This is a genomic window from Phyllobacterium sp. 0TCS1.6A, assembly GCF_026420825.1.
GTDB lineage: Bacteria > Pseudomonadota > Alphaproteobacteria > Rhizobiales > Rhizobiaceae > Phyllobacterium.
Genome location: NZ_JAPMAB010000002.1, coordinates 450,315 through 558,710, shown reverse-complemented (window position 1 = coordinate 558,710; position 108,396 = coordinate 450,315). Strand labels below are relative to the sequence as shown.

The 108,396-nt window shown below is 60.9% G+C and carries 109 protein-coding genes and 1 tRNA gene (1 of these 110 cut by a window edge); 57 read left to right on the top strand and 53 right to left on the bottom strand.

What is annotated here, in order from left to right; all coding sequences use genetic code 11:
- The 4 genes from OSJ75_RS06920 to OSJ75_RS06905 form a co-directional block, all read right to left on the bottom strand.
- Positions 1 to 799: hypothetical protein (locus tag OSJ75_RS06920; RefSeq protein WP_416362526.1), on the bottom strand; the 799-nt coding region annotated here is incomplete at its 3' end.
- A gap of 231 nt (positions 800 to 1,030) precedes the next feature.
- Positions 1,031 to 2,950, bottom strand: coding sequence for a molecular chaperone DnaK (gene dnaK, locus OSJ75_RS06915; RefSeq protein ID WP_250016100.1), 1,920 nt, complete (start codon positions 2,948 to 2,950; stop codon positions 1,031 to 1,033).
- 253 nt (positions 2,951 to 3,203) lie between these two features.
- On the bottom strand, positions 3,204 to 4,190 hold the full coding sequence (locus tag OSJ75_RS06910; protein ID WP_267227506.1) for a Gfo/Idh/MocA family protein: 987 nt from the start codon (positions 4,188 to 4,190) through the stop codon (positions 3,204 to 3,206).
- Between the two features lie 73 nt (positions 4,191 to 4,263).
- A complete protein-coding gene (locus OSJ75_RS06905) occupies positions 4,264 to 5,154 on the bottom strand; it encodes a LysR family transcriptional regulator (RefSeq protein WP_250016102.1) in 891 nt (296 codons plus the stop codon).
- Positions 5,155 to 5,270: 116 nt separating this feature from the next.
- Here OSJ75_RS06905 and OSJ75_RS06900 point away from each other — a divergent pair, with 116 nt between their 5' ends.
- On the top strand, positions 5,271 to 6,266 hold the full coding sequence (locus OSJ75_RS06900) for an aldo/keto reductase (RefSeq protein ID WP_250016105.1): 996 nt from the start codon (positions 5,271 to 5,273) through the stop codon (positions 6,264 to 6,266).
- 145 nt (positions 6,267 to 6,411) lie between these two features.
- On the opposite strand, the gene pheT is transcribed toward OSJ75_RS06900, so the two are convergent.
- The 5 genes from pheT to infC form a co-directional block, all read right to left on the bottom strand.
- Positions 6,412 to 8,829 carry a phenylalanine--tRNA ligase subunit beta gene (gene pheT, locus OSJ75_RS06895; RefSeq protein WP_250016107.1) on the bottom strand — a complete coding sequence of 806 codons (2,418 nt, stop codon included), beginning with the start codon at positions 8,827 to 8,829 and terminating at the stop codon, positions 6,412 to 6,414.
- Between the two features lie 67 nt (positions 8,830 to 8,896).
- Positions 8,897 to 9,979, bottom strand: a complete 1,083-nt coding sequence (pheS, locus tag OSJ75_RS06890; RefSeq protein WP_267227334.1) for a phenylalanine--tRNA ligase subunit alpha — start codon at positions 9,977 to 9,979, stop codon at positions 8,897 to 8,899.
- 118 nt (positions 9,980 to 10,097) lie between these two features.
- Positions 10,098 to 10,502, bottom strand: coding sequence for a 50S ribosomal protein L20 (rplT, locus tag OSJ75_RS06885; protein WP_250016111.1), 405 nt, complete (start codon positions 10,500 to 10,502; stop codon positions 10,098 to 10,100).
- A 19-nt stretch (positions 10,503 to 10,521) separates the two neighbouring features.
- Positions 10,522 to 10,722, bottom strand: coding sequence for a 50S ribosomal protein L35 (gene rpmI / locus OSJ75_RS06880; protein WP_250016113.1), 201 nt, complete (start codon positions 10,720 to 10,722; stop codon positions 10,522 to 10,524).
- 286 nt (positions 10,723 to 11,008) lie between these two features.
- Complete coding sequence (gene infC, locus OSJ75_RS06875) at positions 11,009 to 11,545, bottom strand: translation initiation factor IF-3 (protein WP_250017187.1); 537 nt, start codon at positions 11,543 to 11,545, stop codon at positions 11,009 to 11,011.
- A gap of 209 nt (positions 11,546 to 11,754) precedes the next feature.
- On the opposite strand from infC, the gene OSJ75_RS06870 reads away from it, so the two are divergent.
- The 5 genes from OSJ75_RS06870 (at position 11,755) to OSJ75_RS06850 (ending at position 15,831) form a co-directional block, all read left to right on the top strand.
- Positions 11,755 to 12,558: an alpha/beta hydrolase gene (locus tag OSJ75_RS06870; RefSeq protein ID WP_267227333.1), complete on the top strand. Its 804-nt coding sequence runs from the start codon at positions 11,755 to 11,757 to the stop codon at positions 12,556 to 12,558.
- An 8-nt stretch (positions 12,559 to 12,566) separates the two neighbouring features.
- Positions 12,567 to 13,712, top strand: a complete 1,146-nt coding sequence (locus OSJ75_RS06865; RefSeq protein WP_267227332.1) for a benzoate/H(+) symporter BenE family transporter — start codon at positions 12,567 to 12,569, stop codon at positions 13,710 to 13,712.
- 116 nt (positions 13,713 to 13,828) lie between these two features.
- Positions 13,829 to 14,275 carry a DUF2852 domain-containing protein gene (locus tag OSJ75_RS06860; protein WP_250016122.1) on the top strand — a complete coding sequence of 149 codons (447 nt, stop codon included), beginning with the start codon at positions 13,829 to 13,831 and terminating at the stop codon, positions 14,273 to 14,275.
- Positions 14,276 to 14,422: 147 nt separating this feature from the next.
- Entirely contained in the window at positions 14,423 to 15,181 is a 759-nt protein-coding gene (locus OSJ75_RS06855) for a M48 family metallopeptidase (protein WP_250016124.1), read from the top strand.
- An 11-nt stretch (positions 15,182 to 15,192) separates the two neighbouring features.
- Positions 15,193 to 15,831 (top strand): YdcF family protein, encoded by a 639-nt coding sequence (locus OSJ75_RS06850; RefSeq protein WP_267227505.1) that lies wholly within the window; start codon positions 15,193 to 15,195, stop codon positions 15,829 to 15,831.
- On the opposite strand, the gene OSJ75_RS06845 is transcribed toward OSJ75_RS06850, so the two are convergent.
- From OSJ75_RS06845 to hslV, 4 genes are all read right to left on the bottom strand, one after another.
- Positions 15,832 to 16,770, bottom strand: coding sequence for a DUF1402 family protein (locus tag OSJ75_RS06845; RefSeq protein WP_371929561.1), 939 nt, complete (start codon positions 16,768 to 16,770; stop codon positions 15,832 to 15,834).
- 184 nt (positions 16,771 to 16,954) lie between these two features.
- Complete coding sequence (gene hslU, locus OSJ75_RS06840) at positions 16,955 to 18,262, bottom strand: ATP-dependent protease ATPase subunit HslU (protein ID WP_250016131.1); 1,308 nt, start codon at positions 18,260 to 18,262, stop codon at positions 16,955 to 16,957.
- 40 nt (positions 18,263 to 18,302) lie between these two features.
- The gene (locus tag OSJ75_RS06835; RefSeq protein WP_250016134.1) at positions 18,303 to 18,815 is read right to left on the bottom strand and encodes a GNAT family N-acetyltransferase; all 513 of its coding nucleotides are present in this window, start codon (positions 18,813 to 18,815) and stop codon (positions 18,303 to 18,305) included.
- The gene (gene hslV / locus OSJ75_RS06830) at positions 18,805 to 19,359 is read right to left on the bottom strand and encodes an ATP-dependent protease subunit HslV (RefSeq protein WP_250016137.1); all 555 of its coding nucleotides are present in this window, start codon (positions 19,357 to 19,359) and stop codon (positions 18,805 to 18,807) included. Before hslV ends, OSJ75_RS06835 begins: the two co-directional genes overlap by 11 nt.
- Before the next feature lie 186 nt (positions 19,360 to 19,545).
- Here hslV and hisB point away from each other — a divergent pair, with 186 nt between their 5' ends.
- From hisB to coaA, 7 genes are read left to right on the top strand one after another with little or no spacing between them, the layout of a single operon-like run.
- Positions 19,546 to 20,154: an imidazoleglycerol-phosphate dehydratase HisB gene (hisB, locus tag OSJ75_RS06825; protein ID WP_250016140.1), complete on the top strand. Its 609-nt coding sequence runs from the start codon at positions 19,546 to 19,548 to the stop codon at positions 20,152 to 20,154.
- Between the two features lie 3 nt (positions 20,155 to 20,157).
- On the top strand, positions 20,158 to 20,640 hold the full coding sequence (locus OSJ75_RS06820; RefSeq protein WP_267227331.1) for a DUF2628 domain-containing protein: 483 nt from the start codon (positions 20,158 to 20,160) through the stop codon (positions 20,638 to 20,640).
- Position 20,641: 1 nt separating this feature from the next.
- Positions 20,642 to 21,292 (top strand): imidazole glycerol phosphate synthase subunit HisH, encoded by a 651-nt coding sequence (gene hisH / locus OSJ75_RS06815; RefSeq protein WP_250016145.1) that lies wholly within the window; start codon positions 20,642 to 20,644, stop codon positions 21,290 to 21,292.
- Positions 21,289 to 22,032 (top strand): 1-(5-phosphoribosyl)-5-[(5-phosphoribosylamino)methylideneamino]imidazole-4-carboxamide isomerase, encoded by a 744-nt coding sequence (gene hisA, locus OSJ75_RS06810; protein ID WP_250016156.1) that lies wholly within the window; start codon positions 21,289 to 21,291, stop codon positions 22,030 to 22,032. The genes hisH and hisA overlap by 4 nt, the downstream gene beginning before the upstream one ends.
- Entirely contained in the window at positions 22,029 to 22,829 is an 801-nt protein-coding gene (gene hisF / locus OSJ75_RS06805) for an imidazole glycerol phosphate synthase subunit HisF (protein ID WP_250016157.1), read from the top strand. Before hisA ends, hisF begins: the two co-directional genes overlap by 4 nt.
- Positions 22,826 to 23,149, top strand: coding sequence for a phosphoribosyl-ATP diphosphatase (locus tag OSJ75_RS06800; protein ID WP_250016158.1), 324 nt, complete (start codon positions 22,826 to 22,828; stop codon positions 23,147 to 23,149). The genes hisF and OSJ75_RS06800 overlap by 4 nt, the downstream gene beginning before the upstream one ends.
- Before the next feature lie 2 nt (positions 23,150 to 23,151).
- Positions 23,152 to 24,153, top strand: a complete 1,002-nt coding sequence (coaA, locus tag OSJ75_RS06795) for a type I pantothenate kinase (protein ID WP_250016159.1) — start codon at positions 23,152 to 23,154, stop codon at positions 24,151 to 24,153.
- On the opposite strand, the gene OSJ75_RS06790 is transcribed toward coaA, so the two are convergent.
- From OSJ75_RS06790 to OSJ75_RS06775, 4 genes are all read right to left on the bottom strand, one after another.
- Positions 24,140 to 24,754 carry an alpha-ketoglutarate-dependent dioxygenase AlkB family protein gene (locus tag OSJ75_RS06790; RefSeq protein ID WP_267227504.1) on the bottom strand — a complete coding sequence of 205 codons (615 nt, stop codon included), beginning with the start codon at positions 24,752 to 24,754 and terminating at the stop codon, positions 24,140 to 24,142. The two genes, coaA and OSJ75_RS06790, sit on opposite strands and share 14 nt — an antisense overlap.
- Before the next feature lie 69 nt (positions 24,755 to 24,823).
- Positions 24,824 to 25,282, bottom strand: coding sequence for a peptidoglycan-binding protein LysM (lysM, locus tag OSJ75_RS06785; protein ID WP_250016160.1), 459 nt, complete (start codon positions 25,280 to 25,282; stop codon positions 24,824 to 24,826).
- A gap of 104 nt (positions 25,283 to 25,386) precedes the next feature.
- On the bottom strand, positions 25,387 to 25,824 hold the full coding sequence (gene arfB, locus OSJ75_RS06780) for an alternative ribosome rescue aminoacyl-tRNA hydrolase ArfB (protein ID WP_250016161.1): 438 nt from the start codon (positions 25,822 to 25,824) through the stop codon (positions 25,387 to 25,389).
- Positions 25,825 to 25,918: 94 nt separating this feature from the next.
- A complete protein-coding gene (locus OSJ75_RS06775) occupies positions 25,919 to 27,529 on the bottom strand; it encodes a phosphoenolpyruvate carboxykinase (RefSeq protein WP_267227503.1) in 1,611 nt (536 codons plus the stop codon).
- Between the two features lie 312 nt (positions 27,530 to 27,841).
- On the opposite strand from OSJ75_RS06775, the gene OSJ75_RS06770 reads away from it, so the two are divergent.
- The 12 genes from OSJ75_RS06770 to trxA (OSJ75_RS06715) all read left to right on the top strand — a co-directional run bounded on the left by OSJ75_RS06770 (position 27,842) and on the right by trxA (OSJ75_RS06715) (position 45,695).
- Positions 27,842 to 28,561 carry a response regulator transcription factor gene (locus OSJ75_RS06770; protein WP_250016162.1) on the top strand — a complete coding sequence of 240 codons (720 nt, stop codon included), beginning with the start codon at positions 27,842 to 27,844 and terminating at the stop codon, positions 28,559 to 28,561.
- Positions 28,562 to 28,889: 328 nt separating this feature from the next.
- On the top strand, positions 28,890 to 30,677 hold the full coding sequence (locus OSJ75_RS06765) for a sensor histidine kinase (protein ID WP_305884369.1): 1,788 nt from the start codon (positions 28,890 to 28,892) through the stop codon (positions 30,675 to 30,677).
- On the top strand, positions 30,677 to 31,135 hold the full coding sequence (locus OSJ75_RS06760; protein ID WP_267227330.1) for an HPr kinase/phosphorylase: 459 nt from the start codon (positions 30,677 to 30,679) through the stop codon (positions 31,133 to 31,135). Before OSJ75_RS06765 ends, OSJ75_RS06760 begins: the two co-directional genes overlap by 1 nt.
- A gap of 180 nt (positions 31,136 to 31,315) precedes the next feature.
- Positions 31,316 to 31,717 carry a PTS sugar transporter subunit IIA gene (locus tag OSJ75_RS06755; protein ID WP_250016164.1) on the top strand — a complete coding sequence of 134 codons (402 nt, stop codon included), beginning with the start codon at positions 31,316 to 31,318 and terminating at the stop codon, positions 31,715 to 31,717.
- A gap of 8 nt (positions 31,718 to 31,725) precedes the next feature.
- The gene (locus tag OSJ75_RS06750; protein ID WP_250016165.1) at positions 31,726 to 32,040 is read left to right on the top strand and encodes an HPr family phosphocarrier protein; all 315 of its coding nucleotides are present in this window, start codon (positions 31,726 to 31,728) and stop codon (positions 32,038 to 32,040) included.
- Positions 32,041 to 32,182: 142 nt separating this feature from the next.
- Positions 32,183 to 33,583 carry an adenosylhomocysteinase gene (ahcY, locus tag OSJ75_RS06745; RefSeq protein ID WP_250016166.1) on the top strand — a complete coding sequence of 467 codons (1,401 nt, stop codon included), beginning with the start codon at positions 32,183 to 32,185 and terminating at the stop codon, positions 33,581 to 33,583.
- Between the two features lie 270 nt (positions 33,584 to 33,853).
- Positions 33,854 to 36,319, top strand: a complete 2,466-nt coding sequence (locus OSJ75_RS06740) for an ATP-binding protein (protein WP_416362530.1) — start codon at positions 33,854 to 33,856, stop codon at positions 36,317 to 36,319.
- 5 nt (positions 36,320 to 36,324) lie between these two features.
- Positions 36,325 to 37,836, top strand: coding sequence for a tRNA (adenosine(37)-N6)-threonylcarbamoyltransferase complex ATPase subunit type 1 TsaE (tsaE, locus tag OSJ75_RS06735; protein ID WP_267227327.1), 1,512 nt, complete (start codon positions 36,325 to 36,327; stop codon positions 37,834 to 37,836).
- Entirely contained in the window at positions 37,833 to 38,558 is a 726-nt protein-coding gene (locus tag OSJ75_RS06730) for a nucleotidyltransferase family protein (RefSeq protein WP_267227326.1), read from the top strand. The genes tsaE and OSJ75_RS06730 overlap by 4 nt, the downstream gene beginning before the upstream one ends.
- Positions 38,551 to 41,688: a double-strand break repair protein AddB gene (addB, locus tag OSJ75_RS06725; RefSeq protein WP_267227325.1), complete on the top strand. Its 3,138-nt coding sequence runs from the start codon at positions 38,551 to 38,553 to the stop codon at positions 41,686 to 41,688. The genes OSJ75_RS06730 and addB overlap by 8 nt, the downstream gene beginning before the upstream one ends.
- A complete protein-coding gene (addA, locus tag OSJ75_RS06720; protein ID WP_267227323.1) occupies positions 41,685 to 45,191 on the top strand; it encodes a double-strand break repair helicase AddA in 3,507 nt (1,168 codons plus the stop codon). Before addB ends, addA begins: the two co-directional genes overlap by 4 nt.
- Positions 45,192 to 45,368: 177 nt before the next feature.
- Positions 45,369 to 45,695: a thioredoxin gene (gene trxA, locus OSJ75_RS06715; RefSeq protein WP_250016187.1), complete on the top strand. Its 327-nt coding sequence runs from the start codon at positions 45,369 to 45,371 to the stop codon at positions 45,693 to 45,695.
- A gap of 28 nt (positions 45,696 to 45,723) precedes the next feature.
- On the opposite strand, the gene OSJ75_RS06710 is transcribed toward trxA (OSJ75_RS06715), so the two are convergent.
- From OSJ75_RS06710 to OSJ75_RS06670, 9 genes are read right to left on the bottom strand one after another with little or no spacing between them, the layout of a single operon-like run.
- Entirely contained in the window at positions 45,724 to 47,052 is a 1,329-nt protein-coding gene (locus OSJ75_RS06710) for a bifunctional folylpolyglutamate synthase/dihydrofolate synthase (RefSeq protein WP_267227322.1), read from the bottom strand.
- Positions 47,052 to 47,966: an acetyl-CoA carboxylase, carboxyltransferase subunit beta gene (gene accD / locus OSJ75_RS06705; RefSeq protein WP_250016192.1), complete on the bottom strand. Its 915-nt coding sequence runs from the start codon at positions 47,964 to 47,966 to the stop codon at positions 47,052 to 47,054. Before accD ends, OSJ75_RS06710 begins: the two co-directional genes overlap by 1 nt.
- A gap of 43 nt (positions 47,967 to 48,009) precedes the next feature.
- On the bottom strand, positions 48,010 to 48,849 hold the full coding sequence (gene trpA / locus OSJ75_RS06700; RefSeq protein WP_267227321.1) for a tryptophan synthase subunit alpha: 840 nt from the start codon (positions 48,847 to 48,849) through the stop codon (positions 48,010 to 48,012).
- A 2-nt stretch (positions 48,850 to 48,851) separates the two neighbouring features.
- Positions 48,852 to 50,102 (bottom strand): tryptophan synthase subunit beta, encoded by a 1,251-nt coding sequence (trpB, locus tag OSJ75_RS06695; protein WP_267227320.1) that lies wholly within the window; start codon positions 50,100 to 50,102, stop codon positions 48,852 to 48,854.
- Between the two features lie 15 nt (positions 50,103 to 50,117).
- Positions 50,118 to 50,774 (bottom strand): phosphoribosylanthranilate isomerase, encoded by a 657-nt coding sequence (locus tag OSJ75_RS06690; RefSeq protein WP_267227319.1) that lies wholly within the window; start codon positions 50,772 to 50,774, stop codon positions 50,118 to 50,120.
- A 55-nt stretch (positions 50,775 to 50,829) separates the two neighbouring features.
- On the bottom strand, positions 50,830 to 51,204 hold the full coding sequence (locus tag OSJ75_RS06685) for a helix-turn-helix domain-containing protein (RefSeq protein ID WP_267227318.1): 375 nt from the start codon (positions 51,202 to 51,204) through the stop codon (positions 50,830 to 50,832).
- Positions 51,201 to 51,752, bottom strand: a complete 552-nt coding sequence (locus OSJ75_RS06680) for a Smr/MutS family protein (protein ID WP_267227317.1) — start codon at positions 51,750 to 51,752, stop codon at positions 51,201 to 51,203. The genes OSJ75_RS06685 and OSJ75_RS06680 overlap by 4 nt, the downstream gene beginning before the upstream one ends.
- Entirely contained in the window at positions 51,749 to 52,846 is a 1,098-nt protein-coding gene (locus OSJ75_RS06675) for a murein transglycosylase A (RefSeq protein WP_267227316.1), read from the bottom strand. The genes OSJ75_RS06680 and OSJ75_RS06675 overlap by 4 nt, the downstream gene beginning before the upstream one ends.
- Positions 52,847 to 52,867: 21 nt before the next feature.
- Positions 52,868 to 53,563 (bottom strand): Tim44/TimA family putative adaptor protein, encoded by a 696-nt coding sequence (locus OSJ75_RS06670; protein WP_267227315.1) that lies wholly within the window; start codon positions 53,561 to 53,563, stop codon positions 52,868 to 52,870.
- A 175-nt stretch (positions 53,564 to 53,738) separates the two neighbouring features.
- Between OSJ75_RS06670 and OSJ75_RS06665 the strand changes: the two genes are divergently transcribed.
- Positions 53,739 to 54,227, top strand: a complete 489-nt coding sequence (locus tag OSJ75_RS06665) for an FxsA family protein (RefSeq protein WP_250016207.1) — start codon at positions 53,739 to 53,741, stop codon at positions 54,225 to 54,227.
- Between the two features lie 118 nt (positions 54,228 to 54,345).
- Positions 54,346 to 54,852 (top strand): protein-export chaperone SecB, encoded by a 507-nt coding sequence (gene secB, locus OSJ75_RS06660; RefSeq protein ID WP_250016210.1) that lies wholly within the window; start codon positions 54,346 to 54,348, stop codon positions 54,850 to 54,852.
- A 69-nt stretch (positions 54,853 to 54,921) separates the two neighbouring features.
- Here secB and dnaQ read toward each other — a convergent pair whose 3' ends face one another.
- From dnaQ to OSJ75_RS06635, 5 genes are all read right to left on the bottom strand, one after another.
- A complete protein-coding gene (gene dnaQ / locus OSJ75_RS06655) occupies positions 54,922 to 55,629 on the bottom strand; it encodes a DNA polymerase III subunit epsilon (protein WP_267227314.1) in 708 nt (235 codons plus the stop codon).
- 92 nt (positions 55,630 to 55,721) lie between these two features.
- Positions 55,722 to 56,318 (bottom strand): dephospho-CoA kinase, encoded by a 597-nt coding sequence (gene coaE / locus OSJ75_RS06650; protein ID WP_267227313.1) that lies wholly within the window; start codon positions 56,316 to 56,318, stop codon positions 55,722 to 55,724.
- Positions 56,315 to 57,157, bottom strand: coding sequence for a shikimate dehydrogenase (locus tag OSJ75_RS06645; protein ID WP_267227312.1), 843 nt, complete (start codon positions 57,155 to 57,157; stop codon positions 56,315 to 56,317). Before OSJ75_RS06645 ends, coaE begins: the two co-directional genes overlap by 4 nt.
- Positions 57,150 to 57,743, bottom strand: a complete 594-nt coding sequence (locus tag OSJ75_RS06640) for a Maf-like protein (protein WP_267227311.1) — start codon at positions 57,741 to 57,743, stop codon at positions 57,150 to 57,152. Before OSJ75_RS06640 ends, OSJ75_RS06645 begins: the two co-directional genes overlap by 8 nt.
- A gap of 5 nt (positions 57,744 to 57,748) precedes the next feature.
- Complete coding sequence (locus OSJ75_RS06635) at positions 57,749 to 58,582, bottom strand: pyruvate, water dikinase regulatory protein (RefSeq protein WP_250016230.1); 834 nt, start codon at positions 58,580 to 58,582, stop codon at positions 57,749 to 57,751.
- 410 nt (positions 58,583 to 58,992) lie between these two features.
- On the opposite strand from OSJ75_RS06635, the gene hemE reads away from it, so the two are divergent.
- The 3 genes from hemE (at position 58,993) to rho (ending at position 62,034) form a co-directional block, all read left to right on the top strand.
- A complete protein-coding gene (hemE, locus tag OSJ75_RS06630) occupies positions 58,993 to 60,015 on the top strand; it encodes a uroporphyrinogen decarboxylase (RefSeq protein ID WP_267227310.1) in 1,023 nt (340 codons plus the stop codon).
- Between the two features lie 23 nt (positions 60,016 to 60,038).
- Positions 60,039 to 60,572, top strand: a complete 534-nt coding sequence (gene hemJ / locus OSJ75_RS06625) for a protoporphyrinogen oxidase HemJ (protein ID WP_267227309.1) — start codon at positions 60,039 to 60,041, stop codon at positions 60,570 to 60,572.
- Positions 60,573 to 60,768: 196 nt separating this feature from the next.
- Positions 60,769 to 62,034 carry a transcription termination factor Rho gene (rho, locus tag OSJ75_RS06620; protein ID WP_250016236.1) on the top strand — a complete coding sequence of 422 codons (1,266 nt, stop codon included), beginning with the start codon at positions 60,769 to 60,771 and terminating at the stop codon, positions 62,032 to 62,034.
- Here rho and OSJ75_RS06615 read toward each other — a convergent pair.
- Positions 62,031 to 64,043, bottom strand: coding sequence for a thioredoxin domain-containing protein (locus OSJ75_RS06615; RefSeq protein ID WP_267227308.1), 2,013 nt, complete (start codon positions 64,041 to 64,043; stop codon positions 62,031 to 62,033). The genes rho and OSJ75_RS06615 overlap by 4 nt on opposite strands.
- 79 nt (positions 64,044 to 64,122) lie before the next feature.
- On the opposite strand from OSJ75_RS06615, the gene mnmE reads away from it, so the two are divergent.
- The 5 genes from mnmE (at position 64,123) to OSJ75_RS06590 (ending at position 69,814) form a co-directional block, all read left to right on the top strand.
- Positions 64,123 to 65,436: a tRNA uridine-5-carboxymethylaminomethyl(34) synthesis GTPase MnmE gene (gene mnmE, locus OSJ75_RS06610; protein WP_267227307.1), complete on the top strand. Its 1,314-nt coding sequence runs from the start codon at positions 64,123 to 64,125 to the stop codon at positions 65,434 to 65,436.
- A gap of 116 nt (positions 65,437 to 65,552) precedes the next feature.
- Positions 65,553 to 67,439 (top strand): tRNA uridine-5-carboxymethylaminomethyl(34) synthesis enzyme MnmG, encoded by a 1,887-nt coding sequence (gene mnmG, locus OSJ75_RS06605; protein WP_267227306.1) that lies wholly within the window; start codon positions 65,553 to 65,555, stop codon positions 67,437 to 67,439.
- Entirely contained in the window at positions 67,436 to 68,065 is a 630-nt protein-coding gene (gene rsmG / locus OSJ75_RS06600; protein ID WP_267227305.1) for a 16S rRNA (guanine(527)-N(7))-methyltransferase RsmG, read from the top strand. The genes mnmG and rsmG overlap by 4 nt, the downstream gene beginning before the upstream one ends.
- 45 nt (positions 68,066 to 68,110) lie before the next feature.
- Positions 68,111 to 68,899: a ParA family protein gene (locus OSJ75_RS06595; RefSeq protein ID WP_250016266.1), complete on the top strand. Its 789-nt coding sequence runs from the start codon at positions 68,111 to 68,113 to the stop codon at positions 68,897 to 68,899.
- 36 nt (positions 68,900 to 68,935) lie between these two features.
- On the top strand, positions 68,936 to 69,814 hold the full coding sequence (locus tag OSJ75_RS06590; RefSeq protein WP_267227304.1) for a ParB/RepB/Spo0J family partition protein: 879 nt from the start codon (positions 68,936 to 68,938) through the stop codon (positions 69,812 to 69,814).
- 24 nt (positions 69,815 to 69,838) lie between these two features.
- Here the strand turns inward: OSJ75_RS06590 and holA are convergent, their stop codons facing one another.
- Together holA and OSJ75_RS06580 are read right to left on the bottom strand one after the other, a co-directional pair.
- Positions 69,839 to 70,882 carry a DNA polymerase III subunit delta gene (holA, locus tag OSJ75_RS06585; RefSeq protein WP_267227302.1) on the bottom strand — a complete coding sequence of 348 codons (1,044 nt, stop codon included), beginning with the start codon at positions 70,880 to 70,882 and terminating at the stop codon, positions 69,839 to 69,841.
- Between the two features lie 144 nt (positions 70,883 to 71,026).
- Positions 71,027 to 71,101, bottom strand: a tRNA-Gly gene (locus OSJ75_RS06580).
- Positions 71,102 to 71,292: 191 nt separating this feature from the next.
- Between OSJ75_RS06580 and OSJ75_RS06575 the strand changes: the two genes are divergently transcribed.
- The 5 genes from OSJ75_RS06575 (at position 71,293) to OSJ75_RS06555 (ending at position 74,251) form a co-directional block, all read left to right on the top strand.
- Complete coding sequence (locus tag OSJ75_RS06575; protein ID WP_250016329.1) at positions 71,293 to 71,802, top strand: prolyl-tRNA synthetase associated domain-containing protein; 510 nt, start codon at positions 71,293 to 71,295, stop codon at positions 71,800 to 71,802.
- 54 nt (positions 71,803 to 71,856) lie between these two features.
- A complete protein-coding gene (gene trxA, locus OSJ75_RS06570; RefSeq protein WP_267227301.1) occupies positions 71,857 to 72,831 on the top strand; it encodes a thioredoxin in 975 nt (324 codons plus the stop codon).
- Positions 72,832 to 72,863: 32 nt separating this feature from the next.
- A complete protein-coding gene (locus tag OSJ75_RS06565) occupies positions 72,864 to 73,526 on the top strand; it encodes an LON peptidase substrate-binding domain-containing protein (RefSeq protein WP_250016333.1) in 663 nt (220 codons plus the stop codon).
- 10 nt (positions 73,527 to 73,536) lie between these two features.
- On the top strand, positions 73,537 to 73,731 hold the full coding sequence (locus OSJ75_RS06560; RefSeq protein ID WP_267227300.1) for a Trm112 family protein: 195 nt from the start codon (positions 73,537 to 73,539) through the stop codon (positions 73,729 to 73,731).
- Between the two features lie 97 nt (positions 73,732 to 73,828).
- Positions 73,829 to 74,251, top strand: a complete 423-nt coding sequence (locus OSJ75_RS06555; RefSeq protein WP_250016337.1) for a metallopeptidase family protein — start codon at positions 73,829 to 73,831, stop codon at positions 74,249 to 74,251.
- A gap of 29 nt (positions 74,252 to 74,280) precedes the next feature.
- Here the strand turns inward: OSJ75_RS06555 and OSJ75_RS06550 are convergent, their stop codons facing one another.
- Positions 74,281 to 74,490 carry a DUF1737 domain-containing protein gene (locus tag OSJ75_RS06550; protein WP_250016339.1) on the bottom strand — a complete coding sequence of 70 codons (210 nt, stop codon included), beginning with the start codon at positions 74,488 to 74,490 and terminating at the stop codon, positions 74,281 to 74,283.
- Between the two features lie 34 nt (positions 74,491 to 74,524).
- A complete protein-coding gene (locus tag OSJ75_RS06545) occupies positions 74,525 to 75,406 on the bottom strand; it encodes an HpcH/HpaI aldolase/citrate lyase family protein (RefSeq protein WP_267227299.1) in 882 nt (293 codons plus the stop codon).
- Between the two features lie 143 nt (positions 75,407 to 75,549).
- On the opposite strand from OSJ75_RS06545, the gene leuD reads away from it, so the two are divergent.
- Positions 75,550 to 76,155 (top strand): 3-isopropylmalate dehydratase small subunit, encoded by a 606-nt coding sequence (gene leuD, locus OSJ75_RS06540; protein ID WP_250016343.1) that lies wholly within the window; start codon positions 75,550 to 75,552, stop codon positions 76,153 to 76,155.
- A gap of 160 nt (positions 76,156 to 76,315) precedes the next feature.
- On the top strand, positions 76,316 to 77,428 hold the full coding sequence (gene leuB / locus OSJ75_RS06535) for a 3-isopropylmalate dehydrogenase (protein WP_267227298.1): 1,113 nt from the start codon (positions 76,316 to 76,318) through the stop codon (positions 77,426 to 77,428).
- Between the two features lie 62 nt (positions 77,429 to 77,490).
- On the opposite strand, the gene OSJ75_RS06530 is transcribed toward leuB, so the two are convergent.
- A complete protein-coding gene (locus tag OSJ75_RS06530; RefSeq protein ID WP_250016348.1) occupies positions 77,491 to 79,377 on the bottom strand; it encodes an MFS transporter in 1,887 nt (628 codons plus the stop codon).
- A 336-nt stretch (positions 79,378 to 79,713) separates the two neighbouring features.
- Between OSJ75_RS06530 and OSJ75_RS06525 the strand changes: the two genes are divergently transcribed.
- Positions 79,714 to 79,845, top strand: a complete 132-nt coding sequence (locus OSJ75_RS06525) for a hypothetical protein (RefSeq protein ID WP_256473217.1) — start codon at positions 79,714 to 79,716, stop codon at positions 79,843 to 79,845.
- A 97-nt stretch (positions 79,846 to 79,942) separates the two neighbouring features.
- The gene (locus OSJ75_RS06520) at positions 79,943 to 80,977 is read left to right on the top strand and encodes an aspartate-semialdehyde dehydrogenase (RefSeq protein WP_250016359.1); all 1,035 of its coding nucleotides are present in this window, start codon (positions 79,943 to 79,945) and stop codon (positions 80,975 to 80,977) included.
- A gap of 48 nt (positions 80,978 to 81,025) precedes the next feature.
- Here OSJ75_RS06520 and OSJ75_RS06515 read toward each other — a convergent pair whose 3' ends face one another.
- A complete protein-coding gene (locus tag OSJ75_RS06515; protein ID WP_250016361.1) occupies positions 81,026 to 81,484 on the bottom strand; it encodes a MarR family winged helix-turn-helix transcriptional regulator in 459 nt (152 codons plus the stop codon).
- 149 nt (positions 81,485 to 81,633) lie between these two features.
- On the opposite strand from OSJ75_RS06515, the gene OSJ75_RS06510 reads away from it, so the two are divergent.
- The gene (locus tag OSJ75_RS06510; RefSeq protein WP_267227297.1) at positions 81,634 to 82,056 is read left to right on the top strand and encodes an organic hydroperoxide resistance protein; all 423 of its coding nucleotides are present in this window, start codon (positions 81,634 to 81,636) and stop codon (positions 82,054 to 82,056) included.
- On the top strand, positions 82,046 to 83,017 hold the full coding sequence (locus tag OSJ75_RS06505; protein ID WP_416362525.1) for an alpha/beta fold hydrolase: 972 nt from the start codon (positions 82,046 to 82,048) through the stop codon (positions 83,015 to 83,017). The genes OSJ75_RS06510 and OSJ75_RS06505 overlap by 11 nt, the downstream gene beginning before the upstream one ends.
- A 26-nt stretch (positions 83,018 to 83,043) precedes the next feature.
- On the opposite strand, the gene OSJ75_RS06500 is transcribed toward OSJ75_RS06505, so the two are convergent.
- Both OSJ75_RS06500 and OSJ75_RS06495 read right to left on the bottom strand, forming a co-directional pair.
- On the bottom strand, positions 83,044 to 85,092 hold the full coding sequence (locus tag OSJ75_RS06500) for a M3 family metallopeptidase (RefSeq protein WP_267227296.1): 2,049 nt from the start codon (positions 85,090 to 85,092) through the stop codon (positions 83,044 to 83,046).
- A gap of 135 nt (positions 85,093 to 85,227) precedes the next feature.
- A complete protein-coding gene (locus OSJ75_RS06495) occupies positions 85,228 to 86,451 on the bottom strand; it encodes an argininosuccinate synthase (RefSeq protein ID WP_250016368.1) in 1,224 nt (407 codons plus the stop codon).
- Positions 86,452 to 86,631: 180 nt separating this feature from the next.
- Between OSJ75_RS06495 and OSJ75_RS06490 the strand changes: the two genes are divergently transcribed.
- Positions 86,632 to 87,276 carry a LysE family translocator gene (locus OSJ75_RS06490; RefSeq protein WP_250016370.1) on the top strand — a complete coding sequence of 215 codons (645 nt, stop codon included), beginning with the start codon at positions 86,632 to 86,634 and terminating at the stop codon, positions 87,274 to 87,276.
- A gap of 6 nt (positions 87,277 to 87,282) precedes the next feature.
- Here the strand turns inward: OSJ75_RS06490 and OSJ75_RS06485 are convergent, their stop codons facing one another.
- The 4 genes from OSJ75_RS06485 to OSJ75_RS06470 all read right to left on the bottom strand — a co-directional run bounded on the left by OSJ75_RS06485 (position 87,283) and on the right by OSJ75_RS06470 (position 90,224).
- Complete coding sequence (locus tag OSJ75_RS06485; RefSeq protein ID WP_267227295.1) at positions 87,283 to 87,699, bottom strand: hypothetical protein; 417 nt, start codon at positions 87,697 to 87,699, stop codon at positions 87,283 to 87,285.
- A 3-nt stretch (positions 87,700 to 87,702) separates the two neighbouring features.
- Entirely contained in the window at positions 87,703 to 88,941 is a 1,239-nt protein-coding gene (gene rlmN / locus OSJ75_RS06480) for a 23S rRNA (adenine(2503)-C(2))-methyltransferase RlmN (RefSeq protein ID WP_371929545.1), read from the bottom strand.
- 127 nt (positions 88,942 to 89,068) lie between these two features.
- On the bottom strand, positions 89,069 to 89,572 hold the full coding sequence (locus OSJ75_RS06475; protein WP_250016375.1) for an invasion associated locus B family protein: 504 nt from the start codon (positions 89,570 to 89,572) through the stop codon (positions 89,069 to 89,071).
- A gap of 265 nt (positions 89,573 to 89,837) precedes the next feature.
- Positions 89,838 to 90,224, bottom strand: coding sequence for a YkvA family protein (locus tag OSJ75_RS06470; RefSeq protein WP_250016377.1), 387 nt, complete (start codon positions 90,222 to 90,224; stop codon positions 89,838 to 89,840).
- Between the two features lie 130 nt (positions 90,225 to 90,354).
- Between OSJ75_RS06470 and OSJ75_RS06465 the strand changes: the two genes are divergently transcribed.
- The gene (locus OSJ75_RS06465) at positions 90,355 to 90,840 is read left to right on the top strand and encodes a low molecular weight protein-tyrosine-phosphatase (protein ID WP_267227293.1); all 486 of its coding nucleotides are present in this window, start codon (positions 90,355 to 90,357) and stop codon (positions 90,838 to 90,840) included.
- Here the strand turns inward: OSJ75_RS06465 and thpR are convergent.
- Both thpR and OSJ75_RS06455 read right to left on the bottom strand, forming a co-directional pair.
- Complete coding sequence (gene thpR, locus OSJ75_RS06460; RefSeq protein WP_250016381.1) at positions 90,792 to 91,388, bottom strand: RNA 2',3'-cyclic phosphodiesterase; 597 nt, start codon at positions 91,386 to 91,388, stop codon at positions 90,792 to 90,794. The two genes, OSJ75_RS06465 and thpR, sit on opposite strands and share 49 nt — an antisense overlap.
- A 163-nt stretch (positions 91,389 to 91,551) precedes the next feature.
- Complete coding sequence (locus tag OSJ75_RS06455; RefSeq protein ID WP_267227292.1) at positions 91,552 to 92,217, bottom strand: arylesterase; 666 nt, start codon at positions 92,215 to 92,217, stop codon at positions 91,552 to 91,554.
- 66 nt (positions 92,218 to 92,283) lie between these two features.
- Between OSJ75_RS06455 and OSJ75_RS06450 the strand changes: the two genes are divergently transcribed.
- From OSJ75_RS06450 to OSJ75_RS06435, 4 genes are all read left to right on the top strand, one after another.
- Positions 92,284 to 92,988, top strand: coding sequence for an ABC transporter ATP-binding protein (locus OSJ75_RS06450; RefSeq protein WP_267227291.1), 705 nt, complete (start codon positions 92,284 to 92,286; stop codon positions 92,986 to 92,988).
- Positions 92,985 to 95,549: an ABC transporter permease gene (locus tag OSJ75_RS06445; protein ID WP_267227290.1), complete on the top strand. Its 2,565-nt coding sequence runs from the start codon at positions 92,985 to 92,987 to the stop codon at positions 95,547 to 95,549. The genes OSJ75_RS06450 and OSJ75_RS06445 overlap by 4 nt, the downstream gene beginning before the upstream one ends.
- A gap of 204 nt (positions 95,550 to 95,753) precedes the next feature.
- The gene (locus tag OSJ75_RS06440; protein WP_267227289.1) at positions 95,754 to 96,530 is read left to right on the top strand and encodes a Bax inhibitor-1/YccA family protein; all 777 of its coding nucleotides are present in this window, start codon (positions 95,754 to 95,756) and stop codon (positions 96,528 to 96,530) included.
- A gap of 134 nt (positions 96,531 to 96,664) precedes the next feature.
- Positions 96,665 to 97,210, top strand: coding sequence for a GNAT family N-acetyltransferase (locus OSJ75_RS06435; protein ID WP_250016393.1), 546 nt, complete (start codon positions 96,665 to 96,667; stop codon positions 97,208 to 97,210).
- Here the strand turns inward: OSJ75_RS06435 and OSJ75_RS06430 are convergent, their stop codons facing one another.
- From OSJ75_RS06430 to acnA, 3 genes are all read right to left on the bottom strand, one after another.
- Positions 97,211 to 97,579, bottom strand: a complete 369-nt coding sequence (locus OSJ75_RS06430) for a DUF2794 domain-containing protein (RefSeq protein ID WP_250016396.1) — start codon at positions 97,577 to 97,579, stop codon at positions 97,211 to 97,213. It lies immediately after the preceding gene.
- Between the two features lie 361 nt (positions 97,580 to 97,940).
- Entirely contained in the window at positions 97,941 to 98,711 is a 771-nt protein-coding gene (locus tag OSJ75_RS06425) for a DUF1223 domain-containing protein (RefSeq protein WP_267227288.1), read from the bottom strand.
- Positions 98,712 to 98,937: 226 nt separating this feature from the next.
- Entirely contained in the window at positions 98,938 to 101,625 is a 2,688-nt protein-coding gene (gene acnA, locus OSJ75_RS06420; RefSeq protein ID WP_267227287.1) for an aconitate hydratase AcnA, read from the bottom strand.
- Positions 101,626 to 101,914: 289 nt separating this feature from the next.
- Here acnA and ccmA point away from each other — a divergent pair, with 289 nt between their 5' ends.
- The 5 genes from ccmA to OSJ75_RS06395 all read left to right on the top strand — a co-directional run bounded on the left by ccmA (position 101,915) and on the right by OSJ75_RS06395 (position 104,852).
- Positions 101,915 to 102,544: a heme ABC exporter ATP-binding protein CcmA gene (ccmA, locus tag OSJ75_RS06415; RefSeq protein ID WP_250017204.1), complete on the top strand. Its 630-nt coding sequence runs from the start codon at positions 101,915 to 101,917 to the stop codon at positions 102,542 to 102,544.
- Complete coding sequence (gene ccmB, locus OSJ75_RS06410) at positions 102,541 to 103,203, top strand: heme exporter protein CcmB (RefSeq protein ID WP_250016402.1); 663 nt, start codon at positions 102,541 to 102,543, stop codon at positions 103,201 to 103,203. The genes ccmA and ccmB overlap by 4 nt, the downstream gene beginning before the upstream one ends.
- Before the next feature lie 112 nt (positions 103,204 to 103,315).
- A complete protein-coding gene (locus OSJ75_RS06405; protein WP_267227286.1) occupies positions 103,316 to 104,083 on the top strand; it encodes a heme ABC transporter permease in 768 nt (255 codons plus the stop codon).
- A complete protein-coding gene (gene ccmD, locus OSJ75_RS06400) occupies positions 104,080 to 104,256 on the top strand; it encodes a heme exporter protein CcmD (RefSeq protein ID WP_323748428.1) in 177 nt (58 codons plus the stop codon). The genes OSJ75_RS06405 and ccmD overlap by 4 nt, the downstream gene beginning before the upstream one ends.
- Positions 104,253 to 104,852 (top strand): DsbE family thiol:disulfide interchange protein, encoded by a 600-nt coding sequence (locus OSJ75_RS06395; protein WP_267227285.1) that lies wholly within the window; start codon positions 104,253 to 104,255, stop codon positions 104,850 to 104,852. The genes ccmD and OSJ75_RS06395 overlap by 4 nt, the downstream gene beginning before the upstream one ends.
- Positions 104,853 to 104,855: 3 nt before the next feature.
- On the opposite strand, the gene OSJ75_RS06390 is transcribed toward OSJ75_RS06395, so the two are convergent.
- The 4 genes in view from OSJ75_RS06390 to dapF are tightly spaced (at most 21 nt apart) and all read right to left on the bottom strand, a layout consistent with a single transcriptional unit that may run on beyond the window.
- Positions 104,856 to 105,515: a septation protein A gene (locus OSJ75_RS06390; protein WP_250016411.1), complete on the bottom strand. Its 660-nt coding sequence runs from the start codon at positions 105,513 to 105,515 to the stop codon at positions 104,856 to 104,858.
- The gene (ftsY, locus tag OSJ75_RS06385; protein ID WP_267227284.1) at positions 105,515 to 107,086 is read right to left on the bottom strand and encodes a signal recognition particle-docking protein FtsY; all 1,572 of its coding nucleotides are present in this window, start codon (positions 107,084 to 107,086) and stop codon (positions 105,515 to 105,517) included. Before ftsY ends, OSJ75_RS06390 begins: the two co-directional genes overlap by 1 nt.
- A 21-nt stretch (positions 107,087 to 107,107) precedes the next feature.
- On the bottom strand, positions 107,108 to 108,391 hold the full coding sequence (gene mtaB / locus OSJ75_RS06380; protein ID WP_267227283.1) for a tRNA (N(6)-L-threonylcarbamoyladenosine(37)-C(2))-methylthiotransferase MtaB: 1,284 nt from the start codon (positions 108,389 to 108,391) through the stop codon (positions 107,108 to 107,110).
- Positions 108,391 to 108,396: the 3' end of a diaminopimelate epimerase gene (dapF, locus tag OSJ75_RS06375; RefSeq protein ID WP_267227282.1), read on the bottom strand. 882 nt of this gene lie beyond the right edge of the window; only the last 6 of its 888 coding nucleotides appear in the window; the start codon falls outside the window, past its right edge; its stop codon occupies positions 108,391 to 108,393. Before dapF ends, mtaB begins: the two co-directional genes overlap by 1 nt.

Genomic DNA, 108,396 nt, shown 5'->3' with positions numbered 1-108,396 from the left:
GCGGCAAGGTGGTAATGTCTGGTGCTTCCGCTTTGGGCACTACAGATTCGATCGCTACGGCGGTTTGAACGAGCGTGGGCTGCGACGCAGGCGCCTCGGCCTCGGCACCCGGGGCGGTCGGCAGCGACGCTGTAACATTGGGTGTTTGCAGCTCGGGCGATGCCGGTTCCACTTTCGCAGTGCCCTTGTCGGCATTTGGCGCGACGGGCAGCGATGGCGAGGTGACAACGTCTGGTGCTTCCGCTTTGGGCACTACAGGTTCGATCGCTACGGCGGTTGGAACGAGCGTGGGCGTTGACGCTGGCGCCTCGGCCTCGGCACCCGGCACGACAGGCAACAGCACTGCAACATTGGGTGCTTCCGGCTCGGGCGATGCCGGTTCCACTTTCGCAGTGCCCTTGTCGGCATTTGGCGTGACGGGCAGCGATGGCAAGGTGGCAACGTCGGGCACTTCCGGCGCGGGCGTTGCCGGCTCGATCTTTGTGGCAGCTTCGGCGGGAACCTCGGAAGCGGCCGGCTCGGCCTTCGACTCGAATGTCTGCACGCCAGTCGCCTCTTGCTCCTTCGGCTTCGGAGCTTCCGGACTGGTTCCGGCCAGCACGACCAATGGCACCGCCGTGGCGTCCACTTCCGGCTTCTGCCGTTCCGGCGTCGCCAGTGCGACCCCTGTCGGTTTTACTTCGGTTTGCGGCGTGCCGAATGTGCTTGCCGCGGCCTCAGGCTTTGCTGCGTCTTCCTTGCAACCGGAGAGCATGGTTGTACAGAGTAGCGTTGCCACCAATGTGCGCTTGATCAACATGATACCTCCACCAATGACTTTCTGAAAAACGTTCGTTCTGAAAAAGACGGCGCTGCGTGCCCGCAGCGTCAAATCTGCGCGGTTACATAGCGACCATAGGGGTAGTAAAATATGAACTCCAGGATCGAGTATTTACGGAGCCAGGACTTGTGTCAATTCAGCCAAAGTCTGAGAACGACACAAAAAAGCCCGGCTCAAAGGCCGGGCTCCTTCTCAATCCTGGATGAACGATCAGGCAGATTTCTTCTTGCCGTCTTCGTCGATCTCTTCGAAATCGGCATCGACGACATCGTCATCCGCCTTGGCCGTCGCGTCAGCACCTGCTTCGGCACCAGCCTCGCCGGCCTGAGACGCCTCGTACATTGCCTGGCCAAGCTTCATCGAAGCTTCGGCGAGAGCCTGGGTCTTGGCCTTGATGTTTTCCGCATCATCGCCTTCAACCGCAGTCTTCAATTCACCAAGCGCAGTCTCGATCGCAGTCTTGTCTTCCGCCGAAACCTTGTCGCCATATTCCTTCAGCGACTTCTCGGTGGAATGGATCAGCGCCTCGGCCTGGTTCTTCGACTCGACAGCCTCGCGCCGCTTCTTGTCGGCTTCGGCATTGGCCTCGGCGTCCTTGACCATCTTTTCGATATCGGCATCGGACAGACCGCCGGATGCCTGGATACGAATCTGGTGTTCCTTGCCGGTGCCCTTGTCCTTGGCCGACACGTTGACGATACCGTTGGCGTCGATGTCGAAGGTGACTTCGATCTGCGGGATACCGCGCGGTGCGGGCGGAATGCCGACCAGGTCGAACTGGCCGAGTGCCTTGTTGTCGGCGGCCATTTCACGCTCGCCCTGGAAGACGCGGATCGTCACTGCCGACTGATTGTCCTCGGCGGTGGAGAATGTCTGCGACTTCTTGGTCGGGATCGTCGTGTTACGCTCGATCAGGCGGGTAAAGACACCGCCCAGCGTCTCGATGCCGAGCGAAAGCGGCGTAACGTCGAGCAGCAGCACGTCCTTGACATCGCCCTGCAGCACGCCCGCCTGAATGGCGGCGCCCATGGCGACGACTTCGTCCGGATTGACGCCCTTGTGCGGCTCCTTGCCGAAGAATGCCTTCACGACTTCCTGAATCTTGGGCATGCGGGTCATGCCGCCGACGAGAACGACTTCATCGATCTCACCGGCCTTCAGGCCAGCATCCCTGAGCGCTGCCTTGCAGGGCTCGACGGTGCGCTGGACCAGATCGTCGACCAGGCTTTCGAACTTCGAGCGCGAGAGCTTCATGGTCAGGTGCTTCGGGCCGGAAGCGTCGGCCGTGATGAAAGGCAGGTTGATTTCGGTCTGCTGTGCGGAAGAAAGCTCGATCTTGGCCTTCTCGGCGGCTTCCTTCAGGCGCTGCAGCGCCAGCTTGTCGTTCTTCAGGTCGATGCCCTGTTCCTTCTTGAACTCGGCTGCGAAATATTCGACCAGACGCATGTCGAAATCTTCACCGCCGAGGAACGTATCGCCATTGGTGGACTTCACTTCGAACACGCCGTCGCCGATCTCGAGGACCGACACGTCGAACGTGCCGCCGCCAAGGTCGTATACGGCGATCGTCTTGCCGTCCTTCTTGTCGAGGCCATAGGCCAGTGCAGCAGCGGTCGGCTCGTTGATGATGCGCAGGACTTCGAGGCCAGCGATCTTGCCGGCATCCTTCGTTGCCTGACGCTGCGCGTCGTTGAAGTAGGCCGGAACGGTGATGACGGCCTTCTCGACCTTCTCGCCCAGATAGGATTCAGCGGTTTCCTTCATCTTCTGAAGGACCATCGCGGAAATCTGCGAGGGGGAATATTTCTTGTTGTGGACCTCTACCCAGGCATCGCCATTGTCGCCCTTGACGATGCTGTAGGGGACCAGCTTCTTGTCCTTCTCGACCGTCGGATCGTCGAAACGGCGGCCAATGAGGCGCTTGACGGCGAAAACGGTGCCTTCGGGATTGGTCACAGCCTGGCGCTTGGCCGGCTGGCCAGCGAGGCGTTCATCGCTATCCGTGAATGCGATGATCGAAGGCGTCGTACGCGCACCTTCCGCATTTTCGATGACCTTCGCGTTCTTGCCGTCCATGACAGCAACGCAGGAATTGGTCGTTCCCAGATCGATACCGATAACTTTTGCCATTACTCTTCTCCATTCAGCAGGCTGCCGGGACCTCTGCCGAGCATTCCATGTAAGCAGCCCCTAGGGGGTTTAACAATTCAGAACTGCCGGGGCGGGCGGTTCTTACAGTGTTGGTGGCTATATAAGAAGCGGAAATTTGCCATGCAAGAAGGAAGCGCGGCTATTTGCACCTCATAATGCCCCAAAACCCGCGTGAAACGGGCGAAAAATGCGACAAACCGCTTTGCGAGGTGCGACGATCGCCGTCCCGGAGCTAGACCTGCTCCCACTCGCCGGAAGCGTCGGCCCTGTAGATGGCGTCGATCAGCTTCTGATTGAGCACCGAATCCTCAAGCGTGAAGATGCCGTCCTTCGCGCCGCGCGCCGCCTGCACGAAAGCCTCGACCTGGAGGCGGTAGTGGTCGACGCCGCCAAAATTGAACTCCTGCGCCTGATCATGCGCCGCATTGTGGAGCCAGACCTTGGCGTGGTCGTATTTGCCGGTGTTGAACGGCGCCAGCACCTCGATATAGCCCTTGTCGCCGTGGAACACCACGCCTTGCCGCGACGCGAGCTGCGTCGCCACATAGAAGGTCAGTTCGAAGCTGTCGAACCGGGCGCAGACATTGGCGTGGCGATCGGTCCCGAACACCTCGTCGCGTTCGACGGTGGCCCGCACGCGCTGCGGCTCCTCGCCCGTCACGAAGCGCGTCACGACCGTGGGATAGACGCCGATGTCCGGCAGGGCGCCGCCGCCCAGCGATAGCTGGTTGCGCATATTGCCGGCATCCGTGTTGTAATAGGTGAACGCCGCCTGCACGTGGCGCAGCCGGCCGATCGCGCCTTCCGCCACCAGCTGGCGCACTTTCAGCCATTGCGGGTGATAGGTGACCATGAAGGCTTCGGAAACCAGTACGCCATGCCTGTCCCTCGCCTCCTGCAACCGGCCTATCTCGTCGGCCTTCAGCGAGATCGGCTTTTCGCAGAGGACATGCTTGCCGGCATTGGCGGCCTTGAGCGCCCATTCGATGTGCTGGGACGTCGGCAGCGGAATGTAGACGCCGTCGATTTCGTCGGAAGCGAGGAGTTCCTCATAGGAGCCGAAGGCATGCGGCGCGCCGAACCGGGCGGCAACGTCCCGCGCCTTGCCGATATCGCGGCTGGCGATGCCGGCCAGAACCGAATTCTCAGCCGCGCATATGGCGGGAATGACCGCCGTCACCCCGATCTTTGCCGTCGACAATACACCCCAGCGAAACATCATGCCTTCTCCCTTCATCCACGGAACGGTTCTAGATAAGCCAAAATGGCATCAATGCAACTCGCGCGCTGCATCAGCCGGTATATTTGAAGAAATCGATGAAGGCCCGCAGCGCCGGCCGCATCTGGCGCCGGCTGGGATAATAGAGATAGACGCCGGGAAATGGCGCGCACCAATCGACGAGGATGCGACGCAGCCGTCCTTCGGCGATGGCGGCGCTCGCCATGTTCTCCAGCACGAAGGCGATGCCGGCGCCATCGAGCGCCGCCTCCAGAACGAGGCGGTCGTCGCCGAGAATGAGCGGACCCCGGACATCGAGCACGAGTTCTTCATCGTCCTTCTCGAATTCCCATCGGTAGATCTGGCCGCTGGCGAATCTTCGCCGGATACATGGATGCTCCAGCAATTGGCGCGGGTGCAGCGGCATGGCCTTGCCTTCGAGATATTCCGGCGAGGCGATGATGCTGGCGCGGATCGGCGGGCTCATCCTCACCGCGATCATGTCGGGCTCGACGCTTTCGCCAAGCCGCATGCCGCCATCGAGACCCGCCGCGACGATATCGTTGAACGGTTCTTCCACCCGGATTTCCAGCACCACCCCCGGATAGGCCCTGCTGAAGGCGGCGAGCCGCGGCGCGAGCAGCCAGTGGGCGGCAAAGGGCGGCACGCTGAGCCGAAGATTGCCGGCGACACGGTTGTTGACTTCCTTGACCGCATCGAGCGCCAGGTCGATCTCCCCAAGCGCCGGCGCCAGACGCCTGAGCAGCAGCGCGCCTTCTTCGGTAACGGCAATGCTGCGTGTCGTGCGCGACAAGAGGCGCACGCCGAGCGCCGCCTCAAGGCTGGATACCGCGTGACTGACGGCGGAGGGCGCTATTCCAAGCTCCCGGGCCGCGCCACGAAATCCCCCGCATGCCGCGACGGTGGCGAAGATGGCAAGCTGCGGCAGGCGGTTGCGGTCCATTGTTCTATCTAATGGAACAGCGTGTGAATTATCAACCGAATTCACGAACAGGCTGGCGTGCCCTATCTTCCGGTTCTCCCACCCAATCTTCCAGTTCTCATACAAGGAGACCAGTGATGAACAAACGCAAGCTTGGAAGCGCGCTCGAAGTATCGGCAGTAGGCCTTGGATGTATGGGCATGACCTTTGCCTATGGCGGCCAGGATGAGGCCGACGCGATCCGCACGCTGCATCGGGCCGTGGATATCGGCGTGACATTCTTCGATACGGCGGAGGTCTACGGGCCTTTCGACAATGAAATCCTCGTGGGAAAGGCATTGAAGCCCTATCGCGACAGGGTCGTGATCGCCACGAAGTTCGGTTTCAAGATCGCCGATGAGGGCGTGGGGCCGTCGCGCATGATCGGCGTGGACAGCCGCCCGGAACATCTGAAGGCGGTGGCGGAGGCCTCGCTCGGCCGTCTCGGCGTCGATGAGATCGACCTGTTCTATCAGCATCGCGTCGATCCGAATGTACCGATCGAAGAAACGGTCGGCGCCATGGCGGAGCTTGTAAAGCAAGGCAAGGTCAAGGCGCTCGGTCTCTCGGAGGCCAGTGCCTCCACCATCAGACGCGCGCACAAGGTGCATCCGATCACGGCGGTGCAAAGCGAATATTCGCTTTGGAGCCGCGATCCGGAGGAAGAGGTCCTGGCAGTATGCCGGGAACTCGGCATCGGCTTCGTACCCTATAGTCCTCTCGGCCGCGGCCTGTTGACCGGCGCCATCAGCAAGCCCGACGAACTCGGCGCCGACGACTGGCGCAAGAACCTGCCGCGCTTCCAGGCCGATGCGATGGCGGCCAATGCTGCCCTGATCGCAACGCTCAAGGGCATGGCCGAGGCCAAGGGCGTGACGCCGGCACAGCTCGCCCTCGCCTGGGTACTGCACCAGGGAGATTTCATCGTGCCGATACCGGGCGCCCGCAAGATAAAGCATCTTGAGGAAAACGCGGCCGCAGCGGGGATCGTTCTGTCCCGCGAGGAACTCGGCACGATCGGCGATGCGCTTGCGCCTTCCAAGGTGACAGGCAAGCGTTACCGCGATTCCGAGCTGGGCCTCGTCAATGGATAAACACAGGCGCTAAGCCAGCCGTAACGAGCAAGGTGGGGCGCTTCAGCGCCCTGCCCGAATAAACCAGGCCTGAATAAAACCGGGCCTGAACAAAATCGGGTTTGAACGAACAAGGGCGGCTTTCGAGCCGCCCTTGTTCGTCATGTCAGCCGCGCAGGGTTCCGCCGGTCTGTTTCACCACATTGTCGATGATCCGCTTGCTCAGCGCCTCGAAGTCCTCATCGGTCAATGTCCGCTCGACGGGCTGTATCGACACCTCGATGGCGACAGACTTCCTGTCCGCTCCCAGCGAAGCACCTTCGAACAGATCGAATACCTGCACGCCGGCAACGAGCTTCTTGTCGGCCGCAAGCGCGGCGCGCACGATGCTGCCCGCTTCGACGGCCTTGTCGACCACGAAGGCAAAGTCGCGCCTTACCATCTGGAAATCGGAGAGGGTAAGTGCCGGCTTGGTGCGCGTCGCCTTCTGCTTCGGCTCCGGAATGGCGTCGATGAACACCTCGAAACCGCACAGGCTGCCTGCGACGTCCAATGTCTCGAGCGTCTTCGGATGAAATTCGCCGAAGGTTCCGAGAACGACCTTCGGCCCAAGCTTGATCGTGCCCGAGCGGCCGGGATGATACCATTCGGGACCGCCAGCCTCGATCTGCAGCTTGTCCACCGGCGCGCCGCAGGCCTCGAGCACGGCGATCGCATCGGCCTTGGCATCGAACACGCCGACCGATTGGGCATTGCCCGACCAGTGACGGCCATAGACCTCGAAATGCGCCGTTCCACGGCGGACGCCGGAGGCGACGCGGCGTTGGCCTTCCGGCGTATCGTCCTCATAGGTGCCGGACACCTCGAACAGGGCGAGATCGTTGAAGCCGCGATCCGCATTGCGGCTCGCAGCAGCCAGCAGGCCCGGCAGCAAGGATGGGCGCATGTCGGACATGTCGGATGCGATCGGGTTGGAAAGCCGCAATTGCGCTGCGCCGCCGCCGAATGCCCTGGCTGCCTTTTCGGAGATGAACGACCAGGTGACCGCTTCCATCATTCCGCGCGAAGCCAGCGCGCGCTTCGCGTGCCGCGTGCGTATCTGCAGCGTGGTCAGGATCTTGCCGTTGACGGCGGCATGGCTCGAAAGCGGCTGCGGCTCGATGAGATCCACGCCGTGAATACGCATGACCTCCTCGACGAGGTCGGCCTTGCCGTCGATATCCGGACGCCATGACGGCACGAGAACTGCTACCTCCTCGCCCCTGCCCTGCGGCTGGAAACCCAGACGGGCGAGAATGTCGAGGCTGGTGTCGGATGGCACGTCGATGCCCGTCAGCCGCCGCACTTCGGAAGTGGGGAAGGTTACGCTTTTCGGCTTGAAACCTTCATAGCCGGTTACCCTGCGCTCCGACGGCGAGCCGCCGCAGAGTTCCAGCACCATCTGCGTTGCGAACTCGACGCCCGGCAGCATGTATTCAGGATCGACGCCGCGCTCGAAGCGATAGCGCGCATCGGTGATGACGCCGAGGTCGCGGCCGGTACGGGCAACGGTCATCGGGTCCCACAATGCGGATTCGATCACGACATTGGTGGTGTTCTCGTCGCAGCCGGAATGCTCGCCGCCCATCAGGCCGGCAAGCGACTCGACGCCTTCCGCATCGGCAATGGCGAGATAGTCCGGGCCAAGTTCATATTCCTTGCCGTTAAGGCCGAGGAGCCGCTCCCCCTGGCGCGCGCGGCGCACGGTCAGAACGCCGCCCTTCACCTTGTCCGCGTCGAAGACGTGCAAGGGGCGGCCCCTGTCGAAAGTGATATAATTGGTGATATCGACCAGCGCATTGATCGGGCGCAGACCAATGGCGATCAGCCGCTGCTGCAGCCATTTCGGGCTCGGTCCATTCTTGACGCCGGTCACGCTGCGCCAGGCGAAGCCGGGGCAAAGATAGGTTTCGGTGCCAAGGTCGAGCCTGACATCGACGAGCGGCGCGGATGTTCCCTGGACCGGCTCGACGCCGCCGTTCTTCAAGGTGCCGATGCCTGCGGCGGCCAGATCGCGGGCAATGCCATGAACGCTGGTGCAATCCGGCCGATTCGGCGTCAGGTTGATCTCGATGACCGGATCGTCGAGCCCGGCATAGGCGGCGAAGCTCGTTCCGACCGGCGCATCGGCCGGCAGGTCGATGATGCCATTATGCTCGTCCGACATTTCCAGTTCGCGCTCCGAGCACATCATGCCGAAGCTCTCGACACCACGGATCTTGCCGACCGCAAGCGTCATGTCGATGCCGGGGACATATGTGCCGGGCGCGGCGAAGGCACCGATCATGCCCGCCCGCGCATTCGGCGCGCCGCATACGACCTGCAGTGGCTTGCCATCGCCGGCATCCACCGTCAGCACCTGCAGCTTGTCCGCGTCGGGATGGCGTACGGCGGTGAGCACCTTGGCGATGACGAAGGGCTTCAGCGCCGCCTTGTCGTCCAGCGATTCCACTTCCAGGCCGATCATGGTCAGCGTCTCCACGATCTTGTCGAGAGAGGCCTCGGTTTCCAGATGGTCTTTCAACCAGGACAGGGTGAATTTCATCGTTTCACTCGTTTCTTGAATTTGCGTCCGGGACTGCGTTTCGTCCCATGGTTGGCAACTGGCCGCTTCAGGCGCTCAGACCACCGAACAGCGTCGGCATGTCGAGCGGGCGGAAGCCGTAATGCGACAACCAGCGAATATCGGCATCGAAGAAGGCGCGCAGGTCCGGCATGCCATATTTCAGCATGGCGATCCGATCGATGCCCATGCCCCAGGCGAAGCCCTGATATTCATCGGGATCGAGCCCGCCGGCACGCAGGACATTGGGATGAACCATGCCGCAGCCGAGGATTTCCATCCAGTCATTGCCCTCGCCGAAGCGGACTTCCTTGCCCGAGCGATCGCACTGGATATCGACCTCCAGCGACGGCTCGGTGAAGGGGAAATAGGACGGCCGGAAGCGCATCTTCAGCGACGGCACCTCGAAGAAAGCCTTGCAGAACTCCTCCAGCACCCATTTCATGTTCGCGACGTTGGCCGTGCGATCGATGACCAGACCTTCCACCTGATGGAACATCGGCGAGTGGGTCGCGTCCGAATCCATGCGGTAGGTCTTGCCGGGAATGACGATGCGGATCGGCGGCTTCTGGTTCTCCATCGTCCTGATCTGGACGGGACTCGTATGGGTGCGCAGGACGCGCCGCTCGTTCTTCTCGTCCGGATTGAAGAAGAACGTATCGTGCATTTCGCGCGCCGGATGGCCTTCCGGGAAGTTCAGCGCGGTGAAATTATAATAATCGGTCTCGATATCCGGCCCCTCGGCGATGGCGAAACCCATATCGGCGAAAATGGCGGTTATCTCATCGATGACCTGGCTGATCGGATGAATCCGGCCGCGCTCCGCCGGGGCAGCGCGCAGGGGCAGCGTGACATCGACCTTCTCCGTTTCCAGGCGCGCTGCAATGGCCGCATCCTTCAGCAGCGCCTTGCGCTCGCTCAGTGCCTCGGTGATCCTGTTCTTGAGCCCGTTGATCTCCGGTCCCTTGACCTGGCGTTCCTCGGGAGACATGGAGCCGAGCGATTTGAGCTTTTCGGAAATCGCACCCTTCTTGCCCAGCGCGGCGATGCGGACGGCCTCGATGGCGGCCTCGTCATTGGCCGCCTCGATTTGTGCGGTCAACGCGCTTTCCAATTGTACCAGATCGTTCATCTTCTCACCCGTTTCACGGTTTGCTGCATTCGTCCGAAATCGAAAAACCCGCGCCAGCCGAGCCAGCGCGGGTTTCCCAAATGTGATGTTCCTGATGCTTTGGGAGCGGCTGACCCGTTTATGCGCGGACAGCGCCTTCAAAAGCGTTCGGAGTTGTGTCTTTCAGATATTCGAGCGCTTTCTTGGCGGAGGCCACGATCGCACCGAATGCTTCCGGCTCGTTGATTGCGAGATCCGAGAGAACCTTGCGGTCGACCTCAATACCGGACTTGCTCAGGCCGTCGATGAAACGGCTATAGGTCAGGCCATGCTCACGAACGGCAGCATTGATACGCTGCGTCCACAGCGCGCGGAACGTGCGCTTGCGGTTCTTGCGGTCGCGATAGGCATATTGCTTGGAACGATCGACGGCAGCCTTGGCGGTCTTGATCGTGTTCTTGCGGCGGCCACGGAAACCCTCGGCCTGCTTGAGAACTTTCTTGTGCTTGGCGTGGGACGTAACGCCCCTTTTTACACGTGCCATGATATGATCTCCTTAAAACTCAAAGGCCGTTCGGCAGGAACTTCTTCGCGATCTTCGCATCGGGATCCGATAGAACCATCGTCCCGCGCGCGTCACGAATGAACTTGTTCGAACGCTTGATCATGCCATGGCGCTTGCCAGCGGCGGCGGCTTTGATTTTGCCAGTTCCGGTGATCTTGAACCGTTTCTTGGCAGCAGATTTGGTCTTCATCTTGGGCATTTTGCTACTCCTTCTTGAGGCCGATTGCGATCCCCAACGGGATGCCGGCCTTTTCATTGTTGATTTCGAGCCGACCAAAGCCCGAAAGCATGCAAAACCGCCACGGCATGCCCTGCCGGGCGGTTTGAACGGGGTCTTATTAGCAGAAGTCGCGAAAAGCGCAACTATTGAATCGCGCCCTGCGGCTCAAAAGCCGCATTATCGGCCGCATGGCCAAGAACGGCAGAAATGCAAGAGCCGCCCGGAGGCGGCTCGCCAGTGATCCGAAAGTGACCAGGCCAACGCCTCAGCGCGGCGCGAGCACCATCATCATCTGGCGGCCTTCGAGCTTGGGCTCGGCCTCGACCTTGGAAATCTCCACGGTGTCTTCCTTGACGCGCTCGAGCAGGCGCATGCCGAGTTCCTGGTGCGCCATTTCGCGGCCACGGAAACGCAGCGTCACCTTTACCTTGTCGCCTTCTTCGAAGAAGCGCTTGATCGCCTTCATCTTCACCTCATAATCATGGGTGTCGATGTTCGGCCGCATCTTGATTTCCTTGATTTCGACCGTCTTCTGCTTCTTGCGCGCTTCGGCCGCCTTCTTCTGGCCCTGGTATTTCAGCTTGCCGAGATCGACGATCTTGCACACCGGCGGTTCCGCGTTCGGCACGATCTCGACAAGGTCAAGCCCCGCCTCATCGGCCATGGCCAATGCTGCCTGAATGGTTACGATGCCATGGTTTTCACCTTCGGCATCAATGAGCTGTACCTGGGGTACCCGGATATCACGGTTGGAGCGGGGTCCGTCTTTCTGGACCGGCTGGGCTCTGAAGGGTCGGCGAATGGCAGTAGTCTCCTTGAATTATTTCGGACCCGCAAATAGCATCGTCGGCGCGCCGCCGCAATGCTTAGCTGCGTCACTGCCGCCAATATTGCCGATTTTCGGTAGGATTCTCGCGCAGGGAACAATGGGATTGCTTCGTTTCCATGCTTGTGTTGCTTTCATCCCGTTGATTCCCGCCAATATCGCCCGCTGCCGCAAGAGAGTATCCCATGACCGTTCCCCCGCCCGAATTTCTCGACGTCGAGGACACGAAGATCGCCCTGCGCCGGCGGCCCGGCGCCAATCCGGGTCTCGTCTGGCTCGGCGGCTATCGCTCGGACATGCTGGGAACCAAGGCGGAATTCCTCGACCGGTTCGCGCATGAAAAGGGCCTGGCCTTTCTCCGGCACGATTATTCCGGACATGGGGAATCCGGCGGGGAATTCCGCGACGGCACGATCTCGCTCTGGCTCAGGCAGAGCCTTGCGGTGTTCAGGCATTTCTCGTCGGGGCCGCAGGTGCTGGTCGGTTCCTCGATGGGAGGCTGGATCGCATTGCGGCTGATCGAGGAGTTGCAGAAGCTCGGCGAGAGCAGCCGCATCGCGGGCCTGGTGCTGATAGCACCGGCGCCGGACTTCACGGCGGAACTCGTCGAACCGCAGCTTACCGCGAAGCAGCGCCGGCAACTCGCCGAGCAAGGCTACATGGAGGAACGTTCCGCCTATTCGCCCGAGCCCGACATCTATACGCGCGCGCTGATCGAGGACGGCCGCGACAATCTCGTGCTCAAGGGTGTCATCCAGACCGACTGCCCCGTCCATATCCTGCAGGGCATGCGCGACAAGGATGTGCCCCACACCCATGCCATGAAGCTGGTCGATCACCTGCCGGTCGATGATGTGACGATCACGCTCGTCCGGGATGGCGACCATCGCCTGTCGCGGCCGCAGGACCTCGAACTTCTCGCCCGCACCGTTTCCGGCATGATGGATCGCCCCGATGCGGCCGGCTCCCCCAAACCTCCAGTCCAGTGAGTCGATCCATGCGATTTTCCGTCATTGCTTCCGCCGTCGTCGCCGCGTTCGTCGGATTTGGCGGAACGCTGGCCCTTATCATCGCCGCCGCGCAGGCGCTCGGGGCGACCCAGGACCAGACGGCAAGCTGGGTGACGGCGGTCTGCCTCGCCATGTTTTTCGCGACGGGATATCTCAGCTGGCGCTACCGCATGCCCATCATCACCGCCTGGTCCACGCCGGGAATGGCGCTCATCGGAAGTTCGGCCGGCTTTTCCATGCCGGAGGCGGTCGGAGCCTTCATCCTTACCGCCATCGCCATCATCATAACGGGGCTGGCGAAGCCGATCTCGGCGCTCGTCTCCAGGATACCGGCGTCCATAGCGTCGGGCATGCTTGCAGGCGTGCTCTTCGCCTTCCTGACCGGCGCGGCGCGCACCATACCGGTCGATCCGCTGTTCGTGCTGCCACTCATCGTCCTTTTCTTCGTCATCCGCCTCTTCAACCCGGCCATGGCGGTGCTTGCGGTGCTCTTCGGCGGCATCCTCTATGCCTTTCTCGCCGGCCGGGTCGAAACCGTTCCAGCGGTGGAGGTTTCGACGCTCACCCTGATCATGCCGGTCTTCACGCTACAGGCCGCCATTGGTCTTGCGCTGCCGCTCTATCTCGTGACGATGGCGTCGCAGAACCTGCCGGGCTTTGCCGTGATGCGAGCGGCCGGATACGAACCGCCAACCGCGGCGGCGCTGCAGGTCACCGGCCTCGCATCGCTGCTGAGCGCGCCTTTCGGCGCCCATACGAGCAATATGGCGGCGATTTCCGCGGCCATATGCACCGGCCCCGACGCCCATCCCGATCCGGACAAGCGCTGGCTGACCGGCCCATTCTATGCCTTGAGCTATCTGGTCTTCGCGCTGTTCGGCGCTTCTTTCGTGGCGCTCTTCGCCGTATTGCCGCCGCCGCTGATCGTGCTCGTAGCCGGGCTGGCGCTGATTGGAGCCGCCGTCAATGCGATGACACTCGCACTCAAGAAGGAGGATGAGCGGCTGGCCGCCATGGTCACCTTTGCGGTTACCGCCTCCGGAATCAGCATTGCCGGCATCGGCGCCGCGTTCTGGGCATTGATCGCCGGAATGGCGGTTTTCCTGCTCGACCAGATAAAGAACCGGGCCTGATTTCAAGCAGATGGCCGAATCCGGATCACGGTTTCTTGAAAAGCCACAAAGTCTATCCCATCTCGTTGATAATCGACCAATTGGGGTCGGGGCTTCTTGAGAAGGAAGGGCTTTAGATGAACAATACTGCTTTGATCCGGCCGGCCTGGACGCCGGCAACGATCGCCCTGATGATCATCGGGTTCATGCTGTTCTGGCCGCTTGGCCTTGCCATGCTCGCCTACATTATCTGGGGCGACCGGCTGGATGGCTTCAAGCGCGACGTGAACCGCAAGGCCGGCGGCTTCTGCGGCGCATTCCGAAAGAGCGGCAACCGTCATGCAGGCTTCGGCCGCGCAGGCTTTGGCACCGGCAACGTTGCCTTCGACGATTGGCGCGACAAGGAACTCGCAAGGCTGGACGAAGAACGCCGCAAGCTCGAAGAGATGCGCGCCGAATTCGAAGCCTATGCGGAAGAGTTGCGCCGCGCCAAGGACCGCGAGGAGTTCGACCGTTTCATGGCCGAGCGCAGCCGCAAATCCTCAGGCCCGGTACCGGACGTCACCGACGACGGCAAGGACTGACGAAGTCCTCCCGCGGCAAGGACCGCGGGACGAACCAATCGGAAGGCCCAGCAATGGGCCTTCCCTTCTTGCTGCCACCCCCCTTCTTCCTGAAGCCCCCTTCCAATTCCCCTCACTATTTTTCTTCGAATCGTATATTCATCATCCATGGTGCTTTCGCTTTTCCGTGCCCCCAAAAAGGCGGCGGTGACACTCAAGGCTGAACGCAGTTATGAGGTCGCGGGCCGAATCCTTCCACTGCGCGTCATGGAAAATCCGCGCGCGACCCGGCTGACGCTGCGTATCGATGCGGGCGGCAAGGGCCTGCGCATGACGGTTCCCCCGGGCATGCCCGGCCGCGAGATAGAGCGCTTTCTTGCCAAGCACGAGGGCTGGATCGAAACGCGCATCGCAAAGATGCCGAACCAGCCGAAAGTCCGCCCCGGCATCCGGATTCCGGTGCGCGGCGTTCCGCATCTGGTGGTGCATGAACCGGCCAGCCGCGGCACGGTGCGGCAGGAAAATGGCGCGGAAGGGCCGAGGCTGATCGTCTATGGCGACCGTCCGCATCTGGCGCGGCGGGTTTCGGACTTCCTGAAGCGGGAGGCGCGCAAGGATATCGAGCTGCTCGTCGCCCGCCACACCGCAACCGTCGGCAGGCGGGCAAAGGCCATCCGCCTGAAAGACACCAAGAGCCGCTGGGGCTCGTGCACGTCGGACGGAACCTTGTCGTTCTCCTGGCGGATCATGATGGCGCCGCCGCCGATCATCGACTATCTGGTCGCGCATGAGGTGGCGCATCTCATCGAGATGAACCATGGCCCGCGCTTCTGGAAACTGTGCGGCGAACTCTGCCCCGACACCGAGCGCTGCAAGGCATGGCTCAAGCGCAATGGCGGCGCCCTGCAGGCGATCGATTTCGCCTGATGCCGGCTGGCATGCCGCGCAGCATCGCCGCTGCGGCCCGCATCCTGTGGGAGTACCACCTCGTCTACGACGAGCTGGTGCCGAGCGACCTCATCATCGGCCTCGGCAGCTATGATCTGCGCGTCGCCGATCGCTGCGCGCAATTGTTCCGGCTTGGCCTTGCGCCGTCCATCCTGTTCACCGGCAGGGCGGGCAACTGGACGCAAGGGCTTTATCCGAGCTCGGAAGCCGAGGCCTTCGCCGCGCGTGCCGAAGCTCTCGGCGTTCCGTCAGACTGCATCCTCGTCGAGCCGCATGCCACCAATATCGGCGAGAACATCCGCTTTGCGCGGTCAATGTCGCCCGGCGTGGCGCGTGTGATCATCATCACCAAGCCGCAGACGCAGCGACGCGCGCTAGCCACCGTCAAGGCGCAATGGCCCGAAATTTCCGCGCTCGTCAGCGCACCGCTCACGCCATTCGAGCAACAGCCGACCGCGAACTATCCGCTCGACATGCTGATCGCCGAGATGGTGGGCGATATCCGCCGCATCATCGACTACCCGGCGCTCGGCTTCCAGATACCGCAGGCGGTTCCGGACGAAGTGCTCCGCGCCTGTGACCATCTGGTGGCCCATGGTCATGACGGGCATCTGCACGCGAAACTATGATCAGAACAGGGATTTCAACTGGCTGATCTTGTCATTGACGAGCCAGCCATAATAATTTTCCTCAGGCATTTGCGGCGGCTCGCCATTCGCCGCGCGCTCTGCATTGGCGTTGGCAAGGGAGCGGGCGCGGCTATCGGCGCCGCCGGTATTGTAGAGCGTGGCGGTGATGCCCGGGTTCTTCGAGATGTCCATGTCGGCGACGCGGCGATAGACATCGATCGAATGTTTGAGGGAAGCGGCCATGTAGGGCAGCGTGAGATCGGGATCCATGATCGTCTTGTAGACGTCGCCCGCATCGTCGGCGCTCAGCTTCGGCAAGCCGGAATAGCGATTGACCATGTCGGTCATCTGCAGCGCCACCAATGGGCTCAGCTGCCCGAGGCCGAAGCTCTGCCCGGCATAGAAGGGCTGGAAGAAGACCGCGCTCAAACGATTCTTGGGAAACCGCTTGCCGCCGACGCTGGCGCCGCGAAAATCCTTGTCCCACACGGCCTCGCGGCAGGTCCAGAGCCTCAAACTGTCCTTGAAGCGTGCGCATTCGGCAAATTGCGGCCGCTTGACGAACTCGCCGATCGTCTCGCCGTCATAATCGAAGCTCAGCCCCTGCTTCACATAGGAGACGGCCTTGACGTAATAGGTCTGCAGGCGGTCATAGGCATCGACATTGTAGGTATGCTCGCCGACGAGCGCACCGGCGATATGCACCGGATCGATGCCATAGGTGCGCGAGACGCTGACGATCTTGGCGCGCAGCTTCGAATCCGTCTTCAGGAGATTGTATATCTTCTGGAACTTGGCCTCGTAGGTGGTGTTCATCTCGCGCGTGCGCTTGGCCGATGCCGCCGGAACGCCCGGCTGGCTGGCATTGCGATTGCCCTCCGGCACAACGGTGACCGCCATCGAGGGCTGGAGCAACGCGCCAAGCAGGAGGACGCTCATCGCGAGAAGACAGAAATGCCGTTTCATGCCAAATCCACTCAGTTCCGGTCGGGACCTTCCCATACCGCCTCGCTCGTATCAAAGCCAGAATTTCCTTCAAAATCGGCCGATACATAAAAAATGCCCCCTCGAGAGTCGAGGGGGCAGGAGCGATAAGCCGCCGGCGATGCCGATCGGTCACAGGTCAGAGGATGAAGCGCGACAGATCGGCATTCTTCGCCATGTCGCCAACGGTCTCGCGCACATATTTGGCATCGACCGTATAGGAAGCACCCGCCTTGTCCGGAGCGCTGAACGATATGTCGTCCAGCACGCGCTCCATCACGGTCTGCAGCCGCCGCGCACCGATGTTCTCGACCGTCGCATTGAGATCGACGGCGATATCCGCCAGCGCGTCGATCGCGTCATCCGTGATGTCGAGCTTGACCTCCTCGGTCGCCATCAGCGCGATATACTGCTTGAGCAGGCTCGCCTCAGGCTCGGTGAGAATGCGGCGCATGTCGTCGCGCGTCAGGGCACTCAGCTCGACGCGGATCGGCAGGCGCCCCTGCAATTCCGGCAGAAGATCGGACGGCTTCGACACATGGAACGCGCCCGACGCGATGAACAGGATGTGATCCGTCTTGATCGGCCCGTATTTGGTAGCGACGGTCGTACCCTCGACCAGCGGCAGCAGATCGCGCTGCACGCCTTCACGCGATACACCGGCACCCATGCCGCCATCGCGGGCAGCAATCTTGTCGATCTCGTCGAGGAACACGATGCCGTCATTCTCGGCCGAGCGCAGCGCCTCCTGCGTGATCTGGTCCTGGTCCAGAAGCTTGTCGGATTCGTCATTGATCAGCAGTGCGTAGGAATCCTTCACCGTCGTCTTGACGGTCTTGCTGCGTCCGCCCATGGCTTTGCCCAGCATGTCGCTGAGGTTGAGCACGCCGATATTGGCGCCGGGCATGCCTGGCAGCTCGAAATTCGGCATTCCCGAACCCGTATCGGCGACCTCGACCTCGATCTCCTTGTCGTCGATCAGCCCGTCGCGAAGCTTCTTGCGGAAACTGTCGCGCGTCGCCGGGCTTGCCGTCTTGCCGACCAGCGCATCGAGCACGCGCTCTTCGGCATTGAGATGGGCCTTGGCCTTGACGTCCTCGCGCTTTTTCTCGCGCACGAGGCCGATGGCCACTTCCACGAGGTCGCGGATGATCTGTTCGACATCGCGGCCGACATAACCGACCTCGGTGAACTTCGTGGCTTCGACCTTGATGAAGGGGGCGCCAGCCAGCTTGGCCAGGCGGCGCGAGATTTCGGTCTTGCCGACGCCGGTGGGCCCGATCATCAGAATATTCTTCGGCATGACCTCTTCGCGCATCTGGCCTTCCAGCTGCTGCCGGCGCCAGCGATTGCGCAAGGCAATGGCAACGGCCCGCTTGGCGTCGTTCTGGCCGATAATGTAGCGGTCGAGTTCGGATACGATCTCTCTTGGGGAAAATGTCGTCATGGGAATCTCATTTCATCCTGCCCGCGAAGGGCGGTTGTTCTTAACCAATATCCGGATTGTCCCGCGCCATCATCAGTGCGGGTCCGTAGATGGAGGTGCGGGTATCGAATGCGGCAAACCCGGCTTTCTGATAGGCGCGGATGGCGCGTTTATTGCCGGGATCAGGATCGACGATGACGCGCGGAACGCCTTCTTCGAACAATAGCGAGACGAATTCCCCGATGATGCGCGATCCGTGGCCCTGGCCGAGCATTTCCTCGGCGCCGATGAACTGGTCGAGGCCAAGGGTGCCGGTGGGCTGGTCCTGGTATGGATGGTCTTCCTCCAGGTGCGGATCATAGGTCTGCAGGTAGCCGATCGCCTCGTCGCCAAGCATGACGATGAACGGTTCGACCGAAATGCTGTCCATATGCGCCTCGATCGCCGACAGTTCGTCCGCATGGTCTCCCCACCACTGCGCCACATGCGGCTCCGCCAGCCATCGTGAAATCAATTTCAGATGACGCGGCTCCACCGGAACGAAGCGGTAGTGGAATGGATTGTCAGTCGGCATCGATGCTCTCTAGCGTGACGCTCGAATTGGTGTAGATGCAGATCTCGGCGGCGATCTCCATGGCCCGGCGGGCGATTTCCTCGGCGCTCTTGTCCGAATCCGCGAGGGCGCGGGCCGCGGCCAGGGCATAATTGCCGCCGGAGCCTATGGCCATCACGCCGTGCTCGGGTTCAAGCACGTCGCCATTGCCGGTAAGCGCGAGCGTCACTGATTTGTCGGCGACGAGCATCATCGCCTCGAGGCGGCGCAGATAGCGGTCCGTGCGCCAATCCTTGGCGAGTTCCACGCAGGCGCGCATCAATTGGTCCGGATATTGCTCGAGCTTGCTTTCGAGCCGCTCGAGCAGGGTGAAGGCATCCGCGGTGGCGCCGGCGAAACCGGCAATGACATTGCCCTTGCCGATGCGGCGCACCTTGCGGGCATTGCCCTTCATGACGGTATTGCCGAGGCTGACCTGTCCGTCACCGGCGATCACCACCTTGCCGCCCTTGCGGACGGTCACGATGGTCGTCCCATACATTGTGGAGGGATTGTGTTCTTGCATGACTTGCTCCTTAAGCGGGTTCGCATATGCCCCGACCGGCAGCGGATCGAACCCCTTTCTTGCACTTATGTATGATACCGTTGCCGAAATGCAAATGCCCGCCGAGCCTGCGCCATCAAAGCGTTTGGAGATTCGGCGATCGTGTTCTAGAAGGCCTCATCCAATGGCAATCCGGACGGAATGACAATGACGAGCGGCAACAAACGCAGTGCAACGATCGAGCGCAGGACCAAGGAGACCGGCATCAGCGTCGGCATCGACCTCGATGGCACCGGCACCTTCGATATCGCTACAGGCGTCGGCTTTTTCGATCACATGCTGGAGCAATTGTCGCGGCACTCGCTGATCGACATGACCATCAAGGCGGATGGCGATCTGCACATAGACGACCACCATACGGTGGAAGATACGGGTATCGCACTCGGCCAGGCAATCGCACAGGCACTCGGCGACCGGCGCGGGATCAACCGCTATGCCTCGCTCGACCTTGCCATGGACGAGACCCTGACGCGCGCCGCGCTCGATGTCTCGGGCCGCCCCTATCTCGTCTGGAACGTCGATTTCTCCGCACCGAAGATCGGCACCTTCGACACCGAGCTGGTGCGTGAGTTCTTCCATGCCCTGGCGCAGAATGCCGGGATCACGCTGCATGTCGCCAATCTTTATGGCGCCAACAATCATCACATAGCAGAGACATGCTTCAAGGCCGTGGCCCGCACCTTGCGGCACGCCATCGAAACCGACCCGCGTCAGAGGGACGTCATTCCTTCGACGAAGGGCTCTCTGAAAGGCTGAGCCATGGCTCGCTATCTCGTTTTGACGCCCGAATGGCCGGATGACACGGAAGAACGGACAGTCTTCGTCCGCGACGGATTCTCCTTGCTGGCATTCCTCTTCCCCGTGCCGTGGCTGCTGCTGCGGCGCCTGTGGTTCCATGCGATCATGATCCTGGCGGCGACGACCGGCATGTCGATGCTCGGCGCTTCCAGCGGCCACGGCGTGGCGGCTACGCTCGTCACGACCCTGCTTTTTGCCCTTGTCGGGCTGGAAGCCAATCATTGGCGCGCCCAACGTCTCATCCGGCACGGCTATGCCGAGAGCGGAATCGTTCATGCCGCAAGCGCGGCCGATGCCGAGATCATTTATTTCCATGACAGGGCACAGCTTGCCCCGCCTCCGCCGGAACCGGCGGCCATGCGCCGGGACAAACCTGTTGCGGGACCAGCAATGCCAGTGCGCGGCGGCATGGTCGGCCTCGTCGGCCATCGCGGGGATATTTGAGATGCGCGTCGCCATCATAGATTACGGCTCTGGCAATCTGCGCTCCGCGACCAAGGCGTTCGAGCGCGCGTCGCGTGAAAGCGGCATGGATGCAACCATCGAGCTGACGGCCGATGCGGACCGCGTGCGCCGTGCGGACAGGATCGTGCTTCCTGGTGTCGGCGCGTATGCGGATTGCCGTCGCGGCCTTGACGCGGTTCCAGGCATGGTCGAGGCGATCCACGAGGTGGCGATCGACAAGGCACGGCCCTTCCTCGGCATCTGCGTCGGCATGCAGCTCATGTCGTCGCGCGGGCTGGAAAAGACCATTTCCCGCGGATTCGACTGGATCAAGGGCGACGTGCGCGAAATGGTGCCTTCCGATCCGGCGTTGAAAATACCACAGATCGGCTGGAACACGATCCGGCTGACGCGTCCGCATCCGCTGTTCGATGGAATCGAAACGGGTCCGAAAGGCTTGCACGCCTATTTCGTCCATTCCTATTTCCTCGATGCGGAGCTTGAAAACGACGTCGTGGCCTTTACCGAATATGGTGGGCCGGTCACCGCTGCCGTCGCCAATGACAATATGGCCGGCACCCAGTTCCATCCCGAGAAGAGCCAGGCGTTGGGCCTGGCGCTCATCGCCAATTTCCTGAGGTGGAATCCATGATTCTTTTCCCCGCGATCGACCTGAAGGACGGCGAATGCGTACGCCTGAGGCTTGGCGACATGGATCAGGCAACCGTCTACAATGCCGATCCGGCCGCGCAGGCACGCGAATTCGAGGCACAGGGCTTCGAATGGCTGCATGTAGTCGACCTCAATGGCGCCTTCTCCGGCCGGTCGGTCAATGGCGCCGCCGTGGAGGCCATTCTTGCGGCGACGAGCAACCCGGTGCAACTCGGAGGTGGCATCCGTACCCTCGATCATATCGAGAGCTGGCTGGAAAAGGGACTGGCGCGCGTGATCCTCGGTACCGTCGCGGTGCGCGATCCTGCCCTCGTCATTGAAGCCTGCAGGCGCTTCCCCGGCAAGATCGCCGTCGGCATCGATGCCAAGGGCGGCAAGGTCGCCGTCGAGGGCTGGGCCGAGGCTTCGACGCTCGGCGTTGTCGAGCTCGCCAGGAAATTCGAAGGCGCCGGCGTCGCCGCCATCATCTACACGGATATCGACCGCGACGGTGTCCTTGCCGGCATCAATTGGGAATCGACGCTGGCGCTGGCCGAGGCGGTCTCGATACCGGTGATCGCATCGGGCGGCCTCGCTTCCATTGCCGATATCGTGCGCATGACGATGCCGGATGCCGCCAGGCTCGAGGGCGCGATTTCCGGAAGAGCGCTTTATGATGGCCGCATCGACGCCGCCGAGGCGCTCGATATTCTGCGTAAAGCGAAGGAGCGGGCGGCATGAGCCTCAAGATCCGCATCATACCCTGTCTCGACGTCAAGGATGGCCGCGTCGTCAAGGGCGTCAATTTCGTCGACCTGGTCGATGCAGGAGATCCGGTCGAGGCCGCGAAGGCCTATGATGCGGCGGGAGCCGACGAACTCTGCTTCCTCGACATCACCGCTTCGTCGGACAATCGCGAGACCATATTCGATGTCGTGGCGCGCACTGCGGAGCAATGTTTCATGCCGCTGACCGTCGGCGGCGGCGTCCGCGCCATTGCCGATATCCGCAAGCTGCTGCTCGCAGGCGCGGACAAGGTTTCCATCAATACGACTGCCGTCGAGCGGCCGGAATTCATAGCGGAGGCGGCGGACAAATTCGGCAACCAGTGCATCGTCGTCGCCATCGATGCCAAGAAGGTTTCCGCTGGTGGCGAGAGCGACCGCTGGGAGATTTTCACCCACGGCGGAAGGCGTGCGACTGGCATCGACGCGGTGGAGTTCGCCCGCAAGGTGGTCGATCTCGGCGCAGGCGAGATATTGCTGACATCGATGGACCGCGACGGGGCGAAAACCGGTTATGATCTCGCCATGACGCGCGCCGTCGCCGATGCCGTGCGCGTACCCGTCATTGCCTCGGGCGGAGTCGGCACGCTCGATCACCTGGTCGATGGCGTCGTCAAAGGCCACGCCTCGGCCGTCCTCGCCGCCTCGATCTTTCACTTCGGCACCTACACGATCGCCGAGGCAAAGGCGCATATGGCGAAAGCAGGCATGGCGATGCGTCTCGATCCGATACGCCAATTGGAAACATCATGACATCTTTCAGCCTCTCCGATCTCGAACGGATCGTCACGCAGCGCGCCGCATCCAGCGATGGCGGTTCCTACACCGCGAGCCTCTATGCCAAGGGCATAGGCAAGGCGGGGCAGAAGCTCGGCGAAGAAGCGGTGGAGACGGTGATCGCCGCCGTAACCGGCGACCGGGACGGCGTTATTTCAGAAAGCGCGGATTTGCTCTATCATCTTCTCGTTGTCCTCGGCATTTCCGGCGTGGCGCTTGACGATGTCCTTGCGGAACTGCAGCGGCGGACCAGCCAGAGCGGGCTGGAGGAAAAAGCTGCCCGGGGACAGGACTGATCATGTTCAAGACATCCGCTGTGGAGCGTAGCGCGGAAGGCGAAGTCGTGGATCAACTGGCACCGAGCGAATTCTCGCCCTATCGATTCTTCAGCGCCGAGCGCTGGGCCGAATTCCGCGCCGACACGCCGATGACCCTCACCTATGAGGAAATCAAGCGGCTGCGCTCGCTGGGTGACCCGATCGATCTCGACGAGGTCAGCCGTATCTATCTCTCGCTGTCGCGCCTGCTATCGGCCCATGTCGAGGCGAGCCAGTTGCTGTTCTACCAGCGCCGTCGCTTTCTCAATACGGATGATGCGTTCAAGACACCGTTCATCATCGGCGTGGCCGGATCGGTCGCGGTTGGAAAATCGACCACGGCGCGCGTCCTGAAGGAACTGCTGGCGCGCTGGCCATCGAGCCCGAAGGTCGATCTCGTGACGACCGACGGCTTTCTCTATCCGAACGACGTGCTGCGGTCGAAGGGCCTCATGGAGCGCAAGGGCTTTCCAGAAAGCTACGACGTCGGCATGGTTCTGCGCTTCCTCTCGCAGATCAAGGCGGGCCAGCGCAATGTCAGCGCGCCGCTCTATTCGCACCTCACCTATGACGTTCTGCCGGGCAAGTACCAGATCGTCGATGCACCCGACATCCTCATCTTCGAGGGGATCAATGTCCTGCAGGTGCGCGACCTGCCGGAAGACGGCAAGATGGTACCGTTCGTTTCGGACTTCTTCGACTTCTCCATCTATATCGATGCGGATGAGGAGCAGATTCATAAATGGTACATGAGCCGCTTCATGCGCCTGCGGGAAACGGCGTTCCGGGACCCGGACTCCTTCTTCCACCGCTACTCGACGATTTCCGATGAGGCGGCGCTGGCGATCGGCGAAGGGCTCTGGGCCAATATCAACCTGAAGAACCTCAGGGAAAATATCCTGCCGACGCGGCCGCGCGCCGATCTGATCCTGCGCAAGGGCGACAATCATCTGGTGGAGGAAGTGGCGCTCAGGAAGTTGTGACGCGGCGCAGCGTCAGGTTGATGCGCCCGCCATTCTTCAGGAGCGTCGAAGTTCCGGGATAAATCCTGTCGACCCCGTGAAAGGCAAGGCGGCCTTCTTCGCCGAGAACCACCACGTCGCCGCTTTCCAGCCGGATCGAACGGGTCTTGTCGGTGCGACCGGTGCCGCCGAAACGGAACAGGCAGCTATCGCCCAGCGATACGGAAACCACCGGCGCCTCGAGGTCCTTCTCGTCGCGATCCTGGTGAAGGCCCATCCTGGCCGTATCGGAGTAGAAATTGATCAGGCAGGCCTGGGGCGGCGCCGGGTAGTGGCCGACATCCTGCCAGAGCTGCAGCAGGGATTGCGGGATTTCCGGCCAGGGCTTGCCAGTAACCGGATGTTCCGGCTGGTAGCGATAGCCTCTTTCCTTGTCCGTAACCCAGCCGAGCGCACCGCAATTCGTCATGCGGACGCTCATTTCGCGGCCCGTTTTCGGCATGACGGGCACGTAAAGCGGTGCTTGCTGCACGATTTTGCGGATTTCTTCCCGCAATTCCGCCTGTTGTTCGACCGAAAAACAGCCGGGATAGTAGCGGATTCCGGGGGCAAGGCCGAGCATGGGCTGGCGGTCCTGAAGTGGGAGCATCGGGCCAAAACCAGGACCGATGCTCCAAAGACACTCGAGCTCTTAGTCGAGCGGGGGAATGCGCAACACCTGGCCCGGATAGATCTTGTCGGGATGGGAAAGCATCGGCTTGTTGGCCTCGAAGATGAGCGTGTTCTTGGCGCCCTTGCCCTTTCCATACTGGCTCTCGGCGATCTTCCAGAGATTGTCGCCCTTCTTGACCGTATAGAATACGGGGGCCTTCTCGACCGAGCCGGTCGTCGTCTCATCGACCTTGAGCCCGCCCGTGTCCACCTTGGAAACGCCAAGCGAATTGCCGACCGCGATGATCGCCTTTTCAAGGATTTCCTGATTGGTCACATTACCCTTGAGGATAGCCTTGTCGCCTTCGACGGCGACTTCCACTTTATCGGTGCCGAGCTGATGGGAATCGAGCTCTTTCTTCAAATCCTCTGCCGAGGGCTCGCTGTCGCCAATACCGATCTTCTTGCCTACGGATTTAACGAAATCAAACAGTCCCATGACTTGCTCCTCATGATCAATTAAATCGACACCTAGTCTTGTGCCATCCCGGAAGGCAATTGGAAAGCCGAATTAAACGCCTGGCTTGCAGATATGCTTCACGTTCAATCGCCGGTTACTCTGCCTCGCATCTTCTTGACGTTGGAGCGACCCGATTTCTGCTTCAGCCGCCGCTCGACGGAACCTTTTGTCGGCCGCGTCTTCTTGCGGGGCGGCGGAGGCGGCTCGGCAGCCTTGGCGACCAGCGCGATCAACCGCTCCCTTGCGTCCTCGCGGTTGCGCTCCTGGGTGCGGAAGCGATTGGCTTCGATGAGGACATCGCCCTCCTTTGTGGCGCGTTGCCCGGCGAGCCGCATCAGCCTGTCGAGGACATCTGCGGGCAGGCCGGACCTTGCCGCCTTGAACCGCAATTGCACGGCAGTCGAGACCTTGTTGACATTCTGTCCGCCCGGGCCCGCGGAACGAATGAAGCTCTCCTCCAGATCGTTCTCGTCGATCCAGAGCCTGTTCGTGATTCTGATGGTGCTGCCGCGCTCGTCCATGCAGCAGTCCTAGCGCAAACTTGCTGTCGCGAAAAGCAGCGGCCCCGCGTTGAAATGCGGGGCCGGCTCGGTTTTTCGTATCGACGGGCAGCGACTATTCGGCAGCGACCGGCGTATGCGGGGCGGCGGCCTTGATGTCGCTGTCCACATGGTTCTCGAACTTGCCGAAGTTCGCGATGAACATGTCGACCAGCTTCTGCGCCTGCGCATCATAGGCCGACTTGTCGGCCCAGGTGGAACGCGGATCGAGGATCGAGGCATCGACGCCCGGGACAGCCACGGGAACGGCGAAACCGAAATTCGGATCGGTGCGGAACTGTGCATCCTTCAGCGAGCCGTCGAGGGCCGCCGAAAGCAGGGCGCGCGTTGCCTTGATCGGCATGCGCTTGCCCGTCCCATAGGCGCCGCCGGTCCAGCCGGTATTGACCAGCCAGCAATCCACGCCGTGATCGGCGATGAGCTGGCGCAGCAGATTGCCGTATTCCGAGGGATGGCGCGGCATGAAGGGCGCGCCGAAGCAGGTGGAGAAGGTCGCTTCCGGTTCGGTGACGCCGCGTTCGGTACCCGCGACCTTGGCGGTATAGCCGGAGAGGAAGTGGTACATGGCCTGCGCTGGAGTCAGCTTGGCGATCGGAGGCATGACGCCGAACGCATCGGCGGTCAGCATGATGATATTCTTGGGGTGCCCGGCCTTGCCCGATTTGGATGCATTCGGGATGAAATCGAGCGGATAGGCGCAGCGCGTATTCTCGGTCAGCGAGCCATCGTCGAAATCCGGAACGCGGCGTTCGTCCAGCACGACATTTTCCAGCACCGTGCCGAAACGCTGCGTCGTCGCGAAGATTTCAGGCTCGGCCTCGGCCGAAAGCCGGATCGTCTTGGCATAGCAGCCGCCCTCGAAATTGAAGACGCCGTGCTCGCCCCAGCCATGCTCGTCATCGCCGATCAAGGTGCGCGACGGATCGGCCGAAAGCGTTGTCTTGCCCGTGCCGGACAGGCCGAAAAACACCGCCGTATCCCCTTCGGGCCCCTCATTGGCGGAGCAATGCATGGGCATGACGCCCTCGGAAGGCAGGATATAGTTGAGCGCCGTGAACACGGATTTCTTCATCTCGCCGGCATAGGCGGTACCGCCGATCAATACGATCAGCCGCTGCAGATCGACCGCGATGACCGTTTCCGTGCGGGTGCCATGGCGGGCCGGATCGGCGCGGAACGATGGCAGATCGATGATCGTCATCTGCGGCACGAATGTTTCGAGGCTGGACCGTTCCGGCCGGATGAGCAGGTTGCGGATGAACAGCGAATGCCAGGCGAATTCGGTGATCACGCGGGTGTTGAGGCTGTAGGTATCGTCGGCGCCGCCGACCAGATCCTGCACGAAGAGATCCTTGCCCTTCGCCTGTTCCATGAAATCCGCGTAAAGCAGGTCGAACGCTTCCGGCGACATGGCGGCATTGTTGTCCCACCAGATGGAATTCTCGGTCGAAGCATCCCGGACGACGAACTTGTCCTTCGGCGAGCGGCCGGTGTGCTGGCCCGTCCGCGCCACGAGCGCGCCCTGGGCAGTAAGCACTGCCTCGCCGCGGCGCAGCGTCTCTTCGTAAAGCTCGGCGGCTTCCAAATTGTAATAGAAGGCGGAAGCGTCCTTCAGTTTCGAGTTACGGAGCGCGGTTGCCGCGTTGTGGAGGCCGATTTCTCTGATCATCTGTCCGCCATTGTCTGTGAGGGTGCAAAGGGTTCAAAAGTCGTTGTGGCACACTCCATTCCATCCGATAGAGTGTACCACAATCAGGTGAAAAGCAGAAAAATTGAACAGTATCAAACGTTTAATCGATTTAAAGATTTTAAATTTTTTTTAAATCGTTTTAGTAAACGGAAATTTCGCCTACTATTCCCTTAGCGTAAACGTAAAGGATTCCGGCGCCGGATGAAGTGACAGGTGGACTGTGCCACATTTTGTACCTAATTTGTCCTGCACAAGCAGCGCAGTTTAACTGCATAAGGAAGGCAGGGCATGAGGGAAGTACCCGCAATGCAGACGATCGCGCTCGTTGACGACGACCGCAATATTCTGACATCCGTTTCCATCGCGCTGGAATCGGAAGGCTACCGCGTGGAGACCTATACGGATGGTGCCTCCGCCCTGGACGGGCTGATGGCGCGTCCTCCGAACCTTGCCATCCTCGACATCAAGATGCCGCGCATGGACGGAATGGAGCTGCTGCGTCGGCTGCGCCAGAAATCCGATCTGCCGGTCATCTTCCTTACCTCCAAGGATGACGAGATCGACGAATTGTTCGGCCTGAAGATGGGCGCCGACGATTTCATCACCAAGCCGTTCTCCCAGCGCCTGCTCGTCGAGCGGGTAAAGGCGGTTCTTCGCCGCGTTGCCGCCCGCGACGCCACGGCAAAGCCCGGCGGAACACAAACCAAGTCGCTGGAGCGCGGCCAGCTCGTCATGGACCAGGAACGCCATACCTGCACCTGGATGGGCGAACCCGTGACATTGACCGTCACCGAGTTCCTCATTCTGCATTCGCTGGCGCAGCGTCCGGGCGTGGTCAAGAGCCGTGATGCGCTGATGGATGCGGCCTATGACGAACAGGTCTATGTCGACGATCGCACCATCGACAGCCACATCAAGCGGCTGCGCAAGAAGTTCAAGGTCGTGGATGATGATTTCGACATGATCGAGACGCTCTACGGAGTAGGATACCGCTTCCGGGAAACCTGATGCCAGGAGCGTCAAAGCCCTTGGCGCCAGGCGTTCAAAGCCGCGTGATCGGTCTGAGAAACCGGTTGTCTCCATGGCGCATGAATGCGATGAGGCAGCCGGCCGGACGTTAGTCGCAACCGGTGCATTCATCCCCGGCCGCGGCGCTGTCCGTGGCTTGATGTCGGACTGTCCCGATTGTGGTATAAGGCATGGGGTGGTTTCAGGATTGAAAACGACCCGGAAATCAAAGGGTTGTTGGCGTCCCGGTTCTGAATTTGCGCGAAGTGCCCGATGGACATCAGCGTATTGACGAAACGGGGCGCAGGAAGAGAACTTCGAGGCAGGAATGGTAGCCGAACTGCGAGGCGGCAATATCACGCGCAAGAGCGCCGTCATGCGCCGCAAGCGCTCGCTTGTCCTGCGGCGGCTGTTCAAGCCGCTGAACAGGATGTTCGGCAATTACCTCTTTTCCAGCCTGACGCGGCGCATCCTGTTTCTCAACCTGGCCGGACTCGCCGTTCTGCTCTCCGGCATCATGTATCTCAACCAGTTCCGCGACGGGCTGATCGACGCGCGCGTCGAGAGCCTGATGACGCAGGGCGAGATCATTGCCGGGGCAATAGCCTCCTCGGCGACCGTGGACACGAATTCGATCGCCATCGACCCCGAAAAGCTGCTGGAGCTGCAGGCGGGACAGAGCATCACACCCTCGCCCGACGTTCTCGACAATCTGGACTTCCCCATCAATCCTGAGCGGGTGGCGCCGGTTCTCCGCCGTCTCATATCGCCGACGCGGACGCGGGCCCGCATCTATGACCGCGACTCCAATCTGCTGCTCGATTCGCGCCACCTCTATTCACGCGGCCAGGTGCTGCGCTACGATCTTCCGCCCGTCGACGGCGAAGAACCCGGCTTCTTCGAGCGGCTGACCAACCGGATGACGCGGCTTCTGCGCCGAAGCGACCTGCCGATCTACCAGGAAATGCCCGGCGGCAACGGTTCCTCCTATCCTGAAATCGTCAGGGCGCTGACCGGCTCTCCCGCCACCGTCGTGCGGATGACGGAAAAGGGCGAGCAGATCGTATCGGTCGCCGTGCCGATCCAGCGTTTCCGCGCGGTGCTCGGCGTACTGCTGCTTTCGACCGAGGGTGGCGACATCGACAAGATCGTGCAGGGCGAGCGCTATGCGATCATCCGGGTGTTCACCGTGGCGGCGCTGGTCATGGCCATCCTGTCGCTGTTTCTCGCCTCCACCATCGCCAATCCGTTGCGGCGCCTGGCGGCGGCGGCGGATCGGGTGCGTCATGGCGTCAAGAACCGGGAAGAGATACCGGATTATTCGGAGCGCCAGGACGAGATCGGCCATCTTTCTACCTCCATCCGCGACATGACCAATGCCCTCTATGCGCGCATTGAATCCATCGAGAGCTTCGCCGCCGATGTCAGCCATGAGCTCAAGAACCCCCTCACCTCGCTGCGCAGCGCGGTCGAGACATTGCCGCTGGCCAAGAACGATGAATCGCGCAAGCGGCTGATGGACGTCATCCAGCACGATGTGCGCCGGCTCGATCGGCTGATCACCGATATTTCCGATGCGTCCCGGCTCGATGCCGAGCTGGCGCGCGAGGATTCCGAACATGTGGACCTGCAGCAATTGCTTGGGAATCTCGTCGTCGCGGCGCGCGAGGTCAGGCGCAACAAGAAGAACACCCGCATAGAGTTCAATGTGGGCAAGCTGCCGACAAACAGGAAGGGCTTCTATGTCGCCGGCCATGATCTGCGCCTGGGCCAGGTGGTTTCCAACCTGATCGAAAATGCACGCTCCTTCGTGCCGGACGACAAGGGCGTCATCACCGTGACCCTGCAGCATCTCGGCGACCGCATCCGTATCCTCGTCGAAGACAATGGGCCCGGCATCCGCGTCGAGCAGATCGATCGCATATTCGAACGCTTCTACACCGACCGTCCGGCCGGCGAAGCGTTCGGGCAGAATTCGGGCCTTGGTCTTTCGATCAGCCGCCAGATCATCGAGGCCCATGGCGGCACCCTGAATGCAGAGAACATCATCGATCCCCATGATCCCGATTGCTATCTCGGCGCGCGCTTCGTCGCCATATTGCCGGTGGAAAGCTGATGCCGGATGCGGAGCCGAGCCTCGTTCACGCAACTGCCGTGCTCGTCGGCGATCGCGGCGTCATCATTCTCGGGCCATCGGGTGCCGGAAAAACCACTCTGGCGCACACGCTGCTCGACCGGGCGGCAGCGCGCGGCAGCTTTGCTGCACTGATATCGGACGACCAATGTCTCCTGAGCGAGATCTCGGGCCGTATCGAATGCCGGGCGCCGGAAAGCATTCGCGGCGGCGTGGAGGTTCGCGGCGCGGGACTGTTCGAGGCACGGCACGAACCGGCGGGCATCCTGCACCTCGCGGTCCAGCTCGTCGCCGCGGTCGATGCGCTGCGCTATCCGGGCGAAACGCCATTCCGCTACGGGAAAGTCGTAATTCCCCAGCTTTGGTTACCGATGCACCGGGAAACCAGTGCCGGCAAAGCAGTGGAAGCGGCGCTGTTCGGGAGGGTGTGGGAAAAATAGTCTCGATATTTCAGTCATTTGCACCGCATGAATGCGATAAAATGACTGAGAGCCATGTTCGTGACATTTTCCTCTTGCCTTCGCGATTCGTCCTGCCAAAATGCGACACCTGCAAAACGGGGCATTGAATGCGCCAATAAAAACCCACGACAGGGTTGGCGCGATAGGAGCAGTTTCAGAATGATCGGACTCGTGCTTGTGACGCACGGAAGACTGGCCGAGGAGTTTCATCATGCCGTCGAGCATGTTGTCGGGCAGCAGGAGTATCTGGAAACCGTCTCGATCGGTGCAGATGACGACATGGAGCAGCGGCGGCGCGATATCGTCGATGCCGTGGAGCGTGCCGACAATGGTTCCGGCGTCATCATTCTGACGGATATGTTTGGCGGCACTCCCTCCAATCTTGCCATATCCGTTATGGAATCCGGGCGCATCGAAGTGATCGCCGGCGTGAACCTGCCGATGCTGATCAAGCTTTCCAGCGTGAGGCAGACCAACGACATGGCTGCGTCCTTGCGCGAGGGGCAGGATGCGGGCCGTAAATATATCAATGTGGCCAGTCAGGTCCTGACTGCAAAATAGAGGTTTGCATGCGCCTATCCGCCGAGACGACAGGTACGTTCGACCCAGCCGAGGCGCTGGTTGAATCAATCGAAATCGTCAATCGGCGTGGCCTGCATGCGCGAGCCTCGGCAAAGTTCGTCCAGCTCGTCGATGGCTATGACGCCCATGTCCGCGTCGAGAAGGACGGCATGACCGTCGGCGGAACGTCCATCATGGGCCTCATGATGCTGGCCGCCTCGCCCGGATGCTGCATAACGGTAAGCGCTTCCGGCCGGCAGGCGGCCGAGCTGATGCAGGCGCTGAAGGCGCTGATCGCCGACAAGTTCGGCGAGGAAGCCTGAGCGGCACGACGCCATTCATCATATGCACGCATAAGGATTTCTTTATATCCCATTGTGCACCGCTGCCTAATCTGCTAGTCAACGGCATCTTTGGCACGCCCGCCGGCGCGCCGACAGCCATAGTCGAAATGGAGCAACCAAGATGGCCGATATGCAAGATTATGTCGTCAAGGACCTGGAATTGGCGGCATGGGGCCGCAAGGAAATCGAGATCGCCGAGACCGAAATGCCCGGCCTCATGGCCAGCCGCGAAGAGTTCGGAGCCTCGCAACCGCTAAAGGGCGCGCGCATCACCGGCTCGCTGCACATGACCATCCAGACAGCGGTTCTGATCGAAACGCTCCAGGCGCTGGGCGCCAAGGTGCGCTGGGCATCGTGCAACATCTTCTCGACGCAGGACCACGCCGCAGCCGCGATCGCCGCGACCGGCACGCCGGTCTTCGCCATCAAGGGCGAGTCGCTCGAAGAGTACTGGACCTATACGGACCGCATCTTCCAATGGCCGGATGGCGAACCATCCAACATGATCCTCGATGATGGCGGCGACGCCACCATGTATATCCTCATCGGCGCGCGCGCCGAGGCAGGCGAGGACGTCCTGTCCAATCCCGGCAACGAAGAGGAGGAAATCCTCTTTGCCCAGATCAAGAAGCGCATGAAGGAAACCCCTGGCTTCTTCACCCGCCAGCGCGAAGCCATCAAGGGCGTCACCGAAGAGACCACGACAGGCGTGAACCGCCTCTACCAGCTGCAGAAGAAGGGCCTCCTTCCCTTCCCCGCCATCAATGTCAATGACAGCGTCACCAAGTCGAAATTCGACAATAAATACGGCTGCAAGGAATCGCTGGTCGACGGCATTCGCCGCGCTACCGACGTGATGATGGCCGGCAAGGTTGCCGTCGTCTGCGGCTATGGCGATGTCGGCAAGGGTTCCGCGCAGTCGCTGGTCGGTGCCGGCGCCCGCGTCAAGGTCACCGAAGTCGATCCGATCTGCGCCCTGCAGGCGGCGATGGACGGTTTCGAAGTGGTGACGCTGGAGGACGCTGCCCCCACCGCCGATATCGTCATCACGACGACCGGCAACAAGGACGTCATCACCATCGACACCATGCGCAAGATGAAGGACATGGTGATCGTCGGCAATATCGGCCATTTCGACAATGAGATCCAGGTTGCAGCGCTGCGCAACCTGAAATGGAACAACATCAAGCCGCAGGTCGACATGATCGAGTTCCCGGACGGCAAGCGCCTGCTTCTGCTTTCAGAGGGTCGCCTGCTCAATCTCGGCAATGCGACCGGCCATCCGAGCTTCGTCATGTCTGCCTCCTTCACCAACCAGGTGCTGGCGCAGATCGAGCTTTATACGCGCGGCGAGCAGTACAAGAACGAGGTCTATGTCCTGCCAAAGCACCTCGACGAGAAGGTCGCACGGCTCCATCTCGACAAGCTCGGCGCGAAATTGTCGGTGCTTTCGGAAGAACAGGCGGCTTATATTGGCGTGACACCATCCGGCCCATTCAAGTCTGACCACTACCGCTATTAATATCAGCGTATAAAAACACAATATATAGATGCCGGAGGATTGACAAATTCTCCGGTTTTCTTTTTTGCGCGCAGTTCTTCCCGTCGATTCCCGCAGGGTTTATTCTAGTGATTCGGGATGGGGTTGCTTCGGATGGGCCAGATGATCGGCAGATCAGCTGGAAACGGAAGCGACGAACATCTGCCTGAAGGGGTGACGGCAAGAGATATGAAAAGTGAAGATGGTGACGTTGGCGGCGGCAGCGCAGCACAGGGACCCTCCGTGCTGGGCATGATACGGCGACTGGCCATGGGCACGGCGTCCGCCCTGCCGCTGCTCTTTTCAAGCATTGTTGCGGCGCGCGCCGAAGGCCCGCTCGGCATGATCGAGGCCCCGTTCGGGATCCGCGTCGGCGCTTTCGAAGTCGTCCAGTTCGCCATGTTTCTCGGCGCCATGGGCGCGGCACTGCTGTCGGCCGGCTGGCTGATCCGGGAGCGCAGCCGCATCGCCCAGGAGAACCGCCATCTGCGCGGCAAGGTCGCCGACCTCAACGTCGCCCTGCAGCGCAACGAGGCGCTTCTCAATCTCAAGGACCAGAAGATCATCATCTGGGATGGAAGCGCGGGTGCGCCGAGCATTATCGGCAATCTTTCGCCGGAAACCGGCGTCCCCGAGGGGCGGTCGCTGTTTCTCGCCTTCGGGCGCTGGCTGCGCGTCGAATCCGTGACGTTGCTGGAAAGGTCGATTACCGCGCTGCGCGAGGCGGCCCGCCCCTTCGACATCGCCATAGAGACCTCCAAGGGCGCACCGATCGAGGTGCAGGGACGCACCTCGGGCGGATATGCCATTGTGCGGTTCATGGACCCGGGCGAAGCGAGAGCTTCCTACGCTCTGCTGAAGACAGAGAATTACCAGCTTGCAGGGGCAATTTCGAACCTGCGCACACTGCTCGATGCGGTGGACATGCCGTCCTGGAGCCGGGATGCGGATGGGCGCCTCGACTGGGTCAATGCCGCCTATGCCAGAGCAGTAGACAGCGACGCTAATCTTGCCGCCAGCGAAGGCAGGGAGCTCTTCGGCGTCCAGGCGCGTGAGCGGATCGGCCAGGAAAGGGCCGCCCATGGCAAGTTCGCGGACGAACTGTCGACCGTCATCGGCGGCGACCGGCGCATGTTCCAGGTGACCGACGTCGCCACGGGTTCGGGCTCGGCCGGGCTGGCGGTCGATATCAGCGAGGCGGAGCTGGTGCGCGAGGAGCTGAAGCGCACCATGGCCAACCATTCGGACACTCTGGATCAGCTCAATTCCGCCGTGGCCATGTTCGATGCCAACCGCAAATTGCAGTTCTGCAACCAGGCCTTCGCCAAATTATGGGGTCTGGAGACGCCTTATCTCGATAGCAAGCCGGACAATTCGCTGTTGCTCGACCGTTTCCGCAGCGACGGCATTCTGCCGGAACAGCCCGATTGGCGGCGCTGGAAGGAGCAGGTCCTTTCGTCCTATCATTCCGTCGAGTCGCAGGAATATGTCTGGTACCTGACCGACGGGCGTACGTTGCGCGTCGTCGTCAATCCGCAGGCAAAGGGCGGAGTGACGTGGATATTCGAGAACCTCACCGAGAAGCTCGAACTGGAAAGCCGCTACAACACCCTGATAAAGGTGCAGGGGCAGACACTCGATCACCTTGCCGAAGGCGTTGCCGTGTTCGGCTCCGATGGCAAAATCCGGCTATCGAACCCGGCATTCGCCGCGCTCTGGGACTTGCGGCCGGAACAGACGGTGGAGGGAACCCATATTTCCGCCATCCGGCGCCTGTGCGAAGCGCGATCGAACGCCGAGAGCTGGGAAATGTTCGTGACGACCGTCACCGGTTTCAGCGATGAGCGGCAGACCCATTCCGGTCATATCGAGCTTTCCACCGGCAAGATCCTCTCCTATGCCGCCGCGCCGCTCCCCAGCGGCCAGACCATGCTCACATTCGTCGATGTGACGGATTCGGTGCGGGTCGAGCGGGCATTGAAGGAGAAGAACGAGGCGCTGGAACGCACGGACGAGCTGAAAAACGATTTCGTGCAGCATGTCTCCTATGAGCTGCGTTCGCCGCTGACCAATATAATGGGCTTCACCGAACTGCTGCAGACGCCGATGACCGGTCCGCTCAACGAGCGGCAGCGCGACTATCTCGACCATATCGGCACATCTTCCTCGGTGTTGCTCACTATCGTCAACGACATATTGGACCTCGCAACCGTCGATGCAGGCATCATGGAGCTGGACATCAGCGACGTTGCGGTTTCGGATGCCGTCGCCATGGCGTCCGACAAGGTCGCGGACCGACTGAAGGAGCATTCGATATTGCTCGATGTCCGCATTGCGCCGGGCACGGGTTCCTTCAGGGCCGATCCGACGCGGGTGAAGCAGATATTGGCCAATCTCCTCAGCAATGCCGCCAATTACGCGCCGGAAGGCAGCACGATCACGCTCGCCTGCTGGCGCGACCAGGCCGAAATGGTATTCAGCGTAACCGACCAGGGCCCAGGCATGCCCGAACATGTGCTGGACAGCATCTTCAAGCGCTTCCAGCCCTATCCGAATGGCGGGCGCAAGCGCGGCGCCGGGCTCGGCCTTTCGATCGTCAAGGGATTCGTGGAACTGCATGGCGGAACGGTCGAAATCGCCAGCGCCGCGGGCAAGGGGACGACGGTGACGTGCCATTTCCCCCTGGAAGCGCGCGTCTTCAGCATAGCCGCCGAATAAACACCATGGCGATGCTGGTCGTTCATCTTGCCGATAGCGAAGATACCGAACGTCTTGGCGAGGATATTGCCCTTGCACTGCGCCAGGGTGATCTGGTTACGCTCTCCGGCGATCTCGGCACCGGAAAGTCCACACTGGCGCGGGGCCTGATCCGCACGATTGCCGATGATGACGATCACGAGGTGCCAAGCCCGACCTTCACGATCGTGCAATCCTATCCGGAACTGCGGCTGCCGATAAGCCATGTCGACCTCTACAGGATCGCCTTCGCCGACGAGATTCACGAACTCGGCCTCGATGAACTGCGCGAGAATGGTGCCGTGCTGGTGGAATGGCCGGAGAATGCCGGCGACGCCCTCGACGAGGCGGATATCGCCATTGTCCTGCGCGACAGCGGCACCGGCCGCGAAGCCGTCATCGGCGGCAGTGAGGCGGCCATGGCGCGGCTCGAACGTTCCTTCGCCATCCGGGACTTCCTGCGTCGCAATGATCGTCCCTCGGCCAGGCGCCGCTATCTCCTGGGCGATGCTTCGGCCCGCAGCTATGAGAGGGTCTACCCCGCCGATCAACAACCGCTGATATTAATGAACTCCCCCTATAATCCGGGTGGACCCGTTCTTCGCGATGGCAAGACCTACATGCAGATCGCACATCTCTCCCAGTCGGTGCATGCCTTTGCGGGCATCGACAAATTGCTGGCTGCGCAGGGTTTCACCGTGCCACCTATCATCGCCTCCGATCTCGATGCAGGCCTGCTGCTGATTGGCGATCTCGGCAATGAGGGAATACTCGACGACGCGGGCAACCCTATTGCCGAGCGCTACGAAGCGGCTGCACGCGCACTTGCCCGCTTGCATGAGCGTAGCTGGCCGCACGACATACCGGTCGCACCCGGTGTCACGCATCATATTCCGCCATTCGACCGCGACGCCATGCTCATAGAAGTCGAACTCCTGTGCGAATGGTATGCGCCATGGCGTTCCGCTGCGCCGTTTCCGCCTCATATGATCGAGGATTATCGCGGCGTATGGAATGATATATTTAACCGGCTTATCACTGCGGAAACGAGCCTGCTCCTGCGGGACGTGCACTCACCCAATATTCTCTGGCAACCAGGCGAACGCGGCATAAGGCGCGTTGGCTTGATCGACTTCCAGGATGCCATGATCGGCCCTTCGGCGTATGATGTCGCCTCGCTGGTCTTCGATGCGCGCGTGACGATCCCACCAGAGCTGCGCCGGGCGCTGCTTGCCGCCTATGTCGAGGAGCGCTCCGCTCAGGGTTCATTCGATACCGAGGCCTTCTTCGAGGCCGTCGCCATCATGGCAGCACAGCGGAACGCCAAAATCCTGGGGATATTCGTTCGTCTCGACCGGCGCGACGGCAAGCCCGCCTATCTTCGCCATCTGCCACGGATACAAGCCTATTTGAAAGAGGCAATGGCACATCCGGCGCTTCAACCGCTCAAGGCCTGGTTGGAATCCGCCGGCATACTGGATATGGAGAAGTCCGCTTGAAAAGACCCTCAACCGCCATGGTCCTCGCAGCTGGCCTTGGCAAGCGACTGGCACCCATAACCGATACCACACCCAAGCCGCTGGTTAATGTAGCCGGCAAACCACTTATAGATTGGGGACTCGATGCCCTGAGCGCCGCGGGGGTATCACGCGCGATTGTCAACGTGCATCATCTGGCGGATCAGCTGGAGAGGCACCTCGCAAAGCGGAGGCTGCCGGAGATTGCCATATCGGACGAGCGGGGCGAACTGCTAGAATCCGCCGGCGGCATCATCAAGGCCCTCGACCACATTGGCGCGGACCCATTCTACGTGCTGAATTCCGATACATTCTGGGTGGATGAGGGCCAGTCGAATCTTGTTCTTCTGGCCAATGAATGGGATGATGAGCGGATGGACATCCTCCTCATGCTCGCAACGAAGGACCATGCCACCGGCTATGACGGCCGCGGGGACTTCCATATCGGCGCGGACGGAACACTGCGCCGCCTCGATGTTGGCGAAACGTCGCCCTGGATCTATGCCGGAGCTGCGATCGTCCACCCGCGTGTTTTCGCGGACGCCCCCCAGGGCAAGGCTTCGCTGAACCGCTATTTCGACAAGGCCATAGCAACCGGACGACTGTTCGGCATGCCCATGCGCGGCCAATGGGTCACGGTCGGAACACCCGATGCGATAGGCATGGCGGAAGAGGCAGTGGCCCGCTACGGCACCCATGGCTGACGCTCGCTCGGCGCGCATATTTTCGATCAGCCCGGGAACGCCGTTTCTTCCCACCCTCGTCGAGGCACTGCGGACCGGCATGCTTGTGCCGTCCTACCCGGCGGCACCGGATGATCCCATGGCGCTGGCCGATGCCACCATCTACGTTCCAACCCGGCGCGCCGCTCGAACACTGCGCTCTCTCCTCGTCGAAAAGAGCCCGGTAAATTCGGCAATTCTCCCGACGATCCGCCCTCTTGGCGATGTCGATGAAGACGCCGCGATGTTCGATACCGGCTCGGATGCCCTTTTTGATCTTCTGCCGCCGATTGGAGGGGTGGAGCGCCTGCTTCTCCTGGCAAGGCTGGTTCGCCCCTGGCGCGAGAGGTTGCCGGACCATGTGCGCGCATTGTTCGGCAATGAGGAAATCGCTATCCCAGCTACCACGGCGGATGCGCTCTGGCTGGCGCGGGACCTGGCCAACCTCATGGACCAGGTGGAAACGGAAGGAACCGACTGGGCCAGCCTCGGCAACATAGCTGCGGCGGAGTTGCCCAATTGGTGGCAGGTGACGCTCGACTTTCTCAATATCGTCACGTCCTTGTGGCCGGATATACTGGCGGAGCGGCGAAGGTCCAATCCGGCGGCTCACCGCAACAGGCTGATCGAGCTCGAGGCGGAGCGGCTGCTGCGCAATCAATCGGGCGGACCGGTCATCGCGGCCGGATCGACGGGTTCGATACCCGCAACAGCCAAGCTTCTCGCCGTCATTGCCTCCTTGCCGCAGGGGGCGGTCGTTCTGCCCGGCCTCGACCGGGACATGGATGATCCTAGCTGGGACCTGCTCGCAAACCCCGGCAGCGAGCCTTCCATCTTCGGCCATCCGCAATTCGGATTGCACAAGCTCCTCAAAGAACTCGGCGTGCTCAGGCGCGACGTCATGGTCCTCGGAGAGGTAGCGGCGCCGAAGCGGCGGCGGGAAATGCTGATGGCCGAGGCCATGCGGCCGGCAGACACGACGGAGAAATGGGCGGAGCTGGCACGCGGCGACGATATCGATCCTGCCACATCCGGGATCAGTCTCGTCGAGGCCGCCAATGAGCGCGAAGAGGCCATGGCGGTCGCCCTTGCCTTGCGCCATGCGATCGAGGAACCGGGGCGGACCGCCGCATTGGTGACGGCCGATCGCGACCTTGCACGGCGCGTATCGGCCGAACTGGCGCGTTTCAACATTTCGGCCGATGATTCCGGCGGCCGGGCGCTGCGGGAAACGCCGCCGGCGACACTGATGCGGCTGGTGCTGGACTGTGTTTTCACGCCCGGCGATCCCGTGGGCCTGCTGGCACTCCTCAAGCACCCGCTGACGCGGCTCGGCCTGTCGCGCGCCGATGTCGCCAGCGCCACCCAGACGATCGAGCTCATCGCCCTGCGCGGCGGGACGGGCCGCGTGACGCTTTCCGATCTCGCGACCTTCTTCGATGAGAGGCTGGCCGCATCCGGCCAGGCTGTCTTCGAGCCTTTCTGGCTGAAGCAGATCACGGCAGACCACGTCGAAGCCGCCCGGGAGGCATGCCGCGCCCTCAGCCAATGCCTGGCGCCGCTCGTCGCCATTGCCGGGGCGGAAGGATCGCTGGACCTCTCGGATTTCATGCGCGCCACGGTAACGAGCCTCGAAAGCCTCGCTTCGGACGAGACCCGGAACGTCGCCACGCTCTATGCGGGCACGAATGGCGAGCAGTTCGCCTCGTTCCTGCGCAACCTCGTTTCGGCGGAATCCGGCCTCGATGCCCAGCCCGCCGAATTTCCGGCCATGATGGAAGCCCTCCTTGCGGGCGAAGTCGTCAAGCCCCGGGCCGGTGCGCATCCGCGCCTCTTCATCTGGGGCGCACTTGAGGCGCGGTTGCAGACCGTGGATACGGTCATCATCGGCGGTCTCAACGAAGGCACATGGCCAGGCAAGACCCGCAACGATCCCTTCATGTCGCGGCCCATGAAATCGATCATCAGCCTGGAGCCGCCGGAACGGCGTACCGGCCTCGCCGCGCACGACTTCCAGATGGCGCTGGGCATGGACCGGGTCATCCTGACGCGCGCGCAGCGTGCCGCCAATTCGCCAACCGTTCCGTCGCGCTGGCTGCAACGCCTCGAAACGGTGCTCGGCAAGAAGGCAGCCGACGCGCTGCGCGGGCGCGGTGCGACATATCTCGACTGGGCACGTGAATTCGACCATGCGCCCGACGAGGATTTCGTCAAACGGCCGGAACCGAAGCCGCCGCTGGAGGCACGGCCGACGCATTTTTCCGTCACGGAGATCGAAACGCTACGGCGCGACCCCTATGCGATCTTCGCCAAGCGGGTCCTGCGGCTTCGGCCGATCGACCCCTTGATCCGCGATCCGGATGCGGCCGAGCGCGGCTCGCTGTTCCATGACGTTCTCGCCAGCTTCACCCAGTCCGGGATCGATCCCGCCCGACCGGATGCGGCGGCCGAATTGCTGCAGATCGGCCGGCGCTACTTCGATGCACTTGCGCTGCCGGAGGAAATCGACGCGGTGTGGTGGCCGCGCTTCCAGATGCTCGTGCCGCAATTTCTCCAATGGGAGCGCGATCGCGCCGGCCTCGTGGCGCAGCGCCATGCGGAGGTATCCTCGGGCAAGATAGCCATCGAAGGAACCGGCGTCACGCTTTCGGGGCGCGCCGACCGCCTCGACCTGCTTCGCGACGGAACGGTCGAGATCATCGACTACAAGACCGGGTCCACGCCCTCGCGGCGCCAGGCCCATGTCCTGCTTTCGCCGCAGCTGGCACTCGAGGCGGCACTGCTGGCGCGCGGCGCCTTCAAGGAGCTCGGCCAGCGCAATGCCTCGGAACTGCTCTATGTCCGCCTGCGCCCAAGCGGACGCGTCGAGCCGGAATCGGTTCTCAGGATCGGATCGGGCGGCAAGGCCAGCGAGAAACCGGCGCCGGAACTCGCAGCCCTCGCCTGGCTGCGGCTGACGGAATTGCTGACGGCCTATCGCGATCCTCACAAGGGCTATCTCTCGCGCGCGTTGCCCTTCAAGGAAAGCGACCTGACGGGAGACTACGACCATCTGGCGCGGGTGCTCGAATGGTCCGCCGGCGGTGCCGACGATAACGGTGAGGGCGAATGAGCAAGCGTCTCGACATACCGCCGGAAACCATCAGGGACCAGAACCGCGCAGCCGATCCGCGCGATTCCGTCTGGGTGTCGGCCAATGCCGGCTCCGGCAAGACCCATGTTCTGACGGAGCGGGTCATACGCCTGCTGCTCGACGGCACCGATCCCTCCAAGATCCTGTGCCTGACCTATACGAAGGCCGCGGCTGCCGTCATGCAGAACCGCGTTTTCGCGCGCCTGTCGGATTGGGCGACGATGAGCGAGGCAGCGCTGACGCAGACGATCGCCGCGATCGATGGCAGAGAGCCCGACCGACGCCGGATCGCCGAAGCGCGGCGTCTGTTCGCACGGGCGCTGGAAACCCCCGGCGGGCTGAAGATCCAGACGATCCACGCCTTTTGCGAGGCGATCCTCCATCAATTCCCGCTGGAAGCCAATATTGCCGGCCATTTCGAGCTCATGGACGACATGATGCAGATGGCGCTGATCGGCGAAGCGCGCAGGCAGGTGCTCCAGGCAGCGCGCCTCAACCATGACAGCGAACTCGCAGCCGATTTCGCAACCGTGCTGGAGGCTGCCGGTGAGTTCGGCCTGCACGAATTGCTGGACGAGGCGGTCGCCAAGCGTCACGATCTGGTGGAATTCATCGGCGGTGTCGGCGACAGGGAGTTGCGACGGCAGGCCTACCAGTCGCATTTCGGCTTTGCGCCCGGGGAAAGCGAACACAGTATCCTCTCAGGTCTTTGGCCGGTGCCGGAATTCGGCGAAGACATGCTGGCCGGCCTGATGTCCATACCGAAGGGCGCGGCGCGGGCGCAGGAATTTGCCCTCACCCTGCGTTTCGCCAAATTCGGCGATGGGCTGGACGAGCGGGAGGCGGCGCTGACAGCGGCCTTCATCAAATCGACCGGCGAACCGAAGGCTGGGTCCTACATATCGGCCAAGGCGGTTACCGACCTCTATCCCGACTTCATCGAACTCTATGACCAGGCCGCGCAACGCGTACATCAGGGGCTGGACAGGCTGCGGCAGTGGCGGCTCATCGAGGTCACGCTGGCCGCCTTGTCGCTGGTCGACGATCTGATATCGCGGTACCAGCAGTCGAAACGGCTGCGTGGGCTGCTGGATTTCGACGACCTCATCATCCGCACCGTGGCGCTGCTGTCGCGGGAGGATGCCGGCGCCTGGGTCCAGTACAAGCTCGACAAGGGCATAGACCATATCCTGGTCGACGAGGCGCAGGATACGAGCCCGCATCAATGGAGCGTGATACGGCTGCTCAGCGAGGAGTTCTTCACCGGCATGTCCGCCCGGGAGACGAAGCGCACGCTGTTTGCGGTCGGCGACGAAAAACAGTCCATCTACTCGTTCCAGGGCGCCGTCCCGGAGGATTTCGCCGAGCACGGCCGGATTACGGAGCGCAAGACGCGGCAGTCGGAGCTCAGCTTTGCCCGCGTAAACCTGAACTTCTCGTTCCGTTCGGCGCCGGAAGTGCTCTCGGCGGTCGATCTCGTCTTTGCCCGGCCCGAGGCCAATCGCGGCTTCGGCAAGGATCACGGTCCGACGGTCCATACGGCTATCCGCAGCAATGATCCCGGCGAAGTGCAGATCTGGGACATGCTGACGCCGGAAACGACGCCGGAAGTGGATGATTGGCGCACGCCGGTGGACAGCCTCCCCGCGCCGCCCATACGCCTCGCGGAACAGATCGCCCGCACAATCGAATTCTGGTTGCGCAATGACGAAACGATCGAAGGCAAGAACCGCCGCTTGCAGGCGCGCGACGTGATGGTGCTCGTGCGCAAGCGCGATCAATTCATGCCCGCGCTCTCGCGCGAGTTGAAGAAGCGGCATGTGCCCGTCGCAGGTGCCGACCGGTTGAAACTCACCGACCATATCGCCATCAAGGATCTGATGGCGCTCGGCAGGGTCATGCTTCTGCCCTCGGACGACCTTTCGCTCGCGGCGCTCTTGAAGAGCCCGCTGTTCAAATGGACGGACGACCAGCTGTTTGCGCTTGCCCATGGCCGTGCCGCGGATGAATCGCTCTATGACCGCCTGTTGCAGACAGCCGCACAGGATTTGATGCTGGCGCCGGTTGCTGCCCGCCTGCAGGAATGGCGCGGGCGCGCCGATACGGTGCCGGTCTTTGAATTCTACGCGGATATTCTCGGCCGTGGCGGTGCGCGGCGCGACCTGCTGGCGCGGCTCGGCCACGAGGCCGGCGACGTCATCGATGAATTCCAGAACTACGCGCTGACGACCGAAAAGACCGGCCTGCCGGGGCTGCAGGCATTCCTGGAGACGCTGGAGGCTGCGACGCCGGAAATAAAGCGCGAACTGGACCAGAATCGCGATGAAGTACGCATCATGACGGTGCATGCCGCCAAGGGACTGGAAGCGCCGGTGGTATTTCTGGTGGATTCCGGCAGCGCGGCATCGGCGGGCGGGCGCACGCCAAATCTCCTCGCCTTCCCCCTGAAGGAACATGGTGGCTGGAGCGGCAAGAGCTTCCTTTTCGTCCCGAACAAGACCTATTCGACCAGATTCACGCAAGCCCTGACCGACCATCTCAAGACCCGCTCGGAAGAGGAATACAGGCGGTTGCTCTATGTCGGCATGACGCGAGCGGAGGACCGCCTGATCATCTGCGGCTATCGCGGCGCCCGCCAGTCGCCGGATACATGGCACGCATTGGCCGATGCCGCCTTGAACGAATTGAGCGAGCCGATGGCCCATCCCGTGGAAACAGTGGCGGCGAAGCGCTACCGCACCTCTCCACCGCTGGCCCCAACCATTGCAATCGAGCCGGAACCGCCCGTTGCCCCTATCGTCAGGCTACCGTCGGACTATCGCAGGCCGATGCGCAGCGAGGCGGCGCTGCCCCGTCCGCTTGCGCCATCCGGCGTGTCGATCCTGATCGAACCGGAAAGGGCCGAGCCGGCGAATATCGGTTCTCCCGTCCTCGGACCGGAAGGCCGAGATCCTTCCTTTGCCATTCGCCGCGGAACCGTGGTGCACGCGCTGCTTCAAACCTTGCCACGGCTGCCTCTGAGCGAGCGCCTTTCGGCGGCGCAGCGATATCTCGCCCGCGCCGCCTTCGACTGGCCGGACGCCGAGATCGAGCAGGTGCTGACATCGGTGTTCGCCGTCATGGACGATCCACGGTTCGCTGCGGTATTTGCGCCCGGCTCCCGCGCCGAAATCGCTATCATGGGAACCCTGACCATCCGCGACAAGGCACATGCCGTTTCGGGCGTGCTCGACCGGCTGGCCGTCGCTGGCGATCGTGCGCTGATCGTCGATTACAAGACCAATCGCCCCGCCCCCTCCGAGCTTCGTGAGGTGCCGCCGGCCTACATCGCCCAGCTGGCGCTCTATCGGCGCCTTCTGCAGCCGCTTTACCCCGGCAAATCCGTGGAAGCGGCGCTGCTCTTCACCGAAGGGCCAAGGCTGATCGATATTCCCGTCGAGGAGATGGAGGCGGCGATGGCGCGGATCAGCCAAGCAATTTGATTGAGTTTCGCGCAATGCCGCACCGGTGTATCAATAGGGACGTCGCGCAGCCCCACCCCACCCGGTGACCGGCCAGGGCCGGCAAGCGCACCGATTCGTGACCAATCCGCGCTTGACGGGAGCCCGCCGACTCACCACATGATGCGCAACACGTTCACATCAACAAGGATGAGCCCGATGGCCAGCACCGTAAAGATCGACACCAGCAACTTCCAATCCGATGTCATTCAAGCAAGCCAGCCTGTGGTCGTCGATTTTTGGGCCGAATGGTGCGGTCCCTGCAAGATGATCGCCCCTGCACTCGAGGAAATCGCTTCCGAGATGGATGGCAAGGTGACGATCGCCAAAGTGAATATCGACGAGAATCCCGAGCTTGCCGCCCAGTTCGGCGTACGCTCGATCCCCACGCTCCTGCTGTTCAAGGACGGCGAATTGGCCGCCAACCTCGTCGGCGCGGCTCCGAAGAGCAAATTGTCCGACTGGATCAAGAATTCAGCAGCCTGATGAAAAACCCGGCCTCGAGCCGGGTTTTTTATTGCGGCGGCGTGCCATTGTCCTTGAGGACGTCGCCGGCAAGATAAAGCGAGCCGCCAATCAGAATCCGGGGTGCCGGCTCCTCGTCGCTCCAGCTGCTGGCCAGTATCTTGAGAGCGTTTTCCACGGAATGGACCGGCTCGGCCGAAAGTCCCGCTTCCTGCGCGGCGAGCGCCAGTTCCTGATGCGGTATGCCCGCATCGCTCGAACGGATCGGCACCGTGTACACATGCCGGGCCATGCCGGTGAATGCCTTGAAGTAGCCGACCGGATCCTTGGTGTTGATCATGCCCGTGATGAGAAACAGCGGGCGCTGGACGCGATCTTCCAGCGTGGCGACCGCCTCGGCGACCGCGAGCCCGGCTCCGGGATTATGGCCGCCATCGAGCCATATCTCCGCGCCCTCTACCGCAACATCCACGAGCGCGCCCTTGGAAAGGCGCTGCATCCGGGCGGGCCAGTCAACCGATGCCATCGCCCGCTCGATCGCTGCCTCGGGCACGGCGAAGCCTGCCACCTTCACCGCCTGTATCGCTGCCGCGGCATTCGCCAGCTGGTAGCGGCCGACAAGGTTCGGCAATGGCAGGTCCATCAGGCCGGTATTGTCCTGGTAGATCAGCCGACCACGCTCTTCGAAGCCAAAGAAATCCTGGCCATAGACGAAATAGGGGCAATCGCGCCGCTCGGCGGTCTCGATGAGGACGTCGCGCGCGGCATCATGTTCCTGCGCGCCGATGATGACCGGACAGCCCGGCTTGATGATCCCGGCCTTCTCGGCTGCGATCAGCTCGACCCTGTCGCCGAGATAGGGCTGGTGATCGAGCGAGATCGGCATGATGACGCTGGCCGCCGGCTGGGGAATGACATTCGTGGCGTCGAAACGTCCGCCCAGCCCGACTTCCAGGATCACGGCGTCGGCCGGATGCTCGGAGAAGAGGACGAAGGTCACGGCTGTCAAAATCTCGAAAACGGTTATCGGCTGACCGGCATTGGCATCGGCCACGCGCCGCACGGCATCGGCGAGCACGGCGTCGGAGACGAGCTTGCCTCCTCCAGGCGCCGCTATCCGGTAGCGCTCATGCCAGGAAACGAGATGCGGCGACGTATGGACATGGACGCCGTAGCCCGCGGCCTCCAGCAAGGCGCGCGAGAACGCCACCGCCGATCCCTTGCCGTTCGTGCCGGCAACATGGATGATCGGCGGCAGGCGAAGATGCGGATTGCCCAGACTGTCGAGCAGCCGCGTAATGCGTCCCAGCGAAAGGTCGAAACCCTTCGGATGCAGCTGCAGAAGCCGCTCGATTTCCCGTTCGGCTTCGGATGTCATCAAACGGCAGCTTCGGCCGGAGCCGGAAGGGCGGAATCAGCCTCGCTCGTTTCCACTGCCGTGGCAGGCTCGCCCATCAGCATCTTGAGCAATCGTGCAATCGTAGGTTTCAGCTCTGTGCGCGGCACCACCATATCAACCATGCCATGCGTCTTGAGATATTCCGCGCGTTGGAAGCCTTCCGGCAACTTTTCGCGCACAGTCTGCTCGATCACGCGTTGTCCGGCAAAGCCGATGAGTGCACCGGGTTCGGCAATATGGATGTCGCCGAGCATCGCATAGGACGCCGTCACGCCGCCCGTCGTCGGGTTGGTCAGAACGACGATATAGGGAAGTCCGGCCTCCTTCAGCATCTCGACCGCGACAGTGGTTCGCGGCAGCTGCATCAGCGAAAGAATGCCTTCCTGCATGCGCGCGCCGCCGGACGCCGCGAACAGGACCAGCGGGCGCTTCTCCGCGATGGCAGTCTCGAAGCCCTTGATGATGGCTTCGCCGGCCGCCATGCCAAGCGAACCGCCGATGAAATTGAAGTCATGGATCGTGACGACGATCGGCAGGCCCTCGATGGTGCCCAGCGCATTGATGATCGTATCTTCCTGGCCGGTCTTGGAGCGATGTTCCTTCAGCCGGTCGACATAACGCTTCTCGTCACGGAATTTGAGCGGGTCCGTCGCCACCTTGGGCTGTTCGAGCGTCTCGAACACGCCGTCGTCGAAGAAGAATTTGAGGCGATCCTTCGCCGGAATGCGCATGTGAAAACCAGACGACGGAACCACCCACTGGTTCTTCTCCAGATCCGTATGAAACACCATTTCACCGGATTCAGGGTCCTTGATCCAGAGATTCTCCGGCATTTCACGGCGGCCAAGCATCGAATTGATCTTCGGCCGGACGTAATTGGTGATCCAGTTCATGATCGTTCCTGTTCTCGTCTGATCCTGATTTGATTTAAGAAGCCTATTCGGCCGCTGCAAGGCGAACGGCGCGAACCCCGCTGGAAAGACCCTGGACCATGGTGGCCACGGCCTCGGCAGGATCGGCAACCAGGGAACCGTCCGGATTGATCGTATTGGCCACCGCATTGACGATTGCTGTCCCGACAACGACGCCGTCTGCGCTGGCTCCGATAATCTTCGCCTGTTCGGCCGTCTTGACGCCGAAACCGACGACGACCGGAAGCGAGGTATGTCTCTTGATCCGATCGACTGCCGCTGCAACTTTCGACGTGTCGGGCAGCGCGGAGCCGGTGATGCCGGTCATCGAGACGTAATAGACGAAGCCGGAAGTGTTCTGCAGGACCTTGGGCAGGCGCTTCTCGTCCGTCGTCGGCGTGGCCAGCCGGATGAAGTTGATCCCTGCCTTGATGGCCGGAATACAGAGCTCTTCATCCATTTCCGGCGGCAGATCGACGATGATCAGACCATCTATGCCCGATTGCCTGGCATCTTCCAGGAAGCGATCGACGCCATAGATATAGATGGGATTGTAGTAACCCATCATGACGATCGGCGTCGTATCGTCATCAGCCCTGAATCTCGCCGCGAGTTCCAGCGTCTTCGTCAGCGACATGCCGCCCTTGAGGGCGCGCAGGCCTGCCGCCTGGATCGCGGGTCCATCGGCCATGGGGTCGGAGAAGGGAACGCCGAGCTCGATGATATCGGAACCCGAAGCCGGCAGGGCCTTCATGATCCGCAGCGAAGTCTCGAGGTCGGGATCGCCTGCCATGAAATAGGTGACAAGAGCCGGGCGACCTTCGCGCTTCAGCGTGGCAAATTTGGTGTCGATGCGTGTCGCCATGATCAGATATCCATTCCAAGCAATTGGCCGACCGTATGCACATCCTTGTCGCCGCGGCCCGAAAGATTGACGATCATGATCTTGTCCTGGTCCATGCCGGGCGCGATCTTCACCGCATGCGCAATGGCATGGGCCGATTCCAGCGCCGGGATTATGCCCTCCGTGCGCGTGGTCAGCGTGAAGGCATCCAGCGCCTCATTGTCCATTATCGGGACGTAGGAGACACGGCCCGTATCCCGCAGCCACGAATGTTCGGGGCCGACGCCGGGATAGTCGAGGCCGGCGGAAACCGAGTGGCCGTCGAGGATCTGGCCATCGGCGTTCTGCAGGAGATAGGTGCGGTTTCCATGCAGCACGCCGGGGCGGCCGGCGCTCATCGAGGCGCAATGCTCGTCGCCGTCGAGGCCGCGGCCACCGGCTTCTATGCCGATGATCTCGACTTCCTTGTCGTCGAGGAACGGGTGGAACAGGCCGATGGCATTCGAGCCGCCGCCAACCGCCGCGACGATCGTATCGGGCAGGCGGCCCTCCATCTCGAGTATCTGCTGGCGCGCCTCTTCGCCGATGACCGACTGGAAGTCGCGGACCAACTCCGGATAGGGGTGCGGACCGGCGGCGGTGCCAATGAGATAATAGGTATCGTCGACATTCGAAACCCAGTCGCGCAAGGCTTCGTTCATCGCGTCCTTCAGGGTCCCGTGGCCAGACGAGACCGCCTTGACCTCGGCGCCGAGCAGCTTCATCCGGAACACGTTGGGCTTCTGGCGCTCCACATCGGTCGCGCCCATATAGACGACGCAGGGAAGGTCGAACCGTGCGGCGACCGTCGCGGAAGCAACGCCATGCTGGCCCGCACCGGTCTCGGCGATGATGCGGGTCTTGCCCATGCGCTTGGCCAGGAGTATCTGCCCGAGGCAATTATTGATCTTGTGGCTGCCGGTATGGTTGAGATCCTCGCGCTTGAAGTAGATTTTCGCGCCGCCATTGCCACCCTGCTCCCTTGCGAGCTGGCGAACATGCCTGGTCAGGCCTTCGGCGTAATAGAGCTTGGAGGGGCGCCCGGCATAATGTTGCGACAGGTTCTGCAACTCTGCCTTGAACGACGGATCGTTTTTCGCGTCGTCATAGGCCTGTTGCAGCTCGAGGATGAGCGGCATCAGGGTTTCGGCTACGAAGCGCCCGCCAAAAATGCCGAACATGCCCTCTTCGTCCGGGCCTGTCTTGAATGAATTGGGTTGCGCCACCTTGTTCACCACTCGCTCCTTCGATCAGGCGCCAACGCTGCGCGCAGCAGCAACCGCCTGGAAAAATTCCCTTATCAGACCTACGTCCTTCACGCCGGCCGAAGATTCGACACCGGAAGAGACGTCCACCCCGCGTGCATGTGTGGATGCCAGTGCCTCGCCAACATTGCGGGCATTGATCCCACCGGAAAGCATGTAATCCACGGACCCGTCAAGCGCGCTCAGCAACTTCCAATCGAAAGAAATGCCATTGCCGCCTGGAAGTTCGGAACCCCTGGGGGGTTTTGCATCGAAAAGCAGCCGATCCGCAACAGCAGCATAGGCGCCAGCATCGGCAAGGTCGGCCGGTTCGCGCAAAGGCATCGCCTTGATGACCGGCAGGCCATAACGCCGCTTGATCTCCTTGACGCGCTCGACACTCTCATGGCCATGCAATTGCAGCATGTCGGGCTGCAGCGCGGCAACAATCTCATCGAGCTCGGCGTCGGTTGCGTCCACGGTGACAGCCACCGCTTTGGCCCTCCCCGCCGCCGCCAGCCGAAGCCGCCCGGCCTCTGCCGGAGCTATGTTGCGCGGGCTTTTGGCGAAGAAGATAAACCCGATATGGCTCGCACCGCCTTCGAGAGCGGCGGCGACCGCTTCGCTGGTTTTCAGTCCGCAGATTTTAACATCCAGATCCATAAGCGGGAACTCGCATGAAAATGCGTCAAAGTCGAGGATTTTGCGCAAAGTCGGCTCAGGAAGCCCTGCGCCGCTCCGGCAGCGATTTCAGTTTGGTGATCATGCTGTCGATCGTGTCCGGATCGAGGTCACCAATTCTCGCCGCCAGCAGATTTGCAAGCTCGGTCACGGAGGGCGACAGTCCGCCGGTGTCGATCACGACCTTGGGCTGCGAAATCATGGCAAGATGGATCAGTTCCTCGGCCTCATCCCAGATAATATTGAAAAAGAGGATGATCCGCTGCAGCTTGTCCCATGTCGGCTGACCGCGGCGGCCATGTTCGAGCGCCGAGAGATAGGCTGCCGAAACGCCGATGGCCTTGGCCATTTCCTTTTGCGAGATGCCGCGCTCAGCGCGCAAATCCCGCAATCTCTTGCCGAATGGAGTCATGGAGCCTCCGCTTGCTTGCGAATGCGCACATAGATCGCGCCCGAACCGCCATGGTTTCGCGCCGCATCCTCGTAACCGCTGACCAGAGGGCGGAAAAGCGGTGTGCTGAACCAGATCGGCACCGCTTGCCGCAGAATGCCATCGCTGCCGAAGGACGAGCCTTTCCCGGTGATGACGAGCACATGCCGCAGCCGGCGATGATGCGCGCGCTGTAGAAAATCGAGCAACAGGCCATGGGCCGCGCTCTGGGTCAGGCCATGGAGATCGATACGAGCTTCGATGACGAGCCGTCCCTTGGCGATCTTCTTGTGCGTCGGGCGATCTATAGGGTGAAGGCCCAATGATCTAGGCGGCTGGCCGGCGGGCTGTGATGCCGCGGGGTCGCTTGGCTTTTGCGGAACCGCAATCTTCTCGGCTGCCTCCGCCTTTTCCTCATCGGTGACCAGCGCTGTAGGCTTGCGGCCCTTCAGCGGCCGCGCCGTGCGCGCAACCGTTTCCCAAAGAATGCGGTCCTCCAAGGTGACCGTAGCGGCCGGCTTCCGTCTCATCGGCGATTCGCCACAAGCGAGCGCGGGACCAGCGCATAGAAATCCGCCTCGTGGCGTATGCCGCCGGCGATCTCGCCGGCCCCATCGCCGGAACCGGCGAAGAGGTCGCCCCTGGCTGCACCGACGATCGCGGAACCCGTATCCTGCGCGATCATGAGGCGCGAGAAAGGCTCTCCGCCAAATGCCCGCAAATCGGGAGCATGGATATGGAAGGGTGTGCCGAATGTATGGAGCAGGCGGTCGACCGCGAGCGAACGCCCGGGCTCCAGCGGCACTTTGGCTGCGGCCACAGGGCCCAGCGATGGGTCGTCCACCGGCGCTTCGCGAAAGAAAATATAGGACCGGTTGTTCCACAGAAGGTCGTCAACCTGCTCCGGATGAGCCGCGAGCCAGGCGCGGATGGACTGCATGGATATATCGTCCGGTGCAATTTCGCCCCGATCGATCAATATCCGGCCGATGCCGGTGAAGCGGTGGCCGGTCTTGGCCGCATAGGTGAACCGTCGCAGGCTGCCATCGGGCATTGTCAGCCTTGCCGCCCCCTGAACATGGATGAAGAAGGCATCGACCTTGCTTTCGACGAAGACGAGTTCGAGCCTCCGTCCGGCGAGCGCGCCCTGATCCACCGCCCGGCGGTCGAAATATTCCACCAGCACGCCGTCCGTGCTGCGGCGGGCGAAGGCGAAATAGGGATCGAGGCCTTGCGGTCGATTGTCGTCATCGACATCGACGAGATCGGCGGGGCGAGCGAGCAGCGGAACGTTAAACCGTTCCGTCCGAACCGGCGAACCGGCCAGTTCCGGCTCGTAATAACCCGTCACGAAGCCCGGCTGCTCGGTAATGATGCGCGCCGGGACGAACCATTTTTCGAAGAAGGCGCGCGCTTCGGCATCGGTGCGGATCGATGTTTCACGTGAATCAGCGAAGGCGGGTTCAAGGGCGGCGAGGCTTATTCCGAGCGCACCGGATCTGTAGGGCTTGTTCAATATCTGATGGGCCGAGCGGCGAAACGCCGTGAAGGCCGCAAGTTGCCTGTCCGCGCCCCACCCCGGACACTCGCTGAATTCCACCGGGTTGAACACGGGTGAAAGCATGGTTCTTCGGCTCCGGCGGAGCTATTCTTCTGCTTCGGTCGCGACGAGTTTCCAGTTGGGATCCTTCGACCGGGCATCCCGGGCAAACGTCCAGACATCCTTGACCTCGACAACGGCTTCCTTGTCGCCGTCGATGACATTGTCTTCCCTGTCGAGCGTTGCGGAGATGAGCTCGCTGACGACACGAACCGTCACATGCGCCTCATTGCCCTTCAACTCGGCGCCGATTATATCCGCCTTGTTGATGCCGACGAAGGAAGATTGCACCTTCTCGCCGCGCGACTCGCGATCGGCAATGGCCGACACGAAGCCATCGAACACCTCTCGCGACAGCAAGGATTTCAACGTCTTCCGGTCGCCATCGGCGAACGACATGACGATCATCTCATAGGCCATCTTGGAGCCTTCGATGAACTTGTCCGGATCGAAGCCCGGATCGGCAGTGGCGATCGCCCGCAACCCGTCATTCACCGGCGTGCCGGGCTTCGCCGCCGCATCGATGCGCTCGAAGGGATTTTCCTTCTGCTCGCCCCGGCGCGGAAGCGAGACCACATTGTCCAGCGCCTTGCCATTGTCCTCGACCTCGGCTGTGCGGGAATAGGGATTGAACGGCGGACGTTCATTTCCGGTGCGACGGCCAAGGACCTTGCGCAGCTGCAGGAAAATGACCACTGCCGCCACGAAGAAGAAGATTGTTCCAAAGTCCAGATATTCCATGTCGCCTGCCATTCATCCAGCTGTTCATTTCCGGTTTTCGATCTCCGCCGAAATACCAAAAACATATAGATTGCCAAACACAATCATACAAATACTCTTCTTGATACCTATATAGGCACGAAATCCATATCGGCTATGGCAAATAGGCCTTATGCGCCTGGAAAGGTAAATTCGTTTGCGATCGTTCATTCCCCTGTTTCTGCTGGCGCTTCCTTTTCTCGAGATCGCCGGCTTTATAGTCGTCGGCAGCGAGATCGGTGTCCTGCCAACACTTGGCCTCATCATACTCTCAATGTTTGTCGGTGTCTTTCTCCTGCGTTTTCAGGGTTTCGGCCTGATCCAGAGGATACGCCAGGAAGCGGCGGCGGGCCGCACGCCAGGTCGCGAGCTCGTCCATGGCGTAATGCTGTTCATCGCGGCCCTGCTGTTGATCATTCCGGGATTCATTACCGATATAATCGGGCTGCTTCTCTTCATTCCCGCCATACGCGAAATCGGCTGGCGCCTTGTCAGCGACCGGATCGTCGTGGTGGACGGCATGAGGCGCGGCGGCGCACGCCCGTCCGCCGGCCCCTCCAATGGCCGTGACCGGGTCATAGACCTCAACCCCGACGACTATAATAGCGACCCGAATCCACGCTCGCCCTGGAAGCCCGACGAATAGCACATGGTACGATGGGATTAGAGCCGGCGGCTTGCCTCGTCCCACCACACATGCTAGCCAGCCTTCATTCACTTTGAGAGCCGCCGCGGCGGGTGCAACAGAAGAAGGTTTCCAGACAATGGCTCAACAGCCTGACGAAAAGGCCGAGAACGGCAGCGAAGCGACCAATGGGAATGGATCGGTTCAACAGCAGACGCTGAACATTCTGGCTCAGTACGTAAAGGATCTTTCCTTTGAGAGCCCCGGCTCGCCCTTGTCGCTGCGTCCGCGCGAAAAGGCCCCGGGCATCAGCATCAATGTGAACGTCAACGCCAATCCGATTGCGGAGACCGATTTCGACGTCGTGCTTACGCTTTCGGCCAAGGCTGCCGACGGCAAGGATGTCCTGTTCAACGTGGAACTGGTCTATGGCGGTGTGTTCCGCCTCGAGGGCTTCCCGCAGGAGCACATGCTTCCGCTGCTGTTTATCGAATGCCCTCGCCTGCTCTTCCCGTTTGCGCGGCAGATCATCGCCGAGGCGACCCGCAATGGCGGCTTCCCGCCGCTGATGATCGATCCGATCGATTTTGCGCAGATGTTCCAGCAGCGCATGGCCGAAGAACAGACCAAGGCTCAGGTCAGCTGAACGGCTTGACGAAGCTTCGGAATTTCCGGATCGCGCTAAAACCAAACCCGGGCATCGACCCGGGTTTTTTCATACTGCGGCAAGGCGCGCCTTCCACAATGCCTTCTCTCCCAGCCTGTCCACCAGTGCGGCATGGGCGAGGCGTTCGGCTTCGGTCAGACGCGGTGGAAGCGAAACTGGCCGTTGTGACAGGACAATCGCGCTGGCCTGGCCGGTTTCGCTCCAGTTTCCTGGCTGTTCGGCAACCGTGAGGCCGAGAGCAGTCTGCTTGCCGCCGATCAGCTCGATATAAACTTCCGCCAACAATTGCGAATCCAGCAAGGCGCCGTGCATGGTGCGATGGCTGTTGTCGATGCCGTAACGGCGGCAGAGCGCATCGAGGGAGTTCGGGCCCATCGGATGCTTCCGCCTGGCCAGTGCCAGCGTATCGACGACCCGGTCGCTCGTGATCGCGGGATGGCCGAGCCTGTTCAGTTCAGCATTGATGAAGCCCATGTCGAACGTCGCATTATGGGCCACGAGCTTGGCGCCATCGATGAATTCGAGGAATTCGTCGACGATCCCGGCAAACACGGGCTTGTCCATGAGGACGTCATTGCCGATACCGTGCACGGCAAGGGCTTCGGCATGCACCATGCGGCCGTCCGGATTGATATAGACGTGGAATGATCGACCGGTTGGAAAGCGGTTGACGAGTTCGACGCCGCCGATTTCGATAATCCGGTCATCGAGCCGATCAAGGCCTGTGGTTTCGGTATCGAATATGATCTCGCGCATCGTTGCTCCTGGACCGCCGCTTTGCCTTTCCGTCCGATGCTTTAATCCGGATCGTGCGGCTGCTGCAAGCTTAACGGCCAATTCGCCTCGCGTCAGACGTCTCCGTCGATATCCACCAGGGATTTTATCAGTACGCGCACGGCATTGCGCGCTTCCGCCATTCCCTTGCTGGTATCGATGAGGAAATCCGCCCTGGCGCGCTTCTCCGCATCGGGCATCTGCCGCGCCAGAATGGAATTCAGTTTCTCTTCGTCCATGTCCTGCCGCGCCAGAACGCGTTGCCGCTGCACGTCCGCCGGTGCCGTAACGACGAGCACCTTGTCGACACGTCCGCGTGCGCCTGTCTCGAACAGCAGTGGGATGTCGAGGACGATCAGCTTTTCCCCGGCGCTCCTTGCCTGCTCGCGAAACTCCTGTTCCTGTCGCTGCACCAGCGGGTGGATTATCGCTTCGAGCCGCTTCAAGGCGTCGGGATTACCCAATACACGTTGAGCAAGCTTCTTTCGATCGACGCCATCCGGCCCTGTCGTCCCGGGGAATTCCGCTTCGATCAACGGAATCGCCGCGCCCGAATAAAGCCGATGCACGGCATCATCGGCAGAATAGACCGGTATTCCTTCGTCGAGGAACATCTGCGCCGTGGTGGATTTTCCCATCCCGATCGAGCCGGTGAGGCCGAGAACGATCATTTTGGCCGGCTGCCGCTGTTCGCCATGTCGGCGAGGACGATATTGCGCAGTTCGTCCGTGACGACGGGCCTGATGCCAAACCAATGTTCGAATCCGAATACCGCCTGATGCAGGAGCATGCCGAGGCCATCCACCGTCACCAGCCCATGGGCTCGGGCGGCACGCAGGAACGGCGTTTCAAGCGGAATATAGACGACATCGGTAACCAGCGCGTCCTTTCTGGCCGGTGAAATGTCGAGGGTGAACGCTTCCTTGCCTTCCATGCCGAGCGAGGTCGTATTGACGATCATGTCCGCCTGGCCGAGGAGCTCGGAAACCGCTGCCCATTCATGTGGCGTGACGGTGGGGCCGAACCTGTCGGCGAGTTCCTGCGCGCGCGACAATGTCCTGTTGGCCACATGGATTTCCGAGAATCCCCGCTGTTTCAGACCGTAGATGACGGCACGGCACGCGCCGCCGGCACCGAGAATGAGCGCGGATTCTCGTTTGTCCCATCCGGGCTGCGATGCGTCCAGATTGGCGAGAAAGCCAAAAGCATCGGTATTTCCGCCGACAAGTTGGCCGTTCTCGAACCATAATGTGTTCACGGCACCGATTTCCTCCGCGGCGCCGTCACGCTTTTCGCACAGGTCGAATGCCCTTTCCTTATGGGGAAGTGTGACATTGCCGCCGATGTAGCCATTCGGTTCCAGGCTGGCGAGAAAATCGGCAAAGCCTTCCGGCGCGACTTCAATCGCCTGATAGCTGCCATCTATGCCATGCTGCTTCAGCCAATAGCCGTGGATGATTGGGGAACGGGAATGCCGGATCGGAAATCCGGTGACGAAAGCCTTAACCATCAATGGCTCCTAGTTCGCGCAATTCAGCAAGCAACGGCAGCAGGGGAAGACCGACGATGGTGAAATAGTCACCCTCGACGCTCTTGAACAATTGAACACCTTCCCCCTCATACTGATAGGCGCCGACGCTTTGAAGTGCTATTTCGCCGACGCGGGAGAGATGTCTGCCGATAAATCCCGGATCGAGTTCCCTCAGCGTCATCCGCGCCACCGCGACGTGCCGCCACAAGGTCTGGCCGTCTCGGGCTATGACAACCGCGCTGTTCAGGTGATGCGTCTTTCCGGACAGTTTCAGCAATTGAAGCCGGGCCGCCTCCATGTCGGCAGGCTTGTGCAGTACCTCGTCATCCAGCGAAAGGGTCTGGTCGGAACCGATGACCAATGCGCCGGGATTGCTTTCGCTGACATCGAGTGCCTTCGCTTCCGCCAGAACAAGGGCGACATCTTCCGGCGATGCACCACTGTCATAAAGCGGCGCCTCGACGGCCCGCTCATCGATATTTGCCGATTGCCCGGTGAATTCGACACCGGCATTCTTGAGGAGGAGCGCGCGAAAAGGGCTTTTCGACGCCAAGATGATAGCCATTGTTTCTATCCCTGTTGCGATGCCGCCTGGGTTCGGAGTGCGAGAACAGCGGCAGCTGTTTCTTCTATCGACCGACGGGAAACGTCGATCGTCGGCCAATTGTGCCGGTGGCAGATCTGCCTCGCATAGGCGAGTTCTTCGATGATATTCGCCCTGTCGAGATAGCTATCGGCGTCAAATCCCTGCGTTGCGCCTAAAATACGGTGCTGGCGAACCTGCGATATCCGTTCCGCCGACGCCACGAGTCCCACGATCAGCGGCCTTTTTGCCGATATGATGGCTTCAGGCATCGGAACGCCGATGACGATCGGCACATTGACGGTCTTCACCCCGCGATTGGCGAGATAGATGCTCGTCGGCGTCTTGGACGTGCGGGAAATGCCGATCAGGATGACGTCCGCTTCCTCGATATCCGGCGGCAATTGGCCGTCATCATGCTCCATCGTGAAATTGAGCGCATCGATGCGGCGGAAATATTCGGCGTTGAGCACATGTTGGGCGCCCACGCGCCGGCCGGCCGGGGTTCCGAGATAGGATTGAAAGGTGGCAAGCACGGGCTCGAGCACGGACACGCAGGGAACGCCGAGCTGGCTGCAATTCTCGTCGATCAATGCGGCCAGCCGTTGATCCACGATCGTGTAGAGTACGATTCCCGGCTCCGCATCGATGTTCTCCAGGACTTTCCTGATCTGCTTCTCGGTGCGGATGAGGGGGTAAATATGTTCGATCGCCCGCGCATGCGCATATTGCGCCGCGGCTGCCCTCCCCGCCGCAATGAGAGTCTCACCCGTGGCGTCAGAAATCATGTGAAGATGGAAGTAGCTGATCGCCTTGGTCACAGAATTCTTTTGCTCCTGTTGAGAGCTGTGGAGAAAAGTCGGGATAATCCCCAAGTGATGGCAGCCATGTGGATTGTTGGCAAGTCATCCACAATGACCGCTGCTGTGGAACCATTGCCGGGGTCCGATGAACTATGTGGATAGTTGCGACTTATCGTCTGCCATTCACAACTGATCCCCAGTATCATCCACATGGTCTATTGCAGCATATTATTGTTTTTATTTGTTTTTATGCCAATATCAACAAAGCATGCGTTTGCATCCTGCCTTTATCCCGTCACGATGGCAAATCGGATGGGTGTGGGAAAATCGCGGCAATGTGTTAATTCCCACAACTAACAGACTCTAAGAATCAGAAAATCCGAAATAGATCTAAATTTCTTTTTTAAAAGAAGGACGGGGAGAGGGAAATGGTCCGGAAAGTGATGCAAGTCCTTAAGGGCGAAACCGTCTATCCCCCACCCATCTGGATGATGAGGCAGGCAGGAAGATACCTCCCCGAATACAGGGAGGTAAGAAAGACGGCCGGAAGTTTCCTCGACCTTTGTTATTCTCCCGATCTTGCAGTCGAGGTTACCTTGCAGCCGATACGTCGCTTCGGCTTCGACGCAGCCATCCTCTTTTCGGATATATTGGTGGTTCCGCATGCGCTCGGTCGCGACCTGAGGTTCGAGGAAGGCCGTGGTCCACTGATGACGCCGATCGACACGGACGGCATATTCTGGCTCGAAGCCAAGGGCGCAGCTGATCGGCTGGAGCCGGTCTACGAGACGGTCCGGCTGCTGCGCCAGCAACTGCCTGCGGAAACCACGCTGCTCGGCTTCTGCGGGGCGCCCTGGACCGTTGCGACCTATATGATCGCCGGTCATGGAACGCCCGACCAGGCGCCGGCACGCCTGTTCGCCTATCGTCATCCGGACGTGTTCGAAAAGCTGCTGCAGGTGATCGTGGAAGTTTCGGCCGAATATCTGATCCGGCAGATCGATGCCGGTGCCGATGCGGTCCAGATATTCGATTCATGGTCCGGTGTGCTCGACGAGGATTGTTTCGAGCGATATTGCGTTAAACCCGTTGCCGATATCGTCGCAAGGGTGCGGAAGTCGCATCCGGAGGTGCCGATCATCGGCTTTCCCAAGGGTGCGGGCATGCTCTACACGGATTATAGGCAGCGAACCGGAGTGACCGCGCTGGGGCTCGACTGGTCGGTGCCGCTTTCCTTTGCGTCCAAACTGCAGGCCGGCGGAGCCGTGCAAGGCAATCTCGACCCATTGCGCGTCGTTGCCGGGGGGCAGGCGCTCGATGAAGGTGTCGATCGGATCATGTCGGAGCTCGGCAACGGTCCGCTCATCTTCAATCTCGGACATGGTATAACGCCGGACGCACCGCTGGCCCATGTGGAGCAATTGGTGAACCGCGTTCGCCAGGCGCGTTGAGATATTCACAAGGGAGAGAGACGATGGCTGATGAAGTGAAAAGAGATGATGCGAAGGTGCCTGCCCTGCCGCGGATCATCGCCGCAGCTGTTGCGGTCATTGCGATCATCTTCGTCTTTCTCTATCCGGATCAGTCATATCTATGGGTGAAGGCGCTGCATGTGGTCGCCGTCATTTCATGGATGGCCGGCATGCTCTATCTGCCGCGGCTTTTCGTCTATCATTGCGCGGCGGAGCCCGGATCGGCCCAATCTGAAACCTTCAAGGTGATGGAGAACAGGCTGCTGAAGGCCATTATCAATCCGGCCATGGGCGTGACATGGCTGGCGGGCCTCTGGCTGGCCTGGCATACCGCCGCCTATCAGGATGGCTGGTTCCACGTGAAGTTCCTGGCGGTCCTGCTACTGTCGGGACTGCACGGATTTTTCACCAAGTCGGTGCGCCTGTTCGCTGCCGACAAAAACGAGAAATCGCAGCGCTTCTGGCGGATGATGAACGAGGTGCCGGCATTGCTCATGGTCGTCATCGTCATCATGGTCATCATTAGGCCATTTTGATTCATTACTAATATTGCATCGTCTATCAAATCCAGTCATGAAATCCCTTGCCCTCCTATTCATGATTGGTTAGATAGGGCCTCTCCTTACGGAAATACCGCCGTGGTAATATCGCCATTCGCCCGAATGGCACCGCATTCAGGCATTGTCATTTCCCTCCCCCAATCAATCTCATAGAAATCAGAGTTCCGCACACATGCAGGAAATGAAACTACAAGAACTAAAAAACAAGACAGCGGTGGACCTTCTGGCGTTCGCCGAATCGCTGGAGGTGGAGAACGCCAGCGTGATGCGCAAACAGGAACTGATGTTTGCGATACTCAAGAAACTGGCCTCGCAAGAGGTCGAAATCATCGGCGAAGGCGTGGTCGAGATTCTGCAGGATGGCTTTGGCTTCATGCGTTCCGCCAATGCAAACTATCTCCCTGGCCCCGATGACATCTATATTTCTCCCTCGCAGATCCGGCGTTTTTCGCTGAAGACCGGCGATACGGTCGAAGGTCCCATTCGCGGCCCCAAGGAAGGCGAACGCTATTTCGCACTACTGAAGGTCAATACGGTCAATTTCGAAGACCCTGAAAAGATCCGCCACAAGATCCATTTCGACAATCTTACGCCGCTCTATCCGAACGAGCGTTTCAAGATGGAGCTGGAAAACCCGACGACCAAGGACCTTTCGGCCCGCGTCATCGATCTTGTCGCTCCTCTGGGCAAAGGCCAGCGCGGTCTGATCGTCGCCCCGCCACGCACGGGTAAGACCGTGTTGCTCCAGAATATCGCCCATTCCATCACCGCCAATCATCCGGAATGCTACCTCATCGTCCTCCTGATCGACGAACGGCCGGAAGAAGTGACGGACATGCAGCGTTCGGTTAAGGGCGAGGTCGTCTCCTCCACCTTCGACGAGCCTGCCTCTCGCCACGTGCAAGTGGCCGAAATGGTGATCGAGAAGGCGAAGCGCCTGGTCGAGCATGGCCGCGACGTGGTTATCCTCCTCGATTCGATCACGCGCCTTGGCCGCGCCTACAACACGGTCGTTCCTTCATCGGGCAAGGTATTGACGGGTGGTGTCGACGCCAATGCGCTGCAGCGCCCCAAGCGCTTCTTCGGCGCAGCGCGCAATATCGAGGAAGGCGGCTCGCTCACTATCATCGCAACGGCGCTGATCGATACCGGCAGCCGCATGGACGAAGTGATCTTCGAAGAATTCAAGGGTACCGGCAATTCTGAAATCGTGCTCGACCGCAAGGTTGCGGACAAGCGCATCTTCCCGGCAATGGATATTCTCAAATCCGGTACGCGCAAGGAAGACCTGCTCGTTCCGCGCCAGGACCTGCAGAAGATTTTCGTCTTGCGCCGTATTCTTGCGCCGATGGGCACGACGGACGCCATCGAGTTCCTCATCGACAAGCTCAAGCAGACGAAGACCAATGGCGAATTCTTCGACTCGATGAATACCTAGCCGGGGCGACGTTGCTGCAGGAGCTCTTCAAGCTCCCCTGCGCTGGCAACCGGTGGAAGACATGAGAACCCGCGGCAAAGATATGCCGCGGGTTTTTCTATGGCTATGGCGCCACCACCCGGTATAAGTTCTATGGCCTGTTCATGCTGCCATTCGACCCAGATGTCGGTCCGGCGCGGATCAACCATTCGCGCGGCAGCTTGCACCAATTCATGGTCCTTGGTCGGCGTGACGAGCACGAGCTTGATAGGCTCGAGAAGCAGGCTCGCGCTGTTCAGGATGCCGGCCTGTCCGTAGCGCTGGTGCAGCACCCGCCCAACGGCCTTCGCTGCCACCCGCTCCGCCTGCTCCAGCAGATCGGTATTGCCGCCGGCAATGGCCAACCTGGTCAACGCCTCGATGATCTGGCTCGTTGCGCTGGATATCGCTTCATCCTGGTCGCCGCGAATACGGATGATCACGTCATCGGCGCGTGCGGCGCTGAAACTATATTCGTCGGGGCCCGTCCGATGATCGGCATTCAATATATCCAACCATTGCGCTGCCTCGGCAATATAATCTTCCTCGAATGTTGCCTGGTAAAGCGACACGGCTGCATTGATCATGGCGGCATAATCGGATGACAGGCCGGGAAACAAGCGCGATTCCCCGAGCACGGAATGGGGCACGCGCCCATCCTTCATCGAGGCGCGGATTTGATCATAGGCCGTTTGTGCCAGCAACACCCAGTCGGGTTGTTCCAACGCCCTGCCCGCCTCGGCGAGCGCCCGGATCATCAGCCCATTCCAATCGGTGAGCGCCTTTTCGTCCCTTGTAGGATGCACGCGCTTCTCGCGGATTTCGAACAATTGCCGCCGTATGGGCTCCAGCTGCTGCTCCAGTTCAGGGCAATAGGCGGAGCCTGCTGCCAGGCGATTGAGGATTGTCTTGTGCTCCCAATTACCTTCCGGCGTCACGTCATAAATCTCCCGAAACAAGGTAAATTCCGGGGAATCAGGGATTTCTTTGGCGCTCCAGCAGTAGAACTTGCCTTCTTCGCCCTCGCTATCGGCATCAAGACTGGAAGCGAACCGGCCATCGATCAGCATTTCTCGCCGTAACCATTCGACAGTCTCTTCGATTCGCCGGCGGAACAATTCATCTCCTGTGGCGTCGAAGGCCCAGAGCGCGTGGCGGATCATATGGGCGTTGTCGTACAGCATCTTTTCGAAATGCGGGACGAGCCAGCGATCGTCCACCGCATAGCGCGAGAGCCCGCCTCCGAGATGGTCATATATGCCGCCTTGCAGCATCGTGCCGAGGCTGGCAAGGAAAGCGTCGCGATGCTGGCGATCGCCGTTGCGTAACCAGGATAGCCACAAAGTGTCCATGAACGGGGCATTGGGAAACTTCGGCGCGCCCCGCAAACCGCCCTTCTCGGTATCCATGGCAGCGAATATGTTTGCGGCGAACTGGTCGAATATTTCCGGATCAAGTGTGCCCGGCTCCGCTTCCACAGCGAGGTTGGCCTGAAGATGCCGCGTCAGCGCGGTCACATTATTGGTGATCTTCTGCTTGTCGCTCTGCCAGACGCGGTGGATGGATGCGAGAATATCCATGAAGCCCGGTCGACCGTAGCGCGAGGTCTTGGGGAAATAGGTGCCGCCCCAGAATGGTCCGGCGTCAGGCGTGAGGAACATTGTCAGCGGCCATCCGCCCTGCTCGCCCATGGCGCCCAGCGCCGCCATGTAGATCTGATCGATATCGGGCCGCTCTTCGCGATCCACCTTCACATTGACGAAATGTCGGTTCATGAGTTCGGCAACTTCAAGGTCTTCGAAACACTCATGCGCCATGACATGGCACCAATGGCAGGCCGCGTAGCCGACGGACAGCAAGATCGGCTTACCCGTGTCCCTCGCCTCGTCGAGAGCATTCCGCCCCCAAGCTCGCCAATAGACGGGGTTATCCGCATGCTGGCGCAGATAGGGACTCGACTCATCGCCCAGTAGATTTGCCTCGGGGTACATTTTCCGCTCCGTCGCTTCCAGAATCCGCCAATGCAGTCTATCAACACTTTGTTAACTTCTGAAGCACGGCCAATATCCCATGGATGAGACAATTTTCGCCCTATCGAGCGGACGAGTACCTGCCGGTGTCGCTGTCATCCGGGTTTCCGGACCCCAGACTCGATTCGTAGTCGAAACAATTTCCGGTAACCTGTCGGAGCCGCGCAAGGCCGTTCTGCGCACTTTCCGTGACGGAAATGGCGACATCCTCGACAAGGGGCTGGTACTATTTTTCCCGGGTCCACACAGTTTCACCGGTGAGGACTGCGCAGAGTTCCATCTCCATGGTGGCGCGGCCGTGGTCGAAGCAATGTTCGTCGCACTGCAAGCAGTACCCCATTGCCGGCTAGCGGAGGCCGGCGAATTCAGTCGCCGCGCCTATGCCAACGGAAAGTTCGACCTCACCGCCGCCGAAGGCCTTGCGGATCTCATCGCAGCTGAAACAGAGAGCCAGCGCCGCCTAGCCTTGCTACTGGCCTCGGGTGCGCAGGCTGAACTCTATGCCGGCTGGCGCGAAGAACTGCTTCGCGCCCGCGCGCTGATCGAAGCTGAACTTGATTTTGCCGATGAGGCCGATGTTCCGGGTTCTGTCTCCGAGCAAGTCTGGCAATCGCTCGATGGTTTGGGCGCTCGGGTCAAAGCTCACATTGAAAGCGGCAGGCGGGGTTCAGTCATACGTGATGGATATCGGATCGTCATACTTGGCGCCCCCAATGCCGGTAAATCCAGTCTGCTCAACGCGCTGGCCGGATCGGAGGTTGCTATCGTCTCGGATGAAGCGGGCACCACACGCGACCTGATCGAAGTTCGGCTTGACCTGGATGGCGTAGCGACGATCATCACGGACACGGCCGGCTTGCGTGAGACCACGGGCAAGGTTGAGCGCATTGGCATTGAGCGCGCGCAGAGCCGCGCCGCTGAGGCGGACCTCCGACTTGTATTGTTCGATAGCGTCGATCCGCTCGCAGTCGATATGGCGTCGCTCGCCAATCCCCTGATCCGGATCGGCACAAAGGACGACCTTGCAACGAAGAGTCCGAACACCCTCTATGATATGGTTGTCTCGACACGGACCGGCCACGGGATGGATGAACTGATAACACGGATTACCAATCACGCAGTTGCGGCAGCGGGAAATCTGACGGACCCCCTGCCGACACGGCGCCGGCATCTCGATCTCCTGGCATCAACATTGAGTGAAATCGAAGAAGCGGTGAGTGCAGTGTCCGCGCCGCTGGAGGTACGAGCCGAGTATCTCCGGCGTGCATCGCACGCCTTGGGACGGATCACCGGTGATATAGGCGTGGAAGACATTCTTGATGTGGTGTTCTCCCAGTTCTGTATCGGAAAATGATTCACGTGAAACATTGCTGCAGGCGGGCAAAACGAGCCTTGTGTTTCACGTGAAACATATGCGTCGGGCTTGACTCAACACGGCATTTTGCCCATGTAGACAGCCATTCAAGCAATATGAGAGTCGCCGCTGTGGAAACCTCTTTTGACGTCATAGTAATCGGTGGCGGCCACGCGGGCTGTGAGGCAGCCGCTGCAGCTGCCCGATTCGGTGCGCGCACGGCGTTGGTCACACAGCGCCGCGATACAATCGGCGTCATGTCCTGCAATCCCGCGATTGGCGGCTTGGGCAAGGGCCACCTTGTTCGCGAGATCGATGCACTTGACGGGCTCATGGGCCGTGTTGCTGACGCGGCCGGCATTCAGTTTCGCCTGTTGAACAGGCGCAAAGGCCCGGCGGTGCGGGGTCCGCGAACGCAGGCTGACCGCAAGCTGTATCGACTTGCCATGCAGGACGCGATCTCACAGCAACCCAATCTGACGATTGTGGAAGGTAGCGCGGATGATCTCATTGTCGAACAGGATCGCCTCACCGGCATTCGACTGCTCGATGGGCAGCAACTGCGCTGTCGTTCTGTCGTTCTGACGACGGGCACATTCCTGCGTGGCCTGATCCATATTGGCGAGAAGAAGATGCCGGCTGGGCGCATGGGCGAGGCTCCTGCCCTTGGCCTATCGGATACGCTGGCAAGGTTTGGTTTCGCGCTAGGGCGTTTGAAAACCGGTACGCCGCCGCGGCTGGACGGGCGGACCATTGACTGGGCAGGCCTTGATGTACAGTCGGCAGATGAGTCGCCGGTGCCGTTCTCGCTGATGACTGACAGGATCACCAACCCGCAAATCGATTGCGGTATCACTCGCACGACGGCGGCGAGCCATGCGGTTATTCGCGACAATCTGCATCGGTCGGCAATGTATTCCGGTTCGATCGAAGGCATTGGTCCGCGTTACTGTCCTTCTATCGAGGACAAGATCGTCAAGTTTGGCGATCGCGACGGTCACCAGATATTCCTGGAGCCGGAGGGGCTGGACGACCACACGGTCTACCCGAACGGTATTTCAACCTCCCTGCCCGAGGATGCTCAGCTCGCTTTGCTGAAGACGATTCCAGGTCTGGAACAGGCTACCATGCTTCAGCCCGGCTACGCTATTGAGTATGATTACGTCGACCCGAGAGAACTGAACCGGGATCTCCAGACTCGCAAATTACCCGGACTGTTCCTGGCTGGGCAAATCAATGGTACCACGGGTTATGAGGAGGCGGCGGCGCAGGGCATCATTGCCGGGCTCAATGCAGCGCGGGTTGCCGGAACTGCGGACACAATCATTGTGCAGCGTACGCAGGCCTATATTGGCGTCATGCTGGATGATCTGACGGCTCGTGGCGTCAGCGAGCCCTACCGCATGTTTACTTCACGTGCGGAATTCCGTCTTTCACTGCGTGCTGACAATGCGGATGAACGTCTGACGCCGCAGGCGGCGGCATGGGGGATTCTCGGCAGCGATCGCGCTGCGCGCTTCACGGAGAAGACCGACAAGCTCGCCGCGGCACGGGCTTTGGCCAAGTCGCTTACCGCTACCCCGAATACAGCGGCTGCGGCTGGCGTGCATTTGAACCGTGATGGCGTGCGCCGTTCAGCCTATGAGCTTTTGGCATTTCCGGATATCGATGGCGAACGTCTGATCGGCCTGTGGCCGGAGCTAGGTTCCATTGACGCCAAAACCATGGCAGCGCTGGAGATCGAAGCGCAATATGCCGTTTACCTGGACCGGCAGCAAAGTGACGTCGCGGCAATGGAACGGGACGAGCGGTTGGCGATTCCGGATGGACTGGATTTCGCTAACACCGCCGGTCTATCCAATGAACTGAAGCACAAGCTGGCAACGCGTCAACCACGTTCGATCGGCGAGGCACAACGTATCGACGGTATGACGCCGGCGGCGCTTGCCCTTATCATCGCTCAGATACGCAAGGCGGAAACCAGCCACAGGAACGTCGCGTGAGCGATCGTCTGGCCGAGCTACGGGATGTGGTGCCTGATGTTTCACGTGAAACACTGGCCGATCTGATCGCATTTGAAGCGCTGTTTCAGAAGTGGTCGAAATCGATCAATCTAGCTTCTCCAGCCACGCTTGATCAACTTTGGTCGCGCCATATCCTCGACAGCGCCCAGCTCTTCAGTCTAGCGCCTGGCGCCCAGCGCTGGCTCGATCTCGGATCGGGTGGTGGCTTTCCCGGGATAGTCCTTGCTCTGATATTGAAGGCCCATGATGGCCGCCATATCGACCTCGTCGAGAGCAATATGAAGAAAGCGGCGTTTCTGCGTACGGCGCTTGGGCAGTTCCGTGCCCCAGCTACGGTTCATGCCCAACGAATCGAAGATACGGCCTCGCTTATCAAGGATCCGGACATCATTACGGCACGCGCGCTGGCTTCCTTAAACGACCTTTTGCGGCTTGCGCAGCCCTGGTTGGCTGCTGGCGCTACGGCGCTGTTTCAAAAAGGCCGGGATTACAGGCGAGAGATCGATGAATGTCGTGACGCATGGACCTTCGATCTGGTAGAACATAGAAGCGCAATCGACCAAGATTCTGTCATTCTGCAGATTTCGAATGTCCAGCGCTATTAGAGCAACCGATATCGACAGCGATAGAAGTCAGTTCAGGAACAGATCATGAGCCGCGAGACGCGCATAATAGCCATAGCGAACCAGAAGGGTGGGGTGGGTAAGACGACAACGGCCATCAATCTCGCAACGGCGTTGGCCGCAATTGGCGAGAAGGTGCTGATCGTGGACCTTGATCCTCAGGGCAATGCGAGCACCGGATTGGGTGTAGACAGGAAAGCGCGCGCGATTTCGTCCTATGACGTTCTGATGCAGCAAGCTTCCGTCATGGAGGCTGCTGTCGCAACCGCGGTTCCGAGCCTGTCGCTTATTCCGTCGACGCTTGATCTTCTCGGCGTGGAGATGGAGATCGCCAGCGCCAGCGATCGTGCGACACGGCTGCGGCGGGCGTTTACGACCGGATCTCTTCCTTTCAGCTATATTCTGATCGATTGTCCGCCGTCGCTCAATCTGTTGACGATGAACGCCATGTCAGCTGCGGATTCCGTGCTGGTGCCGTTGCAGTGCGAGTTTTTTGCGCTCGAGGGTTTGAGCCAATTGCTCGAAACGGTGGGGCAGGTCAGGGCGGCATTGAATCCGGCACTGACGATTCAGGGTATCGTACTGACCATGTATGACGGCCGCAACAACCTCGCCACGCAGGTTGTTGAAGATGTTCGCTCCTTCATGGGCGACAAGGTCTATAAGACCGTGATTCCGCGCAATGTCCGCGTCTCGGAGGCGCCTTCCTATGGCATCCCGGCGATTTTGTATGATCTGAAATGCGCCGGCAGCCAGGCATATCTGCAGTTGGCATCAGAAGTCATTCAGCGAGAGCGGCTTTTGCGAGCTGCTTGATCGATTCGATAACGAAACATAACAGGGCATGGGACTATGAACGAAGATCTGTCGAAAAAGCGTCTCGGGCGGGGTTTGGCTGCCTTGATCGGCGAGATGGACCGGGTGCCGGAGGAAAAAGTCGCCCCGGTTGCAACCATGGATCGGCAAATTCCCATAGAGTTCATTTCGCGCAATCCGCGCAATCCGCGGCGTCTGTTCACCGAAGGTGATCTTGAGGATCTCACGCACTCGATCAGGGAACATGGAATCGTGCAACCCGTGGTCGTGCGCCCGGTCGCCGGCAGTCCAGATCGCTTTGAGCTGATCGCTGGCGAGCGTCGTTGGCGGGCGGCGCAGCGTGCGGGTTTGGCGGCTATTCCAGTAATCATTCGCGAGGTGGACGATCGCGTCGCGCTGGAACTTGCGATTATCGAGAACGTTCAGCGTGCAGATCTCAATCCGATTGAAGAAGGCATGGGATATCAACAACTTATCGATGAACACGAGTACACGCAGGCGGATCTGGCCCAGGTGATCGGCAAGAGCCGAAGCCACGTCGCCAATACTCTTCGTCTGTTGAAATTGCCTGAAACGGTGCGCGACCTGATCACCAACGGTTCGCTGTCGGCGGGCCATGCGCGAACGCTGATCACTGCGGAGGACCCGTCGGGCCTGGCGAACAAGATTATCCGCGATGGGCTGTCTGTGCGTCAGGCCGAGGCGCTGGCCCAGGGCGAGGGCGGCAAGCCCGCCTCCGGGCAAAGGGCTGCCGAGCGTGAAAAGGATGCCGATACGCAGGCGCTGGAGAAGCTGCTGTCCGACGTGACGGGAATGCAAGTAAGCGTTAACCATAAGAACAAGGGCGGCGACGTGCGCATCCAGTACACGACGCTGGAACAGCTGGACGAAATCTGCCGGCGCCTGCAGAGCTGACGCCGCCGACCAACGCCGAGCCGATCAACGTCGACCGGCGCGCGCGGCCTCGGCTGTAAGAGCAATCATGGTCTGCCGGATAATCGGGATGGCGAGCGCGGCGTTGCGGCGGCTCTCCAATACGGTCTTCTGCAGTCGTTGCAGCGCCCGTCCGCAAGATGCCGTCGTCCAGCGCTGCAGAGCCGTCTCAACAAGCTTCTTGCGCGCGAAGAATATCGGCGGGCGGGCGCCGGCAACGGCCGATGCGGCGTTGGCGCCACCGACTTCCATGCCGTAACGTAACGTTTGTAACGTCTGGAATTGCCGGATTGCGGCGCTTAGCACCATGAAACTGGACGAGCCGACATTGATAACCTTGTCGAAGGTTCGAGTGAAATCGCCGATATTCCCGACAAGCATGGCATCGACGATCGTATCGAACGAGACCGCACTGGCATCGCCGATAATGTCGCGCACGTCTTCGACACCTATCCGTTCGCGGCCATGGGCGTAAAGGCAGATTTTCTCAAGCTCGGCCCGGGTGGCCAGCCTGTCTCCGCCCAGGCTTTCCTTCAGCAGCGTGCGCGCATCGAGCGTGATCTGCAGGCGGTATCGCGTCAGCATCTCGTCGATCGTGGCGTCGATGCCGCGCGCGTCGTCGCTATAACAGGGCAGGGCCATGGCGCTCGCGCTCTGTTCGACAACGCCGCGCAGGCCAGCACCTTTTTTCAAGTCGCCAGCCTCGATCAGAATGAATGTATCTGGTGGCGGATCCTTGGCCAGCGTGGCGACGACGTCGGCGAGTGCCTTCTGCCCCTGCGCATTGCGCACCCAGATGAGACGATCGCCGCCAAACATCGAAATTGTATTCGCTTCGTCCGCAAGCCGGCCGGGTTCCGCTTGTATGGCGTCGCCATCAAGGCGGATCACGGCGAAGGGGTCGTCCTTGGCCAACCCGGTCAGCTCGATGAATCGCTCGGCTCTCTCGCTGACCATGCCCTTGTCGGGTCCATAAATCAGCACGATCGGGTAGCTGCGATCCAGCCGCTTGAGAAAGGATTCTACTTCGTGGGCTTTCTTTTGTGACATGCCGCAGGTTTAGCGCATTCGCAGCCCGACAGGAATCGGTTTTATCCACCAAGCGCCAGCTCATGTGCAGGGGCGTGCAATCTGAATGCCGGACTGAAATGCAAAAAGGCCCGGTAGAACCGGGCCTTTTGATCTTCGGACAACTGGAGCGGGAAATGGGATTCGAACCCACGACCCCAACCTTGGCAAGGTTGTGCTCTACCCCTGAGCTACTCCCGCATGCACCAGTCTGTCTTGCGAAGCGGGGCCTATATGACCCAAGCGCTGACCAAATGCAACAGGGAAAATTGCACTTACGAAGGATAAGCTGAAATTTTAGCGATTTTGCCGGCTGCCGGGTTGAGGCGCAAAGTCCGAGCCGCTACGAGACATGATCTGACCCGCTATGTCCATCAAGGCTGGAGATGCTTATGCCCAAAACTTCTGACGATCTCATGCACTTCCTGACAAAGCTCGATATCCAGACGTCGACGATACAGCATCCGCCCGTGTTCACCGTTGCCGAGGCACAGGCGTTGCGCGGGCAGATCAGCGGTGCGCACACCAAGAACCTGTTCCTCAAGGACAAGAAGGACCAATATTTCCTGCTGACCGTCGATGAAGATGCCGAGATCGACCTGAAATCGATCCATGGCCAGATCGGTGCCGCCAGTCGGGTATCTTTCGGAAAGCCGGAAAAGCTGATGGAATATCTTGGCCTGACGCCGGGTTCGGTCAGCGTCCTGGGCGCCATAAATGACGAAGGCCACCGGGTGAAAATAGTGCTCGATCAGGATATCATGGCAGAAGAGGTGATCAATTCGCATCCCCTGACCAACGAGGCCACGACCTCGATCAAGCCAAAGGACCTTTTGCGCTTTCTCGAAGCCACCGGCCATGAGCCGTTGATCTTGAAAATCGGCGCAAAAGAACCGAACTGAAGGCATTGGCAGCAGAGGCGGGATGCTGACGCATAGTTGAGGACGGAGAGTTTAATGAGCAATACGAACAACCCCTTCGGTAGCGGCTATGGCGCCACGCCTTCCACCACGACTGTTTCCTTTGGGTCGAGCGCGCAGGTGTCCTCCGGCGGCGGCGATCTGATCAAGGATACGACCACGGCGGGCTTCTCGAAGGACGTCATCGCGGAATCGAAGAACCAGCCGGTCCTCGTTGATTTCTGGGCTCCCTGGTGTGGTCCCTGCAAACAGCTGACGCCGATCCTGGAAAAGGCGGTCAATGGCTCGGCTGGCCGGGTCAAGCTCGTCAAGATGAACATCGACGATCATCCCGCCATTGCCGGCCAGCTCGGCATACAGTCGATTCCGGCTGTGATTGCCTTCGTCGACGGCAAGCCGGTGGATGGGTTCATGGGCGCCTTGCCGGAATCGAAGGTGACCGAATTCATCAACCGCCTCGCATCTCCCGATGGCGGGCGTGACGAAGCCGTAAACTCGGCGCTTGAAGCCGCACGGCAGGCATTGGATGCAGGCGATTTCGAACAGGCAGGGCAGATATATTCTGCCGTGCTCGCGGAAATACCGGATCATGCCGGCGGGCTGGCCGGGCTCGCGACCTGTCTCGTCGAAGCCGGCGACGTGGAAGCAGCGCGAGAGACCCTCGACCGGGTGCCGGACGCCGCCCGATCGAATGCGGATGTAAGGGCGGCCGAGGCGCGGATCGCCCTTGCGGCGCAGGTGGCGCAGCTTGGCGATCCGAAGCCTCTGGAAGCACGCCTGGCGGCAAATCCCGCCGATCACCAGGCACGCTATGATCTCGCGATGATCCTCAATGCGCAGGGCCGGCGGGACGAGGCGGCCGATCATCTTCTTGCCATCATGAAGGCGGATCGTGGCTGGAACGATGATGGCGCGCGCAAGCAATTGCTGCAATTCTTCGATGCCTGGGGGGCGGGCGATCCGTCGTCGCTTGCGGCGCGTCGCAAGCTTTCATCTCTCTTGTTTTCTTGAGCGAGGTCCAGCACAACAACCGGGAGCAGGCAATGCAAGCAGGAAATGTCCGCTATCGCACGCTGGAGAACGTTCCGGATGTCGTCCCGATCTTCCCGCTCGCCGGCGCGCTGCTGTTACCCGGCGGTCAATTGCCGCTGAATATTTTCGAGCCTCGCTATCTGGCCATGGTGGATACCGCCCTGGCAACCAAGCGCGTGATCGGCATGATCCAGCCTCGGCTCGACCAGAACGGCGACGATGACAGTGCCTTGAGCGAGATCGGCTGTCTCGGCCGCATAACGTCTTTCGCCGAGACGGGCGATGGCCGCGTTCTGATCACCCTGCAGGGCATATGCCGGTTTCGCGTTACCAAGGAACTCTCGGTCAGGACGCCGTTCCGTCAGTGCAAGATAGCGCCCTTCCGTGCCGACCTCGACGAAGCCGATGACAGGGATGTGGACCGGACGGCGCTGCTGCGGGTTTTTCGTGCCTACCTCGATGCGAACAATCTCGAAGCGGATTGGGACGGCATATCGCGCGCCGGCAACGAGACCCTGGTGAATGCCCTTGCCATGATGTCGCCATTCGGCGCGGCCGAGAAGCAGGCGCTGCTCGAGGCGGCGGATTTGAAGACCCGCGCCGAAACTTTGATCGCCATCACCGAGATCGCCCTGGCCAAAGACCAGGATGACTATGAATCCGGATTGCAGTAGGATTATCCGCATGGCCGAGAAAAATCGCGAGATCGGAATTGACCGGAAGCTGCTGGAATTGCTGGTGTGCCCGCTGACCAAGGCCAACCTGACCTATGATGCGGAGAAATCCGAGCTGGTCTCGGAAAAGGCGCGGCTCGCTTATCCCGTTCGTGACGGCATCCCCATCATGCTGCCTTCCGAGGCCCGCCAGCTCGAGGGTTGAGCGCGGAGCGGGCTCGCACGGACGGGAATTAATGACTATATGAGCGCGATACCGGTCGGCAGCAGCCTGGGCCGGTGCGAGTTCAACGGGAGAAGCCATGGCGAGAAGCAATCAGACGGCCGACTGGGCCAATCGTTTTTCCCCCTCACTTGCCGAAATCGAATCGCTGGCCATCGAAGCCTATGCGCATCTGCCTGAGAGCTTCCGCGAGCTTTGCGGCGATATCACCATGCAGATCTCGGAATTTCCGGATGACCAGGTGGTTGAAGACATGGGGCTTGAATCCCCGTTCGAGCTTCTTGGCCTGTTCGAGGGCACGGGAATAGGCGAGCGCTTCTCACTGCAGACGGGGCAACAGAACAACCGTATTACGCTGTACCGCCGTGCAATTCTCGATTATTGGGCGGAATATGAAGAGACACTGGGTGACGTCGTCACCCATGTGCTGATTCATGAAATCGGCCATCATTTCGGCCTGTCGGACGATGAGATGGAGCGCATCGAAGCCAGCGTCGACTAAAGCCCGTTCCGGGAACAGGCATCATGGACTCAGTAGTCGCTGAGCTTGGTGCTTCCCGGCTCGTAATCGACGCCATCGACATCCTTGACGACGGCCTGGCCGCACTGCATCACGCCGGTTACGGAGTTGAACGCATAGGTCGGCGACCCGTAAATATGCCAGCCCTTGTTGAGGGCGGCCGTCACCTTGTGGCAGAAGCTCGAATCGTCCGGCCCTGTCAGAAAGCGATATAGTTTCATTTCACTGCTCCTCTGTGCGGCATGCGGTCTGCCGTCATTGCGGTAACTTCCGACCTGATTTGGCGAGGGTCCGCTGCGCCATATCAAGATGCATCCTCTCGACCATGCGGCCGTCGAGGCCAATCGCGCCCGAGCCGCCGTTCTCCGGCAGCGCGAAGGCGGCCACGATCTTCTCTGCCGCTGCAATCTCGGCGGGGCTGGTCGCAAAGGCGGCGTTGGCGCCGGGAATCTGCGTAGGGTGGATGAGCGTCTTGCCGTCAAAGCCCAGCGCAGCGGCCTGCGCGCATTCGGCGATAAAACCGTCCATGTTGGAATAATCATTGAACACGCCGTCGATGACATCGAGCTTTCCGGCGCGTGCGCATAGCAATATCTGCATCAGCCAGGGGAGAAAGCCGGCGCGGCCGGGCTCCAGGCGCGTTCTTGTCTCCCTGGCGATATCATTCGTGCCGACGACGAAACATTCGAGCCGTGCGGCGGAGCGCAAGCCGAGCTCGGCGATCTCGTCGCTGTTGAGAATGCCGCGCGGCGTCTCGATCATCGCCCAAAGACGGATATTCTCCGATGCGTCGGTCTCGTCGAGAACTTCCGCGACGGCGGTGACGTCCTGCGGCATCTCCACCTTCGGCAGGAGGATCGCATCCGGCTTGCAGGCGCGGGCCGCCAGCAGGTCTTCGCTGCCCCATTGGCTCGACAGATGATTGATCCGGACAATGCGCTCGAAACCGGCAGTCTTGCTGGCGGTGAAATGATCGCGCAGCGCCTCGCGCGCATCCTCCTTGCTCTCGGGAGCGACGGCATCCTCGAGGTCGTAGATGACGCAATCGACGTCGAGGGACGACGCTTTCGCCATGGCTCTTGCATTCGAAGCGGGGACATAAAGCACGGAACGGCGCGGGCGATAGATCGGAGTCATGATCGATTTCTGCCCTGATTGCGCCTCCGACACAAGAGCAAAGGCTCCTGCGGCAGGGCAGGACAAGCGAAATGCTTTGCTTCGCGGCCAAGCTGGTGTAAAGCCAAGGCCTACACAATTTATGAGATCTGCAGGCAGGCATTATGGATAAATTTACCCATCTCACCGGCGTGGCCGCTCCGTTGCCCATCGTCAATGTCGATACGGACATGATCATCCCCAAGGATTATCTCAAGACGATCAAGCGCACCGGACTCGGAAAAGGTCTGTTTGCCGAAATGCGCTATAATGAGGATGGTACGGAGAATCCCGACTTCGTCCTCAACAAGCCGGCCTACCGGAATGCGCAGATCCTCGTCGCCGGCGACAATTTCGGCTGTGGTTCGAGCCGCGAGCATGCGCCCTGGGCGCTGCTGGATTTCGGTATCCGCTGCGTCATTTCCACCAGCTTCGCCGATATTTTCTACAATAACTGCTTCAAGAATGGCATTTTGCCCATTCGCGTCAGCCAGGAAGACCTGGACAAGCTCATGGACGATGCGCAGCGTGGCGCCAACGCCACCCTGTCGATCGATCTGGAGGCGTTGACGATCCAGGGTCCGGATGGCGGCACGATCAATTTCGACCTCGACGAGTTCCGCCGTTACTGCATGCTGAACGGCCTCGATGATATCGGCCTTACCATGGAGAAGGCTGCGAAGATCGACAATTTCGAAGCGCTCAACGCGCAGCGCCACCCCTGGGCATAATCGCTCTCAAAAACCCGGCCTGGCCGGGTTTTTTTATGCGCTCCGCCGGCCACGGAAACTCCCGGGCACAAGATTATTTCGCCGGGTGCTTTTCTTCTTTGCTCAGATTGCGCTAAACACGCGCCATTCATCCTTACCGAACGACACGAGGTCTCACGACATGGCATCCAAAAAGCTCTTTCTTCTTCCTGGTGACGGCATCGGGCCAGAGGCTATGGCCGAAGTCCGGAAAATCATTGCCTATATGAATGCCGAGTTGAAGAGCGGCTTCGAACTGGATGAGGGCCTTGTCGGCGGTTCGGCCTATGACGCGCATGGCAAGGCGATCTCAGATGAGGACATGCAGAAGGCCCTGGCTTCCGACGCAGTCCTGTTTGGGGCGGTCGGCGGTCCGAAATGGGACAGCGTGCCCTATGATGTGCGGCCCGAAGCCGGCTTGCTGCGCCTGCGCAAGGACATGGAGCTTTTCGCCAATCTTCGTCCCGCCATCTGCTATCCGGCGCTGGCCGACTCGTCGTCGCTGAAGAAGGAGGTCGTCGAAGGGCTCGATATTCTGATCGTGCGCGAATTGACCGGCGGCGTCTATTTCGGCGAGCCCAAGGAGATCCGCGATCTCGGCAACGGGCAGAAGCGCGGCATCGACACGCAGGTCTACGACACTTACGAGATCGAGCGGATTTCCGGCGTCGCATTCGAGCTTGCGCGCACCCGCCGCAACAAGGTCACGTCCATGGAGAAGCGCAACGTCATGAAGTCCGGCGTGCTGTGGAATGAGGTCGTGACCGCGACGCACAAGGAGAAATATGCCGATGTCACGCTCGACCACATGCTGGCGGATGCCGGTGGCATGCAATTGGTGCGCTGGCCCAAGCAATTCGACGTCATCGTCACGGACAATCTCTTCGGCGACATGCTTTCCGATATCGCCGCCATGTTGACCGGCTCGCTTGGCATGCTGCCGTCGGCGTCGCTCGGCGCTCCCGACCCGAAGACCGGCAGCCGCAAGGCGCTTTACGAGCCCGTCCATGGTTCGGCGCCCGATATTGCCGGAACAGGCGCAGCCAATCCGATCGCCATGATCGCTTCCTTTGCCATGTGCCTGCGCTATTCCTTCAACATGACGGCCGAGGCCGACCGGCTTGAAGCGGCAATCGCGGCGGTCCTTGATGATGGCATCCGCACGGCCGACATCATGTCCGAAGGCAAGACCAAGGTAGGCACTACCGAAATGGGCGATGCCATCCTGGCCAGGTTCAAGGCACTGGCAGCCTGAGGCACGCATGAAAAAAAGCCCGGCGCGAGCGATCGCGCCGGGCTTTTTCGTTAGTGGGCCGACTATTCTACTTCGTGCAGGTCGGTGTCCTTCGTATCGCGAACGAAGAGCAGGCCGATGACCAGCGTCATCGCTGCGATGACGATGGGGTACCAGAGGCCATAATAGATATCGCCCTTCGCGGCACTCATCGCGAACACGGTTGCCGGAAGCAGTCCGCCGAACCAGCCATTGCCGATATGATAGGGCAGGGACATGCCGGTATAGCGGATGCGGGTCGGGAACATTTCCACCAGGATTGCGGCAATGGGCCCATAGACCATGGTCACGTAGAGGACCAGGATGAACAATATGCCGATGGTCATGATCCAGTTCACCCCAGCAGGATCCGCCACCATCTTGAAGGCGCCGGCGCCCGGCACGGTGTAGACCGGAACCTCGGTGGCGCCCGCCGCCTCTTCGGCGGTGATCAGCTTGTCCTTTACGGCCTGATCGACCGGAACCATGGACTTTTCACCGCCGCGGATAGCTGCCGCGTCCAGCGCAAGCTTGGGATTGGCGGCAACCAGTGCATCGAGCTTTGAGTCCACCACCTTTACCGGGTCGCGCACCAGCGGATAGCCTGCATCCTGCAATGCGACGTTGATGCCCTTCTTCAATGCTGCGTCCTTGGCGGCAACATCGGCACCAGCCGCAGCGGCGTCATAGGATTCCACCGTTTCGCTGCCGATCGTCACCTTGGCGGGAGTTCCTGCCGGAGCAGTCGCCGCGATGTCATAGGGGATCGAGCTCTTGGCGAGGAAGTCGGTGGCGATATCGCAGGAAGTCACCGGCTTGCGTGTGCCGACCGGATTGAACTGGAAGTTGCAATCGCCGGGAGCGGCGGTGACAGTTGCCCGAACCGTATCCTGCGCCTGGGCGAGGGCTGGATTGGCAGCCCAGGTCAGCGCCTTGAACAGCGGGAAGTAGGTGAGGATCGCCAGGGCAAGGCCGGCCATGATGATCGGCTTGCGCCCGATCTTGTCCGACAGCCAGCCGAAGAAGACGAAGAAGCCGGTGCCGAGAAGAAGTGCGATCGCGATCATGATGTTGACTGACTGGCCGTCGACCTTGAGCACGTTCTGGAGGAAGAACAGCGCGTAGAACTGGCCGGAATACCACACGACGGCCTGGCCGGCGGTGAGGCCGAAAAGGGCGAGCAGGGCCAGCTTTGCATTCTTCCATTGGCCGAAGGCTTCGGATAGCGGTGCCTTGGACCCCTTGCCCTCTTCCTTCATGCGCTGGAAGGTCGGCGATTCACTCAGCGAAAGCCGGATCCAGACCGAGACGCCGAGGAGGACGAAGGAAAGGATGAAGGGAACGCGCCAGCCCCAGGCGGCGAAGGCTTCCTTGCCGAGCCAGTTCTGGATCACCAGAATGACGATGAGCGACAGGAACAGGCCGAGCGTGGCGGTCGTCTGGATCCACGACGTGTAGTAGCCGCGCCTGTTGCTGGGCGCATGTTCGGCCACATAGGTGGCAGCACCACCATACTCACCGCCGAGCGCCAGGCCTTGCAGCATGCGCAGCAGCAGCAGAATGATCGGCGCGGCGATGCCCCAGCTTGCGGAGCCGGGAAGCACGCCCACCAGGAAGGTGGACAGACCCATGATCAGGATCGTGACGAGGAAGGTATATTTGCGGCCGACGAGATCGCCGATCCGGCCGAAGACCAATGCACCGAAGGGCCGCACGAGGAAGCCGGCGGCAAATGCCAGCAGGGCAAAGATGTTGCGTGTCGCTTCAGGATATTCGCTGAAGAAGGCCGTGCCGATAAAGGCCGCCAGTGAGCCGTAAAGATAGAAGTCGTACCATTCGAAGACGGTGCCGAGCGACGAGGCGAAGATGACTTTCTTCTCCTCTCGCGTCATACCTCGCCGAGAATCGTCGGCTACGGTTGTGGATGCCATTTCGTTTCCTCCCAGAAAACTGCAGTTAAGCCAAAGGGGATTTCACTCCGATATCTCCGCTTGGTCCCCTCCAACGCCGATGTTAGCCATGATCTTCTGTTCGCGAGAGCATTCAAATGATCATGTACTGGTCAACGTCCTCCGGATTATCTTTCCCCTCAAGGTCATCTACCCATCGAACAGGCGAATTGTTGTCCAATTATTGAAGAAAGCAAAGCCCGCTTCTTGGGGTAAATGTCTAAAATTGTGCGTAACGCGACATATTCTTGCTGTTTAAACATGCAATTGACTCTTTTGGGAAAGTGCGTACAAGCACAGGCGGACAAGGAGACCAGCGTGCGTAGCGAATCGACAGCGCTATTTTCGGCAAAGGGCGGCGGCATTCATGCCGGCTGCATCGGCATGTCTGCTCCTTCGATCACCATTTCGGCCAAACCGACTGTTAAAACGACCATCAAAACGGTCTGATTTCCCTTGGCCTGCTCGCCCCTCCCGGGTCCGGCCCGGGGCGAGACCCGCGGTGGCCGGCGGGTTTGCACAAGCGGAGAGGGACAGGAGACACAAAATGAGTTTCAAGGTTGCAGTAGTCGGCGCCACGGGCAATGTGGGCCGCGAGATGCTGACGATACTGGAAGAGCGCGGCTTCCCGGTCAGTGAAGTGGTGCCGCTGGCCTCGCGGCGTTCGCAGGGCACGGAAGTTTCCTTCGGCGACAAGACGTTGAAGGTGCGCGCGCTCGACAATTATGACTTTTCGGACACGGATATCTGCCTGATGTCGGCCGGCGGCAATGTCTCCAAGGAATGGTCGCCGAAGATCGGCGCGCAGGGCTGTGTCGTCATCGACAATTCGTCGGCCTGGCGCTACGATTCCAACGTTCCGCTGATCGTCCCGGAGGTCAATCCCGACGCGATTTCCGGCTTCTCCAAGAAGAACATCATAGCCAATCCGAACTGCTCCACGGCGCAGCTCGTCGTGGCCTTGAAGCCGCTGCACGACCGGGCCCGCATCAAGCGCGTCGTCGTCTCTACCTACCAGTCGGTATCCGGTGCCGGCAAGGAGGGCATGGATGAGCTGTTCGAACAGTCGCGGGCCGTGTTCGTCGCCGATCCGGTAACGGCCAAGAAGTTTACCAAGCGCATCGCGTTCAACGTCATTCCTCATATCGACGTCTTCATGGAAGACGGCAATACGAAGGAAGAGTGGAAGATGGTGGCGGAAACCAAGAAGATGCTGGATCCGAAGATCAAGCTGACCGCGACCTGCGTCCGCGTGCCGGTGTTCATCGGCCATTCGGAAGCCGTGAACATCGAATTCGACGCGCCGATGAGCGCGGAGGAGGCGCGGGAGATCCTGTCCAATGCTCCAGGCTGCCTGGTCGTCGATCGCCGCGAAGATGCCGGCTATATCACGCCCTATGAGGCTGCAGGCGAGGATGCGACCTATATTTCACGCATTCGCGAGGACATCACGGTCGAAAACGGACTTTCGCTGTGGGTTGTTTCCGACAATCTGCGCAAGGGCGCGGCACTGAACACGATACAGATCGCCGAGTTGCTGGTCGCACGGGGGCTGATCCAGCCCAAGCAGATCGCGGCCTAGGCGGTTTTCAGTTCAATCACTTGAAAGGGCGTCTCTTGGCGCCCTTTTTCATTTTGCGTCATCTATGCTGGCGATCAGCTTCTGCCGCAGCTCCATCAGCTCGGCCCTCAGCGTCTTTGCCTCGCCCATCGAGCAACCGAAGGCCTTTCCCATTGCCAGCGGTACGGATTCTGCCTTTTCGCGCATGGCTTCTCCTGCATCGGTGAGGCCGATCAGCACCTGTCGCTCGTCGCTGCGGTCGCGGGTGCGGGTAATCAGTCCCGCAATCTCCAGCCGCTTCAACAGGGGCGTGAGCGTTCCGGAGTCGAGCCCGAGCTTCTCGCCGATCGATTTTACGGCCTGGTTTTTCTGCTCCCACAATACCACCATGACGAGATATTGCGGGTAGGTCAGGTTCAGCGCCGCCAAACGAGGCTGATAGGCCCGCGTCAGCGCATTCGCCGTCGAATAGATGGCAAAGCAAAGAAAATTTTCGAGTTTGAGATTGCTCTCGCCCGCATCGCGCATTTGTCCGCTCCGTTCAATGATCGACCAGCATAATCGACCGATTTCGATTGCACATCATTTAATTTAGCATCACGTGCAAATTATCTATTGCACACAATTTAATTTTGTGCAATTTAATAGCCATACCAACCAAGCAAAGGACCAGGACGATGAGCATTCTTTATACGACTGAAGCGACGGCAACCGGTGGTCGCGACGGAAACGCCAGGAGCGTCGATGGACGGCTGGCTGTCACGCTTTCGACGCCAAAGGAACTGGGCGGCAATGGAGCCGAGGGAACCAACCCCGAGCAGCTGTTCGCGGCCGGCTACTCGGCATGCTTTCTCGGCGCCCTGAAATTCGTTGCCTCGAAGCGCAAGATCAAATTGTCGGAGGAGACTTCCGTCACCGCCACTGTGGGCATCGGACCGCGCGCTGACGGTAAGGGCTTCGGGCTCGACGTCGCGCTCAAGGTGTCGGTACCCGGCATCGAAGGCAATGTCGCAAGGGAGCTTGCCGACGAAGCCCATATCGTCTGCCCCTATTCGGAAGCCACGCGCAGCAATCTGGCTGTTCGCATAGATGTCGCGTGAGGCGGATATGACGGCTTCGCATCTCGCAACGCGCCGTTCCTTCCTCGCGGCCAGCGCCGGTCTTGCGGCCATGGTCGCCCTGCCGGGAACGGCAGCCACATCCACTATCAACAGCGAAACCCCGAAAGGAAACAGGACCATGGCCCGCTTCAACACCAAGGACGGCACGGAAATCTACTACAAGGACTGGGGCACGGGGCAGCCGGTGGTGTTCAGCCATGGCTGGCCGCTGACGGCCGACGCCTGGGAAGACCAGATGGTCTTTCTCGGATTGAACGGTTATCGCGTCATCGCCCATGATCGGCGCGGCCATGGGCGTTCCGGCCAGAGCTGGGATGGAAACCATATGGATCAATATGCGGACGATCTGGCGGAGTTGTTCGAAAAGCTGGACCTGAAGGACGCGATCATGGTCGGACACTCCACCGGCGGTGGCGAGGTGGCCCGTTATATCGGTCGCCATGGCACCAGGCGCGTGGCCAAGGCCGTGCTCGTCGGCGCCGTCCCTCCGATCATGCTCAAGACCGAGGCCAATCCGGAAGGCCTGCCGATCGATGTGTTCAACGGCATCCGCGATGGCGTGACGGCGGATCGCTCGCAGTTCTTCAAGGATCTGACGATACCGTTCTACGGCGCCAACCGGCCAGGTGCGAAAGTATCGGACGGCATGCGCGAAGCATTCTGGCTGCAGGGCATGCAGGGTGGGCTGAAGAACGAGCTCGATTGCATCAAGGCCTTCTCGGAAACCGATTTCACCGAGGATTTGAAGAAGTTCGACGTGCCGACATTGATCGTCCACGGCGATGACGACCAGATCGTGCCGATTGCCGCTTCCGCCCACAAAGCCGCCAAGCTCGTCAAGGGCGCCGAACTGAAAGTCTATCCGGGCGCCCCGCATGGCCTGGCCACCACACATAAGGACCAGCTCAACAGGGACCTGCTGGCTTTCGCCAGGTCCTGAGGTCGAGCTACGGGAAGAGCGAGCTATTAGAGCCCGCGCTTCTCGATCATTGCTTCGGGTGATGGCATCCTGCCGCGGAAGGCCTTGTAGAGATCCTCGGGATCTCTGCTGCCTCCCGCGGCATAGATATGTTTCTTCAACTTGGCAGCGAGTTCTGCATTGAATACGTCGCCGGTCTCCTCGAATGCCTTGAAGGCGTCGGCATCAAGGACTTCCGACCACATGTAGGAGTAGTAGCCTGCCGAATAGCCATCGCCCGAGAACACATGGGTGAAATGCGGCGTGCGGTGGCGCATGATGATCGCTTCGGGCATGGCGAGACGCTTCAATGCTTCCGCCTCGAATGCGATGGGATCGGAGGTCGGCGCATCGCCGGCGTGAAACGCCATGTCCACCAGGGCGGAAGCGGTGAATTCCACCGTATTGAAGCCGGCATTGAAGGTCTGGGCCGCGATCACCTTGTCCAGAAGCGCCTTCGGCATCGGCTGGCCGGTGCGATAATGGATGGCGAACTGCTCGAGAATGGCGGGCGTCGTCAGCCAATGTTCGTAGAGTTGCGACGGAAGCTCGACGAAATCGCGCGCCACCGAAGTGCCGGATACCGCCGGCCAGGTCACGTCGGACAACAGTCCATGCAAGGCATGGCCGAATTCGTGGAACAGGGTGCGCGCGCCGTCGAGGGAGAGCAGCGCCGGCTCGCCCTTTGGCGGCTTGGCGAAGTTCATGACATTGTAGATGATCGGCTTCTGCTCGCCGTCCAGCCTGTGCTGGGATTGCAGCGCGCTCATCCACGCGCCGGACCGCTTCGACTGCCGGTTGAAATAATCGCCGAGGAACACGCCGCGCTCAGTGCCGTCGGGGTTGAACACCTGCCATACGCGCACGTCGGGATGCCAGAGCGGAACGCCGCTCCTCTCCTTGAACGTGATGCCGAACAGCCGCGTCGCGACGTCGAAACAGGCATCGATGATCTTCTCGAGCTGCAGGTAGGGTTTCAGCTCGGCCTCGTCGAAGGAGAATTTCTCATTGCGCAGCTTTTCCGCATAATAGCGCCAATCCCAGGGTTCGACCTGGTGATTGCGCCCTTCCGCCGCGATCAGCCTTTGCAGCTCCGCCTGCTCCTCGCCGGCCCGCGCCTTGGCCCGTTCCCAGACAGGCTCCAGCAGGTCCATGACGGCCTTCGGCGTCTTGGCCATCGTATTGTCGAGCTTGTAGGCAGCAAAACTGCCATAGCCGAGAAGCCGGGCCTTCTCCGTGCGCAACGCCACCATCTCGGCGACGATGGCGACATTGTCTGTCTCGCCGCCATTTTCGCCCCTTGCCGCCCAGGCGCGGAACGCCTTCTCGCGCAGGGTGCGGTTTTCCGAAAAGGACAGGAACGGTTCGATGATGGAGCGCGACAGCGTCACTGCCCATGCGTCGGGTCGGCCGCGTTCCTCCGACGCGCCGCGCATGGCATCGCGCACGAAATCCGGAAGGCCGGCCAGTTCGTCCTCGCTTTCCAGGAACAGCGCCCATTCCGCCTCGTCCTTCAGTACATTCTGCCCGAAGCGTGCACCGAGGCCGGCCAGCCGTTCATTGATGTCCGCAAGCCTTGCCTTGCCCTGTTCGTCCAGCCGCGCGCCGCTGCGCACGAAGCCTTTCCAGGTTTCTGCCAGTACGCGATCGGTTTCCGGGTCGAGCCCAAGCAGATCGCGCTGCTCATAGAGCGAGTCGATGCGGGCGAAAAGCTTTGGATTCATCATGATGGAAGATGAATGCCGCGCCATCTTTGGCGCAATCTCACGCTCCATCGCCTGGATTTGATCATTGGTGTGCGCGCCGGCGCGCATCCAGAATATCGACGAGATCCGGTCCAGGGCATGGCCAGACAATTGCAGTTGCTTGAGCGTGTTCTCGACCGTCGGCGCTTCGGGATGCGAGATGATTGCCTCTATGTCCTGAAGATCGCTGGCCAGCGCCATGTCGAAGGCAGGCCCGAAATCCGCGTCGCTGAATGCCGTGAAATCGGGAAGCCCCAGCGGTCCGGTCCAATCGAACAGGGCGGTGTTGACGGCTGGTCGGGCAGCGCACATGGCGAACTCCATCTGGATGATTTGAGGCTTTTCAGGCTATCCCGCCGTGGCAGCACCGCAGCAGGACTATCAGCAAGGTAGGTATAATCGCCGCAGAGGCAAGAGGGCAGGCACAGGCGGCCCGCCCCCTTGCGTTCAGCTGCCGCGCTTGCGGGCGGCGAGAGTGCGCAGGCGCAGGGCGTTCAAGCGGATGAAGCCGGCGGCATCCTTCTGGTCATAGGCACCGCGATCGTCCTCGAATGTCACCAGTGCATCGGAATAGAGCGACTTGTCGGACTTGCGGCCGCAGACCATGACATTGCCCTTGTAGAGTTTCAGGCGCACGGTTCCTTCGACATCCTCCTGGCTCCGGTCGATCATCGCCTGGAGCATTTCGCGCTCCGGCGAATACCAGAAGCCATTATAGATCAGTTCCGCATAGCGCGGCATGAACTCGTCCTTCAGATGCGCCGCGCCGCGATCGAGCGTGATCGACTCCATCGCACGGTGCGCCGCGAGCAATATCGTGCCGCCCGGCGTCTCGTAGACGCCACGCGACTTCATGCCGACGAAGCGGTTTTCCACCAGGTCGAGCCTGCCGATACCATTGTCGCGGCCGAGATCGTTGAGCGTCTTGAGCAGGGTTGCCGGCGACAGGGGCTTGCCGTCAATGGCAACCGCATCGCCCTTTTCGAAGGCGATCTCGATTTCGGTCACCTTGTCGGGCGCCTCCATCGGCGAAATCGTGCGCTGGTGCACATATTCCGGCGCCTCCTGCCAGGGATCTTCCAGAACCTTGCCTTCGGAAGAGGAATGCAGAAGATTGGCGTCGACGGAGAACGGCGCCTCGCCGAGCTTGTCCTTGGCGATCGGAATCTGGTGCTCGCGGGCGAATTCGAGCAGATCCGTCCGGGATTTGAACGACCAGTCGCGCCAGGGTGCGATCACCTTGATGTCGGGGTTCAGCGCATAGGCCGAGAGCTCGAACCGCACCTGGTCGTTGCCCTTGCCGGTCGCGCCATGGGCGATGGCGTCCGCGCCGGTGCGCGCGGCGATATCGACCAGATGCTTCGAGATGAGCGGGCGTGCTATGGACGTGCCCAGCAGGTAGACACCCTCATAGACCGCATTGGCGCGGAACATTGGAAAGACGAAGTCGCGGACGAATTCCTCGCGCACGTCCTCGATGTAGATTTCCTTGATGCCGAGCATTTCGGCCTTCTTGCGTGCCGGCTCCAGCTCCTCGCCCTGGCCGAGATCGGCGGTGAAGGTAACGACTTCCGCGCCGAGTTCCGTCTGCAACCATTTCAGGATGATCGATGTATCGAGACCGCCCGAATAGGCAAGCACGACCTTCTTGACGTCTTTCCATTTGTTCATTGTGTTTTCCTGCTTTCGACCGGCCGTGGCTCCACCGGCATAATCATTTGCCGGTCTTGTAGCATTTGGGCCGCGCTTGGCAAGATCGGCGGCGGATGAGCAGGGTCGGCGGGGCACAAAATAGCGATGGCGCTGCTATCGGTTTCGCGTTAGTTTCCGGCGAATTTGCTGGAGGTACGAATGAATTTCATTCCTGATTGGCCGATCATCATGCAGTTTGCGCTGGCCACTTTCGTGCTGTCCATCACGCCCGGGCCGGACATGACGCTGTTTGTCGGCCGCGCCCTGTCCGAGGGGAGGGCCGCCGGCTTTTCCTGCCTCATGGGCGCTTGTACCGGCGTCGTCATCCATACGACCATGGTCGCCATTGGCCTTTCGGCGCTCATCGTCGCCTCGCCAACGGCCTTTCTGGTGCTGAAGGTCGTCGGGGCGGGCTATCTCGTCTGGCTCGCTTACCAGGCCATTCGCCACGGCTCGGCCTTCTCGCCGGAGAAGAAAGGCGGCGGGCCGTCGCATTCGCTGTTCCAGAACTGGCTCACCGGCCTCGGCATCAATCTGCTGAACCCGAAGATCATCCTGTTCTTCATGACCTTCCTGCCGCAGTTCGTCTCGGCAAGCGATCCGCATGCGCCGGGCAAGCTGTTCTTCCTCGGGCTGCTGTTCATCCCGATGTCCTTGCCGGTCGTCGCGCCGATGATCATCGCTGCCGACAGGTTTTCGCGGCTGCTGCGCAAGAATCCGACCGTGACCCGCGCCACCGACTGGCTGTTTGCGGGCGTATTCTCGGCCTTTGCGGCCAAGATACTGCTGGCGCAGGCAAAATAGCGTGAATTACGACGCCCGGGCGTTGTCGAACAGGCCGGCGCTGCGGCCTGAAACCATCCAGTAGACGAAGCCGCCAATGATGCCGGTGGCGAGAATGGCCGCGAAGGTGCTGACATCCTCGGTCTGCGGGCGCCATTTCCAGACGATGATGATGACGGAGGCCGCTGCACCGCCTATGGTGTAGAACAGCCAGTCCCGCCATGCGGTGAGCTCGGCATAGACAATGATGATCGCCGCCGGAACGAAGACGCTATAGCCGATCGCCGCGGCAAAGGCCGGAATGGTCAGGTAATAGAAGGTCGCGTCGCCGCCCGCCCATTCGCTGCTGCCGATCAACAGCGCATTGAGGAACAGCGAGGCGGCCAGTATCGCGGCGACGAAGCCGAAGACGATGAGCGTGAGCCGTGTCAGATAGTGCAACACGCGCTAATCCTCACCGTGCCCGGCGATCATCGCCGCCTCGAAAGCCAGACGCTCGGTCTTTTTCATCCGCTCGGATTCCGATTTCAGCTGGCCGCAGGCGGCGAGGATATCGCGGCCGCGCGGCGTGCGGATCGGCGAGGCATAGCCGGCATTGTTGACGTAATCGGCGAATTTCTCGATCTGCTCCCAATCGGAACATTGGTAATTGACGCCGGGCCATGGATTGAAGGGGATCAGGTTGATCTTCGCCGGAATGCCCTTCAGCAGCCGCACCAGCTCCCTGGCATCGTCGAGCGAATCGTTGACGCCCTTCAGCATCACATATTCGAAGGTGATGCGTTTCGAATTGGAAAGGCTCGGATAGGCGCGGCAGGCGTCCAGGAGTTCCTTCAACGGATATTTCTTGTTGATCGGAACGAGCATGTCGCGCAAATCGTCCTTCACCGCGTGCAGCGAAATGGCCAGCATCACGCCGATCTCCTCGCCGGTGCGATAGATCTCCGGGACGACACCGGACGTCGACAGGGTGATGCGGCGCTTCGAAAGCGACAGGCCATCGCCGTCCGATGCAATGAGCAGCGCCTTCTTTACATTCTCGAAATTATAGAGCGGCTCGCCCATGCCCATCATGACGATGTTGGACACCTTGCGGCCCTCGGCCGGAACGATGGCGCCTTCCGGCGTGTTGCGGTCGGGAAAATCGCCCAGCCGATCGCGCGCGATGAGCAGTTGCGAGAGGATTTCCTCGCTCGTCAGGTTGCGGACGAGCTTCTGCGTGCCCGTATGGCAGAAGGAACAGGTGAGGGTGCAGCCGACCTGGCTCGAAATGCACAGGGTGCCACGGCCTTCTTCCGGGATATAGACGGTCTCGATCTCCACCGGACGCCCCGCACCGCGCGCGGGAAAGCGGAAGAGCCATTTGCGCGTACCGTCGTTCGAAATCTGCTCTTCGACGATCTCCGGCCGCTTGATGGTAAAGTGCCGGTCCAGAAGCTCGCGCATGTCGCGCGATATGTTCAGCATGTCGGCGAAATCCGAGACGCCGCGCACATAGAGCCAATGCCAGAGCTGCGCCACGCGCATCTTGACCTGCCGTTCCGGCACGCCGATCTGGACGAGCGCCTCCGCCATCTCGGCGCGCGACAAGCCGATCAATGGCGGCTTTTCGGCTGCCATTGCAGGACGCACATCGCGGGTCTTCTCCCGCAGCGGTGATGGTGTCAGGTCAAGTGTCACGGACATCGGTAAAATCTGTCGCTCTGTTATAAAGCGCGGCTCATATCACGTTCCGGCCGTTACGTCACCCTGAACAAAGCAAAGGGGCCCGGACTGGAACCGGACCCCATCTAACCCAGGAATGTGGCAGAACTTATTTACAATCGGAGATTGCCTTCAAGGCGGCAGACACGCCCTTGAGCGAATAGGCATAGCTCGTCTTGGTGCCGCGCTTCGAAACGGCATTGATGGTCATGTTCGTGCCGGCACGCAAGGCGGCGACGAGCTGAGGCTCCTCGGCTGCATTTTCCATCCAGCCATGGCTGCCATTGGTGAACATCGAGAAGGTCCGGTTGTCGATCTTGACGAGAACCTTGGAATTCTCCTGCAGGTCGTAGCCGGCCTTGAATTGCGGCTCGAAGCTGACATTCTGGCCCGGCTTCTGGCTGACCATGAAGAAATTGTCGCCATGATCGACCTGAGCGGGCTGTTTATCGACGGGAACAGACAATACGTAGCAAACCTTGCCCTTGCCCTGCTGATAGCTATAGGCGCCCCAGGCGTTGAACTGGCTGATTTGACTCGGGGTTTGGGCCAGAGCAGTTCCCGCCAGCCCAAGGATGAGCGCAGACGCTGCTGCGATCGATTTTCCAAACATTGTACCCACCGGTTTTATCATTTCGTTGCATACTGAACCGGAAAGGGCGCGCAGGGCCACTCGGGCGCTACACCATCCAGTCCGCGTGTCTTAATTTGACTTAATCTGGGTTACCAAACGGTGAAGACAGGTCAAAAAAGCATCTGTTGGAGCCAAGGAAATCACGGTCTTATCCCGCAGCAAAGTCCGACACAGCCACACCAGCCAAAGAAAAACGGCGAGACTTTGACTGCGGACGGTCACAGACTTGTGATGGACCCCGGCGTCAAGCCTTCTCGGAACCGCTGAAATCCTCCAGCGCCTTCCTGGCTGCAGCACGGTGCGCCGGCGTGATATTGGTGCGGATGGCGCTAATGGCCGCCATCAAAACCGCCGCGTCGTCGCCGAATCCGATGCCGAGGACGAAGTCGGGGATGAAGTCGAGCGGAAGGACGAAATAGGCTAGCGATGCCAGCAATATGCCACGCACCCGCGTCGGCGTCGCCGGATCGAGCGCGCAGAAATAGGCGGCGACGAGTTCGTCCAGGAAAGGGACGTGCCCGGCAGCCTTGCGCAGCGTCCGCCAGAAACGCGCGCGCACCTTCTCCTCACGCGCAGCGTTTTCGCGCTCGGTTCCAGGCTCGAGAATTTCTCCGATCTTGACGTCGTCCATTTCCAGACCTCTTTACCTCCATTATCCCTGCCGAAGCAGTTTACCGCTATAGATGGGACGGCGTAAGAAGCTGCGCAAGTCCGTCGCTTCGTCCAATCCACCATCGCCCAAATCCATCATGGAAACCACAATGAACCCCACCTTCGCGAATCCGACCCCTGCGCGCTCGGTCCTGTTCGTCTGTCTCGGCAATATCTGCCGTTCGCCGCTGGCAGAAGGCGTCTTCCGCTCGGTGCTCGAAGCATCGGGCCGGGCTGCGAATGTCGACATCGATTCAGCCGGCACCAATGGCTACCACATGGGCGAAGCGCCGGATCCGCGTTCGATCGCCGTTGCGCGGCGCCACGGTCTTGATATTGCAGGCCAAAGGTGCCGCCAGCTGACCGCTGAAGACTTCGACAGGTTCGACCTCGTCCTCGGCATGGACCAGATCAACATGACGGCGATCGAACGTCGCCGCCCGCAGTCCTCGCCCGCCCTCACCGGACTGTTCCATCAGGTCGCGCTCGGTGCGGCGGTACAGATACCGGACCCCTATTATGGCGGCGAGACGGATTTCGAAAACGTCTACCGGATGGTTCTCGCGGCTTCAAAAGGCCTGCTGTCGCGGTTCTGATAGGAAGAGCGGCGCGATTCGAGCGGCCATGCCTCTTCCACGACATAGGGTCCGCCGCCGACCGAATCCCGCGACGACATCAGCACGAAGCGGTTGACGGTAAAGGGAGAGGCGGAGAAATTGCCGCGCGAGGAAAGATAATGCGCGACTTCCTCGCTGCGGACATTGCGCAGACGGGCCAGCGTGACATGCGGCGTGAACTTGCGGGCATCGGCCGGCAGCATCAGGCGCTGGCAGATCCGCTCGATTTCCGCGTGCAGCGCCTGAAGATCGGGCGAGGGCACGATGGAGGCCACGAGACTGTGCGGCTTCTTGGTGCCGAATGCGGTGACGCCCGCAAGGCGCAAGGTGAATTCCGGCCGCCGGATACGGTCGAGCGCATTGGCAACTTCGTCGGCCACATGGCCTTCGACGTCGCCGATGAATCGCAGGGTGATGTGGTAGTTCTCGACGTCGATCCATCGAGCTCCCGGTAACCCACCGCGCAACAATGACAGCGAAAGAGCGGCATCGCGCGGAATTTCGAGGGCAGTAAAGAGACGCGGCATAAGGCATCCTCCCCGAATCGAGTTCTGTTACTAGAGAATCACCGAACCCGGCCGCGGGCAAGCCGTAAGTTCATATTCTTTGGGGACGCGACAAATTGAACACTGTTTTTTGCAAGGGCCGGGTTTTCTGCGGGGGGCCGGGTTTTCTGTAACGCCCGCCGGCCTATTGCGATGCGTTCCCCGACTTGGCGGCAAGGGTCTTTTCCATGATAGGCAGAAACCGCTCGACCATCTCGGCAACGCCTTTCGCATTGGGGTGCATCCCGTCTTCGAGCTGGAGCGTTCTCTCTGCCGCCACCCCGTCGAGAAAGAACGGATAGAGCGGAACATTGTATTTCTGCGCCAGCCGGGGGTAGATCGCATTGAACTTCGCTTCGTAATCGGCCCCCATATTGGGTGGCGCCAGCATGCCGGCGAGAATGACAGTCACACCCCGCTGCTGAAGCTTCTCGATGATGTCCGACAGGTTCTTTTCGCTGAGGTCCGGGGAAATGCCGCGCAGGGCGTCATTCGCGCCGAATTCCAGGATGACCATGTCGGTATCTTCGGGCACCGACCAGTCCAGCCGGTTGACGGCATCCGTCGTCGTCTCGCCGGCAACGCCGGCATTGGCGACACTTGCCTTGATCCCCTTGTCCTTCAGGGCCTTCTCCAATTGCGCCGGGAAGGAATCCTGCGGCGGCAACTCGAAACCGGACATGAGGCTATCGCCAAATCCGACCACGCTGACGGCCTCGCCGGACACGGTATTTTGATTCGCCAGGGACAGGGACGGCGAGGCAACAAGGCCAAAGGCGAGCAACAATTCAACGAAGAGTTTGAATCTCATTTCACGGCACCCATATCAGTTCGGCTGGCTTAGCCGGCCCGACCTTATCGCAAAGGAAATGTTTTCGTGACGAAATCGATTATCAAGCTCGATCACATTGAATTGACTCTCGGCGCCGGCGCTTCCGCCGTCCATGTGCTGAAAGGTGTGTCGCTTGATATCGAGGCGGGCCAGTCGGTGGGTATCGTCGGACCGTCCGGCTCGGGCAAATCCACCTTGCTGATGGTGCTGGCCGGGCTGGAGCGGGTGGATTCGGGCTCCGTCGAAATCGCCGGCGAGCGGCTGGAGAAGCTGAACGAAGATGCGACCGCGGCGTTTCGCGGCAGGAATATCGGCATCGTCTTCCAGTCGTTTCATCTCATTCCCAACATGACGGCGCTGGAAAACGTCGCGGTTCCGCTCGAACTGGCGGGAAAAAGCGACGCCTTCGCCACTGCCGGGCGCATGCTTGCGGCCGTCGGGCTCGCAGATCGCACCATGCATTATCCGGGCGAACTATCCGGCGGCGAACAGCAGCGGGTCGCCATCGCGCGGGCTCTTGCGCCGTCGCCCAAAATACTCATCGCCGACGAGCCGACCGGCAATCTCGACAGTACGACGGGCAAACAGATCGCCGACCTCCTGTTCGAAAAGCAGAGGGAGCTTGGGCTGACGCTCGTGCTCGTCACCCATGATGCGAGCCTCGCCGCCCGCTGCGAGCGCGAAATCCGCGTCAGGTCGGGGATCATCGAGGCCGACGAAGGCAAGCCCGAACTGGCGAGAACCGCATGAGCAGCGCGCGCTCCGGTGCCGGGCCGTCGCTGCTGCTTGCCCTGCGCTTCGCCTTGCGCGAAATGCGCAGCGGACTTTCGGGTTTCTATATATTCCTTGCCTGTATCGCGCTTGGCGTTGCGGCAATCGGCGGCGTCAACTCGGTCGCGCATTCGATAACGGCCGGAATATCCACCCAGGGGCAGACAATCCTCGGCGCCGACATGCGCTTCCAGCTCAACCAGCGGGAAGTGACCTCGGCGGAAAGAGCGTTCCTGGAGAGCAAGGGACGACTCGCCGTGAGCGCCGGCATGCGCTCCATGGCGCGGCTCACCGACGGCTCCGACCAGTCGCTGGTGGAGGTCAAGGCCGTCGACGAGGCCTATCCGCTCTACGGCAGGCTGGAGGTAGCGCCGCCGCTCGACCATTCTGCCCTGTTCGGCGAGACGAATGGGGCGTTCGGCGCGGCCGTGGCGGAGATATTCCTCGAGCGCCTTCATCTCAAGCTCGGCGACCGGGTGATGCTGGGCGGCGCCACGTTCGAACTGCGTTCCATCATCAGGAGCGAACCGGACGTCCTTTCCGACGGCTTCGGCTTCGCGCCACGTTTCATGGTGTCGCGCGACGGCCTGGCGGCGGCGGGCCTCGTGCGGCCGGGAAGCCTCGTCGAGCATGATTACAAGATCGCCCTGCCCGCTGGCTCCAGCGAGGAGGTCCTGACTTCGATCAGGGACGAGGCGCAAAAGCTGTTTCCCGAGGCGGGCTGGGCCATCCGCAGCCGCCTGAACGCGGCGCCGTCGCTCGCGGCAAACGTGGAACGATTCTCGCAGTTCCTGACGCTGGTCGGCCTGACCGCGCTCATTGTCGGTGGTGTCGGCGTCGCCAATGCCGTCCGTGCCTATCTCGACGCAAAGCGCGGGGTCATTGCGACCTTCAAGTCGCTCGGCGCCCCCGGCTGGTTCGTGATCGCGGTCTACCTGCTTCAGATACTCATCATCGCGCTGCTGGGCATTGCCATTGGCATCGCCATCGCCGCGATCATACCCTATGCGGCGGGCTTTGCACTCAAGAGCGTATTGCCGATCGCTGGCGAGGGCGGGTTCTACCCTGGAGCCCTGGTCTGGGCCGGCCTCTTCGGCCTGCTGACGACGCTGGCATTCGCCATCCTGCCGCTTGGCCGCGCAAGGGACGTGCCGGCGACGGCACTCTTTCGAGAGCAGGGCTTCGACCAGCGCGGCTGGCCCAAGGCCATCTACATCGTCCTCGCCGCGCTGCTGATTGCCATCCTCGGCGGTCTCGCCATCTATTTCGCCTTCGACCGACGCATTGCGACGGTGTTCGTCGGCGCGGTCGCCGCGTCTTTCATCGTCTTGCGCGGTGTCTCGGCCGGCGTTCAATGGCTGGCGCGGCGCGCGCCGCGCATGCGCTCGACGGCGCTGCGGCTAGCCGTCGGCAATATTCACCGCCCCGGCGCCCTGACGCCATCGGTGGTGCTGTCACTCGGCCTCGGGCTCACTTTGCTCGTGTCCCTGGCGCTTATCGACGGAAGCCTGCGCCATCAGCTTGCGGGCAATCTGCCGGAACGGGCGCCGAACTTCTTCTTCGTGGATATTCAGAGCAGGGAAGTGGATGCGTTCAAGGACCTGCTGCAACGCAGTGCGCCGGAAGCGAAGATCGTCAGCGCACCGATGCTGCGCGGCCGGATCGTGGCGCTCAACGGTACGGACGTGACGAAACTGACCATACCGCCCGAGGGCGCCTGGGTCCTGCGCGGCGACCGTGGTATCACCCATGCGCGCACAGTCCCGGAAAACTCCACGCTGACCGAGGGCCAATGGTGGCCGGAAGACTACAAGGGCGAGCCGCTGGTTTCGTTCTCGGCCGAGGAAGCGACCAATCTCGGTTTGAAGATCGGCGACACCGTCACGGTCAATGTCCTTGGGCGTAACGTAACGGCGCGCATAGCCAATCTGCGGCAGCTGCAATGGGAGTCGCTCGCCATCAATTTCGTCATGGTGTTCTCGCCCAACACGTTCGCCGGCGCGCCGCACGCATGGCTGGCGACACTCACCGATCCATCGGCCTCGACGAGTTCCGAAGCGGCATTGATGCGTGACGTAACGCGCGCCTACCCCGCCGTAACGTCGGTTCGGGTGAAGGATGCGATCACCATCGCCAATGAACTGGTGGGACAGCTGGCCGTCGCCATCCGGGCGGCCGCATCTGTAGCGCTGATCGCTTCCATCCTGGTGCTGGGCGGCGCGCTGGCGGCAGGCAATCGGGCACGGGTGCATGATGCCGTGGTGCTCAAGACCCTTGGCGCTACCCGGCGCACGCTCGTGAAGGCCTTCACCCTCGAATATGTCATGCTCGGCCTTGCAACTGCCGTCTTCGCGCTGGTCGCCGGCGGCGTCGCCGCCTGGTACGTCGTCGTCAGGGTCATGACCATGCCGGCCTGGTTCCAGCCGCAGGTCGCGGTACTGACCGTGGTGGTCGCGCTGGTGCTCACCGTCGGTTTCGGCCTCGCCGGCACCTGGAGGATATTGGGCCAGAAGGCGGCGCCAATATTGCGCAATCTCTGATTTGGCGGCGTTACTCGGTTAAATCTTCGCAATAATCGGCGCATTTTGCCGGATTCAGGCCCTGGCACGCTTTGTTGAGTGGATCGCTACTTGTGCAAGACCAATTGAATCACCATAATTCCGATAGGCATGCTGGGGTCCCGCCAGCGGCGCCCGGGAATCGTTCCCGACACCACGACGGGACGTAGCAAATGAGGAAAAACCATGGCTGACTATCGCAACATCCAGGCTCGTACGACGGCCGGAGTGCGTGTGGACGCGGAGATCGACCAGGGTCTTCGCAGCTACATGTTGAAAGTCTACAATCTGATGGCGGTCGGTCTTGCCGTGACCGGCCTCGCCGCATTGGCGCTCGTCTACATGACGACGACCAACGATCCAAGTCTCGCGGCAGCGACACTGGGCAACGGCAAGATGCTGACCAGCTTCGGCGTCACATTCTTCGTCTCGCCGCTGAAATGGGTCGTCATGCTCGCTCCCCTGGCTGCGGTGTTCTTCCTGAGCTTCCGTATCCAGTCGATGAGCGTCGCGGCAGCGCAGGCCACATTCTGGGTATATGCAGCACTCGTCGGCGCTTCGCTGTCATCGGTCTTCCTGGTGTTCACCACCGGAAGCATCGTCCAGACGTTCTTCATCACCGCGGCATCCTTCGGTGCCCTCTCGCTCTATGGCTACACCACGAAGCGCGATCTTTCAGGTTTCAGCTCGTTCCTGTTCATGGGCGTCATCGGCATCATCCTTGCTTCGGTGGTCAATATCTTCCTTCAGTCCAGCGCCCTGCAGTTCGCGATCTCGGCGATCGGCGTTCTGGTCTTCGCTGGCCTGACTGCCTATGACACGCAGCAGATCAAGGAAATGTACTTCGAAGGCGACGACGCCGATTCCTATGGCCGCAAGGCGATCATGGGTGCGCTTCGGCTCTATCTCGACTTCGTCAACATGTTCATGTTCCTGCTCCAGTTCCTCGGCAATCGGGAATAGCGGCTGTTTGAATCGATGCGAAAAGGGCGGCTTTCGAGCCGCCCTTTTTTGTTACCCGCACGGGAAAATCCTTTGACTTGATTGCAAAGCAGTGCATGAAAAACCAGACTGTTCTCCAAGTGCAAGCCAACATCATGTCCGATATCACCATCCGCCCGGCCCAGCCTGCCGACCTCAGTGCAATCACCGACATCTACCGTGACGCGGTGCTGAACGGCACTGCCACCTACGAGATCGATCCGCCGAGCCTCGACGAAATGACGTCGCGGTTCCATGCGATCACCAGCAGCGGCTTTCCCTATGTCGTGGCGGTGCAGGGCGACGCTGTCATCGGCTATGCCTATGCGAGCTATTTCCGCGCCCGGCCAGCCTATTGGTGGACGGTGGAGGATTCGATCTATATCGCGCCGGAGGCGAAGGGAAAGGGGCTGGGGAAAGTCCTGCTCGAGCGCCTGATAGCCGATTGCACCGCCCTCGGCTTCCGCCAGTTCATCGCCGTGATCGGTGACGGACATCCCGGATCCGCCTCGGTAAGGCTCCATAGCAAGCTCGGCTTCGAACATTCGGGCACGATCCGCGCCTCGGGGTTCAAACATGGTCGCTGGCTCGATACGGTGCTGATGCAGCTGGAGATGAATGGCGGCTCGGAGTCCCTGCCGGACAAGCCGCCTCTGCAATGATCAGCTCCTGACGATACTCAGGCTCTTGTCGAATATGCGCAGCACGCGATCGAGTTCATGGCCGCGCTTGAGGATATGGCCGCTTGCCGCGATGACGCTATAGGCGCCCTGTTTGCGTGTCAGCCTGGGATTCTTCTCGATGCGGAACATCGGCATTTCGCTGGTACGCCGGAAAATGGAGAATATTGCGCGGTCGCTCAGATGGTCGATCGCATAGTCGCGCCATTCGCCGGCTGACACCATGAAGCCATAGACCCGCAGGATCTGGTCCAGTTCGCGGCGGTTGAACGTGACGGGAAGGTCGCTCTGGCGGTTGAGGGGTATCAGTTTCGCCTGTTGCGATTCGCCGCCGCCCGCGCTGCTATCCATCAATCATGCACCTTCGGATCTCTCGTGTGACACCTGGATGACAATAGGGTGGCCTCATCGGCGACGTTTTTCAAGCTTTGTTGTCGGTACTCACCCGGTTTTATCAGTGTCTCCGACAGCTGAATCTTTCACGAAGCAATACGTGCTGAAGAGAATGGTGATGGTCCGTCACATTTTCGCCATCCGAAAAACGCACTCGCGCCCGATTCCAAAACGACGATCGCTCGCATGTTGCCGATGTGCAGCTGATCTTGCCGGTTCATTACCCCAAGCCCCCGCCCATGGACCGGCCTCGATCAGTTTGCGCTGGCAACATGCCCCAATAGCTCAGGCCGGATTCATCCGGCCTGTTTTTGTTTGGTCAGGGCTTGACCAGGATCGACGCGCCGATGATCGGCCCCGGCTTGTCTTCCCCCAGAACTTCCTGCAGCAGGACGGCGCAGCCCGACGCCTTCTTGCTGGCGATCTCGCTCCAGGGAATCTCGATCTTCTGGGCGTTTCCGTCCCACATGCCGACAGTTTCCATGGCGCGCACGCTGTTGGCGTAGCTCACCTGCCGGCCGGTATTCTCGCCATCGGGAATGGAAACCACGCTCTCCTTGTCGAAATAGGCGAGCAGGACCCGCACCGGGTTCGGCGTGACGGCCCCCTGGCCGATATCGATGAGCAGGCGCTTCTTCGGCGTCTTCGACAGTGTGACCGGGACCGTCAGCCCCGAGGTATTCTGCTTCATCTCGGCAATGCGGCGACGGATCTTGTCACCATCCTGCCCGTTGACGTGCTCGCGACCGTTCAGGATGGCCTGCGGCGTATAAACGCCGTTGAGACCGAGCGTCTGGCGATACTCGTTCTGCCGTTCGGTGTTCTCCGGCAAGGCGAGCGTATCCGTCCAGCCGCGGTAATCCCAGTAATCGACATGAAAGGCGAGGGCGACGACGTTGCCTTCGCGCGCCAGTTCCTTGAGGACTGCATCGGCCGGCGGGCACGAGCCGCAACCCTGCGACGTATAGAGTTCGACCACGCCGTCCGGCCGCTTCCCGCTGTCCTGCGCGCAGACCGGCAGCACATAGACCGCAGCAGCCAGAAGTGGCGAGCCGATCAGGACCAGGATTGACGTGATGCGCAGAGGCAAGGCGGCATGCTTTCTCTCAAAAATGCAAATCTGGCAGTCATTTATTGCCAGAAGATTGATAAGAGCCGCGTGCATCAAGGGGAAGTCACTTTGAGGTGAATTTGTTCACGAATATGCCATTGCGCGGTCAGTGGGAAATGAGCCTGTCGAAACGAATGGGACGGGCAATGGAAAAGGGCCGCCGGTAGCCCGACGGCCCTTCCATATCAAGGCTTGTTTTGTGGCGTCAGGCGGCCAGATCGCGCAGGACATATTGAAGAATGCCGCCATTCTTCAGATATTCCAGCTCATCGATCGTATCGATGCGGCAGATCAGCGGAACCTCTTTCACCGTACCATCGGCAAAGGTGACCGTGGCAACGGTCTTCTGGCGCGGCTGGATGGAGGCGAGGCCTTCGATGGAAACCATCTCGTCGCCCTTGAGCCCCAGGGACTGCCAGCTGGTGCCATCCTCGAGGACGAAGGGAACGATGCCCATGCCGACGAGGTTCGAACGATGGATGCGCTCGAACGACTGCGCGATCACGGCGCGGACGCCGAGCAGGTTGGTGCCCTTCGCCGCCCAGTCGCGTGAGGAGCCGTTGCCATATTCCACACCGGCGAAGATCACCAGCGGAACGTTCTCGCGGCGATAATCCATCGCGGCGTCGTAGATCGGCATTTCTTCCTTCGAGGGATAGTGGATCGTGTAGCCACCCTCGCGGCCGCTCTCGCCGAGCATGTGGTTGCGTATGCGGATATTGGCGAAGGTGCCACGCATCATCACCTCATGATTGCCGCGCCTCGTGCCATACTGGTTGAAATCCACCGGCGCCACGCCATGCTCGGTCAGGTACTGGCCGGCAGGAGAAGCCGCCTTGATCGAACCCGCCGGGGAGATGTGATCGGTCGTTATCTTGTCGCCGAAGAGACCCAAAATGCGGGCGCCCTTGATATCGTTGACGGTTCCAGGCGTCTTGCCCATGCCGACGAAGTAGGGCGGGTTCTGCACATAGGTCGAATTGTCGTCCCAGGCATAGGTCTGCCCTGCCGGCACATTGACGTTCTGCCAGTTCTCGTCACCCTTGAACACATCCGCATATTTCGACGCAAACAGCGTGCGCGTGACGTTCTTGGTGATGAATTCCTGGATTTCGTGCGAGGAAGGCCAGATATCCTTGAGATAGACCGGCTGGCCGTTCGGATCTTCGCCCAGCGGCTCGGTGGTCAGGTCCTTCGTCACCGTGCCCGCCAGCGCATAGGCAACGACGAGCGGCGGGGATGCAAGGTAGTTGGCCTGCACATCCGGGGAAACGCGACCTTCGAAATTGCGGTTGCCGGAGAGAACGGCAGCGGCGATCAGGCCCTTTTCATTGATCGTCTTGGAGATCGGCCCCGGAAGCGGTCCGGAATTGCCGATGCAGGTGGTGCAACCGAAGCCGACCAGATTGAAGCCGAGCTTGTCGAGCTCCTTCTGCAGGCCGGCATTCTCCAGATAGGCGGCAACGACCTGCGAACCGGGCGCGAGCGACGTCTTCACCCAAGGCTTCGACTTCAAGCCGCGCGCCGCGGCGTTGCGGGCGAGAAGGCCGGCCGCGATCAGCACGCTCGGATTGGACGTATTGGTGCAGGAGGTGATGGCGGCAATGGCGACATCGCCATGGCCGAGATCGAAATTCTCGCCTTCGACGGCGTAGCGTGCATCGAGCTGCTCGGTCTTCTTGTATTCCTTCTGCAGCGATTCACGGAAACCCGAGGCGATGCCTTCCAGCGCGATACGGCCTTCCGGACGCTTCGGGCCGGCCATCGACGGAACGACCGTGCCAAGATCGAGTTCCAGCGTGTCGGTGAATACCGGATCAGGCGAGCCGGGCTCGCGCCACATGCCCTGGGCGCGGGAATAGGCTTCCACGAGGGCAAGACGCTCCTCGTCGCGGCCGGAAATATTCATGTAGTTGATGGTTTCGCTGTCGATCGGGAAGAAGCCGCAGGTTGCGCCATATTCCGGGCCCATATTGCCGATCGTCGCCCGGTCGGCGAGCGTCATGCTTTCAAGGCCGGGTCCGAAGAACTCGACGAACTTGCCGACGACACCCTTCTTGCGCAGCATCTGCACGACGGTCAGGACGAGGTCGGTTGCGGTCACGCCCTCCTTCACCTTGCCGGTCAGGCGGAAGCCGATGACTTCGGGAAGCAGCATGGAGACTGGCTGGCCCAGCATGGAGGCTTCGGCCTCGATGCCGCCGACGCCCCAGCCGAGGACGCCAAGGCCATTGACCATCGTCGTGTGCGAATCGGTGCCGACGCAAGTATCGGGATAGGCGTAGGTGACGCCGTCCTCTTCCTTGGTCCAGACGCCCTGCGCCAGATATTCCAGATTGACCTGGTGGCAGATGCCGGTGCCCGGAGGCACGACGCGGAAGTTCTTGAACGCCTGCTGGCCCCATTTCAGGAAGCGATAGCGCTCGCCATTGCGCTCATATTCGAGGTCGACATTGCGCTTGAACGCCTGGGGATTGCCGAATTCGTCGACGATGACCGAATGGTCGATGACGAGATCGACAGGCACCAGCGGATTGATCTTTTCGGGGTCGCCGCCGAGATTGACCATGGCGTCGCGCATCGCTGCAAGATCCACGACAGCCGGAACGCCGGTGAAGTCCTGCATGAGCACGCGCGCCGGGCGATAGGCGATTTCTGCGCCGGCGCGGCCGCGGTCGACCAGCCACTTCGCAACGTTCTCGATGTCCTTCTTGAAGACCGAGCGATTGTCTTCGAAGCGAAGCAGGTTCTCGAGCAGGACCTTCATGGAAAACGGCAGGGCCGAGACGCCTTCGAGGCCATTCTTCTCGGCTTCGGTCAAACTGAAATAAACATATTCCTTGTCCCCCACGACAAGGGTTTTACGGCAATTGAAACTGTCGATCTGAGACATTTCTCGTTCGTCCTTATGCTGCGGCCTAACCCGGGACGAACGCCTTCCGCTGCGTGTCAAGGACGCGCCAAAGGTGCGGGTGCAGTCATTTCCGCTGTCCGTCCCGCGGCAGAAGCCTGAAGGCATCTGCGCCGAGATCGGCCAAAATTGTTTCCACGCCGACCGCTGGCATGGTTGAGAGCTATATAGAGTTTTTCCTCAATTTGTGCCAGACCGGCAAAGGGCAAAAATGCGGCCCTGCGGCGAAATGATCCTGCATGGCCGCGGAGCGCGGAAAAGCGGGTTGTTGATGCGATTGGTCGCCGAAAATCTCGGGGGTGAGCGGAATGGCGAGGTGCTGTTTTCCGGTCTTGGTTTCTCCGTTGCGGCGGGCGAGGCGTTGTTGGTGACAGGGCTGAACGGCTCCGGCAAATCGACGCTGCTGCGAATCATCGCCGGCCTGTTGCCGCCGTCCGAGGGCAGTCTGCAAATGGAGGCGCTGGGCGACGAATACGGGTCGATAGCCGATGCCGCGCATTATATCGGGCACCTCAATGCCATGAAGCCGGCGCTGACGCTGCGGGAGAATCTCGAATTCTGGCGGCAATTCGGCGGCGCTGGACCGGGGAGAGGGCGGCGATCGATCGACGACGCACTGGATGCGGTCGGCCTGGCCGGGATCGATGATCTCCCCTTCAGCTATCTTTCCGCCGGGCAGAAGCGGCGCGCCAGCATCGCCCGGCTCCTCGTGGTCCATCGCCCGCTCTGGTTGCTCGACGAGCCGACCTCCAGTCTCGACAGCCAGTCGGAACAGCGCTTCGGCCAGTTGATGCGCGATCACCTTGGCGATGGCGGTCTTATCGTCGCCGCGACTCATCTACCCTTGCAGCTTGGCAAATCGCGCGAGATCAGGCTTGGCGCGGAGCAGCACGCATCATGATGGCGCTCTTTGTTCGCGATGTCCGGTTGGGCCTGCGCGCCGGTGGCGGTGCGCTGGTGGCCGTCCTGTTCTTCCTGGCCGTCATCGCCATCGTGCCATTCGCGGTCGGCCCGGACCTGAAGCTTCTGGCGCGCATCGGCGGCGCGATGCTGTGGATCGGCGCCTTGCTCGCCAGTCTGCTCGGGCTCGACAGGCTGTTCCAGGCCGACCGCGACGACGGCTCGCTCGACCTGCTCATCATGGCGGACCGTCATCTGTTGCCGGTGACGGTCCTGGTGAAGTGTCTCGCCCATTGGTTCGTCAGCGTGCTGCCGCTCGTGCTCGCAGCGCCGCTGCTCGGGCTTTTCATGAACATGGAGCCAAAAGCCATCGGAGCGACGACCCTTACGCTCCTGGTGGGGACGCCGGCAATCACTTTCATCGGCGCCGTTGGCGCTGCCGTTGCCGTCGCCCTGCCGCGCGGCGGTCTGCTCGTATCCATCATCATATTGCCGCTGACGATTCCGGTGCTGATCTTCGGCGTATCGGCCGCCTATGGTGCCATGGATGCGTCGGCGGCATTTCTGCCGCCCTTCCTCATCCTTGCCGCAATCACGTTGTTCTTCGCAGTATTGGGACCGATAGCGTCAGCCGCGGCGCTGCGGGGTTCCGCTGATTGAGGCACCATGCCCTATTGACCGCAAGCCGCGCAATTGGCGTATTGTCGGTCGGGGAGCGATCCATAGGGAAGCGCCATTGTTGAAATCCGCTGGGCACGGACAAGGAAGAAGCATGAATAGTGCGGCGTCTCGATCGGGAAGATGGGTAGACATTGCAAACCCGACCAGGTTCCTCGACCTGGCGGGAAGATTGTTGCCATGGCTGGCAGGCCTGTCCACACTCGCGCTTCTGGCCGGGCTTTGGATGTCGTTTCAGGCACCGGACGACTACCAGCAGGGATCGACGGTCAAGATCATGTTCATCCACGTGCCTTTCGCCTGGCTGTCGATGATGTGCTACACGATCATGACGCTGGCCGCGCTTGGAACGCTGGTGTGGCGGCATCCGCTCGCCGATGTATCCGCCAAGGCGGCCGCGCCGATCGGCGCCGTCTTCACGGCGCTTGCTCTCATCACCGGCTCGCTCTGGGGCAAGCCGATGTGGGGAACATGGTGGGTCTGGGATGCGCGGCTGACCTCGGTTTTCGTCCTGTTCCTGATGTATCTCGGCATCATCGCACTCAACCGGGCCATGGACGACGCAGCCAAGGCGGCGCGGGCGACAGCCATCATCACGCTGGTCGGGTTCATCAATATCCCGATCATCAAGTTCTCGGTGGACTGGTGGAACACGCTGCATCAGCCCGCCTCGGTCCTGCGGGCGGGCGGCTCGACGATCGATGGTTCGATGCTGCGGCCCCTGCTGGTGATGGCGCTCGGCTTCACCCTGCTTTTCTTCACGCTGCATATGATGGCGATGCGCAACGAGATCTGGCGCCGCCGCATCACCGCCATGCGCCGGATCGCCGCGCGCGGTGCCGAACGGGGGCCGGCAGAATGATGGACAGCCATACAGCTTTCGTCGCCGCCTCCTATGCCGCCGCTGCCCTGGCGCTTGCCGGGCTTGTTGGCTGGATAGTGCTCGACCAGCGCATCCAGAAGCGCGCCATGCGCGATCTGGAGTCGCGCGGCGTGCGCCGTCGCTCCGAATCCAAGGCGGACAAGAAATCGTGACCGAGCAGCAATCAGTGCAAGTGCCCGCACGGCGGCGCAGGCTTTTCGTCGCCTTGCTCCCACTCATCATCTTTGGGCTTCTTGCCGCGATCTTCGCATTGCAGCTCGCGTCGGGCCGGGATGAATCGGTCATTCCGTCCGCCTTGATCGGCAAGCCCGCACCCAATGTGTCGCTGGCGCCGGTTCCGGGGTTGACGAAGAACGGATCGCCGCTGCCCGGTATCGATCCCGCCGCCTTCAAGGGCAAGATCACCCTGGTCAACGTCTTCGGTTCATGGTGCGTGCCCTGCCGGGCGGAGCATCCGTTCCTGATGCGGCTCGCAGGCGACGAGCGGATCACGCTCATTGGACTTAACTACAAGGACAAGGCGGAGAACGCCGCGAGTTTCCTTGGAGAACTGGGCAACCCCTTCGCCGCGGTGGGAGCCGATACGGATGGCCGCGCCGCAATAGAATGGGGCGTCTATGGTGTGCCGGAGACCTTCCTCGTCGGGCCCGACGGCACCATCCTCTACAAGCATGTCGGGCCGTTCACCGAACGGAGCATCGCGGCCGAACTCATGCCGGCCATCGAGGCGGCGCTGAAGGCCAATTGAGTATCAGCCGGCCTTGTCGCCCGTTGCCGGCTGATCCGCCGCGTGTTTCATGATCAGCGGCATTTGCGCGAATGTGAACAGGAGCGTGATGGGCATGGTGCCCCAGACCTTGAACGCCACCCAGAAATCGGTCGAAAAGCTGCGCCAGACAACCTCGTTCAGGATCGCGAGGAAGAGGAAGAACACGCCCCAGCGCATGGTGAGCTTGCGCCAGCCTTCGGCATCGAGCTTGAAGGCGCTATCGAAGACATAGCCGAGCAGCGCCTTGCCGAAATAGAGCCCGCCCAGGAGGATGACGCCGAAAAGCGTGTTCACGATCGTCGGCTTCATCTTGATGAATGTCTCATTGTGCAGCCAGAGCGTCAGCGCGCCGAAAACCAGCACCACGATACCGGATACGAGCGGCATGATCGGCAGGCTGCGGATGAGAATCCATGATGCCAGCAAGGCTATGGCGGTCGCCGCCATGAAGGCGGCGGTTGCCAGGAAAATGGGTCCGCCGATGGCGGCCAGCGCGGGAACGCGCTCTATCAGCCATTCGCCGCGGGCATTGGCAAAGAAGAAGACCATCAGCGGGCCGAGTTCCAGCACCAGCTTCACCAGCGGATTGATCTGCTTGTGTGCGGGATCGGACGGATCGCGTTCGAATACCGATTCTTCCATCATGCAACTCCTGCAATGGCCTTGGCGAAATCCTGCGCCGCGAAAGGCTCGAGATCATCGACCTGTTCGCCGACGCCAATGAAATATACGGGCAATTTATGCTTCGCGGAAATGGCAACCAGGATGCCGCCTCTGGCGGTGCCGTCGAGCTTGGTCATGACCAGGCCGTTGACGCCGGCGACATTGCGGAAGATCTCGACCTGGTTCAGCGCGTTCTGGCCGGTGGTGGCATCGAGCGTCTGCAGCACTGTATGCGGCGCTTCCGGATCATGCTTGCCGAGCACGCGCACGATCTTTGCCAGTTCGTCCATCAGTTCCGCCCGGTTCTGCAGGCGGCCGGCGGTATCGATGATGAGCACGTCGCTGCCCGCTTCCTTCGCCTGCTGCCAGGCGTCGAATGCCAGGCCGGCCGCATCCGCGCCGAGCTTCGATGAAACGACGGGCGAGCCGGTGCGCTGGCCCCAGATATGCAATTGCTCGATGGCGGCCGCGCGGAACGTGTCGCCTGCCGCCAGCATGACATTGAGTCCGCCCGCGGTCAGTTTCGCCGCAAGCTTGCCGATCGTCGTGGTCTTGCCCGTACCGTTGACGCCGACGACAAGGATGACGTGCGGCTTGTGCGAGAGATCGAGCTCGAGCGGCTGTGCCACCGGCGCCAGCACCTTTTCGATTTCACTCGCCATGATCGTGCGCACCTCGTCGGTGCCGATATCCTTGCCGTAGCGTGTCGCACTCAGGGCGCCGGTGATGCGGATCGCCGTCTCCATGCCGAGATCGGCCTGGATCAGGACATCTTCGAGGTCCTGCAGCGTATCCTCATCGAGCTTGCGCCGCGTGAATATCCCGCCAATGGAGTCGCCAAGCTGCTGCGAGGAGCGCGACAGGCCCTTGCGCAGGCGTTCGAACCACGAGAGCCGCTTTTCCGCCGGTGCGGGCGCCGGCTCTTCCTCGCGCTTGGCCTCGACGGTCTTGGCCACCGTTACCTTGGGCGATCCTGTTGCCTTGGGCGAGACGGGCTTTACCGGCTGCGGCAATGGAGGCTGTTCGACGGGCTCTGGCTCTGGCGCGGGTGGCTCGGGCGCCGCCTCTTCAAGGCGTGCCGGTTGCTCGTCCTGTTCGGGCTGGGCCTGGGGCTGGTGGGACTCTTCATCCGCTGCGCTTGCCGGGATGTCCGGTTCCGGCGCGGCTGTTTCTACCGGGGGCGGTGGCGATTCCGGGACAATGGAGGGTTTGGGGGCGGGTTCCGGTGCCGAATCCGCTTCGTGCTTCGCTTCTGCCGCAACGGGTTCGCTATCCTCGGGCTCGGGAAGCTCAATCGGCTCCTCGACGACAGGCTGCGATTCCGGCAGGATCTCCGGCTCGTCCGGCTCTGGCTCGGGTTCGGGAGCGATCGCCTCGGGCGAAGCCTCCGGCTCAGGCTCGACGGCCACCGCGGCGGGCTGCGGCTCCAGGCTTTCGACCGGCGTGGAACCGGCCTCGGGCTCCCATTCGGCGAGCACCGCCTCTTCGGGGATTTCTTCGACCTCTTTCTTGCCGAAAGAGAATATCTTCTTGATGAAACCGAGAGCCATGAATGCCGTTTTTTCTCGTTATTATGCTGCGCGAAGGTCTTGGGCAGCGGTCAGAAGTTTGTCGCCATCATGGCCGGTCACAAGCCGTTCGACGATCGTTCCCGCGACGCCCGTATCGATGCCTGCGAGAGTGAAACCCGCTGTGCGGCCAATGCCTTCGCGTTCGACAAGTATCTTCTGCCTGGTCCCCACCAATGTGTCGAGATGGTTCGCATAGGCCCTGTCCCCGGCCGCCCGCAGGCGCGCTGCACGCTCCTTCACGGCCCGGCGGTCGACTTGCGGCATACGGGCCGCAGGCGTGCCCTTGCGCGGACTGAAGGGGAATACGTGCAGGTGGGTGAGGCCGCATTCCTCGACGATGCCGATGGAGTTCTCGAACATTTCATCCGTCTCGGTCGGGAAGCCCGCAATGATATCGGCGCCGAATACGATGTCGGGACGCAATGCCCGTACCGCATGGCAGAATTCGATCGAATCCTCGCGAAGATGACGCCGTTTCATCCGCTTCAATATCATGTTGTCGCCGGATTGCAGCGACAGATGCAGATGCGGCATCAGCCGATGCTCATTGGCGATGGCCTCCATGAGGTCTTCGTCGGTCTCGATCGAGTCGATGGAGGAAAGCCGCAGCCGTTCGAGATCGGGCACTTCCTTCAGCACCGTCTTCACCAGTTTTCCCAGCCGCAGGGAGCCCGGAAGGTCGGGCCCGTAGCTGGTCATGTCCACGCCCGTCAGCACGACCTCGCGATAGCCATTGCCGACCAGCCGCTTGACCTGATCGACCACGCCGCCCATCGGCACCGAGCGCGAATTTCCGCGGCCATAGGGGATGATGCAGAACGTGCAGCGATGGTCGCAGCCATTCTGCACCTGGACGAAGGCACGCGCGCGGCCCTCGATGGCGTCCACCATGTGCGATGCGGTCTCGCGCACCTCCATGATGTCGTTGACGCGGACCTTTTCGAACTGGTTGACGCCGAAATCCGGCAGCATCCGGTAGGAATTGGATTTCAGTTTCTCTTCATTGCCGAGAACGAGATCGACTTCCTCCATGGCGGCAAAATCGTCGGCCTCGGTCTGCGCAGCGCAGCCGGTGACGATGATGCGTGCCTCGGGATTGTCACGCCTGGCCTTGCGTATGGCCTGCCGAGCCTGGCGGACGGCCTCGCTCGTGACAGCGCATGTGTTGAAGATGATGGCGCCATCCTTCAGCGCACCAAGGCCGGCGGCGTCGGCTTCGCGCTTCATGACCTCCGATTCGTAGGTGTTCAGCCTGCACCCGAATGTGACGACGTCGACTGCCATCACGC

Bases quoted from the DNA above. Each gene is read 5' to 3' on its own strand.
- dnaK (WP_250016100.1), bottom strand. From the start codon at position 2,950: ATGGCAAAAGTTATCGGTATCGATCTGGGAACGACCAATTCCTGCGTT.
- OSJ75_RS06910 (WP_267227506.1), bottom strand. From the start codon at position 4,190: ATGTTTCGCTGGGGTGTATTGTCGACGGCAAAGATCGGGGTGACGGCG.
- OSJ75_RS06905 (WP_250016102.1), bottom strand. From the start codon at position 5,154: ATGGACCGCAACCGCCTGCCGCAGCTTGCCATCTTCGCCACCGTCGCG.
- OSJ75_RS06900 (WP_250016105.1), top strand. From the start codon at position 5,271: ATGAACAAACGCAAGCTTGGAAGCGCGCTCGAAGTATCGGCAGTAGGC.
- pheT (WP_250016107.1), bottom strand. From the start codon at position 8,829: ATGAAATTCACCCTGTCCTGGTTGAAAGACCATCTGGAAACCGAGGCC.
- pheS (WP_267227334.1), bottom strand. From the start codon at position 9,979: ATGAACGATCTGGTACAATTGGAAAGCGCGTTGACCGCACAAATCGAG.
- rplT (WP_250016111.1), bottom strand. From the start codon at position 10,502: ATGGCACGTGTAAAAAGGGGCGTTACGTCCCACGCCAAGCACAAGAAA.
- rpmI (WP_250016113.1), bottom strand. From the start codon at position 10,722: ATGCCCAAGATGAAGACCAAATCTGCTGCCAAGAAACGGTTCAAGATC.
- OSJ75_RS06870 (WP_267227333.1), top strand. From the start codon at position 11,755: ATGACCGTTCCCCCGCCCGAATTTCTCGACGTCGAGGACACGAAGATC.
- OSJ75_RS06865 (WP_267227332.1), top strand. From the start codon at position 12,567: ATGCGATTTTCCGTCATTGCTTCCGCCGTCGTCGCCGCGTTCGTCGGA.
- OSJ75_RS06860 (WP_250016122.1), top strand. From the start codon at position 13,829: ATGAACAATACTGCTTTGATCCGGCCGGCCTGGACGCCGGCAACGATC.
- OSJ75_RS06855 (WP_250016124.1), top strand. From the start codon at position 14,423: ATGGTGCTTTCGCTTTTCCGTGCCCCCAAAAAGGCGGCGGTGACACTC.
- OSJ75_RS06850 (WP_267227505.1), top strand. From the start codon at position 15,193: ATGCCGCGCAGCATCGCCGCTGCGGCCCGCATCCTGTGGGAGTACCAC.
- OSJ75_RS06845 (WP_371929561.1), bottom strand. From the start codon at position 16,770: ATGAGCGTCCTCCTGCTTGGCGCGTTGCTCCAGCCCTCGATGGCGGTC.
- hslU (WP_250016131.1), bottom strand. From the start codon at position 18,262: ATGACGACATTTTCCCCAAGAGAGATCGTATCCGAACTCGACCGCTAC.
- OSJ75_RS06835 (WP_250016134.1), bottom strand. From the start codon at position 18,815: ATGCCGACTGACAATCCATTCCACTACCGCTTCGTTCCGGTGGAGCCG.
- hslV (WP_250016137.1), bottom strand. From the start codon at position 19,359: ATGCAAGAACACAATCCCTCCACAATGTATGGGACGACCATCGTGACC.
- hisB (WP_250016140.1), top strand. From the start codon at position 19,546: ATGACGAGCGGCAACAAACGCAGTGCAACGATCGAGCGCAGGACCAAG.
- OSJ75_RS06820 (WP_267227331.1), top strand. From the start codon at position 20,158: ATGGCTCGCTATCTCGTTTTGACGCCCGAATGGCCGGATGACACGGAA.
- hisH (WP_250016145.1), top strand. From the start codon at position 20,642: ATGCGCGTCGCCATCATAGATTACGGCTCTGGCAATCTGCGCTCCGCG.
- hisA (WP_250016156.1), top strand. From the start codon at position 21,289: ATGATTCTTTTCCCCGCGATCGACCTGAAGGACGGCGAATGCGTACGC.
- hisF (WP_250016157.1), top strand. From the start codon at position 22,029: ATGAGCCTCAAGATCCGCATCATACCCTGTCTCGACGTCAAGGATGGC.
- OSJ75_RS06800 (WP_250016158.1), top strand. From the start codon at position 22,826: ATGACATCTTTCAGCCTCTCCGATCTCGAACGGATCGTCACGCAGCGC.
- coaA (WP_250016159.1), top strand. From the start codon at position 23,152: ATGTTCAAGACATCCGCTGTGGAGCGTAGCGCGGAAGGCGAAGTCGTG.
- OSJ75_RS06790 (WP_267227504.1), bottom strand. From the start codon at position 24,754: ATGCTCGGCCTTGCCCCCGGAATCCGCTACTATCCCGGCTGTTTTTCG.
- lysM (WP_250016160.1), bottom strand. From the start codon at position 25,282: ATGGGACTGTTTGATTTCGTTAAATCCGTAGGCAAGAAGATCGGTATT.
- arfB (WP_250016161.1), bottom strand. From the start codon at position 25,824: ATGGACGAGCGCGGCAGCACCATCAGAATCACGAACAGGCTCTGGATC.
- OSJ75_RS06770 (WP_250016162.1), top strand. From the start codon at position 27,842: ATGAGGGAAGTACCCGCAATGCAGACGATCGCGCTCGTTGACGACGAC.
- OSJ75_RS06765 (WP_305884369.1), top strand. From the start codon at position 28,890: ATGGTAGCCGAACTGCGAGGCGGCAATATCACGCGCAAGAGCGCCGTC.
- OSJ75_RS06760 (WP_267227330.1), top strand. From the start codon at position 30,677: ATGCCGGATGCGGAGCCGAGCCTCGTTCACGCAACTGCCGTGCTCGTC.
- OSJ75_RS06755 (WP_250016164.1), top strand. From the start codon at position 31,316: ATGATCGGACTCGTGCTTGTGACGCACGGAAGACTGGCCGAGGAGTTT.
- OSJ75_RS06750 (WP_250016165.1), top strand. From the start codon at position 31,726: ATGCGCCTATCCGCCGAGACGACAGGTACGTTCGACCCAGCCGAGGCG.
- ahcY (WP_250016166.1), top strand. From the start codon at position 32,183: ATGGCCGATATGCAAGATTATGTCGTCAAGGACCTGGAATTGGCGGCA.
- OSJ75_RS06740 (WP_416362530.1), top strand. From the start codon at position 33,854: ATGATACGGCGACTGGCCATGGGCACGGCGTCCGCCCTGCCGCTGCTC.
- tsaE (WP_267227327.1), top strand. From the start codon at position 36,325: ATGGCGATGCTGGTCGTTCATCTTGCCGATAGCGAAGATACCGAACGT.
- addB (WP_267227325.1), top strand. From the start codon at position 38,551: ATGGCTGACGCTCGCTCGGCGCGCATATTTTCGATCAGCCCGGGAACG.
- addA (WP_267227323.1), top strand. From the start codon at position 41,685: ATGAGCAAGCGTCTCGACATACCGCCGGAAACCATCAGGGACCAGAAC.
- trxA (WP_250016187.1), top strand. From the start codon at position 45,369: ATGGCCAGCACCGTAAAGATCGACACCAGCAACTTCCAATCCGATGTC.
- OSJ75_RS06710 (WP_267227322.1), bottom strand. From the start codon at position 47,052: ATGACATCCGAAGCCGAACGGGAAATCGAGCGGCTTCTGCAGCTGCAT.
- accD (WP_250016192.1), bottom strand. From the start codon at position 47,966: ATGAACTGGATCACCAATTACGTCCGGCCGAAGATCAATTCGATGCTT.
- trpA (WP_267227321.1), bottom strand. From the start codon at position 48,849: ATGGCGACACGCATCGACACCAAATTTGCCACGCTGAAGCGCGAAGGT.
- OSJ75_RS06690 (WP_267227319.1), bottom strand. From the start codon at position 50,774: ATGGATCTGGATGTTAAAATCTGCGGACTGAAAACCAGCGAAGCGGTC.
- OSJ75_RS06685 (WP_267227318.1), bottom strand. From the start codon at position 51,204: ATGACTCCATTCGGCAAGAGATTGCGGGATTTGCGCGCTGAGCGCGGC.
- OSJ75_RS06680 (WP_267227317.1), bottom strand. From the start codon at position 51,752: ATGAGACGGAAGCCGGCCGCTACGGTCACCTTGGAGGACCGCATTCTT.
- OSJ75_RS06675 (WP_267227316.1), bottom strand. From the start codon at position 52,846: ATGCTTTCACCCGTGTTCAACCCGGTGGAATTCAGCGAGTGTCCGGGG.
- OSJ75_RS06670 (WP_267227315.1), bottom strand. From the start codon at position 53,563: ATGGAATATCTGGACTTTGGAACAATCTTCTTCTTCGTGGCGGCAGTG.
- secB (WP_250016210.1), top strand. From the start codon at position 54,346: ATGGCTCAACAGCCTGACGAAAAGGCCGAGAACGGCAGCGAAGCGACC.
- dnaQ (WP_267227314.1), bottom strand. From the start codon at position 55,629: ATGCGCGAGATCATATTCGATACCGAAACCACAGGCCTTGATCGGCTC.
- coaE (WP_267227313.1), bottom strand. From the start codon at position 56,318: ATGATCGTTCTCGGCCTCACCGGCTCGATCGGGATGGGAAAATCCACC.
- OSJ75_RS06645 (WP_267227312.1), bottom strand. From the start codon at position 57,157: ATGGTTAAGGCTTTCGTCACCGGATTTCCGATCCGGCATTCCCGTTCC.
- OSJ75_RS06640 (WP_267227311.1), bottom strand. From the start codon at position 57,743: ATGGCTATCATCTTGGCGTCGAAAAGCCCTTTTCGCGCGCTCCTCCTC.
- hemE (WP_267227310.1), top strand. From the start codon at position 58,993: ATGGTCCGGAAAGTGATGCAAGTCCTTAAGGGCGAAACCGTCTATCCC.
- hemJ (WP_267227309.1), top strand. From the start codon at position 60,039: ATGGCTGATGAAGTGAAAAGAGATGATGCGAAGGTGCCTGCCCTGCCG.
- rho (WP_250016236.1), top strand. From the start codon at position 60,769: ATGCAGGAAATGAAACTACAAGAACTAAAAAACAAGACAGCGGTGGAC.
- OSJ75_RS06615 (WP_267227308.1), bottom strand. From the start codon at position 64,043: ATGTACCCCGAGGCAAATCTACTGGGCGATGAGTCGAGTCCCTATCTG.
- mnmE (WP_267227307.1), top strand. From the start codon at position 64,123: ATGGATGAGACAATTTTCGCCCTATCGAGCGGACGAGTACCTGCCGGT.
- mnmG (WP_267227306.1), top strand. From the start codon at position 65,553: ATGAGAGTCGCCGCTGTGGAAACCTCTTTTGACGTCATAGTAATCGGT.
- OSJ75_RS06595 (WP_250016266.1), top strand. From the start codon at position 68,111: ATGAGCCGCGAGACGCGCATAATAGCCATAGCGAACCAGAAGGGTGGG.
- OSJ75_RS06590 (WP_267227304.1), top strand. From the start codon at position 68,936: ATGAACGAAGATCTGTCGAAAAAGCGTCTCGGGCGGGGTTTGGCTGCC.
- holA (WP_267227302.1), bottom strand. From the start codon at position 70,882: ATGTCACAAAAGAAAGCCCACGAAGTAGAATCCTTTCTCAAGCGGCTG.
- OSJ75_RS06575 (WP_250016329.1), top strand. From the start codon at position 71,293: ATGCCCAAAACTTCTGACGATCTCATGCACTTCCTGACAAAGCTCGAT.
- trxA (WP_267227301.1), top strand. From the start codon at position 71,857: ATGAGCAATACGAACAACCCCTTCGGTAGCGGCTATGGCGCCACGCCT.
- OSJ75_RS06565 (WP_250016333.1), top strand. From the start codon at position 72,864: ATGCAAGCAGGAAATGTCCGCTATCGCACGCTGGAGAACGTTCCGGAT.
- OSJ75_RS06560 (WP_267227300.1), top strand. From the start codon at position 73,537: ATGGCCGAGAAAAATCGCGAGATCGGAATTGACCGGAAGCTGCTGGAA.
- OSJ75_RS06555 (WP_250016337.1), top strand. From the start codon at position 73,829: ATGGCGAGAAGCAATCAGACGGCCGACTGGGCCAATCGTTTTTCCCCC.
- OSJ75_RS06550 (WP_250016339.1), bottom strand. From the start codon at position 74,490: ATGAAACTATATCGCTTTCTGACAGGGCCGGACGATTCGAGCTTCTGC.
- OSJ75_RS06545 (WP_267227299.1), bottom strand. From the start codon at position 75,406: ATGACTCCGATCTATCGCCCGCGCCGTTCCGTGCTTTATGTCCCCGCT.
- leuD (WP_250016343.1), top strand. From the start codon at position 75,550: ATGGATAAATTTACCCATCTCACCGGCGTGGCCGCTCCGTTGCCCATC.
- leuB (WP_267227298.1), top strand. From the start codon at position 76,316: ATGGCATCCAAAAAGCTCTTTCTTCTTCCTGGTGACGGCATCGGGCCA.
- OSJ75_RS06530 (WP_250016348.1), bottom strand. From the start codon at position 79,377: ATGGCATCCACAACCGTAGCCGACGATTCTCGGCGAGGTATGACGCGA.
- OSJ75_RS06520 (WP_250016359.1), top strand. From the start codon at position 79,943: ATGAGTTTCAAGGTTGCAGTAGTCGGCGCCACGGGCAATGTGGGCCGC.
- OSJ75_RS06515 (WP_250016361.1), bottom strand. From the start codon at position 81,484: ATGCGCGATGCGGGCGAGAGCAATCTCAAACTCGAAAATTTTCTTTGC.
- OSJ75_RS06510 (WP_267227297.1), top strand. From the start codon at position 81,634: ATGAGCATTCTTTATACGACTGAAGCGACGGCAACCGGTGGTCGCGAC.
- OSJ75_RS06505 (WP_416362525.1), top strand. From the start codon at position 82,046: ATGTCGCGTGAGGCGGATATGACGGCTTCGCATCTCGCAACGCGCCGT.
- OSJ75_RS06500 (WP_267227296.1), bottom strand. From the start codon at position 85,092: ATGTGCGCTGCCCGACCAGCCGTCAACACCGCCCTGTTCGATTGGACC.
- OSJ75_RS06495 (WP_250016368.1), bottom strand. From the start codon at position 86,451: ATGAACAAATGGAAAGACGTCAAGAAGGTCGTGCTTGCCTATTCGGGC.
- OSJ75_RS06490 (WP_250016370.1), top strand. From the start codon at position 86,632: ATGAATTTCATTCCTGATTGGCCGATCATCATGCAGTTTGCGCTGGCC.
- rlmN (WP_371929545.1), bottom strand. From the start codon at position 88,941: ATGTCCGTGACACTTGACCTGACACCATCACCGCTGCGGGAGAAGACC.
- OSJ75_RS06475 (WP_250016375.1), bottom strand. From the start codon at position 89,572: ATGTTTGGAAAATCGATCGCAGCAGCGTCTGCGCTCATCCTTGGGCTG.
- OSJ75_RS06470 (WP_250016377.1), bottom strand. From the start codon at position 90,224: ATGGACGACGTCAAGATCGGAGAAATTCTCGAGCCTGGAACCGAGCGC.
- OSJ75_RS06465 (WP_267227293.1), top strand. From the start codon at position 90,355: ATGAACCCCACCTTCGCGAATCCGACCCCTGCGCGCTCGGTCCTGTTC.
- thpR (WP_250016381.1), bottom strand. From the start codon at position 91,388: ATGCCGCGTCTCTTTACTGCCCTCGAAATTCCGCGCGATGCCGCTCTT.
- OSJ75_RS06455 (WP_267227292.1), bottom strand. From the start codon at position 92,217: ATGAGATTCAAACTCTTCGTTGAATTGTTGCTCGCCTTTGGCCTTGTT.
- OSJ75_RS06445 (WP_267227290.1), top strand. From the start codon at position 92,985: ATGAGCAGCGCGCGCTCCGGTGCCGGGCCGTCGCTGCTGCTTGCCCTG.
- OSJ75_RS06440 (WP_267227289.1), top strand. From the start codon at position 95,754: ATGGCTGACTATCGCAACATCCAGGCTCGTACGACGGCCGGAGTGCGT.
- OSJ75_RS06435 (WP_250016393.1), top strand. From the start codon at position 96,665: ATGTCCGATATCACCATCCGCCCGGCCCAGCCTGCCGACCTCAGTGCA.
- OSJ75_RS06430 (WP_250016396.1), bottom strand. From the start codon at position 97,579: ATGGATAGCAGCGCGGGCGGCGGCGAATCGCAACAGGCGAAACTGATA.
- acnA (WP_267227287.1), bottom strand. From the start codon at position 101,625: ATGTCTCAGATCGACAGTTTCAATTGCCGTAAAACCCTTGTCGTGGGG.
- ccmA (WP_250017204.1), top strand. From the start codon at position 101,915: ATGCGATTGGTCGCCGAAAATCTCGGGGGTGAGCGGAATGGCGAGGTG.
- ccmB (WP_250016402.1), top strand. From the start codon at position 102,541: ATGATGGCGCTCTTTGTTCGCGATGTCCGGTTGGGCCTGCGCGCCGGT.
- OSJ75_RS06405 (WP_267227286.1), top strand. From the start codon at position 103,316: ATGAATAGTGCGGCGTCTCGATCGGGAAGATGGGTAGACATTGCAAAC.
- ccmD (WP_323748428.1), top strand. From the start codon at position 104,080: ATGATGGACAGCCATACAGCTTTCGTCGCCGCCTCCTATGCCGCCGCT.
- OSJ75_RS06390 (WP_250016411.1), bottom strand. From the start codon at position 105,515: ATGGAAGAATCGGTATTCGAACGCGATCCGTCCGATCCCGCACACAAG.
- ftsY (WP_267227284.1), bottom strand. From the start codon at position 107,086: ATGGCTCTCGGTTTCATCAAGAAGATATTCTCTTTCGGCAAGAAAGAG.
- mtaB (WP_267227283.1), bottom strand. From the start codon at position 108,391: ATGGCAGTCGACGTCGTCACATTCGGGTGCAGGCTGAACACCTACGAA.